This is a genomic window from Pontibacter chitinilyticus, from assembly GCF_039748935.1.
GTDB classification, from domain to species: domain Bacteria; phylum Bacteroidota; class Bacteroidia; order Cytophagales; family Hymenobacteraceae; genus Pontibacter; species Pontibacter chitinilyticus.
The window spans coordinates 403,700-519,042 of sequence record NZ_JBDIZJ010000001.1; the positions used below are offsets into that span (position 1 = coordinate 403,700).

General features: G+C 48.5%; 101 protein-coding genes, 2 tRNA genes and 1 other RNA gene (2 of these 104 running past the window's edge). 37 read left to right on the forward strand and 67 right to left on the reverse strand.

Going from position 1 to position 115,343, the window contains the following annotated elements:
• The 5 genes from ABDW72_RS01670 to ABDW72_RS01690 form a co-directional block, all read right to left on the reverse strand.
• Window positions 1–50, reverse strand: partial view of a helix-turn-helix domain-containing protein gene (locus tag ABDW72_RS01670; RefSeq protein WP_347156716.1) — the 5' portion only. 1,132 nt of this gene lie to the left of the window's left edge; only the first 50 of its 1,182 coding nucleotides appear in the window; its start codon is at window positions 48–50; the stop codon falls past the left edge of the window.
• Window positions 51–495: 445 nt separating this feature from the next.
• Window positions 496–981, reverse strand: a complete 486-nt coding sequence (locus ABDW72_RS01675; protein ID WP_347156717.1) for a transposase — start codon at window positions 979–981, stop codon at window positions 496–498.
• Complete coding sequence (locus ABDW72_RS01680; protein ID WP_347157070.1) at window positions 978–1,412, reverse strand: IS110 family transposase; 435 nt, start codon at window positions 1,410–1,412, stop codon at window positions 978–980. The genes ABDW72_RS01675 and ABDW72_RS01680 overlap by 4 nt, the downstream gene beginning before the upstream one ends.
• A gap of 72 nt (window positions 1,413–1,484) precedes the next feature.
• Window positions 1,485–1,640, reverse strand: coding sequence for a hypothetical protein (locus ABDW72_RS01685; RefSeq protein WP_347156718.1), 156 nt, complete (start codon window positions 1,638–1,640; stop codon window positions 1,485–1,487).
• Between the two features lie 283 nt (window positions 1,641–1,923).
• Window positions 1,924–1,995, reverse strand: a tRNA-Glu gene (locus ABDW72_RS01690).
• Window positions 1,996–2,195: 200 nt separating this feature from the next.
• Between ABDW72_RS01690 and ABDW72_RS01695 the strand changes: the two genes are divergently transcribed.
• The 3 genes from ABDW72_RS01695 (at window position 2,196) to ABDW72_RS01705 (ending at window position 3,760) form a co-directional block, all read left to right on the forward strand.
• Complete coding sequence (locus tag ABDW72_RS01695) at window positions 2,196–2,471, forward strand: hypothetical protein (protein WP_347156719.1); 276 nt, start codon at window positions 2,196–2,198, stop codon at window positions 2,469–2,471.
• Between the two features lie 67 nt (window positions 2,472–2,538).
• Window positions 2,539–2,871, forward strand: coding sequence for a hypothetical protein (locus tag ABDW72_RS01700; RefSeq protein WP_347156720.1), 333 nt, complete (start codon window positions 2,539–2,541; stop codon window positions 2,869–2,871).
• Between the two features lie 178 nt (window positions 2,872–3,049).
• On the forward strand, window positions 3,050–3,760 hold the full coding sequence (locus tag ABDW72_RS01705) for an SIMPL domain-containing protein (protein ID WP_347156721.1): 711 nt from the start codon (window positions 3,050–3,052) through the stop codon (window positions 3,758–3,760).
• A gap of 64 nt (window positions 3,761–3,824) precedes the next feature.
• Here the strand turns inward: ABDW72_RS01705 and ABDW72_RS01710 are convergent, their stop codons facing one another.
• The 8 genes from ABDW72_RS01710 to ABDW72_RS01745 all read right to left on the reverse strand — a co-directional run bounded on the left by ABDW72_RS01710 (window position 3,825) and on the right by ABDW72_RS01745 (window position 11,926).
• Entirely contained in the window at window positions 3,825–4,829 is a 1,005-nt protein-coding gene (locus tag ABDW72_RS01710) for a hypothetical protein (RefSeq protein WP_347156722.1), read from the reverse strand.
• Window positions 4,830–5,028: 199 nt separating this feature from the next.
• Window positions 5,029–5,417, reverse strand: an RNA gene (gene rnpB / locus ABDW72_RS01715) — RNase P RNA component class A.
• Between the two features lie 172 nt (window positions 5,418–5,589).
• A complete protein-coding gene (locus tag ABDW72_RS01720; protein ID WP_347156723.1) occupies window positions 5,590–6,540 on the reverse strand; it encodes a Smr/MutS family protein in 951 nt (316 codons plus the stop codon).
• A 117-nt stretch (window positions 6,541–6,657) separates the two neighbouring features.
• The gene (locus ABDW72_RS01725) at window positions 6,658–7,539 is read right to left on the reverse strand and encodes a DUF2279 domain-containing protein (protein WP_347156724.1); all 882 of its coding nucleotides are present in this window, start codon (window positions 7,537–7,539) and stop codon (window positions 6,658–6,660) included.
• A 90-nt stretch (window positions 7,540–7,629) separates the two neighbouring features.
• Window positions 7,630–8,934, reverse strand: a complete 1,305-nt coding sequence (locus tag ABDW72_RS01730; RefSeq protein WP_347156725.1) for a cryptochrome/photolyase family protein — start codon at window positions 8,932–8,934, stop codon at window positions 7,630–7,632.
• A 68-nt stretch (window positions 8,935–9,002) separates the two neighbouring features.
• Complete coding sequence (locus ABDW72_RS01735; protein ID WP_347156726.1) at window positions 9,003–9,713, reverse strand: SDR family NAD(P)-dependent oxidoreductase; 711 nt, start codon at window positions 9,711–9,713, stop codon at window positions 9,003–9,005.
• Window positions 9,714–10,020: 307 nt separating this feature from the next.
• Entirely contained in the window at window positions 10,021–11,307 is a 1,287-nt protein-coding gene (locus tag ABDW72_RS01740; protein ID WP_347156727.1) for a site-2 protease family protein, read from the reverse strand.
• Complete coding sequence (locus tag ABDW72_RS01745) at window positions 11,294–11,926, reverse strand: HAD family hydrolase (protein ID WP_347156728.1); 633 nt, start codon at window positions 11,924–11,926, stop codon at window positions 11,294–11,296. Before ABDW72_RS01745 ends, ABDW72_RS01740 begins: the two co-directional genes overlap by 14 nt.
• Window positions 11,927–12,023: 97 nt before the next feature.
• Between ABDW72_RS01745 and ABDW72_RS01750 the strand changes: the two genes are divergently transcribed.
• Window positions 12,024–12,097 (forward strand) — tRNA-Ile (locus ABDW72_RS01750).
• A 363-nt stretch (window positions 12,098–12,460) separates the two neighbouring features.
• A complete protein-coding gene (nudC, locus tag ABDW72_RS01755) occupies window positions 12,461–13,417 on the forward strand; it encodes an NAD(+) diphosphatase (RefSeq protein WP_347156729.1) in 957 nt (318 codons plus the stop codon).
• A 6-nt stretch (window positions 13,418–13,423) separates the two neighbouring features.
• Here nudC and ABDW72_RS01760 read toward each other — a convergent pair whose 3' ends face one another.
• The 6 genes from ABDW72_RS01760 to ABDW72_RS01785 form a co-directional block, all read right to left on the reverse strand.
• Window positions 13,424–13,834 carry a c-type cytochrome gene (locus ABDW72_RS01760; RefSeq protein ID WP_347156730.1) on the reverse strand — a complete coding sequence of 137 codons (411 nt, stop codon included), beginning with the start codon at window positions 13,832–13,834 and terminating at the stop codon, window positions 13,424–13,426.
• Window positions 13,821–14,510 carry an SCO family protein gene (locus ABDW72_RS01765; protein ID WP_347156731.1) on the reverse strand — a complete coding sequence of 230 codons (690 nt, stop codon included), beginning with the start codon at window positions 14,508–14,510 and terminating at the stop codon, window positions 13,821–13,823. Before ABDW72_RS01765 ends, ABDW72_RS01760 begins: the two co-directional genes overlap by 14 nt.
• Window positions 14,494–14,928, reverse strand: coding sequence for a hypothetical protein (locus tag ABDW72_RS01770; protein ID WP_347156732.1), 435 nt, complete (start codon window positions 14,926–14,928; stop codon window positions 14,494–14,496). Before ABDW72_RS01770 ends, ABDW72_RS01765 begins: the two co-directional genes overlap by 17 nt.
• 84 nt (window positions 14,929–15,012) lie before the next feature.
• On the reverse strand, window positions 15,013–15,396 hold the full coding sequence (locus ABDW72_RS01775) for a hypothetical protein (RefSeq protein ID WP_347156733.1): 384 nt from the start codon (window positions 15,394–15,396) through the stop codon (window positions 15,013–15,015).
• Between the two features lie 244 nt (window positions 15,397–15,640).
• Window positions 15,641–16,066, reverse strand: coding sequence for a DUF2267 domain-containing protein (locus ABDW72_RS01780; RefSeq protein ID WP_347156734.1), 426 nt, complete (start codon window positions 16,064–16,066; stop codon window positions 15,641–15,643).
• A gap of 198 nt (window positions 16,067–16,264) precedes the next feature.
• A complete protein-coding gene (locus ABDW72_RS01785) occupies window positions 16,265–16,594 on the reverse strand; it encodes a DMT family protein (protein ID WP_347156735.1) in 330 nt (109 codons plus the stop codon).
• A 150-nt stretch (window positions 16,595–16,744) separates the two neighbouring features.
• On the opposite strand from ABDW72_RS01785, the gene ABDW72_RS01790 reads away from it, so the two are divergent.
• The 7 genes from ABDW72_RS01790 (at window position 16,745) to ABDW72_RS01820 (ending at window position 23,292) form a co-directional block, all read left to right on the forward strand.
• Window positions 16,745–17,383 carry an SIMPL domain-containing protein gene (locus tag ABDW72_RS01790; protein ID WP_347156736.1) on the forward strand — a complete coding sequence of 213 codons (639 nt, stop codon included), beginning with the start codon at window positions 16,745–16,747 and terminating at the stop codon, window positions 17,381–17,383.
• Between the two features lie 322 nt (window positions 17,384–17,705).
• Window positions 17,706–19,667: a DNA topoisomerase (ATP-hydrolyzing) subunit B gene (gene gyrB / locus ABDW72_RS01795; protein WP_347156737.1), complete on the forward strand. Its 1,962-nt coding sequence runs from the start codon at window positions 17,706–17,708 to the stop codon at window positions 19,665–19,667.
• A 516-nt stretch (window positions 19,668–20,183) separates the two neighbouring features.
• Window positions 20,184–20,945 (forward strand): hypothetical protein, encoded by a 762-nt coding sequence (locus ABDW72_RS01800; RefSeq protein WP_347156738.1) that lies wholly within the window; start codon window positions 20,184–20,186, stop codon window positions 20,943–20,945.
• Window positions 20,946–21,020: 75 nt separating this feature from the next.
• The gene (locus tag ABDW72_RS01805) at window positions 21,021–21,587 is read left to right on the forward strand and encodes a DUF4738 domain-containing protein (RefSeq protein WP_347156739.1); all 567 of its coding nucleotides are present in this window, start codon (window positions 21,021–21,023) and stop codon (window positions 21,585–21,587) included.
• 88 nt (window positions 21,588–21,675) lie between these two features.
• Window positions 21,676–22,101: a hypothetical protein gene (locus tag ABDW72_RS01810; protein ID WP_347156740.1), complete on the forward strand. Its 426-nt coding sequence runs from the start codon at window positions 21,676–21,678 to the stop codon at window positions 22,099–22,101.
• Between the two features lie 89 nt (window positions 22,102–22,190).
• Window positions 22,191–22,724, forward strand: coding sequence for a hypothetical protein (locus tag ABDW72_RS01815; protein WP_347156741.1), 534 nt, complete (start codon window positions 22,191–22,193; stop codon window positions 22,722–22,724).
• 115 nt (window positions 22,725–22,839) lie between these two features.
• Window positions 22,840–23,292 (forward strand): VOC family protein, encoded by a 453-nt coding sequence (locus tag ABDW72_RS01820; RefSeq protein ID WP_347156742.1) that lies wholly within the window; start codon window positions 22,840–22,842, stop codon window positions 23,290–23,292.
• Between the two features lie 44 nt (window positions 23,293–23,336).
• Here the strand turns inward: ABDW72_RS01820 and ABDW72_RS01825 are convergent, their stop codons facing one another.
• Window positions 23,337–24,275 (reverse strand): DUF5996 family protein, encoded by a 939-nt coding sequence (locus ABDW72_RS01825; protein ID WP_347156743.1) that lies wholly within the window; start codon window positions 24,273–24,275, stop codon window positions 23,337–23,339.
• Window positions 24,276–24,533: 258 nt separating this feature from the next.
• Here ABDW72_RS01825 and ppk1 point away from each other — a divergent pair, with 258 nt between their 5' ends.
• Window positions 24,534–26,636 carry a polyphosphate kinase 1 gene (gene ppk1 / locus ABDW72_RS01830; RefSeq protein WP_347156744.1) on the forward strand — a complete coding sequence of 701 codons (2,103 nt, stop codon included), beginning with the start codon at window positions 24,534–24,536 and terminating at the stop codon, window positions 26,634–26,636.
• Window positions 26,637–27,337: 701 nt separating this feature from the next.
• Here the strand turns inward: ppk1 and ABDW72_RS01835 are convergent.
• Window positions 27,338–28,237, reverse strand: coding sequence for a Ppx/GppA phosphatase family protein (locus tag ABDW72_RS01835; RefSeq protein ID WP_347156745.1), 900 nt, complete (start codon window positions 28,235–28,237; stop codon window positions 27,338–27,340).
• Window positions 28,238–28,391: 154 nt separating this feature from the next.
• On the reverse strand, window positions 28,392–29,750 hold the full coding sequence (locus ABDW72_RS01840; protein WP_347156746.1) for a peptidoglycan DD-metalloendopeptidase family protein: 1,359 nt from the start codon (window positions 29,748–29,750) through the stop codon (window positions 28,392–28,394).
• A gap of 161 nt (window positions 29,751–29,911) precedes the next feature.
• Between ABDW72_RS01840 and ABDW72_RS01845 the strand changes: the two genes are divergently transcribed.
• Window positions 29,912–30,730, forward strand: a complete 819-nt coding sequence (locus ABDW72_RS01845) for a murein L,D-transpeptidase catalytic domain family protein (RefSeq protein ID WP_347156747.1) — start codon at window positions 29,912–29,914, stop codon at window positions 30,728–30,730.
• Window positions 30,731–31,098: 368 nt separating this feature from the next.
• The gene (locus tag ABDW72_RS01850; protein ID WP_347156748.1) at window positions 31,099–31,266 is read left to right on the forward strand and encodes a hypothetical protein; all 168 of its coding nucleotides are present in this window, start codon (window positions 31,099–31,101) and stop codon (window positions 31,264–31,266) included.
• Window positions 31,267–31,361: 95 nt separating this feature from the next.
• Here ABDW72_RS01850 and malQ read toward each other — a convergent pair whose 3' ends face one another.
• From malQ to treZ, 4 genes are read right to left on the reverse strand one after another with little or no spacing between them, the layout of a single operon-like run.
• The gene (malQ, locus tag ABDW72_RS01855; RefSeq protein WP_347156749.1) at window positions 31,362–32,990 is read right to left on the reverse strand and encodes a 4-alpha-glucanotransferase; all 1,629 of its coding nucleotides are present in this window, start codon (window positions 32,988–32,990) and stop codon (window positions 31,362–31,364) included.
• A complete protein-coding gene (gene treY, locus ABDW72_RS01860; protein ID WP_347156750.1) occupies window positions 32,882–35,596 on the reverse strand; it encodes a malto-oligosyltrehalose synthase in 2,715 nt (904 codons plus the stop codon). Before treY ends, malQ begins: the two co-directional genes overlap by 109 nt.
• 8 nt (window positions 35,597–35,604) lie before the next feature.
• Window positions 35,605–38,037 carry a DUF3536 domain-containing protein gene (locus ABDW72_RS01865; protein WP_347156751.1) on the reverse strand — a complete coding sequence of 811 codons (2,433 nt, stop codon included), beginning with the start codon at window positions 38,035–38,037 and terminating at the stop codon, window positions 35,605–35,607.
• Between the two features lies 1 nt (window position 38,038).
• Entirely contained in the window at window positions 38,039–39,883 is a 1,845-nt protein-coding gene (gene treZ / locus ABDW72_RS01870; RefSeq protein ID WP_347156752.1) for a malto-oligosyltrehalose trehalohydrolase, read from the reverse strand.
• 212 nt (window positions 39,884–40,095) lie between these two features.
• On the opposite strand from treZ, the gene ABDW72_RS01875 reads away from it, so the two are divergent.
• From ABDW72_RS01875 to ABDW72_RS01890, 4 genes are all read left to right on the forward strand, one after another.
• Window positions 40,096–42,114, forward strand: a complete 2,019-nt coding sequence (locus ABDW72_RS01875) for an alpha-1,4-glucan--maltose-1-phosphate maltosyltransferase (protein WP_347156753.1) — start codon at window positions 40,096–40,098, stop codon at window positions 42,112–42,114.
• A 20-nt stretch (window positions 42,115–42,134) separates the two neighbouring features.
• On the forward strand, window positions 42,135–45,464 hold the full coding sequence (treS, locus tag ABDW72_RS01880; RefSeq protein ID WP_347156754.1) for a maltose alpha-D-glucosyltransferase: 3,330 nt from the start codon (window positions 42,135–42,137) through the stop codon (window positions 45,462–45,464).
• Complete coding sequence (gene glgB, locus ABDW72_RS01885) at window positions 45,464–47,809, forward strand: 1,4-alpha-glucan branching protein GlgB (RefSeq protein WP_347156755.1); 2,346 nt, start codon at window positions 45,464–45,466, stop codon at window positions 47,807–47,809. Before treS ends, glgB begins: the two co-directional genes overlap by 1 nt.
• 543 nt (window positions 47,810–48,352) lie before the next feature.
• Entirely contained in the window at window positions 48,353–50,572 is a 2,220-nt protein-coding gene (locus ABDW72_RS01890; protein ID WP_347156756.1) for a bifunctional alpha,alpha-trehalose-phosphate synthase (UDP-forming)/trehalose-phosphatase, read from the forward strand.
• A 73-nt stretch (window positions 50,573–50,645) separates the two neighbouring features.
• On the opposite strand, the gene xseB is transcribed toward ABDW72_RS01890, so the two are convergent.
• The 5 genes from xseB to ABDW72_RS01915 all read right to left on the reverse strand — a co-directional run bounded on the left by xseB (window position 50,646) and on the right by ABDW72_RS01915 (window position 55,531).
• On the reverse strand, window positions 50,646–50,912 hold the full coding sequence (xseB, locus tag ABDW72_RS01895) for an exodeoxyribonuclease VII small subunit (protein ID WP_347156757.1): 267 nt from the start codon (window positions 50,910–50,912) through the stop codon (window positions 50,646–50,648).
• Window positions 50,905–52,467, reverse strand: coding sequence for an exodeoxyribonuclease VII large subunit (xseA, locus tag ABDW72_RS01900; RefSeq protein WP_347156758.1), 1,563 nt, complete (start codon window positions 52,465–52,467; stop codon window positions 50,905–50,907). Before xseA ends, xseB begins: the two co-directional genes overlap by 8 nt.
• Before the next feature lie 165 nt (window positions 52,468–52,632).
• Window positions 52,633–53,175: a GNAT family N-acetyltransferase gene (locus ABDW72_RS01905; RefSeq protein WP_347156759.1), complete on the reverse strand. Its 543-nt coding sequence runs from the start codon at window positions 53,173–53,175 to the stop codon at window positions 52,633–52,635.
• Window positions 53,176–53,241: 66 nt separating this feature from the next.
• Window positions 53,242–54,669, reverse strand: a complete 1,428-nt coding sequence (locus ABDW72_RS01910) for an aldehyde dehydrogenase (protein WP_347156760.1) — start codon at window positions 54,667–54,669, stop codon at window positions 53,242–53,244.
• A gap of 7 nt (window positions 54,670–54,676) precedes the next feature.
• Window positions 54,677–55,531 (reverse strand): SDR family oxidoreductase, encoded by an 855-nt coding sequence (locus ABDW72_RS01915; RefSeq protein WP_347156761.1) that lies wholly within the window; start codon window positions 55,529–55,531, stop codon window positions 54,677–54,679.
• Between the two features lie 147 nt (window positions 55,532–55,678).
• Here ABDW72_RS01915 and ABDW72_RS01920 point away from each other — a divergent pair, with 147 nt between their 5' ends.
• Window positions 55,679–56,524, forward strand: a complete 846-nt coding sequence (locus ABDW72_RS01920) for a hydroxymethylglutaryl-CoA lyase (RefSeq protein ID WP_347156762.1) — start codon at window positions 55,679–55,681, stop codon at window positions 56,522–56,524.
• Between the two features lie 45 nt (window positions 56,525–56,569).
• Entirely contained in the window at window positions 56,570–57,268 is a 699-nt protein-coding gene (locus tag ABDW72_RS01925) for a (Fe-S)-binding protein (protein WP_430438137.1), read from the forward strand.
• Window positions 57,269–57,429: 161 nt separating this feature from the next.
• Here ABDW72_RS01925 and ABDW72_RS01930 read toward each other — a convergent pair whose 3' ends face one another.
• The 5 genes from ABDW72_RS01930 to ABDW72_RS01950 form a co-directional block, all read right to left on the reverse strand.
• Window positions 57,430–58,122: a hypothetical protein gene (locus ABDW72_RS01930; protein ID WP_347156764.1), complete on the reverse strand. Its 693-nt coding sequence runs from the start codon at window positions 58,120–58,122 to the stop codon at window positions 57,430–57,432.
• A 21-nt stretch (window positions 58,123–58,143) separates the two neighbouring features.
• Window positions 58,144–58,809, reverse strand: a complete 666-nt coding sequence (locus ABDW72_RS01935) for a hypothetical protein (protein ID WP_347156765.1) — start codon at window positions 58,807–58,809, stop codon at window positions 58,144–58,146.
• Window positions 58,810–59,191: 382 nt separating this feature from the next.
• Complete coding sequence (locus ABDW72_RS01940; RefSeq protein WP_347156766.1) at window positions 59,192–59,515, reverse strand: 2Fe-2S iron-sulfur cluster-binding protein; 324 nt, start codon at window positions 59,513–59,515, stop codon at window positions 59,192–59,194.
• Window positions 59,516–59,521: 6 nt separating this feature from the next.
• A complete protein-coding gene (locus ABDW72_RS01945) occupies window positions 59,522–60,532 on the reverse strand; it encodes an NAD(P)/FAD-dependent oxidoreductase (RefSeq protein WP_347156767.1) in 1,011 nt (336 codons plus the stop codon).
• 121 nt (window positions 60,533–60,653) lie between these two features.
• Window positions 60,654–61,397 carry a DUF72 domain-containing protein gene (locus ABDW72_RS01950; RefSeq protein ID WP_347156768.1) on the reverse strand — a complete coding sequence of 248 codons (744 nt, stop codon included), beginning with the start codon at window positions 61,395–61,397 and terminating at the stop codon, window positions 60,654–60,656.
• Between the two features lie 167 nt (window positions 61,398–61,564).
• Here ABDW72_RS01950 and ABDW72_RS01955 point away from each other — a divergent pair, with 167 nt between their 5' ends.
• Both ABDW72_RS01955 and ABDW72_RS01960 read left to right on the forward strand, forming a co-directional pair.
• Window positions 61,565–62,314, forward strand: coding sequence for a hypothetical protein (locus ABDW72_RS01955; protein ID WP_347156769.1), 750 nt, complete (start codon window positions 61,565–61,567; stop codon window positions 62,312–62,314).
• 162 nt (window positions 62,315–62,476) lie between these two features.
• Window positions 62,477–63,205, forward strand: coding sequence for a hypothetical protein (locus tag ABDW72_RS01960; RefSeq protein WP_347156770.1), 729 nt, complete (start codon window positions 62,477–62,479; stop codon window positions 63,203–63,205).
• Between the two features lie 139 nt (window positions 63,206–63,344).
• On the opposite strand, the gene ABDW72_RS01965 is transcribed toward ABDW72_RS01960, so the two are convergent.
• A complete protein-coding gene (locus ABDW72_RS01965) occupies window positions 63,345–63,695 on the reverse strand; it encodes an STAS domain-containing protein (protein WP_347156771.1) in 351 nt (116 codons plus the stop codon).
• A gap of 653 nt (window positions 63,696–64,348) precedes the next feature.
• Between ABDW72_RS01965 and ABDW72_RS01970 the strand changes: the two genes are divergently transcribed.
• Window positions 64,349–65,005, forward strand: coding sequence for a response regulator (locus ABDW72_RS01970; RefSeq protein WP_347157071.1), 657 nt, complete (start codon window positions 64,349–64,351; stop codon window positions 65,003–65,005).
• A 168-nt stretch (window positions 65,006–65,173) separates the two neighbouring features.
• Here the strand turns inward: ABDW72_RS01970 and ABDW72_RS01975 are convergent, their stop codons facing one another.
• From ABDW72_RS01975 to ABDW72_RS01985, 3 genes are all read right to left on the reverse strand, one after another.
• Window positions 65,174–65,572: a hypothetical protein gene (locus ABDW72_RS01975; RefSeq protein WP_347156772.1), complete on the reverse strand. Its 399-nt coding sequence runs from the start codon at window positions 65,570–65,572 to the stop codon at window positions 65,174–65,176.
• Window positions 65,573–65,849: 277 nt separating this feature from the next.
• Complete coding sequence (locus ABDW72_RS01980) at window positions 65,850–67,481, reverse strand: M1 family metallopeptidase (protein WP_347156773.1); 1,632 nt, start codon at window positions 67,479–67,481, stop codon at window positions 65,850–65,852.
• 230 nt (window positions 67,482–67,711) lie between these two features.
• Window positions 67,712–68,011 carry a GNAT family N-acetyltransferase gene (locus ABDW72_RS01985; protein WP_347156774.1) on the reverse strand — a complete coding sequence of 100 codons (300 nt, stop codon included), beginning with the start codon at window positions 68,009–68,011 and terminating at the stop codon, window positions 67,712–67,714.
• Window positions 68,012–68,740: 729 nt separating this feature from the next.
• Between ABDW72_RS01985 and ABDW72_RS01990 the strand changes: the two genes are divergently transcribed.
• From ABDW72_RS01990 to ABDW72_RS02000, 3 genes are all read left to right on the forward strand, one after another.
• Window positions 68,741–69,616: a TIGR02587 family membrane protein gene (locus tag ABDW72_RS01990; RefSeq protein WP_347156775.1), complete on the forward strand. Its 876-nt coding sequence runs from the start codon at window positions 68,741–68,743 to the stop codon at window positions 69,614–69,616.
• A gap of 21 nt (window positions 69,617–69,637) precedes the next feature.
• A complete protein-coding gene (locus tag ABDW72_RS01995; RefSeq protein ID WP_347156776.1) occupies window positions 69,638–70,051 on the forward strand; it encodes a hypothetical protein in 414 nt (137 codons plus the stop codon).
• 233 nt (window positions 70,052–70,284) lie between these two features.
• The gene (locus ABDW72_RS02000) at window positions 70,285–70,980 is read left to right on the forward strand and encodes a cyanophycinase (RefSeq protein ID WP_347156777.1); all 696 of its coding nucleotides are present in this window, start codon (window positions 70,285–70,287) and stop codon (window positions 70,978–70,980) included.
• Window positions 70,981–71,153: 173 nt separating this feature from the next.
• On the opposite strand, the gene ABDW72_RS02005 is transcribed toward ABDW72_RS02000, so the two are convergent.
• Complete coding sequence (locus tag ABDW72_RS02005; RefSeq protein WP_347156778.1) at window positions 71,154–71,582, reverse strand: NUDIX domain-containing protein; 429 nt, start codon at window positions 71,580–71,582, stop codon at window positions 71,154–71,156.
• 156 nt (window positions 71,583–71,738) lie between these two features.
• A complete protein-coding gene (locus ABDW72_RS02010) occupies window positions 71,739–71,948 on the reverse strand; it encodes a hypothetical protein (RefSeq protein WP_347156779.1) in 210 nt (69 codons plus the stop codon).
• Window positions 71,949–72,457: 509 nt separating this feature from the next.
• Between ABDW72_RS02010 and ABDW72_RS02015 the strand changes: the two genes are divergently transcribed.
• Window positions 72,458–72,922 (forward strand): hypothetical protein, encoded by a 465-nt coding sequence (locus tag ABDW72_RS02015; RefSeq protein ID WP_347156780.1) that lies wholly within the window; start codon window positions 72,458–72,460, stop codon window positions 72,920–72,922.
• 123 nt (window positions 72,923–73,045) lie between these two features.
• Here the strand turns inward: ABDW72_RS02015 and ABDW72_RS02020 are convergent, their stop codons facing one another.
• Both ABDW72_RS02020 and ABDW72_RS02025 read right to left on the reverse strand, forming a co-directional pair.
• Window positions 73,046–73,402 carry an STAS domain-containing protein gene (locus tag ABDW72_RS02020; RefSeq protein WP_347156781.1) on the reverse strand — a complete coding sequence of 119 codons (357 nt, stop codon included), beginning with the start codon at window positions 73,400–73,402 and terminating at the stop codon, window positions 73,046–73,048.
• Window positions 73,403–73,789: 387 nt separating this feature from the next.
• Window positions 73,790–74,047, reverse strand: a complete 258-nt coding sequence (locus ABDW72_RS02025; protein ID WP_347156782.1) for a hypothetical protein — start codon at window positions 74,045–74,047, stop codon at window positions 73,790–73,792.
• 620 nt (window positions 74,048–74,667) lie between these two features.
• On the opposite strand from ABDW72_RS02025, the gene ABDW72_RS02030 reads away from it, so the two are divergent.
• On the forward strand, window positions 74,668–76,671 hold the full coding sequence (locus ABDW72_RS02030) for a heavy metal translocating P-type ATPase (RefSeq protein ID WP_347156783.1): 2,004 nt from the start codon (window positions 74,668–74,670) through the stop codon (window positions 76,669–76,671).
• A 115-nt stretch (window positions 76,672–76,786) separates the two neighbouring features.
• Entirely contained in the window at window positions 76,787–77,356 is a 570-nt protein-coding gene (gene mug, locus ABDW72_RS02035; RefSeq protein ID WP_347156784.1) for a G/U mismatch-specific DNA glycosylase, read from the forward strand.
• Window positions 77,357–77,469: 113 nt separating this feature from the next.
• Here the strand turns inward: mug and ABDW72_RS02040 are convergent, their stop codons facing one another.
• The 9 genes from ABDW72_RS02040 to ABDW72_RS02080 all read right to left on the reverse strand — a co-directional run bounded on the left by ABDW72_RS02040 (window position 77,470) and on the right by ABDW72_RS02080 (window position 88,458).
• On the reverse strand, window positions 77,470–78,843 hold the full coding sequence (locus tag ABDW72_RS02040) for an undecaprenyl-phosphate glucose phosphotransferase (protein WP_347156785.1): 1,374 nt from the start codon (window positions 78,841–78,843) through the stop codon (window positions 77,470–77,472).
• Window positions 78,844–78,887: 44 nt separating this feature from the next.
• Window positions 78,888–80,039, reverse strand: a complete 1,152-nt coding sequence (locus ABDW72_RS02045; protein ID WP_347156786.1) for a glycosyltransferase family 4 protein — start codon at window positions 80,037–80,039, stop codon at window positions 78,888–78,890.
• A 387-nt stretch (window positions 80,040–80,426) separates the two neighbouring features.
• Window positions 80,427–81,704: an O-antigen ligase family protein gene (locus tag ABDW72_RS02050; RefSeq protein ID WP_347156787.1), complete on the reverse strand. Its 1,278-nt coding sequence runs from the start codon at window positions 81,702–81,704 to the stop codon at window positions 80,427–80,429.
• Complete coding sequence (locus ABDW72_RS02055; protein ID WP_347156788.1) at window positions 81,704–82,837, reverse strand: glycosyltransferase family 4 protein; 1,134 nt, start codon at window positions 82,835–82,837, stop codon at window positions 81,704–81,706. The genes ABDW72_RS02050 and ABDW72_RS02055 overlap by 1 nt, the downstream gene beginning before the upstream one ends.
• On the reverse strand, window positions 82,800–84,089 hold the full coding sequence (locus ABDW72_RS02060; RefSeq protein WP_347156789.1) for an O-antigen ligase family protein: 1,290 nt from the start codon (window positions 84,087–84,089) through the stop codon (window positions 82,800–82,802). The genes ABDW72_RS02055 and ABDW72_RS02060 overlap by 38 nt, the downstream gene beginning before the upstream one ends.
• Window positions 84,086–85,135, reverse strand: coding sequence for a glycosyltransferase family 2 protein (locus ABDW72_RS02065; protein WP_347156790.1), 1,050 nt, complete (start codon window positions 85,133–85,135; stop codon window positions 84,086–84,088). The genes ABDW72_RS02060 and ABDW72_RS02065 overlap by 4 nt, the downstream gene beginning before the upstream one ends.
• A gap of 44 nt (window positions 85,136–85,179) precedes the next feature.
• The gene (locus tag ABDW72_RS02070) at window positions 85,180–86,127 is read right to left on the reverse strand and encodes a glycosyltransferase family 2 protein (protein ID WP_347156791.1); all 948 of its coding nucleotides are present in this window, start codon (window positions 86,125–86,127) and stop codon (window positions 85,180–85,182) included.
• A 112-nt stretch (window positions 86,128–86,239) separates the two neighbouring features.
• Complete coding sequence (locus ABDW72_RS02075) at window positions 86,240–87,094, reverse strand: glycosyltransferase family protein (RefSeq protein ID WP_347156792.1); 855 nt, start codon at window positions 87,092–87,094, stop codon at window positions 86,240–86,242.
• 44 nt (window positions 87,095–87,138) lie between these two features.
• Window positions 87,139–88,458: a flippase gene (locus tag ABDW72_RS02080; protein WP_347156793.1), complete on the reverse strand. Its 1,320-nt coding sequence runs from the start codon at window positions 88,456–88,458 to the stop codon at window positions 87,139–87,141.
• A gap of 436 nt (window positions 88,459–88,894) precedes the next feature.
• On the opposite strand from ABDW72_RS02080, the gene ABDW72_RS02085 reads away from it, so the two are divergent.
• Window positions 88,895–89,629: a glycosyltransferase family 2 protein gene (locus ABDW72_RS02085; protein ID WP_347156794.1), complete on the forward strand. Its 735-nt coding sequence runs from the start codon at window positions 88,895–88,897 to the stop codon at window positions 89,627–89,629.
• A 124-nt stretch (window positions 89,630–89,753) separates the two neighbouring features.
• On the opposite strand, the gene ABDW72_RS02090 is transcribed toward ABDW72_RS02085, so the two are convergent.
• A complete protein-coding gene (locus tag ABDW72_RS02090) occupies window positions 89,754–90,545 on the reverse strand; it encodes a class I SAM-dependent methyltransferase (RefSeq protein WP_347156795.1) in 792 nt (263 codons plus the stop codon).
• A 252-nt stretch (window positions 90,546–90,797) separates the two neighbouring features.
• Between ABDW72_RS02090 and ABDW72_RS02095 the strand changes: the two genes are divergently transcribed.
• Window positions 90,798–91,712 carry a chain length determinant protein gene (locus ABDW72_RS02095; RefSeq protein ID WP_347156796.1) on the forward strand — a complete coding sequence of 305 codons (915 nt, stop codon included), beginning with the start codon at window positions 90,798–90,800 and terminating at the stop codon, window positions 91,710–91,712.
• 81 nt (window positions 91,713–91,793) lie between these two features.
• Here ABDW72_RS02095 and ABDW72_RS02100 read toward each other — a convergent pair whose 3' ends face one another.
• The 10 genes from ABDW72_RS02100 to ABDW72_RS02145 all read right to left on the reverse strand — a co-directional run bounded on the left by ABDW72_RS02100 (window position 91,794) and on the right by ABDW72_RS02145 (window position 105,474).
• A complete protein-coding gene (locus tag ABDW72_RS02100; RefSeq protein WP_347156797.1) occupies window positions 91,794–93,344 on the reverse strand; it encodes a carbon-nitrogen hydrolase family protein in 1,551 nt (516 codons plus the stop codon).
• Between the two features lie 169 nt (window positions 93,345–93,513).
• Window positions 93,514–94,173, reverse strand: a complete 660-nt coding sequence (locus tag ABDW72_RS02105) for a 3-oxoacid CoA-transferase subunit B (protein ID WP_347156798.1) — start codon at window positions 94,171–94,173, stop codon at window positions 93,514–93,516.
• A gap of 18 nt (window positions 94,174–94,191) precedes the next feature.
• Window positions 94,192–94,890 (reverse strand): CoA transferase subunit A, encoded by a 699-nt coding sequence (locus tag ABDW72_RS02110; RefSeq protein ID WP_347156799.1) that lies wholly within the window; start codon window positions 94,888–94,890, stop codon window positions 94,192–94,194.
• Window positions 94,891–95,157: 267 nt separating this feature from the next.
• On the reverse strand, window positions 95,158–97,032 hold the full coding sequence (locus ABDW72_RS02115; RefSeq protein ID WP_347156800.1) for a TIGR00341 family protein: 1,875 nt from the start codon (window positions 97,030–97,032) through the stop codon (window positions 95,158–95,160).
• A gap of 231 nt (window positions 97,033–97,263) precedes the next feature.
• Window positions 97,264–98,193: a bifunctional riboflavin kinase/FAD synthetase gene (locus tag ABDW72_RS02120; protein WP_347156801.1), complete on the reverse strand. Its 930-nt coding sequence runs from the start codon at window positions 98,191–98,193 to the stop codon at window positions 97,264–97,266.
• On the reverse strand, window positions 98,177–98,875 hold the full coding sequence (gene truB / locus ABDW72_RS02125; protein WP_347156802.1) for a tRNA pseudouridine(55) synthase TruB: 699 nt from the start codon (window positions 98,873–98,875) through the stop codon (window positions 98,177–98,179). Before truB ends, ABDW72_RS02120 begins: the two co-directional genes overlap by 17 nt.
• A gap of 1 nt (window position 98,876) precedes the next feature.
• Entirely contained in the window at window positions 98,877–99,710 is an 834-nt protein-coding gene (locus ABDW72_RS02130) for an undecaprenyl-diphosphate phosphatase (RefSeq protein ID WP_347156803.1), read from the reverse strand.
• Window positions 99,711–99,926, reverse strand: a complete 216-nt coding sequence (locus tag ABDW72_RS02135; protein WP_347156804.1) for a DUF3098 domain-containing protein — start codon at window positions 99,924–99,926, stop codon at window positions 99,711–99,713.
• A gap of 5 nt (window positions 99,927–99,931) precedes the next feature.
• Window positions 99,932–100,828, reverse strand: coding sequence for a cell division protein FtsX (locus ABDW72_RS02140; protein ID WP_347156805.1), 897 nt, complete (start codon window positions 100,826–100,828; stop codon window positions 99,932–99,934).
• A gap of 98 nt (window positions 100,829–100,926) precedes the next feature.
• Entirely contained in the window at window positions 100,927–105,474 is a 4,548-nt protein-coding gene (locus tag ABDW72_RS02145; protein WP_488168634.1) for a translocation/assembly module TamB domain-containing protein, read from the reverse strand.
• Between the two features lie 3 nt (window positions 105,475–105,477).
• Here ABDW72_RS02145 and tsaD point away from each other — a divergent pair, with 3 nt between their 5' ends.
• The 5 genes from tsaD to rpsA all read left to right on the forward strand — a co-directional run bounded on the left by tsaD (window position 105,478) and on the right by rpsA (window position 111,133).
• Window positions 105,478–106,485 carry a tRNA (adenosine(37)-N6)-threonylcarbamoyltransferase complex transferase subunit TsaD gene (tsaD, locus tag ABDW72_RS02150; RefSeq protein ID WP_347156807.1) on the forward strand — a complete coding sequence of 336 codons (1,008 nt, stop codon included), beginning with the start codon at window positions 105,478–105,480 and terminating at the stop codon, window positions 106,483–106,485.
• A 467-nt stretch (window positions 106,486–106,952) separates the two neighbouring features.
• A complete protein-coding gene (gene smpB / locus ABDW72_RS02155) occupies window positions 106,953–107,420 on the forward strand; it encodes an SsrA-binding protein SmpB (RefSeq protein ID WP_347156808.1) in 468 nt (155 codons plus the stop codon).
• Window positions 107,421–107,493: 73 nt separating this feature from the next.
• On the forward strand, window positions 107,494–108,267 hold the full coding sequence (locus ABDW72_RS02160) for a C40 family peptidase (protein WP_347156809.1): 774 nt from the start codon (window positions 107,494–107,496) through the stop codon (window positions 108,265–108,267).
• A gap of 83 nt (window positions 108,268–108,350) precedes the next feature.
• Window positions 108,351–108,854 (forward strand): HNH endonuclease, encoded by a 504-nt coding sequence (locus ABDW72_RS02165; RefSeq protein ID WP_347156810.1) that lies wholly within the window; start codon window positions 108,351–108,353, stop codon window positions 108,852–108,854.
• 377 nt (window positions 108,855–109,231) lie between these two features.
• A complete protein-coding gene (gene rpsA / locus ABDW72_RS02170) occupies window positions 109,232–111,133 on the forward strand; it encodes a 30S ribosomal protein S1 (RefSeq protein WP_347156811.1) in 1,902 nt (633 codons plus the stop codon).
• 152 nt (window positions 111,134–111,285) lie between these two features.
• On the opposite strand, the gene ABDW72_RS02175 is transcribed toward rpsA, so the two are convergent.
• The 3 genes from ABDW72_RS02175 to ABDW72_RS02185 form a co-directional block, all read right to left on the reverse strand.
• Window positions 111,286–112,941: an alpha-amylase family protein gene (locus ABDW72_RS02175; protein WP_347156812.1), complete on the reverse strand. Its 1,656-nt coding sequence runs from the start codon at window positions 112,939–112,941 to the stop codon at window positions 111,286–111,288.
• A 323-nt stretch (window positions 112,942–113,264) separates the two neighbouring features.
• On the reverse strand, window positions 113,265–115,085 hold the full coding sequence (locus ABDW72_RS02180; RefSeq protein WP_347156813.1) for a glycoside hydrolase family 2 protein: 1,821 nt from the start codon (window positions 115,083–115,085) through the stop codon (window positions 113,265–113,267).
• Window positions 115,086–115,257: 172 nt separating this feature from the next.
• Window positions 115,258–115,343, reverse strand: partial view of a hypothetical protein gene (locus tag ABDW72_RS02185; protein ID WP_347156814.1) — the final stretch only. 178 nt of this gene lie beyond the right edge of the window; the window shows 86 of its 264 coding nt (coding positions 179–264); its start codon lies beyond the right edge, outside the window; the stop codon is at window positions 115,258–115,260.

The window sequence follows — 115,343 nt, forward strand, 5'->3', positions numbered from 1 at the left end:
CCCTGCAACGCGCATAGAATAGAGATCAGAAAGTATAACCGCTCATTCATAGGTATTTGGGTTAACAGGCACAGCTATTTAAATTAAGTTAATTTCCACCACTTTCGCAATTGCTTCTGTTTTACTGTTTCGTAGCGTATAGGTAATTTGTGCTAATGGCGTTGGGCTTGAAAGGTGTGTCTCGAAGAGTAAAGCAGAGATGAAGTGCCAGGTGTCTAGTCCTCATATAGGTTGACAACCTATTCACGTAAAACGGCAGAATAAAGTGACGGGGCTAGTGATTATCTTTAATAGCCCTTGCTCTTAGTGCTACTCATTTTTCTATCTCACGAAACTGCAACAGGATCCGGTGGCGCAAAGTATGGGGCGGCTATACCCCCTTAAAAGCACATAAGCAGGTGACGCGAGAAAGATTTCGGAATTTGGTGTCCGAAGCGCATAAAAAAAGTACTGTTTTATAAATCAAGTAAACTTGAGGAAAATCTTCCGTCTATTCTATTGACGAAGGAGAGTTTCACTCGAGAGATCGGACGGAAGCTCATTCAGTGTAAGCAGGTCTGTGGATCTGCCTACTTTGTTTTCAAGGACTCCGTCTTTGTAATGAAGGAGAGGCTTTCTCTCCTGATCTCCGGAAGCTGAGGGTTTGTCTTGAAATACTGTTCCGTTTTTCCACATCGAGTAGATGAGCAGCAGCAGTTTGCGTTGCAGGCTCACCACGCCCACCTTCTTGCTCTCTTTCCCAAAGTTGATGCGCTGGTAAACAGTCCGCAGGGCAGCGTTGTACCGGCTGGCCACCAGGGCCGGGAAGTAAAGGGCCGCCCAAATCCTGCCGTTGCCCTTCTTGGATATCCTGGTCTTGCCCCTGACGCTGGTGCCAGACTCCCTTTCCACCACATCGAAGCCGGCGTAGCTGGTCAGCTGTTTGGCATTAGTTATGAGGGTAAAACCCTGCGTCTCGGCCAGGACAATGGCCAGGCTCAAAGTCCTTTTCCTTGTATGGTAAGAAGCCTGCTTACCTGCTCCTGCAGCCATTCCTCCTTTTGGAGCACGGCCTTTATCCTGGCCTCGCATTTGGCAATCTCGGTGTCAAACTTCTTTATCACCTCCCTGTGGGACTTGATGACAAAGGCCTGCGGCTCATGCGCAGAGAGCAGGGCGCTAAGCCTGTTGAGCAGCACCGTCCGCTCTTGCTTAAGGTCTGTGCAGTGCCTGGTCAGCTCCCGTAGTGCCTTGAAAACAGGGGCCAGTAGTTGCCAGGCAGGCAGCTGGCGCTCAGCCCCCAGCTGGGCGATGACTCTAGCGTGGATGCGGTCCGTTTTGCTTTTGACGTTGAGGCTCTTGCCGAAGTGCTTGACCTTGTTGGGAAGCACAACCGAGACTGACTGTTTGAGCTTGTGCAGGTGATAGGCCAGGGGCTAATAGTTAATACCTGTGGCCTCCATCACAAAACTCACCGGCAAGGCAGGAGTAACCTGCTTACGCGACTACTTAAGCAGTTGTTTGAAGCCCCTGGTGCTGTTGTCAAAGGTTGCCACCCGGGAGAAGCACAGGCTGGAGTTAGAGGAGAGTTTGCAAACGCGGGCGGTGAAGCTCTTTTTGGCGATGTCAATGCCCACGCACTGTCTTGTCATCTGTTCCATAGCATGAGTGGTTAAAGTGAGCGACCTTCTTTCTCCCTCGTCTTGCCTTTTGTCTTACACTTGCTTATCCACGGTGATAGCATTAGGTACTGCCCAGACTCTCAGAGAAAAGGTAAGGGGGAATCGAGCTTCCTTTTTTTACTGTATAGTACTGCTGACTTACCTAGCCTCCAGTCTCTCATTCCCCATGGTCAAATCACCTAGTTTAACTACGATAAAGTGACCAGTCTGAAACCTACTATAAAAGTAAAAGGCCTCCAGCTAACGCTGAAGGCCTTTCGTGTAGTCCGTAGGGGAATCGAACCCCTGTTACCAGAATGAAAATCTGGTGTCCTAACCCCTAGACGAACGGACCATCTTTCGGTTTTGATGGTGCAAAGATAAAGGGTGATTTCTTGTTTCCAATAGCTGTTGCAGAAATTTTTAAACAGCGACAGGCGCACATTGACTTTCAATTAGAAAAAGTATTAACAGCTTAATTTTGCACAGTTTTTAACAATTAGAGCTTATTTTCGTTAAAACAAACACATGTATCATCTACAAAAATAGCCACAAATGGCCAGACGCTTACAATTTGCCGGCATTAAGCCGGAATATTTTAACTCATTTAAGGATAAACTGAAACAGATGGGTCTTAGCCTACCAGGAAATCAAGGTAATTTCAGCGAGAAAGGGGTTTCAGGCATATATGCCTATGATTCTGATGCTGAAACACTTTTGATTGAGGAGTTGAAAGTAGGATTTCCTGCCAGTATGATGTTGTCGGCAGACAGCCTTGAGCAGCGGATAACGGAGATGATCAGGCAACAAGGCGGAACCTTAATGGCTTAAAAATAGACTTTGCCATAGGGTTCTGCGTATAAAAAATGGATTTTAAATTTTGAACAATTTTAGGACTATGGAAAACAATACAGCACAAAATCAGAATAATTCGAACAGCAACAAAGGGCAGCAGGATCAAAAGTCGTCTTCCGGACAGGAGGGGGTGCTTTCCTTACTACAGCCGCATGACATGTCCCGCACAGTTGAATCGGCGCTACACGTATTTCAGGGCCGCCACGAAAAATTGCCGGAACTCATGCAGGATGTAGGTACTATTATTTTAAGAGCCACTAAACGTTTTACAACTACGCAATTGATTGTAGCGGCAGGCGCTTTAACGATAGGTGCAGTGCTTCTGGCCCGCTATAGTGCCCACGACGGTGAATTTGAATATGCAGAAGCATCGTAAACTTGCACATGAAGTATAAAAAAGCCTCTGGCCTAAAAGCCAGGGGCTTTTTTTATGACTACCTCTAAAAGTTTGTATCTTGGTATGACATTTGATTAAGACTGACCTATATAGAAACAAGCTATGCTTTTGTGGAAAGCGGAAGAGCTTACTTACCCCTTATTTATACTATAAGACCATGAAAAAAACAAAATGGATTATCCTTTTCTTGTTACTGTTTGGTGTCCTGCAGACCCGGGCGCAACAGCAGCAAATGCCGCCTTTGGTAAATGTGAATGGTGTTGGAGAAGTAAAAGTGCAGCCTGATGAGGTTCTGCTCAACTTTGGAGTGGAAATGCGCGATAAAAGCCTTGATCAGGCCCGGAAGCAAACTGATGCCAAAGCTGCTGCTATCATCAATTACCTAAAGAAGCAGGGCGTGGAAGCGCGTCATATTCAGACCTCGTATGTAAATGTACAACCCATCTACAATGGCGATGCGTATGGCAAAACATCTCCGGACTTTTACATGGCACAGAAAAGTATGACTGTACTGGTGAAAAAGCTGGACAAGTTCGACCAGATTTTAGCAGGTTTATATGCAGAAGGCGTGAATCGGGTAGATGGTATTTCTTTCCAGGTAGCTGACTTAGAGAAGTATAAAGCAGAAGCCCGCAAGCGTGCGGTAAACGATGCGAAACGGAAAGCTACGGCACTTACTTCAGAATTAGGAGCAAAGCTTGGACGGGTCTATACTATTAACGAAGCAGGTTATAACGACGGTGGACCCAGACCAATGTATGCTAAAGTAATGATGGAGTCGGCGTCAAGTGACATGAGCGGGCCTTCCATTGCCGGCGGTGAAGTGATGGTTACGTCAAATGTGAGTGTCAGCTTTGTGATTGAATAAACGCAGGTTATCTATACGTGTAAAGCAACAGCGCTCCGGTTCTTAGTACCGGAGCGCTGTTGCTTTACACGTATAGGCTCTTTTCGAAGTGGAGGATGTTTCTGAACTGTTGCTGTTTATCTATGAGAAAGCTGAGTGGCTGCTGCGGATCTTTCAGAATGTCCTGTTCCCGGATGCTCCAGGGCTTAAGCATTTCCTCCAGCATGTGTGCATAGGCCAGCACCTCCCAAGGATTAAAAATAGCGCTGGTGACATCATCAATCAGCGTGTCATAGGTGATGTGATCTTCTTCGGGACTGGCTGGGCGGATAAAATATTCTGGTACCACGTTAAAAATGTAAGCAGCATAAAATACGCACGCCTTAAACTCTGCCAATTGCACCGGATGCAGCACCTTTCCTTCTGTTACCCTTTGTAGCTTGCCTAAGGCTTTATAGATAATGCTATTATCCAAGAGGGTACATATAACTGCTGTTGCGCCTAGTTTAATGCTGAAAACCATTGTCCGTAGCTCATCCTGGTATTCAAAGGGCACAGAATCTTCTTCAGGAGCAACCTCGAGCAGGAATAAAGAACAAGGCAGGAAGTCGGCAAACTTGATGGGGACTCGTAGCGATTGCAGTACTTTAAACAGCTCCCGGAACTTACCCAGCATTTTCGGTTCTTCGCTGAGCGGGTACTGCGGGGCAATCATGGGGTTCATCTCCTTGATCAACTCTGTAATTAGGATACCATAATACATCTTGCAGATCCACTGGAAGAGGCGCTTGGGCGGTAAGGCCTGTAAACCCTGCAGTCCCTTTTCGGCAGCGGCGGCTACTTCCTGTTCCAAGGGAATAATATGATCTAAATGACAATGGTTGCAGCAGGGGATGGTCAGCGCTTTGTAGGTTGTCACACTTTTATCCAGCAGGAGCAGTTCTTTAGCTGCCAGGTTATACTTGTGTTGCAGCCACTCTCCGAAAACCGGTGTTCGCTGCGTAGGTGTAATGGTGATGCCACATAAGAAACAATGCGCATCGGTAAACTGCATCTTTTCGAATGGGTCGTATAAAGTAAGGTCTCGCATGAATGTCTTTTCTGTGGGGCAAAGATAAGGTGAGAAGCTGCGAGTTCCGAATACTCTTGCTGCTGTTTTAAGTTGAATAATTATGTTAAGTAATCAAAGTGCTTACTAGTATAAACTATTGCTAGAAAAAGGTGCTCTGCATTAGCTTTACAGTTATACTTTCTGAAGTATAGGTATAAGGAGGGGAAGAAAAAAGAAAAAGAGCAGCAAGCCTGTAAGCCGGGTTCTGTCGCCCTGCCCGAAGGCACGACGTCTTATCATTTATCTAGGCCTGCACTCGCACGCAGGCTCCATCGACCTACCCACTGACATCGGACGAGCAGCCCTTAGCCTCGCACAAGGCGAGGCACTGTCAGCCTATTTGGTCTTTCAACTCCTAAGGTTTACCCAGCCGGACTGGTCACCCAGCCGCTGGTGCGCTCTTACCGCACCTTTTCACCCTTACCTCTTTTGCAGGAGGCGGTTATTTTCTGTGGCACTGGCTGTATTCCGGTTGCCCGGAACCCTTCCCGTTAGGAAGTAGGATGCTCTGCGTTGCCCGGACTTTCCTCTCCTCCCAAAAGGAGCAGCGATAAGACGGCTTGCTGTTTTTCTTTTTCCGCTGTAAAGGTAGGATTAATTGTTGAATGCTTAAATTGTTAATTGTTAGCTGCTCCTGCGGGTATGTAGGTTTGATCTTTTAGACCAGGCTAATAGAGCAGTCTTATGCTACTCAACAATTTTCTAACTCTTGGCTTTCTAACCTTCTAACTATAAAAGCTTACCTAAGTCTTACGAGCGTAGCACCGTAGCCGAACTTCTCTTTTTTGGCGTCTTCGAAAAAGCGGATGCCGGGGGTGCGGCTCAGTATTTTCTGGATCTCCTTGCGCAGCACGCCGTTTCCGGTGCCGTGGATGAAAATGATCTCGTGCATGTTGGCGGCCATAGCGCGGTGCAGGGCGTCCTCAAAGGTATCGATTTGCAGCTTAAGCATTGCGCTGTTGCTCATGCCGCTGTGGTCGTCCACCAGCTTGTCGATGTGCAGGTCTATTTCATGTTCCGGTGCCGCCAGCTTAAAGGTTTCGCTCTGCTCGGTTGCCTCCACCAGCTGCTCCCGTATCTTGTCGGTGTCTACGGCTACAGGCTTTTGGTCGAGCTGGAACAGGTAAGCCTCTTTGTTAAGCACCGGCGCTGTTTTCTTGCTCTTGTAAAAAGAGTTGGCCCGGAACTGCACGCGCTTGGTAACTGGCTCAAACAAGGTGGTGCCGCCGTTGCGGTGCGCAATGAACTGGATGAGCAGGCCCGGCCACTTTTCAAAGTCCTTCAGGTGGTAATGGGCGATCACGCGGGTGGCTTTGGGGTTCAGTTTGTCGTTCTGCAGGCCGCGGTAGCCTTTCTCGCGCTCCTCGCCGCTGGTAAACAGCACATCAAAATCTGTGTTGTTCACGATGGTGGCCGCCAGCAGCTCCTCCGACTGGTGCACCAGGGCCAGGTAAATGCCCTGTGTGGCCAGCACGGGGGCGGGCGCTTCCCTGCGCTTTACAGGGGCAGGCTCCTCGCTGCTGCTCATAAACTTCTGCTCCTCGGCCGCGATCACGACCACCTCGCGGCGCGCCACAGGTATGGTAAAATCATTATCGATAGCCACCTCTACGATGCCATTATCTAATATACGGGTGATGATGCCTTCTTCACGGCCTGACATCAGGCGCACGCGGTCTCCTACGTTCATAGTCTTGTTGTTCGTTAGTCGTTGTTCGTTCATCGGCTATACTTAACTCCCCTTGTGCTAGTGCTCCGCAAGTACAGCCTATACAAAGGTACGTTCTTTTATAGTAAACGGGGCAGCTTAAAAGTATAGCGGGTGTAACTTAAAGCCGGTTTTGCTGTTATATTCTAGGGCAGGAGCGGGTATTTTTACAATGCTGAGCACGTAGAGGGCTGTGTTCAGGAGCTTGCTACGGCCTTTAAAGTATAGCAGGTTCAGATCGGGGCTGAGATAGAACTGGCGATAGGCATGCAGGCCTAGCGCCTGGTTACCGGCGGGGCTGTTGTACACCATCTCCTCGGCTCCGTAGCCTACAGCCACATTCAGCCAGCCAGGGTACTTACACTCCTCCTTCAGAAAAGCGCCGACATTGGCTGAGAACCAGTAGGTTTGGCCGTTGTAGTCTTTCAGAGCCTGCTCGGCCAGGTTACTGCCCAGCACATTGGGCCGCATGCTGGCGTAGTGGGTGGAGTGGAAGCTATACTTGGGCAGGATGCGGATCTCGTGCCAGGCCAGCTCCTGTGAGATAACTGCAGCCGAGCCCAGCGCGTTAGCTGCCATATCACCCAACGAAGCGCCATACTCCGACTGAAAGCCATCGAACACCTCTACCGGCGTTTGCAGCGTCAGCCCCAGAAGCCCGCCATAGATGATCGCTTTTTTCTCCGGTACGCCTGCCCAGCGGAGCATATCTACCCCGGCGCGGCTCTCCTGGAAAGCGCCCCAGAAATGCCCTACCTTATCAACCTGCTTCCACTCGTTATTGTCATTGAAAAAATGGAAGTCCGTACGTTCCTGTTCGCTGTACCAAGCCTGATTTAAAGACACCAGCATACTGGTATAACCCACGCCAAAGCTGGTGCCCAGCACCAGCAGCCGCTTTTTGTGGAGGGCCGTAGTGTCTGTTTGTACCTGTGCCGAAGCAGCCAGAGGGACGCTCAGCAGCAGGCATGAAAGTAGCAAAAGGAAGTATAGCTGTCGCGGAAACATGGGTCAAAGATACAGCATCACCCGCTGCTTGTGGCTATACTCAAATAAATTATGCCGGGCACACTAGCTGCTTTCTGCCAGCGCGATGCCTTGCTTGTATACTTCCAGTGCGCGGTTGCGGGCGGCGGTATGGTCTACCATCGGCTTGGGGTAAGCTGGCGTGCCATACTCGGGTACCCAGCGTCTGATGTAGGTATAATCCTTATCGAACTTTTTTACCTGGCTCTCGGGGTTAAAGATTCGGAACCAGGGTTGCGCGTCGGCCCCGGTGCCGGCAGCCCACTGCCAGTTACCTATATTGCTGGCCTGCTCGTAATCCAGCAGCTTTTCGGCAAAGTAAGCTTCGCCCCAGCGCCAGTCAATGAGCAGGTCTTTGCACAGAAAGCTGGCCACTACCATGCGCACCCGGTTGTGCATAAAGCCCGTGGCGTTTAGCTCCCGCATGCCCGCATCAACCAGCGGAAAGCCTGTTTTGCCTTCGCACCACTGCTGAAATTCCGCCTCATTATTGCGCCACGCGATACGGCGGAACTTAGGGGCAAAGCTCTCCTGCGCCGACACGGGGAAGTGGAAGAGCAGCTGCATGAAAAACTCCCGCCAGATGAGCTCCTGCAGCCAGGTGTCGTTGTGCTGCAGGGCGATTTGCACTGCTTGCCGCACACTCACTGTGCCAAAGCGCAGGTGCGGGCTCAGCCGCGAAGTAGCATCCAGAGCAGGCAGGTTGCGGGTGCTGTCGTACTGCTGGAGCGTTTTTGCAGCCAGATTTGCTTCCGGAACAGGGATGGTTGCGCTCTCAAAACCCAGTTCCTGAAGCGAGGGTACGCTCGTGGCCGCATGCTGGAGCAAGTGGTCAATGTGCTTTTCAGTGGAGTAGGAGCTTGCCATTTCTGGCGTAAAGGCTTTCTTCCAGGCGTTTTTGTAAGGTGTGTATACTTTGTAGGGTGTGCCGCTCTGCGTCAGGATCTCCATCTGCTCAAAGATCACCTGGTCTTTATACAGTTGTAGCGTCAGTCCCTTTTCCTGAAGCAACTCCTGTACCTGCGCGTCCCGCTCGCGGGCATAGGGCTCGTAGTCGCGGTTGGCATAGATGCCCTCCACTTCATGCGCCTCCAGCAACTCCCGAATCACCTGCAGCGGCTTGCCCTGCTTTACGAGTAGTGTGCTGCCTTGTGCCTCCAGCTGCCGATGCAGTTCCAATACGGTATCGTGGATGAACGTGACGCGCGCATCGCTGCGATCGTTGAGCTGATCTAAAATGTCGCTGTCGAATATAAAAAGGGGGAGCACCCGTTTACCGCTGGCCAGAGCGTGGTACAAGCCGGTATTGTCGTGCAGCCGCAGGTCGCGGCGAAACCAGAAAAGAAGCATTGGTGGACTTACGAATTAAAATTACGGATGAGGTGGTGCTTCGCCTTTGTTGTTCAGAGGCATGGGCCCTAGAGCAGTTTTACGGTGCTCATGCCGCCGTCGATATGCAGGATTTGGCCGGTCATCCAGCTGGCATCGTCTGAGAGCAGGAAAGCGGCCGCGGCAGCCATGTCCTGCGGCTGGCCTACGCGCGCCAGCGGGTGACGTTTGGCAGCGGCCTCAGCTTTCTCCGGAGTGCTCAGCAGCGAGCCAGCGAGCGGCGTATCGGTAAGGGAAGGGGCGATGGCGTTAAAGCGAATACCGGCAGCGGCATACTCGGCGGCCAAAGATATTGTTAGCCCCTGCAGGCCCGCTTTGGCTGTGGCAATGGATGCATGATAGGGCATACCTACTTTGGCTGCTACTGTGCTGAAGAGCACCACACTGGCACCTTGCTTTTTCAGCTGCGGTAGCACCGTCTGGATCACCTGCACCGCTCCCAGTACGTTCAGCTCCAGGTCTGCCCGAAAATCTTCCGGTTTGATCCGTTCGAAGGGCTTCAACTTTATACTTCCGGGGCAGTATACCAGTCCGTGCAGGGTGGAGGGGAGCTGGTTGGCAAAGCTGCCGTCAAACCCCAGCACATCCAGCGTCAGATGCTGCAACCCCGGCGCCGCTACTTCTGGCGGCTTATTGCGGGAGGCCACGTATACGTTTGCCCCGCTTTGCTGTAACAGTTTTGCCGTTTGCAGGCCGATGCCGGAGGTGCCGCCGACAACTAGAATGTTTTTCCCTTCCATAATCAGTTTTACAGACAACCTGTGGCACGGGCCTTTTGTTTGCGTGGAAAGCTGATTGAACTTATATAATCAAATGATAAAGTGTTTTGCGGAAGTGATACAAGTATGGCTCCGCAAGTATAAATTAGAAAAGCCTTCAGTCTGACAGTTTATAGTATAAATTAAGACATTGTAAAACGCTACAAAATATACCGCGCAAATGGCATTTGTCTACCGCTATTTATAAGCTGTACTATCTCCTCCATACTTGCTTCTCCTGTAACAATTTTAAACTTAGATACACCCATAGGCAAAACAGCCCTGACTTTTAACCCAGGATAAAGGGTGAAGGGCAAAAACAAAGTATAAAAATGATAAAGGCCAGAATACCCAATATGCGACGGGCAGGCGTAATTGGCTCTTCTACCAGGCTGGACGGATGGAAAATGCCCATGAGACGCGAAAGCAACAAGCCGAACACAAGCCACCCCGTATACCCGTCTGCCTGTGGAAAAGCAAGGCAGATAAGTACCTGTACTGTTAATACAGCACCTGCCAGGTATAAATTGAACCGGATGGTAGGCGATGCTGGCTGCAGCACAAATACCAGGTATAAAACATAAAACGGCCACAGCCAGATATAAGCTTCTGCTTCCGGAAAGATTGTGGCAAAGCTGTACTGCAACAGCAGCATGGCAGCAGTTGCACCCAAGCCATAGCGCTTGCTATGGAGCAATTTGCGGTAAGCCCAATATGCAAAAGGAGCTAAAAGCACCAGGAACTCCTCCGACCAGAGCGGGGCGTTATAGGGCGAAATAACTCCTAAACCGGCGTAAAGTATAAAGCAAGTATAAAAGACAGGTGAAAGGCGGTTAAACCGCTCATGTCCCAACAAGCCGTAGAGGATATGGCCACCATCCAGTTGCCCGATCGGGAGCAGGTTTAGGGCCGTAAAAAATAGCGCTAGGAAACCAGCAAAAACAAGCGGGTAATGCATGATCTCGTAGTGAGTGGGTACCAGGGCAGGATCAGCTACAAAACGCTCGAAAAACATAAACAGCAGGTTCGTACCTAAGGCAAAACTGCCGGGTGTGTTGTATACATGCTGCGCATAGTCCAGGCCATACTGCTTGTACTCGGGATGTATGGAAAAAATGTAGGTCGGCTCCGGCAGGTGTGTAAAAGCATAAAACAGCAGCGGTACGGCCACCACAAAACCAGCCAGCGGCCCGGCAATACCAATATCAAAAAACTGCTGCCGTGATAGAATGCGACTTTTTATGCGTATAAAAGCTCCCATTGTACCAATGGAAGAGGTGATGCCGAACCACAGCGGGATATAGTAAGGTAGTGTGACCTGGGTGCGGTAGTGCCTAGCTGTGAAGTAGTGCCCAAACTCATGTACAGTCAGCACGCCCAGGAAAGGGAGAGAGAAATAGAGACCGGCCAGCAGTTCATCCCACGACAAGGTACCTGACCAGTTCAGGCCATACTGGTCCAGAAACAGCAGCTTGCCTTTTTCCCACTCTGCCCCGGAAATGGTGGTCGTTACAAGCGTAATACAGAACAGCAGCAGATGCAGGCCGTACGCCTGCCATAGTTTACGCCACCTCATCCTGAAATACCTGGTTGATCGTTAATGGCGGCTGCAGGTGCAGCGTTTGCAGGCCTATCTTCTCAGCACTGACAATGTGCTGCATGCTGTCATCTATAAAAAGTGTTTCCTGTTTGTTTAGATGGTGCTGGGCTATAATGATTTCGAACACATCGGCATCCGGCTTTCGCTTGCCAATCAGGTGCGAGTAGTAACTTTGCTCAAATAAGGCATCCAGGCTGGGGATGGTAAAGCTGTGGGCCACCATTTCGTTAAAGCGTTTCAGATGGATGGCGTTGGTATTGCTAAGCAGGAAGATGCGGTACTTTTTACCCAGCTCCAGCAGCAGGTCAAGGCGCTCCTGCGGAATGTCCAGCAGCATGGCATTCCAGGCCGCGTCAATTTCCTCGTCACTTGCATTTATATGATAGGTGTCCCGCAGGTTATTCCGGAAAACTGCGGGCGAGCTGACGCCTGTCTCAAACAGATCAAACAGGTGCGACTGTTCTGCCTGGCTGAACGCAATGTTGCAGCTGTCCTGGCAAAGCTTCTGTAGCTCCTGAATACTTTTGTTATAATCTATATTGATGATAACCCCGCCGAGGTCAAAGATGATATTTTTAATGGAAGCTAAATTCACGAAAAATTCTGCGTTTCTGTTTGAAATATTGAATGCAAATATGTAGAATTGCACTCCCAAATCAAAGAAAGCGGGTTTCTTTAGCTTTCTACGGGCCGGGCCTATAGCTCATTCGGTTAGAGCAACTGACTCATAATCAGTAGGTGCCTGGTTCGATTCCAGGTGGGCCCACTTGATAAACAGCCACTTACGAGTATAAATCGTTAAGTGGCTGTTTTATTTCCATACAAATTAGTGAAACAATGGGTGTTTGTACTCCAATGTACATGCTACATAAAACTCAGTAGTTGTTTGAGTGGGGTATGCCTATTGAAAGGAATATGACTAAGATAAAAATCTGTATTTTCTCTTTCTCAAATGCTTTGTTTTTCTTGAAGATCCCCTCTGTCATCACAACGGTATTGCCTTAATGCACAATGTCTCCACCCTCTATCACCAGTTAATATTGCCCAATTGGCCAGTTAAAGGAGAGCTTCGCTGCAGCTAACTGGTAAATTGAAAGAAATGTACTAAGTTTCGGCCCTTAATAAGACGATGGAAAAGATGAACTACTTCTCTCATAACCCGCTGGACCGCCGCTTTGACTTACGTACGAATAGGGCGCAACTAGAGCTTCTCCGGAAGCATCCGCAGGCGCAATTTCTATTGCTGCACAACAACCTGCACCTGCTCCGGGAACTGGAGGATGGCCAGCTACAGCCCGTGTCTCTGTCCTGGAAAGAGGCTGAAGCACTGGAGCCCATGGCGCGGGTGTTTCTGGGGTTAGAGGGAGAAGTACCCTATTTTGTGCTAGGCTTTGAAGAGCAGGCGGAGGAACTGACAAAATACCTGCAGTCCCCCTTCGTGTTCAAAGACCTGAAAGACGTGGCTTTGCAATTACCTCCGGAAGAGAGTGCTATACTTGCCCATGCCCGGGCGTTGCTGCATTGGAATCTGCGCCACCTGTATTGCCCCAACTGTGGCAGCCTGACGGTTAGTATGGAGGCCGGCCACATGCGCCAATGTACGAACGAAAGTTGTGGCCTGCACCATTTTCCCCGCACCGATACAGCCGTGATCATGCTTATTTCGGAAGGCAATGCCTGCCTGCTGGGGCGCCAGGCGGCGTGGCCAAAGTACCGCTACGCCACCCTGGCAGGCTTTCTGGAGCCCGGCGAAACACTGGAGCAGGCAGTAGCCCGGGAGGCAAAGGAGGAAACAGGCGTGCAACTGGCAAGTATAACGTATCACTCCTCACAGCCTTGGCCCTTTCCGGCTTCTGTTATGGTAGGCTTTATGGCTACAGCCAGCACCCGCGACTTAGAGGTGAACTATGCAGAAATGGAAGACGCGCGCTGGTTTACGCGCGATGCCATTGCAGACGGACTACGGGAAGGCACCTTTCTGCCCCCGCCGCAGGTGTCTATCTCTTTCCGCCTGATCCGCGACTGGTACAATGCCGACCCTGCCTACCGGCTGGAAGATGTGCTGGAAGGCCTGCCACGCCTTTAAACGAGCTTAGCGCCTGGGGCAGAACTCCAGGTAATCTTTTACTTCCTGCATAGTATAGCGCTCGTTCTTATTGCCAAAGTTCGTTTGGATGTAGTTGAGCAGGTTGGCGATCTCGTCATCGCGCAGCTTATTCATAGGCGGCATGGGGCGGTTGTAGCTAACCCCGTTTACCGTAACCTCCCCGTTCATGCCCTGCCGCACCAAACAGGGAAGCTGCTTGCGGTGCGAGGCAAGGTAATCCGCTTTGGCAAGCGGCGGAATAACACCGCGCAAGCCGCTGCCGTCGTCCATGTGGCAACTGGCGCAGTTGGCCGCATACACCCGCTGCCCTTCGTTCTGCTGCTCTGTAAAACATTGGGTAAGGGTGGTGAGGGCCGCAAGGCCCGTCACCACCGCTATTATCCTACTTTTTCGCATGCTGCTGTTCCTCGTTCAGCAATACTGGAATGTCTGTCATTAGCTGGTCTACTTCCAGCGGATCGGTGCCGTCGTATACACCGCGTATGTGGCGGTTGCCATCTATCAACATAAAATGGCCGCCATGTATGTACCCCCCGTTCGCACCTTTGGTTTGCTGCACGGGTACCAGGTATTTCTCGGCAATAGCATAAATGCTGTCTTTGTTGCCGGTTACAAAATGCCACTTGTCAGCTTTTACACCCAGCCGCTCCGAAAAATCTTTCAGAACAGCCACGGAGTCGTGTTCCGGGTCAATCGTATGGGAGAGGAGCAGCACATTGGGGTTGGTCTTAAATTTATCGTATACGCGTAGCATTTGCGTTTTCATTTTCGGGCAGATGCTGGGGCAGGTAGTGAAGAAAAAATCCGTCACATATACTTTGTTGTCGAAGGTCTTATTAGTCACTACCTGGCTGTCCTGGTCTACAAAAGCAAAAGGCGGAATAGCCAGGTACGCGGTATCTTCTACTGTTTTGCCATTTACCTGGTGCTCCACCACATCGCGTTCACCAAGTATAGGCAGTTTGCGGGCTTCGTTGCTGCTATTGCCATTGCAGCCGTAGAGCAGCAAAGCGCTTAAAGCCAGCATTGGGAAAAATACGGCGTGATTATACTTCTTATTTTTTCTGTTCATATGTGTTATAAGTTTGCCGGGCAGCCGCAATGGTGCTGTCCATTTTTGCATTTACTTTATTGATCTTTTCCTGCTCCTGCTTCAGGTAATCGATGGCTTGCTCATTGGCCAGGCTATCGGGCGCATGATACTGGTGCATCCAATTCATCATGGCTTCGTCGGCTTTGCCCAGGAGCTGCAGGTGCAATTGCAATAGTTGTAAACGGGTAGTGTCGGTCTGCTGTGCTACCAGCGAATCGCGCAAGCTCCGGATGTCGCGGCGCAGGTGGTAAATGTCGCCCATTTTGTTCATGGCTTCGTCGTGCGTCGCCATCACCTGGTCCTGTAAGGCTGCCTTTTGTTCCTGCACAGTAGGGCCTTTATTGCAGCTTGCCAGCAACGCACAGGGCAGTGCCAGCACTATGAAAAGTCTTTTCATGAGGTTATTATCCGCTTTTAAATTCGGGATGTTAATGTATAAGTATAAAGGTTGCTGCCTGTATTGCAGCAACATCGGAAAGCGTTATACTTGTGGCGGATGGTAGGTGGGGGGCAGCGATACGCATAGCAGCAGGTAAGTATACCTACCCTGCGGCGCCTGCGACTCTGGGTAAAAAGATGCGGAAAGAGCGAAGGCGGCGTTCGGAAGAGCTTCTGTTACATGGAAGGCATGCAGCAGAAGCGTCAGATCGTCTTTGCCGGAGCCGTGCGGGTGCAACTGACGCAATTCTTTCTTCAGCTGGCATTTGCCCAGGCACATAGCAATGGGCTTGTCGCGGTTTACACAGAGCACGGTGGCCATGTGCTCATAGTTGAGCTGATAATGTACGACAGGAGCTAAAAAGCGGAACGTCGTCATCAGGTAGATGATCAGAATACTCAGGCCGATAGCATTGCTGCGCCACATGCTGCAAAGGTATGGCCGCAGGTTGGCAACTGCAAGTATAGGGGCAGAAAGCAGCCAAAAGCAACCGTATACTTATCTAAAGCGCTGGCAAAAACCAGTTCATCAATTCGTTACCCAAGTCAGGAGCAGCTACCCAGCTCTAAGGCATGCGCTACCAACGTAAAGGCTGTTGCCCTGACCAGCAACTGCGCATAGAAAAAGCCCGCTTGAGAACGGGCTTTTCGGATATGGTGCAAAAAGAAAATTATGCCGGAAGGTTCACGTCGGAAGGCAGAGCGTGCGTAATTTGCTTGTACTGCCCCGCTGACAGGTGGCTGCGCAGGAATTTCATCACGTCCTGAAACGCGTAGTACGTATGGTCCAGCGTCGGGAAGTCAGCCTCGCCAGTGTAGGTATCTTTGCTCCGGATAAACTCCAGCCACTCATCTTCGTGCCGGATACGCATAGGCTCGTGCAGGTGAAAGCCATCGTAATATATTCCTTTCCAAATGATGGGCAACTGAGATCCGAAGTGGATCGCTTCCCCAGTTGGAATGCGGTCGCGTAGCGCATGAAGCACAGCCCTGAAAATGCGGGCAGTCTTTTGTTCGTCGTCTATCCCCAGAAAGCCGCTGAGTTCGTGTAGCCACGTTTTAGCATCCTTCAGATAGTTTTCAAAGTTCATAGCCATAGTTTGTTCTCCTGTGTTTTTGTGTGATTAATACGTTCTGTTCGCTACTATAAAGTAACGCGTCAGCACAGGCAGGGTTTTCTTTCAGGCAGATACGCAGCGCCAGGCAGATAGTATAGGCGCACAAGTATAAGCCGGTTGGGCTGCTTGTCAGTTGAATGGAAAAGTAGAAGTTGATGCAGCAGTTAATGGCCAAGGTCACCACTTTTTAAACACGAAGAACACCGCGGCCAGGAGCAGCACAAAGCCAACGATATAATTCCATCTCAGTTCCTCGCGCAGGTATAACACCGAAAAGCAAATGAACACAGTCAGGGTGATTACCTCCTGCATGGTCTTGAGCTCAAATGCGGAAAACTGGCCATAACCCAGGCGGTTGGCCGGCACCTGAAAGCAGTACTCGAAGAAGGCAATGAGCCAACTCACCAGTATAGCTTTCCAGAGAGCGACCTCTTTAAAACGCAGATGCCCATACCAGGCAAAGGTCATAAAAACGTTCGAAACAAGCAGCAGCAGGAAAGTTCGCATCAGCACGGATTTAAGCTGCAAATCTCCAGAAAAAAAGAACTGCTTTGGTATACAAGGCTTCAGAAAATTTTAGCGCAGCTGCCTGTTCCTTTGGCATGATTCTCGATATTGAAGCACTATATAGAAGTATCCTATACTTAAGCTAAAACTATGAAAGAAAGAACACTAGTCCTGTTGGCTTTAGCCTGCAGCCTTACTGCGTTCAGCAGTTGCACCACGCGTCAGTCTGATGCCGGGGAAAATTACCTGCAGGTGATTGGCGAATATGAGCAACAGATGCCCGAGGCAGGTTACCGGCTCAACTTGTCCTACAATGGCCCGGTAGCTAAGCGCGACCAGTTTGTGACCTGGGCCGATTCACTGCAGCGCAAGGTGCCCAATATGGTAAAGACAAACGAAAACATCTTTATCAACTACATGCCCGAGCAGATGGGGCAGAAGATAAAGCCTGACATGTACCAGACCAGTGTGACCTACATGCTGACGGTGGAGGACAGTACCCTGTACGGCCAAATTGCCAAGGACCTGCTCCGGCGCAATATTCCTTTCAGCATTAACGTAATGGGTACCTTCCTGAATCCGTCGCAAAAAATAAAGCTGCAGGAAACCATGATGGAGCAGGCGCTGCAGAATGCCAGAACCAAGCTCAGCTTTCTGGCAGGCAAAGGCCGCAAGTATGAAATTATTGGTGTAGAAGAGCTCGACAACACCGCTCCGTACGGCCCGGAATATTATGACTTTAACCGTAAAATGGTTTCGCGGATAAAGGTGAAGGCCCGCTTGGAATAAGGTACTGCTAAATGCTGCCTTAAAGAAGCTATAGATAGGTATCTGGGGTTTTTGAGCATACATGTATCCTTAGGCTTTCTAATTTATGTAGCTAAAAAGGCGCCCGCATTGGCAGGTGCCTTTTTTGTGTTTTAGAGGGAGGAGCCCGGCAGTAAAAGGCACTAAAAGCAGGCCAAAAGCGTTTATACTTAGACGGTTATACAAGTACCATTGCTGTAGCATTGCTAAAGCGGGAACCGGGCAGCAAGTATGGCTGCCAAAAGTATAGTATAAACGAAATAAAAGTGGTAATTTTACCTACTAAATCTACAGTATAACACACATGAGTGAAGTAGAAGGAACAAAGCAAATAGCCAACAATTATTCAGCAGATAGCATTCAGGTACTGGAAGGACTCGAAGCCGTTCGGAAACGTCCGGCCATGTACATCGGCGATATCGGTATCAAGGGCCTGCACCACCTGGTGTGGGAGGTTGTAGATAACTCCATCGACGAAGCCCTTGCCGGCCACTGCGATGAAATCTCTGTAACTATCAACGAGGATAACTCGATCACTGTATCCGACAACGGACGCGGTATTCCTACGGATTTTCACCACAAAGAAGGACGTTCGGCGCTGGAAGTAGTAATGACGGTGCTGCACGCCGGCGGTAAATTCGATAAAGACACGTACAAGGTTTCCGGTGGTCTGCACGGTGTGGGTGTATCCTGCGTAAACGCGCTCTCCACCGACCTGCTGGTAACCGTTAACCGCAATGGGAAGATATTTGAACAAGCGTATAAGATAGGTGTGCCGCAGTACCCGGTGCGCGAAATTGGTGAGACGGAGAGAACAGGTACTACTGTTCGCTTTCAGCCGGACGCCTCTATCTTTACTACCACCGAGTATAAGTATGACACCATTGCCAGCCGCCTGCGCGAGCTCTCGTTCCTGAACAAGGGCATTCGCATTAACCTGCAGGATTTGCGCGAGATGGATGACCAGGGCGAGCCACTTTCAGTATCTTTCCTGTCGGAGGGTGGCCTGAAAGAGTTTGTAGCGTACTTGGACGAGACACGCGAGAACCTGATTCCGGAGCCTATCCACGTGGAGAGCGAGAAAAACGGCGTGCCAGTGGAGATTGCTTTGCAGTATAATACCTCGTATTCTGAGAACATCTTCTCTTACGTAAACAACATCAACACTATTGAGGGCGGTACGCACGTGGCTGGTTTCCGCCGTGCGCTTACCCGTACTTTGAAATCATATGCCGAGAAATCCGGTATGTTGGATAAGGTGAAGATTGATATTGCCGGCGACGACTTCCGGGAAGGCTTAACAGCAGTAATCTCTGTAAAAGTACAGGAGCCGCAGTTTGAAGGACAGACCAAAACCAAGCTGGGTAACTCGGAAGTTTCCGGTGCAGTAGATACGGCCGTAGGCGAAATGCTGAACCAGTACCTGGAGGAGCACCCACGAGAGGCCCGCACGATTGTGCAGAAGGTGATACTGGCTGCGCAGGCGCGGTTTGCTGCCCGTAAAGCCCGTGAAATGGTGCAACGCAAAAGCGTGCTCTCCAGCACCAGCTTACCCGGTAAATTAGCCGACTGCTCCGATAATAACCCGGAAAACTGCGAGATCTACCTGGTGGAGGGTGACTCAGCCGGCGGATCTGCCAAGCAGGGCCGTGATCGGAAGTTTCAGGCTATCCTGCCATTGCGTGGTAAAATCCTGAACGTGGAGAAAGCACAGGAGCACCGCATTTACGAGAATGAAGAAATCAAGAACATGATCACGGCCCTCGGCATTAGCTTTGGCACCAAGGAAGATGATAAAGCGCTGAACATGGAAAAACTCCGTTACCACCGCGTGATCATCATGACGGATGCGGACGTGGACGGATCACATATTCGTACCCTGATCCTGACCTTCTTCTTCCGCTACATGAAAGAACTGATCGAGAACGGTTATATCTACATTGCGCTTCCGCCGCTTTACCTGGTAAAGAAAGGCAAGGAAGAACGCTATTGCTGGAGCGAGCAGGACCGTGTTAATGCCATTCAGGAGCTAGGCAAAGGCAAGGAAGATAGTGTTGGGGTGCAGCGTTACAAGGGTCTGGGTGAGATGAACCCGGAACAGCTCTGGAATACAACCATGGACCCTGTTACCCGCAGCTTAAAACGTGTCTCCATCGAGTCTGCTGCTGAAGCGGATCACCTGTTCTCTATGCTGATGGGAGATGAAGTAGGACCACGACGTGATTTTATTGAGCGCAATGCCAAGTATGCCCGCGTAGACGTGTAATTTACGGAAATTTATACTTTAACAGCGGCGGCTGCACCTTTCCGGAGGTGCAGCCGCCTTTTTTGTGCTATACCCGGAGTTCATGTTATGTAAGACACCTGCCTGAAGATGAGTACCTTTTCTTCAGGCAGGTGCTAATAGCCGTAGTCAGAGTAGAAGAGGTAGGTGTTGCCTTTGCCAGTGCGGTAAAGGGCGGAAAGTAGCGGAAGTCCAAGCCAGCCCCGTTTGGAGCACCTGCTGGCAGGTGATGGTTTTGTTTAGCAGGCCTCCCGGCCTGAGAATGTTATTGTTGCGGCCTAAGATGAAGTTGGTACTGCCACTACATATAAAGCATGGTACGTCTGCTTGATACTCTTCGAAAATTCTTTATATTGGCTAAAGGATATACTATGGAAGCTGCTAAAATAATTGAAAAGCTAAAAAAACCCGGAGTAAATCAGGCCTAACCACTTCCGCACATAATGGCAATAACCGGAATGGCTCCTTATACACTATAGTTAGCGTTCATATAAATTAATGAAAATCATCTTCAACATTTTATTTGTCTTATTTTTTGTTGATGCTTGGGCAACCGACCAAGACCCTGACGTTTTGTATTACCAAGGGAGTAAATATTATCTGTATAGCAACACAGTTGATTCCCCGCTTGAGTCTTTTACCCAACTTAAAGAGAAGTTACAGAGTGTTAATAAGGATTGGATGGATAGCGGTTGCTGGAGGAATTTTACGGCAGAATGGACTATAGAAGGCGGGCAGTTGTACCTAACAAAAGTAAAAAACTGCAAGGATGGCAAGGAAATCAACTCATTGGTTGAGAAGGCCATCAACAAGAAGTTCGTTGACGGAAAAATGAAGGCTGACTGGGTTAACGGAGTTTATTGGGTAGGAAGTGGGGAGAGATACTGGAATGCCTTTGAAAATGAAATAAAATTCACGTTTGAAAGTGGAGCCGTGGTAAGGACCAAATATTACGCTTCGCCAGACTGCTCATATAGCAATAGGGATACATTAGAAAGCTTCATTTACTCTAACATAAATTGGGAAGAATTACCGAATAAGAGAGAGGATGTGTCCATAGATTTTGAAACGGACAGTGAGGGAAAGATAGTGCAGGCAAAAGTTCGGCACAGCGTTAGCGAAGAATTTGAAAAAGAAGCTTTGAGGGTGTTACGAAATGTACCATGTTGGAAGGTCTTTACACATTTTGGAGAAGTCTTTGGGTGGCGGGATATTGATATTACATTCAGCGAAAAAAATAGAAAGAAATATACACGCTAACCCTGCACATAAACCAAACTTCAGCTACGCCTCGTTCGCTTTATGTACTAAACCGTTGAGTGAAATAAATAATCAATGAAAAAAGAATTTTTAGCTTCGGTTCTTTCAGTTCTTTGTTGCATGTCGTGTAGTACAAACAAAGATTTAGAAGTTGAAACTTTACCAACAACCTCAGCTGAAACTCCTGGAATTGTAAAAGAGATTTCAACAAAATCAGTTGAAGAAGTCAGACGTGAATACTGGCCTCTCGACCATGAAATTTTTAAAGAAGATACAATTATTCATGTAAATGGAGTATATCATATTAGCACGTACAACTATAGCCTTAATGATAGTGCTGTAGTCCATGAAGCAACAGACCACTTGGGTAAATTTTTAGTGCATAGCCATAATAGAGTTGCTGACGTTACCATACTCCAGAACCAACAGCCGTTCGTAAAAGCCTCTTTGACAAAAGACATTTTTGAACAAAATATTGAGCTTTATCTCACAGGAACAGAATTTATAAAATATGATAATGGAGCTTTTATTTTTATGGTTGGTGCCTGTATCCCAGATACAGATGTATGTGAAGCTGCTGAAGTAGCAATTGACAAAGAAGGAAAGGTTAAGGTAATCCGTTTTGTAGTCGAAGAAGAATAGAATTACTCCACTCAACACGGTGCAGCTTTTATGCTCGGCTACGCCTCGCCCATCGGCTGCACGAATAACGTTGTGAAAAAGCTAAAGCATGAAATACAAAGGGGATTATAGTAAAGTTTTCATGGCTCTTTCAAAAAGAATAGGAGCTAAATACCTTGATACTTCCTATCAGGCAATTGAAGAGTGGGAGTCATTAGTTGAGCAAATGAAGAACGGGTATCACGGCATCCAACCTGAACTTGAACATGATTTAGAACTTATCAGGGAGCCTATCGAGACTTTTCTGGTAGACCCAAACTTAGGCCAGTTTAATGACCATCAGGAGTTTAAAGGAAGAATAGAAGCATTAGACACAGAATTTATAAAAATATCAATTGAGCATCCAGAGTGGAAAAGGAAGAATGACTTTAGATGGTGGAGTAGCAGAATCCTGAAGTACGGTGCTAAGAAGTATGCAAACTTTATGAATGCTCATCTTGATAAAAACTTAGGCATAGTAGTCAAAACCATTTAAACAGCTTTTTCACAACAAAGCATAGCAGTTATGCCTCGGCTACGCCTTGTTCGTCATTTATACAAGTCGTTAGCCAGCATTTATACCCTATGAAAACACAATTGCTTGCCGCTATACTTGTGGTATTCTTTTTACAAGCGAAAGCTCAGACACCAAACCCGGATAGCTATAAAAAAGCAGTGTTTATTGAAGCTTTCGGCCAAGGCTTGCAAGCCTCTGTTAACTACGACATGCGGTTGAACAGGGGTGTGCCGCGTGGGCTCGGATTTCGTGTAGGAATTGGAGGCAACTTTACAGGAACCATAAATGCTGAAACCGGAAATAAAGCGAAAGGTGCTGTTGCGTTTCCAATAGGCTTAAACTACCTCCTTGGCGAAATCAAAAGTTCCTTTGAAGCAGGCTTAGGGCTTTCACCTTATTACGCGAACACGGTTCTTAACAGTCCCACAAATCCAAAAATCATAGGTAAGAATGGCTGGGGGACAAACGGGTATATGAATGTAGGTTATCGCTTTCAGCCGCTGGATAATGGGTTTATGTTCAGGCTCAACTGGAGTCCTGTCATAACTAGCACGGGTTTCTTAGCACAAAATTTTGGAGTTTCTGCAGGGTATAGCTTTTAAGCGGGAGCTTAAGCTATACTATACAACGTGTGGGTAGTATACAACTAGTAAGTATGGCCGCTGTGTTTTTGATTTAGACATACTTAAAAGTGCAATCCTGTAAAGAATTAATAAGATGGAAGAACAACAGAAAAAAACGGCAAACAGCGCTTCAGCAAACGATGCAACTCCGAAGGTAACGGGAGTTGGTGGAATTTTCTTTTTATCCGAAAACCCCGAAGAAACGATGGCCTGGTATCGAAAGAACCTCGGGCTTGAAACCAACGCGTATGGTTCCACCTTTGAATCCAGAAATGTAAGCAGACCCGAGGAAATCAACCAACTGCAGTGGAGTCCATTTAAAAAGGGTAGTGACTATTTCGCACCTTCTAAGAAGGACTTCATGATCAATTACAGGGTGCAGAATATTCAGGGACTAGTAAATAAATTACAACAAAACGGCGAGACGATTCTGGATGAAATTCAAACGTTTGAGTATGGGAAGTTTGTTCATATACTAGACTCCGAAGGAAACAAGATAGAACTCTGGGAGCCGACGGGAAGCGCAGACGAAAAAGCAACGGAATAAAGCAGGACAAACAGATTGAAAGTAAACCAGCAGAATAGCAGCGGCTACCGCTCCAGCGGCAATACTTTTAACGCTTCCTCCGGCCACTGCGCCAGCTTGGCACCCGCCTGGTAAGCGCTTTCCAGAAAGTCAAGTAGCGCTTGCCGTGGCTGTTCTAATTGCCGTAGCTCTTCGTAGTTCAACAGGGCCATCGGGCTGCCATTCGACTCTACCCACGAGGCTTGCTGCGGCTGTAGGGGCTCCTGATCCAAGCCGTTGGGCGATGGAAAGGTATACGCGTAGAAAGCCGGAAAGCGCACCTGCGCGTCGCCGGGCCAAAAACCAAAACTGATGACCTCGTGCGAATAAGCGTCCTTTTCGACTACGCTGGCGCCCTCGCGCAGTGGCAATCGTTTACCCGAGAAGCGCGTAACGGTCAGGTCCATGTGGTGCCAGTAGAGTTGCACAGGGCAGGTTTTACCATAAAAGCGGCCGCTAAACTCCTTTAGCACCTGATCTACACTCACCAGCACCCGCCAGTAGCGGTTCACCCATTCCGCATCGTATGTTGCGTGCACGTGGTCTTCGGCAAACGGAACGGTACTTACATTATCGTAAGGCTTTGCCAGGATTTCAACATGAATACCCAGCACCTCCAGCGCCTTCATTACAGCTGTATAAAACCCGGCAACCGTCAGCCCGTCCTGCAACGCTAGTTCTTCGGTGGCACCGGTGCTGGTATGCAAGCGGAGCTGATGATCGATAAAATCAAAATCTATTTCAAACGTATAAAATTTATAGGGAATAGGGCCGGTACCCAGGCCACGGCTGGTCACATACAGCGTAACGTTCCACCAGTGGTTGCGGCGCGGCATCAACTCCAGCCGTATCTTCCCTACAACCTGCAGGAAAAGGTGCAGGGTTTCTTTAGTAGGTTCCCAATCCTCCAGCGGCAGCGGCGGAAAAGCATAGGTACTATCTCCGGGTATATCAGTAGCATCCATGTTGAAGCAGCTTTAGATGATGCTTTGTATACTTAGCACCTGAAAATTAGTTGTGCGGCAACACGAACCTGCAGCTGTGCCATGGATTTAAGCAATAACTTGAGAAAGGGATAGCATTTGTTTTGGGTAGATCCTGAAAAATAGGGATTAAAAAATTAAATTAGCATTTGAATCCATTTTATATACGATTTTCGTTATATTTTGACCTAGCTTATACCTGCTACGGCAATGCACAGCCCTTCATTAACACGAGAGAACATGCTTATCAATAAGGTTTCGGACCAGATAAAGAAAAGTAAATACATTAGCCGCGATCTCAGCTGGTTGCGGTTCAACTACCGTGTGCTCGACCAGGCTCGCGACACAGGCAAGAGCCTGTTCGACCGGCTCAAATTTCTGGCCATTACCTCTTCTAACCTGGATGAGTTCTTCATGATCCGGGTAGGTAGTTTGTACAATTACATCGATTATGGCAAAGAGCGCACGGACTATTCCGGGCTGCGAGAGCTGCCCTTCCGCAAGAAGCTGCTCGACTACGCACACCGGTTTGTAAACGACCAGTACCTGACGTACAACAACGAGTTGAAGCCCCTGTTCTGCAAGAGCGGGTTTGATATACTTAAGGTGAGTGAGCTCACTGAGATTGAGCAGAAAAAAGCAGATTCTTTTTTCAAGAATACCATTTACCCGCTGCTGACCCCCATGGTATTCGACAACTACCATGGCTTTCCGCTGTTAATGAATCAGTTGCTTACTTTCGGCATCGTTACCCGCACCACGGAAGAGCAGAAAGCGCAGGACCGTGTTACGTTTGTGCAGATACCGCAGAACCTGGCCCGTTTCTTTGAAATTCAGCGCAAAGAGAAGATCATTTTTGTGCCGATAGAGGAGATTGTCCGCTGGAAAATTAAAAAGCTGTTCCGCAACGTCGAGATCGTTTCGGTGAACCTGTTCCGGATTACGCGCAATGGAGACTTTACACTGGAGGAGTCGGATGACCTGGAAGCCGACTTTGTGCAGGAGATCAAGGCTAAGCTTAAAACCCGTAAGAAGGGGCGTGTGGTTCGGCTGGAGGTAGAGCGGAACCCCTCGCTGTTTATGATGAAGGTGCTGAAGGAGCGCTGGACCATTGATAATGCCAACGTTTTTACCATCAACAGCTTGCTGGACCTGCGGGGCCTGTGGCAGATCGTCAATCACCGGCAGTTCAGAGACAAGGGCTTCCGGCAACCTTCAGCGGTATTGCCCCTCAGCCTGCCTGCCGATGGGGTAGAGATGTTTGAGTACCTGAAAGAACATGATGTGCTGCTCCACCACCCCTATAACAGTATGGAGCCTGTTGTAAATTTGCTGGAGCGGGCCGCCGAAGATCCGTCGGTACTGGGGATTAAGCAGACCATCTACCGCCTTGCCGACCAGTCTCGCGTAACGGCGGCACTACTCAAAGCGGCAGAAAACGGCAAGCACGTATCGGTTCTATTTGAAGTGAAAGCACGCTTCGATGAAGAGCGCAACATCAAGGAAGGGGAGCGCCTCGAAAAGGCCGGCTGCTTTGTGATCTACGGCCTCAGCAAGTATAAAACGCATACCAAGATGATGATGATCATCCGAAAAGAAGGGGAGAAAGTAACGCGGTATGTGCACATTGGCAGCGGCAACTATAACGAACAGACCGCCCGTTCCTATACCGATATTAGCCTGCTGACGACCAATGAGGTATATGCACATGATGTATCGGAGTTCTTCAACGTTATTACCGGGCACTCTAGGCCAAACGACTATAAGTACCTGATGACCTCGCCAAAAGCAATGCGCCACGACCTGATCGAGCTGATCCGGCATGAGGCGCGCAATGCAAAGAAGGGGCTGAAAAGCGGCATCGTGATCAAGATCAACTCTTTGGAGGATAAAGAGGTGATTGATGAGTTTTATAAGGCTTCCAAAGCAGGCGTGCCAATCAAGCTGATCGTGCGTGGCATCTGCTGCCTACGGCCGGGGCGGGAGGATCTGAGTGAGAACATATCAGTGAAAAGTATCGTGGGCGAGTACCTGGAGCATGCCCGCATCTATTATTTCCATAACAATGGCGAGCCGAAAGTATATGGCGGTAGTGCCGATTGTATGGTGCGCAGCTTCGACAGGCGCATTGAAGCGTTGTTCCTGATCGTGAACGAGGAGCTGAAGCGGGAGGCCATCAACATTCTCTACTACAACCTGCTGGATAACCAGAATTCTTACATCATGCGCGAAGACGGCACCTATGCCAAGAAACGTGTCAGCGCAAGCGAAGAGAGTGTGGACATACACAAAGTGTTTTACAACAAAGCGTATAGCGAAGAGCCGACCATGGAGTTGGTGTAAGGTGCTACTTTCAAAAAAGCGCTGCAATTTATACTTACAGTATAGTTGCAACGCTTTCTTGTGGCTATTACTTCCTTCTTCTGTGTAAGATGATCCGTTTGAACATAGCCATTACTTTCTATAACTAACCTTATCTCCAGGGGGTTTCATCCTCTATTTACTGGTGCGAATCTCCACATTTGTGACTTGAGGTGAAGGTAAGATCTCTGACTTCACTGGCCCGCAGGGACACACAAGCAACACACGTTAAGATCAGCATAGTACACACTGCTTGAAAAGCAGAGATTAATTCTTTTAAATTGCCAGAAATAAAGCCAAATACTGGTGTTACGGTTTAGGCGCTTAGCTAGAGTTTCACCTCGCCGGCTAGGCCCCACTTTTCTCCTTGATGAGAGGAACCACCCCGCCTGCGGCACCCCTCCTTGAAAGAAGGAGGGGAGTGCAAAAGAATCAAGACCTTCGCTGAACACTCGAACAGTGGAGTGTCATAAAGTGCATAAAGCTAAAGTTGTATGCTTTGTAGGTTCAGAAAGATTATAGTAATTAAAGGGAAAAAGCGTCCGTATTCTTCTTATATGATGAACTCCTTAGAGAGAAGAGGAATAATGGCTTAAATCGAAAAATAGCAGGAGCAATACAAATGGATGCTGGCGGACTTTAAACAACTATTTAGCCATTTCGCAATCTTAGCCATTCATCAATTAGTTAATGCTGTCGATGGTAAAACGTTCGGGATGGTAGCGCTCGTAGAGGGCGTGCAGCATGCCGTCCTTCAGGCCTACGTTAGGCACCAACATACTTTCCAGCTTTGCCCACTTCATGGCTGATAAGTATATTTCGGCTGCCGGCAGAATAACGTCGGCGCGGTCGGGGTTCAGGAGTAGTTTCGTCAGGCGCTCTTCCATACTCATGGCGGCAATGCGTTGCGCTACTTCTTCCATCTGTTTCCGGAAAATAGGCTTGCCAACTGTTTTTCCAGCCAATTCAAAAATCTTATTCATGTTACCGCCCGTTCCAACAGCCCGCATCAGGTGGTACTTTCTGGCATTTGATTCTATCCACTCACGCATACTGTTCCAAAGTACTTCTGATTCGCTGCCCTGCATGTGCCGGATGGAGCCCTGCTCAAAAGAGCGCGACGCCATCTTTTCACGATTAACATAGATGTTGAATTCGGTACTGCCGCCGCCGACATCAATGTGCAGGTAATTACGCTCATCCAGAAAGCTGACAATGACCCGGTTGATCAAATCGGCCTCCATCACACCATCGATCACCTGTATTTCCATATTCAGGGCTTCGCGTACGCGAAGCAGCACTTCCTCCGCATTCCGGGATGAACGCATGGCCGAGGTGGCGCAAATCATATAATGGTCTACCTCGTGCACCTCCAGCAAAAGCTTAAAGGCATGCAATAGCTTGATGAATTTCTGGATTTTCTGCTCGCTAATAAAGCCCTGGCTGAAAACATCTTCGCCTAAGCGGATCGCGTACCGGATATACTCAACGCGCTTAAAGATTACTTTCCCGTTCTGGTTCAATGCGCTGGATATCTGGCATCGCACTGCGTTAGAACCAATGTCAATGGCGGCTAGCTTCAAATGTAACGTAGTTTAAGTTTCAGTTGAATGTGGCTGTAAAGATAAGCAGAATAGAGAAACACGCACGCATTAAGTAAACGGGATTGCCACAGGCGGCAAGTATGGAAACAGAAAAGCCGCCTTTAAGCGGCTTTTCTGAGTAGAATAAACTCCCCTAACGTGCGCTGAAGGTAGCGGCCACATCGATCCAGCCGATCACGCCATCGCCGTTGCGCACCAGGTTATATTGGCTATAGGTGCCCAGTACGGCCACTTTGCTGCCTGCTGCTACACTGTCTTTTGCAGGGGCATCGGGGTAAGCATCATCCAGCAAATCGGTTTTGCTAACCAGTTGCACATATTTCACCGGTTTGGCAGCCGCCTCTACAATAGTCGACGCAATGTAAGCTTCGGAGCCATTGGGCAGCTGAACCCGGTACCAGCTCGCCGTAGCGCCTGTTACCTGCAGTGGTGTGTAGCGGGGCAGCGTACGGTATGCCGTTGCCTTGGCAGAAGGCGTCAGGTGCACCGCAGCAGCCTTGGCAGTTACACGTACCCAGTTACCGATATTTGCTGCGTTCACTTTTAGCGTCGGCACCTGCTCCTGTGGTGCGTGCAGGTAAGGGTAGGGGTTTGTAGCGCCTGTGCCAAACCGGTAAACACCAAAGTGCAGGTGCGGGTTCGTCGTAATGGCATTGCCGGTATTGCCGATCAGACCAAGCGTATCGCCAACGGCTACGCGCTGCCCCGGCGCTACCAACTGGCTGTCGAGGTGTGCATAGTATAAGCTTTGCCGGTGGTTGGCATCCGACAGCCACACGACCTTGCCTCCAATGGGCGTTTTATTGACGCGGGTTATAATTCCCGCTGAAGCCGCGAGGGCAGGCGTACCCCGTTTAGCAAAAATATCGACGCCTTCGTGCCGGCGGGTGCCTCCATCACGCGGATCGCCCCAAACGCTGGCAATATTGCGGCTGCTTTTGCCCGGCACCGGAAAGGCCAACGTGGGTTCTGCCTTTATGGTAACCGTATACTGGCCGCTGCGCAGCAACTCAGGCTGTACCCGCACAATGTGCAGCCGGTCGTCCTCTACGTCGTAGATGAGCGTGGTAGCCGAAGTGTCGGCAGCAGCTACATGCTCCGGAGCGTCGGCAGGACTTTCCGGTGCTTCAAACATGTCCATAAAAACCTGTACTGTTTCACGGGCTTTCATTTCCAGGTTGATGACAATGCGCTGACCTCGCTTCGCCTCCACGCGGTAGCCGAGTGCTTTAGGCTTATCAGAAGAGAAGTAGCCGGTTTCCTTGAAGGGCATGGTGACTGTCAGGGAATCCGTTAATGCTTTTTGTCCCGCCTCAAGCCAGGCTTGCCCCAAGGCTGTTTTGTCCAGCTCCGCCTGTTTTAGCTTGGCAGCATAGCGTTCGTAAGGCGTTTGCTTCTGAAATACCCCGCGCAACGTTTTCTTGCCCCCGCAATTGGTTAGCAGCATCAGCAAAATATATAGTATAAAGGAGCTGCTCTTAATGGATTTCATATCTGTATTCCAGTGATAAAATAACCGTTCTCGGTGTATAACAACAAATTAGGTTAAAATGATGCCAGCTCTAGATATTTTATAGCACCAGAAAGGCCCCTTTTAAACCGGCGCCACTAGAAGCCGTAAACTACTAGTTGACAGAACTAAAATTACGACCTATGAGAAAGCCAACCGTAAGCCGCCGCAAAAGGAGAAAAATGACAAGAAAGCTCTTGCCGCTCTTCGCACCGCTTGTACTGTCGCCTGTAGCTACTCCCATGACATCAAGCTCTGCCAAAACGGTTAGCCGGCAACTGAAGGAACGCACATCGGATTACAAGGTGATGCCCTTCAACAAGGTAGCTTATACCCTTTACCAGCAGATGAACCTACAGAAGCAGGGCCTCCGGTTTGAGATCTTCGAAAAAGCGTTGACGGGCTACTATAATATGCGCCATGATGATGTGGTCTCTGACAAACAGGTGATCACGATCATAGACTTTTCAAAACCTTCGGTAACGAAAAGGCTATGGGTGTTAGACCTTGATAAAAAGGATGTGCTGTTCAATACCTATGTAGCGCACGGGCGTGGCTCTGGCGAGAACCTAGCTGAGCACTTTTCCAATCAGAATGAGTCCTACATGAGCAGCATCGGCTTTTATGTAACAGATGTGACCTATAGCGGCAAGCACGGCCTGTCGCTGCGGCTGGATGGGAAGGATGAAGGTTTCAACACCAATGCCCGCGACCGGTGTATTGTGATGCATGGTGCCGAGTATGCCTCTGAGGCCTTTATCAAGCAAAACGGCCGGTTGGGGCGTAGCCTTGGCTGCCCGGCCATCCCGATGGAACATCATGAGGAAATTATCAATGCGGTGCAGGGTGGTACGGTGCTCTACATAAATGCCTCCAACGATGCGTATACATCGCATTACCTGGACCACGTGACTGCTATGTCGGAATTAGTAAAAGAGAACAGTAGTGCCCACACAACCTAATGCAGGTATTGTAGGTGTTTTCCGGGTCCAATCACCCTGCCCCTCAGAGCTACGCTGGCAAGCTTCGAACTCGCGTTCTCGATTGTCTAAGGAGGGGAGAATGTAATTGCTTTAGCACAAGTATAAGCGTTGTAGGTTTTGAATGATGAACCAACCCCTAGCCCCTTCGAGGAGGGTAATTCGGCTGAAGAAGGGAGTTGAAGTATACACGCTATAGTATAGGCTTCGCTTCGTGGTGCTGCTTTGTCCTTTAAAGTAAAGGGGAAGTCAGAGACTTCCCCTTCACCTCAAGTCACTGATCTGGATATTCGCGCCAGCGTTCTTATCAGTACTCTTCTTATACTTGAGCTAAAGTAAAAGCTTGAGCTATGAGAAAGATTCCAGTCCTTGGGCTGAGCGCCTTGGCGGGTTCCGGTGCCTGCAGGGCAGCGCGCCAGCGCAGGTTCACGCCACGCGCGAGCGCTCCAAAACAAGAGGTGCAACAGGACAAGTATAAAACTGAGGAAGAACGACAGCTACCAAGTGTAGCCAAATAAACTTCAAAGCATTCTGCATGGCTACGGCATATCGCAAAAAGCATCAGGGACACATGCCAAAACCTGTATCCCCTGATGCCTTCCTAATTAAATTACTACTTTGCCGGTGCCCTCCCATACAACGTCACCAACTCCCCAAGAGCTTTAGCTTCTTTGCTGGAGAACTGCCCGGGTTTTAAGCGCCACTCCCAGTTGTCGGTGGAGGTGGAGGGCTTGTTCATTGTAGCTTCTGCTCCTAAGCCCAGCACATCCTGCACAGGCAGCACGGCCAGTTGCGCCACAGAGGCAAGGGCAAGCCGCACCATTACTTCATGCACGTTCTCTTCCGTAAGTTGATGGAAGCTGTAGTCGCTGAGCAGTTTCCGGTCCCCGGCTTTGGCCGTTTCGTACCAGGCGCGAACGGTGCTGTTGTCGTGTGTGCCGGTGTATACAATGCTGTTGCGGGTATGGTTGTGGGGCACAAAAGAACCCTCAAAAGCTTTCTCGTTGCTCTCAAAGGCAAACAACAGCACCAGCATGCCAGGGAGGTCAAACTCTTTGATCAGATCGCGCACTGGCTGGTCAATTTCTCCGAGGTCCTCTGCCACAATCGGCATTTGTGGATTTTGCTGCTGCACCAGGCGCAGAATATCGCTGCCCGGAGATGGCATCCACGCGCCGTTCATAGCTGTTTTCTCGGAGGCAGGCACTTCCCAGTAAGCCGAGAGGGCGCGGAAATGATCGAGGCGCAGCAACCCGAAGAGGTGCAGGTTGTGGTCAATGCGGCGTATCCACCATTCGTAATGATGCTTTGCCAGTTCCTGCCAGTCGTATACCGGCGTGCCCCATAGCTGGCCTGTTTCGCTGAAAAAGTCCGGTGGCACACCTGATACACCAGTAGGCCGCCCTTCCTCATCAAGTTTAAAGTATTGTGGATTCGACCATACATCAGCGCTGTCGTGGCTTACATAAAAAGGCATGTCTCCAAAAAAGGCAATGCCGCGCTGGTGGCAGTAGGCTTTCAGCTGATCCCATTGGCGATAGAACAGGAACTGCATGAACTTTTCTTTCTCCATGTCAGTCTCCAACTCTTTACCAAGCTCCTGCATAGCCTCTTTTTGGCGCTGCTTAATCTCTTTCGGCCATTCAGACCAGTCTTTGCCTCCAAATTGCTTTTTAAAGACTACGAAGTAAGCAAAATCCAGAAGCCAGGCTTTGTGTTCCTGTTGAAAAGCATCATACGCTTTTTTGAGGTCTTTATTAGGGGAAGCAATATAGTTATCGAAAGCAGTTTTCAATACTTCATTTTTAAAAGCAATCACCGGTTCGAAGTCAACATGATCTTCCTTGAAATCAGGAGCAGCTTTCAAGTCCCCGTCATTCAGCAACTTATCCTGCACCAGCAGTTCAGGGCTAATCAGCAGCTGGTTGCCGGCAAAGGCTGAGTGGCTGCTATAGGGCGAATTGCCATACTCCATTTCAGTAGGGTTGAGCGGTAATATTTGCCAGAACCGTTGCCCAGCCTCCTGCAGCAGGTCGGCAAAAGCGTAAGCTTCCGGCCCCAGATCGCCAATACCGAAGCGGGAGGGGAGAGAGGTGATGTGCAGCAAAAGTCCTGCACTGCGTTTATCTATGATCATGCTGTTGTTGCGGTTATAAGTCCTACCGGGAATGATTTTAAAATAGCAGCCAGCTTTATACTTCCTGTGGCCGACAGGGATTTGGTGCCAAAAACGGATTGCCACTGCTGCGGCGCATTTTCGGGGAGGGTAATGGCTGTATCCTGCCATACTTCCTCTCCCAAAGGCAGGTGTCCGGGCGCTACTAAACTGGCTATCAGCAGCGGCACCACGACGATGCACCACTGCTGCTCTTGCTGGCGGGCAAAGGCCAGCACATGCGCGGCATTGGTGCCGGTTGCCTGCAGCGGGATGTACGCACCGGTGTCAAACAGAGCCTGCGTGTCGCGGCGGAAGTAGAGCGCTTTCGACAAGGTATACAGCTTTACGCGTGCATCTTCGGGCTGTTCCAGCAGTTGCCGCTGCAAACCTGCCTTGTCTTCCTGCTCCAGCTTTTTTAATCCCTGCAGGTATCGCTGGCGTTTTTCATAGTTAACCGGGCGGCGGTTGTCGGGGTCCACCAGGCTAAGGTCCCAAAACTCGCAGCCCTGGTACACATCGGGTATACCCGGCGTGGCTACCTTCAGCAGCACCTGGCCCAGCGAGTATAGCCAGCCGTAATGGGCAATCTTGCGGAAGAAGGGCAGGAACGATTCCATGAAGGCGGGATCCTGCTGCAGCAGTGTTTGCGCCAGGTCATTGATGGCATCTTCATAAGGCTCATTCGGCTCCGACCAGTTGGTATTCGCTTTTGCCTCGCGCAAGGCTTTGGGCAGGAAAGTCTGCAAGCGCTCCACCAGGCTGTCTTCCACGCGGCCATGCAGCGGCATTACGCCCAGCAACGTCTGGAAGAAGAAGTATAAATCATTGTTGGTTAGCTTTGTTGTATGTTTTTTACTGAGCTCCATCCAGGTAGTCACCTGCTGTTCCCATTCTTCGGGCAGTTCTCCCAGCACGTTCAGGCGCACGCGGGCACCCTCACCACGCTTGGTATCGTGGGTGGCTGTGGCGTTCAGCGAGTGCGGGTAGGTGCGCAGTTTATACTGCATGCGCTCGTGAAATTCGGTGGCGTCCAGGTGAAAAATGTCAGGGCTGTTGCCTACTTCGTTCAGTGACAGCAGGCGGTTGTAGTTGTAGAAGGTAGTGTCTTCCACGCCTTTAGCTGCCAAAGGACCTGTGAATTGCTGGCTGCGCATCACAAAGTATAACTTGTCGTGCAGGCGTTCCTCGCTGTCGTCGGGGGCTACCGTAAAAACTTGGCGCAATCCTTTAAACTGTTCGGCTAGGTCAGGCTCCCGTTGTTGCGCTTCTGAAAAAGCTTTGTCCACGATCTCCAGGTCCGACTCAGGCAGCGGCAGCTTGTTGCCGTAGATGCAGTAAATCGGGAAAGCAGAAAGCCAGGCACCAAGTGCGCGCCGCCATTTATCTTCCTGCTCCAGAGGGATTAGTTGGCGCTCCTGCAGTATGCGCAGCAGGTTCTGCCATTCGCCCTGCATGTAGTTTTGGAGAATGTATTGCTTTTTTTCATATACAAACTGCTCGTAGTTTTTAGCAGCAGAGGGCACCAGGCGGTTGTAGATATTGGTGAGCTTGCGTTGCCCCTTGCCAGAGGTATATAGGTTGCTGACCCAAGCCAGAAAATCGTACCCGCTGTTGCCCTGAATGGGCCATTGTGGTGGCAACTCTTCTTCGCCTTCCAGTATTTTCTCTACTATGATATAAGCATCCGGAGCGAGTTGGCGCAGGCGCTGCAGGTAAGTAGTGGGGTCGAAAAGCCCATCGATGTGATCTACCCGAAGCCCCTGCACCAGGTCCTGCTCATACAGTTGTTTGATGAACTGGTGATACTGCTCAAATACTTCGGGCCGCTCTATGCTCAGGCAGATCAGGTCATTTACAGTAAAGAAGCGGCGGTAGTTGATGCGTTTTTCCGTTTCCTGCCAGAAGCAAAGTACCCAGTGCTGTTTGTCCAGCAACTGCTGCATTTCAGCAGCGTTGTCGTTGATGTGTTGGCGGGTAGCATTCAGTGCCTGCAGCCATACTTCCCGGTTGGTGAGGCTGTACAGCCGGGCCTTGAAATTGTTCCAGGCAGCCGGACTTATACTTTCCATCTCCTCAAAGTGGTGCAGTTCTTTTAAAAGCTTTGGCACCTCATCGCTCACCTCCGCGGCGCTGCTCAGTTGCTGCACCTGTTTCAGTAGTGCCCGGTAGCTGGCTACGCTCACCGGGTATTCATTATCGAAATAACTGATAGTAAAACCCTTTTCGCTGAGGCCCAGCTGCAGCTGCTTTTGCGCTATTACCTGGGAGAGCGGTTCGCCCAGAAAAGGCACCATCACCTGCCCGTTGAACTCCGGGTTTTGGAAATCAATATCGAAAAAGGTGTAGAAGTGCGACTGCGGTCCTTTCTCCAGCACGTCCATCAGCCAGACATTATCCGGATGATAGGCCATGTGGTTGGGCACAATATCCTGCAGCCAGCCCATGCGGCGCTGCTTCAGCTCCTGTGCAATGTTCTTTAGCTCTTCTTTGGTACCAATTTCGGAGTTGATCTGGTAAGGAGCCGTTACGTCATAGCCGTGTTCGCTGCCGGGCCGCGAACAGAAAAACGGAGCTGCATAAATGGTGCTGATGCCCAGCTCGTGCAGGTAAGGCACCAGCGCGCGCACCTGGCGCAGGGTAAATTTATGGGATAATTGTAGCCTGTAAGTGGCTGCCGGGATATATAGCATGGTTCTGTTTATACTTTTAAGTTAAGGCGATTATACAACTGCTCAAATACATCACACCACATAGCCGCCGCTTCGTTTTCATCGCGTGCTTCATTGTAGGTTTCTACGGTAACTTCATACACGGTTTCCTTCATTCGGAAAGCAATGTTTTGTGCCTGCCAGAAATCAGGCTCCATCTCCGATTCCTGTAACTGCGAGATCAGGTCGATGAGAGAAAGCATGAGTTGCCGGTCATCAGGATCTTCGCTGAGGCGCTGCATCAGGCGCGTGATAGTTTGGGTGGCGGCATAGTTCAGGGCACGCGTGTTCAGGTTTAGCCGGATGCGCCGGGCCTCCTCCCGTATACGCCGCACCTCCCGCAGGTTAGGTAAAGTAGAGGCCAGTTCCCGGTGCAGCTTGGTATCGACCACGTATTCTACTGTTTGCTGCAGTGGCCGTGGCAGCGGCACGTTCAGCGACTTCATGGCGAGCATCAGCGGGTAGTTGTTTTCGTATATCTGCTGGTAGCTGCGCTCTATGTTCTGTAAGGTCTGCTCTAACACCTGGTCCAGTATCTTTTGCTGATCGTCTTTGAACAGGTGCCAGAAAGAGTAACTGTGCGATTCAAAGTGCTTGTCCAGGAGCATGATCACCTCGCTGGAGTTGCCCCGCTCCAGGGCATCGGTGAGCTCGTGCTGGAGTGCCGCGTAAGCTTTATCGCTCATGTATGCCCGCACGCCGCCAAAGAGCTCATGGTCGCCAAGGTGGAGTACGCCAAAAGTCACAAAAATATGTTCCCAGGTGGTTCTGGAGCGGATAGAAGCCTGCCCTACCGCCAGTTTCTGGCGTCCTACTTCCAGCAGGTTGTAGTGGCGGGCAGTAGCCTGGTAGCTGTAAAGATCCTGGCTGTCGGGGTAATCCGAAAACAGGGAAGAGATGGCATAGTGCGCGCCAACGTGCAGCAGGTCGATGATAGACGGTTTTACAACAGCCTTGTAAGCTTTTGCGGCATTTTCCTGTCCGGCTACGTTGCTTCGGGCATGGCTGAGCAGCACCAAAAAGTGGGCTTCCAGATCTTTCTGGCTGATAGTTTGTGCCAGCTGCAGGGCGCGGGCAGCATAAAAGATGTCCTGCATGGTTTCAATGCCCGTTACCTCATCAAAGAACCAGCCGCAGCTGGTATACATGAGCAAGGTATGATACTGCATCTCCAACAGTTCCAGAAAACGGATCTTCTCTTCAGTGGTCAGCTCCCGTGACGTATGGCTCGCGATAAAGCGCTCCACATTTTTTTCTGACCGGTCAGCGATCACCTGAATATAGTCGTCGCGGGTAATCCACGGGTCCGCAGTCAAGCGCTGCATTTCTTGTTCATACAGCGGCACGAGTTGATCGCGCAGCCAGTCGAAGGCGTTGCGGAGCGGGCCACGCCACTCCTGGTTCCAGTTCGGGTTACCGCCTGAGTTACAGCCACAATTGCTGCGCCAGCGCTCCACGCCATGCGCACAACTCCAGGAGGTGTCTTCTACGATCTCAGCCTCATAGGTAGGAGGGTGCAGTTCCAGGTATTCAGCATAAATGGTGATGGTCGCCAGTTGCTCCGCTTCAATATGATTCAGGGCGTAGGAAAGTGCCATTTCACCAAAGCGATGGTGGTGTCCGTACGTTTCTCCATCTGTGGCAATATGCATCAGTTCCGGTTCGTCAGTGTCTTTCTGAAACACACCCGTCAGGCGCCGGGCCAGTGTTTCGCCGCTGTTCAACAGCCCCTCAAAGGCAATGCCCTGCGACACGGCTGCATCATAAAAGAACAGCACGATCTGGCGGCCTGAAGGCAGGCGGCACAGGTATGGGCGCCGCGGATTGATGTTTGCTCCTGTTGCATCTTGCCAGGTCTTATCGCCCATTTTACGGAACTGCTTTGCCTGGTAGGGCGAAAGGATCGTAAACTTGATGCCATGCTCCGCCAGCACTTCCAGCGTGGGCGTGTCGGCAGCGGTTTCGGCTAGCCACATACCTTCGGGCAGCCGCCTGAAACGCTTTTTGAAATCATAGATACCCCAGAGCACCTGCGTCTGCTTGTCACGCGCATTGGCCAGTGGCATAATGATGTGGTTGTATACTTGTGCCAGCGCCGAGCCGTGACCGGAAAACCGTCCCATACTTTCTTTGTCGGCATCCAGAATGGCTTGATAAGTATCCGGTGCCTTTTTCTGCATCCACTCCAGCAGGGTAGGGCCAAAGTTAAAGCTCATCCAGGCATAATTGTTCATGATATCTACAATGTTGCCGGTGCTGTTGAGAATGCGGGAGGCGGAATTTCGGGCATAGCACTCGTCGGTGATGCGTTCATTCCAGTCGTGGTAAGGGTAAGCGGATTCCTGTAGCTCTACTTCATTCAGCCATGGGTTCTCACGCGGGGGCTGATAGAAGTGCCCGTGTATACAGATATATTGATTCATGCTACAATATACTCTGTAAAACTATGAGAGATGCCGGGGGTAGAACAATTTCCTGGTCTGCATGCAGGCGTTGCGGCAAGTTTGTACCCGCTCCGCCCCATTGTTCGTCGGCAGATTGCAGCACCATTTCCCATACTTGCTGCCCCTCTATGGCTACGGGCGCGGCCTGCTGTGGTGCGTTGCTCAGGTTAAAAAGACAGTAGAGCGCCGGCTGTTTTGAGTAATGAACCAGGTGCAGCACCAGGTTGTCGGAATCCAACGCCACATACATTTTCTGCTTGTCAGGTTTTGACAGCGCAGGCGCTGTTTTGCGCAGTTGGATGAGGGCTTTGTAAAAGTTGCGGAGCTGGTTCTGCTGCTCGTTTTGGGTAAAGCTGTGCTGTAGCTTCGACTTGTTAAACGTTTCCTCGCTTTGCGGGTCTGGTACTTCGCCCTCCCAGGTAAAGGCCTTGAACTCCTCTTTACGGCCTTTGCGTACTGCTTCCACCAGGTCCTTATCGGTGTGGCTTACGAAGTATAAAAACGGATGCTCCTCGCCATATTCCTCGCCCATAAACAGCATCGGCACATATGGCGACAGCAGGATGAGCCCGGCAATGGTCTTCAGCATCTCGAACGAGACCAGCTGCGTCAGGCGCTCGCCCAACATGCGGTTGCCCACCTGGTCGTGGTTTTGCGCGCACACGACAAACTGCTGCGGCGGATTAAAAGTGGCATCAGTGCCCACCGTTTTCTTGCGGTGTTCGGAGTAAAGCCCGTTGTAAACAAAGGTGTGTTCCAAGGCTTTTTGCAGCTGCTCCGGCTTGCCGAAATCCTCGTAATAGCCTTCTGTTTCACCAGTTACCAACGTATGGATCGCGTGGTGATAATCATCAAACCATTGCGCATCAATGCCATAACCGCCTTCACTGATCGGGTTGATGAGCTTGGTGTCGCTCATGTCACTTTCCGCGATCAGTAGGTAGGATCGTCCTTGTTGTGCTTCGAGTTCGTCAACGTGCTCACGTAGCTCTTGCAGGAAGTGCTTGGCGCCAGTATCGTAAATAGCATGCACCGCATCCAGGCGCAACGCATCTATATGAAAATCGCGCAGCCACATCAGGGCATTCTGGAAAAAGTAGTTACGAACATGGTCCGAATGTGCATCATCAAAATTCAGGGCCTTACCCCAGGGCGTGTTATACTTGCCGGTGAAGTAAGGACCATAGTTGTTCAGGTAGTTTCCCTCCGGCCCCATGTGGTTGTACACCACATCCAGCACCACAGACAGCCCATGCTGGTGGCAGGCATCTACGAGCTTTTTCAAACCTTCCGGGCCGCCGTACGACGACTGCGCGGCAAAAGGATAAACGCCATCATAGCCCCAGTTGCGGTCGCCGGCAAACTGGGCGATGGGCATGATCTCGATAGCTGTAATATCCAGGTCTTTCAGTTCCGGCAGCCGCTCGATGATGCCCTCGAAAGTGCCTTCGGCTGAGAAGGTGCCTACGTGTAGTTCGTAGATAATAAGTTGCTCCAGAGGCAGGCCTTTCCAGTTTTGGTCGTGCCAGGTAAAGTTGTCCAGGCTGATCACTTCCGAACTTTTATGTACCCCATCCGGCTGGAAACGCGAAGCGGGATCCGGCCTTTCCAGATCATTGTCTAATTGAAACATATACCGGTCGCCCGGTGCGCCAGCCTCATCGAGGGCAGTCCAGTACCCAAAATCTTCCCGTTGCATTTTTATGGTGCGTGCTTCAGGTCGCGGCACCTGTATGCTTACTGCTTCAGCTTCCGGAGCCCACACGGTATATACTGTTCCTTTACCCGGAGCATAGTTAGCTCCCAGCTCTCTTAATATTCCCATACTATCTTCGGTTAACGTAGCATAATCTAACTGACAAATAGCTACATTAGTTGTGTGATTTTAGCGCATTAGGGGCTAAAAAGTATGTATGGCTATACTAGGATTGGCTAATATCCTGGGTACTGTTACCAAAAGCCACGTGCTAAACACAGGCTGTACGTAACCTAATTGCCCCAGCACAGTAACTAAAACCTACGAACGAAGAATAAACTATGGAAGAACTCGAAGGAACCAAACGCGTTGTTATTGAACATGTAATACCTCAGATCAACTGCGGACGATATCCGGCGAAGCGCGTAGTGGGAGAGGAACTGGTGGTGACGGCCGATGTATTTGCCGATGGCCACGATGAAGTGAAGGCGCAGGTAGTATACCGCCATACCAAAAAGAAAAAATGGGAAAAGGTGCCCATGCAATTCCTGGGCAACGACCGTTGGCAAGCAGCCTTTACGCCCGACACGATGGGCCGCTACGAATACACAGTAGAAGGCTGGATCGATCATTTTTATACTTGGCAAAAAGGGCTGAAGAAAAAGTTCGAAGCGAACCAGGACATCACGGTAGAGTTGCAGATAGGGGCACAGCAACTGGATGCCGCCGCCGAAGGAGCCAAGCCCGGCCAGCAGAAACGCCTCCGCAAGTGGGCCGAACAGCTACGGAACAACAACTCCCAAGCCGATGCCGTGGCCTGGGCTACCGGCCACGAAGTAAGTGAACTGATGGAGTCGTGCGGTGAGCATGAAAACGTGACCACCTATGACCAAGTGCTTCAGTTGGATGTAGAACGCCAGAAAGCGCTGTTCAGCACCTGGTATGAGTTCTTCCCGCGTTCGGCATCACAGGAGGCGGGGCAGCATGGCACGTTTAAAGATTGCGAACGCCTGTTGCCGCGGATTGCGGAGATGGGTTTCGATACAATTTACCTACCGCCTATTCATCCGATTGGCCGCGCGTTCCGGAAAGGCAAAAATAACTCTGCTACTTCCGAACCTGGCGAGCCCGGCTCTCCCTGGGCAATTGGCGCTGCAGAAGGTGGCCACGACGCTATCCTACCGGAGCTGGGCACGCTCGACGAGTTTCGGGGCTTTGTGCACCAGGCGCGCGAGTATGGCATTGAGATCGCACTCGATTTTGCCATTCAGTGTTCTCCTGATCACCCCTATGTAAAAGAACACCCGCAATGGTTTAAGTGGCGCCCCGATGGCACGGTGCAGTATGCCGAGAATCCCCCGAAGAAGTACCAAGATGTATTGCCCGTGAACTTTGAAACCGAAGACTGGCAGAACCTGTGGCGGGAGCTCCGGCGCGTGCTGCTGCACTGGATTGCGCAGGGCATTTTCATCTTCCGGGTAGATAACCCGCACACCAAGGCTTTTGCTTTCTGGGAGTGGGTAATCGCCGACATACACAAAGACCATCCGCAGGTCATTTTCCTGGCAGAGGCCTTTACCCGGCCGCGGGTGATGGAGCGCCTGGGCAAGATCGGCTTTACGCAATCGTATACGTATTATACCTGGCGCAATTCTGCTGAGGAACTTCGCGAGTACATGACGGAGCTGACGCAGACAGAAATGCGCGACTACTTCCGGCCAAACTTCTGGCCCAACACTCCCGACATACTGCCGGTAGGTCTGCAGGAAGGTGGCGAGGCCGCACACATCGCCCGGGTGGTGATGGCTGCGACCATGTCGTCGAACTATGGCTTGTATGGACCTGTTTATGAGTTTGGGATCAACACACCGGTGCTTGGCAAAGAAGAGTATTACGACTCCGAAAAGTACGAAATCAAGCACTGGGACTGGGGCAAACTCACTAAGATTCGCGAGGTCATCACGCTTATTAATAAGATCCGCAAAGTAAACCCCGCCCTTCAAACTACCTGGAATATTGCCTTCGGCGACACCGATAACAGTGCCCTGCTGTGCTATGCCAAGTGGAGCAGCGACTATCAAAATAAGATGCTCATGGTGGTGAACCTGGACCCTTACAACACGCAGGCAGGTTGGGTGCGGGTGCCGCTTTCGGAACTGAAAATGCAGCTCGGAGACCAGTATCTGGTACACGACCTGCTCACCGAGCGCAAGTATACCTGGACCGCAGAGTGGAATTATGTGGAATTGCGGCCCCATGAAATGCCGGTGCATGTGTTTCGCATCGAACACGCTAACCAGGGCATGGGCCACAACAATTTAGACGATAACTGGTTGCCGCAAGACCAGACAAACCAATAAAGAACCTTTTTACCTTCACTATGGCTGACGAAAAAGATCTGCTAGACGACAACATTCATTGGTATAAAGACGCCATCATCTACGAGCTGCACATCAAGGCTTTTAAAGATGGAAATGGCGATGGCATTGGCGATTTTAAAGGGCTGATGCAAAAGCTGGATTATCTGGAGGACCTGGGCGTAACGGCCATCTGGCTGCTGCCCTTTTATCCTTCGCCTCTGCGCGATGATGGCTATGATATTGCCGACTACCTCAGCATCAACCCCTCGTACGGCAACATGCAGGATTTTAAAATTTTTGTGCGGGAGGCGCACCGCCGGGGGCTTAAGGTTATTACCGAGTTGGTGATCAACCATACTTCTGACCAGCATCCGTGGTTTCAGCGGGCCCGCCAGGCCAAAAAAGGCTCTAAGTACCGCGACTGGTATGTATGGTCCGATGATCCGAACAAGTATAAAGATGTACGCATTATTTTTACGGATACAGAGCAGAGCAACTGGAGCTGGGACCCGGTGGCCGAGCAGTACTACTGGCATCGCTTTTTCTCGCACCAACCTGACCTGAACTACGACAACCCGGATGTACAGAAAGAGGTTTTCAAAGTGCTGGACTACTGGTTCGACCTGGGTGTGGATGGCTTCCGTCTGGATGCCGTGCCCTACTTGTTTGAGCGCGAAGGCACCAACGGTGAGAACCTGCCTGAAACCCACGACTTCCTCAAAAAACTACGCGCCCACGTCGATCAGAAGTATACTGGCAAACTGCTACTGGCCGAAGCGAACATGTGGCCGGAAGATTCTGCTGCCTATTTTGGTAATGGCGATGAGTGCCACATGAATTACCATTTTCCCATCATGCCCCGCCTGTTTATGTCGGTAAAGATGGAGGACCGTTACCCGATCATCGACATCTTTAACCAGACGCCGGAGATACCGGAAAACTGCCAGTGGGCCATGTTCCTGCGCAACCACGACGAGCTGACGCTGGAGATGGTGACCGACGAGGAGCGCGACTATATGTATAAGGTCTACACCAAAGACCCGCTGGCGCGCATCAACCTGGGTATTCGGCACCGCCTGGCGCCTCTGCTGGGCAATGACCGCAGCAAGATCGAACTGCTAAACGTGCTGCTCTTCTCCATGAAGGGAACGCCAGTAGTATACTATGGCGATGAGATTGGCATGGGCGACAACTACTACCTGGGCGACCGCGACGGCGTGCGCACCCCGATGCAGTGGAGCGACAACCGCAATGCCGGTTTCTCCGATGCGAATCCTCAGAAGCTATACCTGCCAGTGATCATCGATCCGGAGTACAAGTATGAGTCGATAAACGTGGACACGCAGAACCAGAACGGCACCTCGCTGCTGTGGTGGATGCGGCGCACTATAAGTATGCGCAAGCGCTACAAAGCCTTTGGCCGTGGTAGTATGAAATTCCTGAATCCATCCAACTCAAAAGTGCTCGCTTTTGTGCGGCAGTATGAGGAGGAGACCATTCTGGTGATCGCAAACTTGTCGCGTTTTCCGGAAGCAGTGGAATTGGATCTACACGATTTTAAAGGCTATGTGCCAGTAGAGGTATTCAGCAAAAACAAGTTCCCGACTATTAAAGATGAGCAGTACCTGTTTACTATTGGCGGGCACGGGTATTATTGGATGGAACTGAAACCGGTGGAAGCAGCCGGGGAAACGTATGAAGAGCAGCAACGCCCTGCCATACAGTTAAGTAATCTGCGCAACCCGCTGGAGGCAAAATCGCTCAAAGCCTTGGAGGCGCGTGTGCTACCGGATTATGTGGTGAAGCGCCGCTGGTTTGGCGGCAAGGCCCGCACTATTCAGCGCATGCAGGTGGTAAATAATACGCCAGTACCGCTCAGCAAACAGGGGGCTTCTATTCTGTTTATTGAGGTGACCTATAACGAAGGACTGGCAGAACTTTACCAACTGCCGGTAGCTTTTGCTACAGGAGAACAGGAACAGGAGTTGCGCAGCCAATACCCGAACAGCATTATTGCACGTGTGGCAGTAGATGGCAAAGAAGGCGTGCTCTACGATGCGCTTTACAACGAGGAGTTCCGCCAGGCGCTGCTGCAGCTGATGGCCAAGCGCAAGAAGATAAAAGGCAACCAGGGTGAACTGGAAGGCATCAGTCACCGCAGTGTGGCAGCTATTATCAAAGATGCCGAGCAGCCCTTTACCTCGAAGATACTTAGCGCAGAGCAAAGCAATACCTCTATTATCTATGATAATGCGCTCTTTCTGAAAGTTTACCGTAAACTGGATAGGACCATGAACCCGGATGTGGAAGTGGTGCAGATGCTGACGGATGTGGTCAACTTCCCGAATGTGCCGCGCTACATGGGCTCTATTGAGCAGCAGGAAGCCGGCAAGCAACCGATGGTATTAGTGATGCTGCAGGAACTGGTGCCGAACCAGGGCGATGCCTGGAATTACTTTGAAGATGCCTTGAAGCGTTTGTATGAACGCATTTTAACACAGAGTGAGCGCCAGAAAATAAAACCAACAGTAGGCTCGCTGGCGCATCCACTGGCCTTTACCGAAGTGCCCGAAGAAATACAGTTGCAGCTGGGTGGCGCCCATGTCGAGCGACTGGAACTGCTGGGGCAGCGCACCGCTGAAATGCACCTGGCGCTGGGGTCTATTACAGACCACAAAGACTTTACACCGGAAGATTTCTCGCTGCACTACCAGCGATCACTCTTCTCGTCGCTCACGTCGCTGGTGCGCAGCAACTTCGACAGCCTGCAAAAGCACCTGCCGAACCTGCCGGAAAACGTGCAGGCGGAAGCCGCTGAAGTGTTGCAAATGCGCGAAGAGGTTCTGACGCGATTGAAGCGCATCTTTGCGCATAAGATTGATACCAAGAAGATCCGTAATCACGGCGACTACCACTTGGGGCAGGTGCTGTTTACGGGTAAAGATTTCTACATTATCGATTTTGAAGGCGAGCCGGCACGCTCGTTCAGCGAGCGCCGACTGAAGCGCTCTGCCCTCCGTGATGTGGCAGGCATGATCCGCTCATTCCATTATGCCGCATACAATGCCCTGTTCCAGCAGGACAGCCTGCGCAAGGAAGATGCAGACTACCTGGAGGCAAGAGCGGAAGAATGGTATCATTACGCCAGTGGCTTTTTCATGCATCGCTACATGGCACACACAAATGGAAGCGGCCTGGTGCCGGCATCAGAAGAAGATTTTGATATTCTGATGCAAACCTTCCTGCTCGAGAAAGCAATTTACGAACTCGGGTATGAATTAAATAACCGTCCGGATTGGGTGCTCATCCCGATTAGAGGCATTAAGTATATCATGAAAAAATATAAGTAATGGCGAAGAAAAAAGAAGGCACAGCAACCGAGAACACCAGTAACGATAAAGCAACACCGAAAGCAAGAGGATCGGCCAGAGAGCCCAAAGCCGCCAAAGAAGCAAAAGCGGCAGCCGGGGCAGCTCCTATCAAACGCGGCCGGTCCAAAAAAGCTACCGACGAGCCTATAGCTGAAATGGGGTCGCCGGTTACGCCGGATACCACGACAGTCGGCGAAGCACAACCCGCTGCCAAGCGCGGTCGCAAGAGTAAAACTGATACTGAAGAAACAGTAAAGGTGCCCATCGCATCTGCCGGAGGCGTGCAGGAGCTGATTGAGCTGAAACCAAAAGGCCGTGGCCGTTCAAAAGCCGCCGTAACACCTGCTGCTGCAGAAAATCAGCAGGAAACAGCGCAGCCCCAACAGCAGCAGGCGTCGCAAACTGAACAGGCCGTTTACCAAAACGTGAGCCGCTTTTCGGAATTCGATATGCACTTATTCCGCGAAGGACGGCACTATACTTTGTATGAAAAATTTGGTTCGCACCCGATGGAGCATGCCGGAAAGCAAGGTGTATACTTTGCCGTATGGGCTCCGAATGCCGAGCAGGTATCGGTTATCGGCGATTTTAATGGCTGGAACCGCGAGAGCCACCAACTGCAGGGCCGTCCTGACGGATCAGGCATTTGGGAAGGCTTTATAGCTGATGTGAGCGTTGGGGTGCTTTATAAGTACCACATTAAGTCGCGGTACAACCTGTATCATGTGGAGAAAAGCGATCCGTTTGCTTTTTGCCGCGAGATGCCGCCGCAAACAGCTTCGGCTGTTGCCGACCTGAATTATAACTGGCAGGATGCAGAGTGGATGCAGCGCCGGCAGGAGAAGGCCGGACAGCCGCAGCCCTACAGCGTGTATGAACTGCATGCAGGCTCCTGGCGGCGTAAACCGGAAGACAACAACCGGCCGCTGACGTACCGGGAACTGGCGGAAGAACTGCCTGCCTATGCCAAAGACCTCGGCTTTACGCATGTAGAGTTTATGCCGCTGATGTACCATCCGTTCAATGGATCGTGGGGGTACCAGATTACCGGTTACTTTGCACCCGCCAGCACGTACGGCTCCCCACAGGACCTGATGTACCTGATTGATGCGCTGCACCGCGAAGGCATTGGCGTAATCATGGACTGGGTGCCGTCGCACTTTCCTTCTGACGAGCATGGCCTGGCATACTTTGATGGTACACACCTGTACGAGCATGCCGATCCGCGCAAAGGCTATCACCCGGACTGGAACAGCTACATCTTTAACTATGGCCGCAACGAAGTACGCTCTTTCCTGATCAGCAACGCGCTGTTCTGGCTGGATAAATACCACGTGGACGGGCTGCGGGTAGATGCGGTGGCTTCTATGCTATACCTGGACTACAGCCGCAAAGAAGGCGAATGGATACCGAACGAATATGGCGGCCGCGAAAACCTGGAAGCTATCTCGCTGATTAAGGAGTTTAACCATGCGGTGCATGAGAAATTCCCGGATGTGCAGACCGTTGCGGAAGAATCAACCGCTTGGCCAGCCGTAACCGGTACAGTAGATAACGGAGGCCTCGGCTTTAATATGAAATGGATGATGGGCTGGATGCACGATACGCTCGATTATTTCTCCCGCGATTCCATTTACCGCCGCTACCACCAGGGCGAGATCACCTTCAGCATCATCTACGCCTTCTCAGAACGCTTTATGCTGCCGCTCTCGCACGACGAAGTGGTGCATGGCAAAGGAGCGCTGATTAATAAAATGCCGGGTGATGAGTGGCAGAAATTTGCCAACCTGCGCACCTTGTTTGCTTACATGTATGCGCACCCGGGCACCAAGCTCTTGTTTATGGGCGCAGAGATAGCACAGGGCTCGGAATGGAACCATGACAGCAGCTTGGACTGGCACCTGCTGGAGTATAGCCACCACCGCGGAGTACAGGATGAAATCCGGGCGCTGAACCAGGTATACAAGCAGGAACCCGCCTTGTATGAGCGGGCTTTTGATCCGGAAGGTTTCGAGTGGGTAGATTTCAATGATGCCCATAACAGCGTGATGAGCTTCCTGCGCAAAGGTAACTCGCCAGATGAGGTTATACTTGTTGTATGCAATTTTACACCTGCCGTACATGACCATTACAAGATGGGAGTGCCGCTGCAGGGGCAATGGGATGAAGTGTTTAACAGCGATGACGAGCGCTTTGGCGGTAGCAACTACCGGGGCAATCAGGAGCCACTCCATTCGGTGGCGGAACCTTACCACGGCCGTGACTACTCGCTGGAACTGAAGCTATCGCCTTTGTCGGTGATGTATTTCAAGTATAAGCGATAAAATAAATCATACTTAAGCGAGGCAGCCAGCAAATACTACTGGCTGCCTCGCTTATTTTATACCTGGCCTTTCGAGTCCTCCTAAAATTAGTGGCTGTGGCTTGATCAATGCTGTTACTTTATACAGGAAAGGATAAGAAGTATAAATACTGTGATGGTATAAGTATAAACGCGTACAGTACTGAAAGGCAACACATACCGCCTAATGGTTAACAGGAAGTTTTAGCTGAATTGGGGCATGAGACCATAGCATAATTGATTTAAAAGTTGTATCTTATCGCAAACGCCTAAAACAGGAGATGGCTTTTCGTGTAAAGTACGCCCGAGTTCGGTCCGGGACTTCGGTTAGTAGGCGATCAAAATAACCGGGCTGATACTTATTTGCTTAGAAGTAAGCGACTATTGAGGGTAAACGATGCAAGGGCACTTTTCGTAAGACAAAATGAGCTTAAATACAATTTGCAAGTGCAGGCTGTATGCAGCTATTACCGCAGCGCCGCAGATGTGCTCGTTGCTTTCGACTGCCTGAGTTAAAAAGATATACATGGCAAAACTTATTATTGTTTCTAACAGGCTTCCTGTAAAACTGCACGAGAAGAACGGGGTGCTTTCCTACAAAACAAGTGAAGGAGGGTTAGCCACTGGCTTAGGTTCTATCTATAAGCAAGATGACAACATCTGGATTGGATGGCCCGGACTGGTAGTGGAGGATCAGGAAAAGCAGCAGCGTATCGCTACCGATTTGCGCAAGGAGAGCATGCGGCCTGTGTTTCTGACTGAAACAGAGATAAAGGAATTCTACGAAGGCTTCAGTAATGAAACACTTTGGCCTACTTTCCATTATTTCAGCCAGTATGCCGAGTATGACCAGCAGCTGTGGGAAACCTACGTAGCTGTAAACCAGAAGTATTGCGAGGAGGTGGTAAAGCAAGCCGGCCCTGATGATACTATTTGGGTGCACGACTACCAACTGCTGCTGCTGCCGTGTATGCTCCGGAGCAAGCTGCCTAACATCACCATTGGTTTTTTCCAGCATATTCCGTTCCCGAGTTATGAAGTGTTCCGCCTGCTCCCGTGGCGGCAGGAGATACTGGAAGGCATGTTGGGCTCTGACCTGATCGGCTTCCATACATACGATGACATGCGCCACTTCCTAAGCTCAGTAAACCGTATTGTGGGCTTTGGCAGCATGCATGGCTGGATCAATACCAACAACCGGTCGCTGCTGGTAGATTCTTTCCCGATGGGCATCGACTACGACAAGTATGCCAGTACGGCCGCGCTGGAGGAAGTCAAGAAAAGTGAAAAAGCGTATCGCTCCAACCTGATCGCCGAGAAGATCATCCTTTCTATCGACCGCCTCGACTACTCTAAAGGAATACCGCAGCGGCTGCAGGCGTTTGAGCTCTTCCTCGAAAAGTATCCCGACTTTCATGAGAAAGTAACCCTTGTGATGTTAGTAGTGCCTAGCCGCGATGCCGTAGAGAAGTATAAGCAGCTCAAAGAAGAAGTAGACGAACTGGTAGGCCGGATTAATGGCCGGTACAGCCATATCAACTGGAACCCTATTCAGTATTTTTACCGCTCTTACCCCCTCGAAACGCTTTCCGCCTTCTACCGCATGGCAGATGTGGGACTCGTAACCCCTATGCGCGATGGTATGAACCTGGTATGCAAAGAGTATGTGGCCAGCAAGCTTGACCAGAAAGGAGTACTGATCCTGAGTGAAATGGCCGGCGCATCCAAAGAACTCTCCGAAGCGATCCTGATCAACCCGAACGACATTAACCAGATGGTGGAAGCGCTGCACACAGCCTTGACGATGCCGGAGGAAGAGCAGCAGCAGCACATGAGCAGTATGCAGGAAACGTTAAAGCGCTACAACATACACCATTGGGTGAACATGTTTATGGACCGCCTGTCGTATGTGAAGATCAAGCAGATGTCGCTGGCGACCAGCTACCTGGACGACGCCACCTTTATGGAAATGAGCGACTCTTATGATTCCGCCAGTTCTCGTCTGTTGTTCCTGGAGTATGATGGTGCTTTAGTGGATTACAAGAACAAGCCGCTGATGGCCAGACCCGACGATGAACTGATGGAATTGCTGGAGCGCCTGAGCAAGGATCCTAAAAACCGGGTGATAGTGGTAAGTAGCCGCGAAAAAGCCAACATGCAGGATTGGCTGGGCCACCTGAATATCGACATTATTGCCGAACATGGCGTATGGATCAAGCAGCGCGGCACTGGCTGGCAAACCATGCTGAGCCTGATGGACGACTGGAAAAAAGACATTCGCCTGATTCTGGATTTGTATGTTGACCGCACGCCCGGTTCATTTATCGAGGAAAAGCAGTATTCGCTGGTATGGCATTACCGCAAAGTGGAAACCGGCTTAGGCGAATTACGTGCCCGAGAGCTGGTAAGCCACCTGAACTTCCTGGCTTCTAACAGCAACCTGCAGGTACTGGACGGGCAAATGGCTGTAGAAATCAAAGCTCAGGAAATAAACAAAGGCAAAGCAAGCAGTTTCTGGCTTAATAAATACCCGCATGCGTTTGTACTTGCCATCGGCGATGACTGGGGCGATGAGGATATTTTTAAAGCCATGCCGCGCGAGGCCTACACGATCAAGATCGGTAATGCTTATTCCGTAGCCAAATACCACCTCGACAACTGCAATGAGGTGCGTGAAGCCTTAGCCAAGCTACTTCTGGTAAGAAGGCAGGAATCCTCATCGGGAAGCGCGCTCATGACAGGTTGATCAGACCGCTACGAAACAGAAAAGCCGCCTATCATGCATAATAGGCGGCTTTTCTGTTTTAAAGTTTCATGTTTTAGAAAAGGGTAGCATGCTGTGGGCCAGCTTTTCCTTCTGTTTTAGGCGGATTGGGTGCTTCGCAGTTTTCCTCGTTAAATACCTGGTCTATCGCTTTTTCGGCGCGGCGAAGTTTGTCTTTGCAAAGCTTTATCAGTTGCGACGAGCGCTGCACTTTTTGCGTCAGCTCATCCACATCTACGGCATCATTCTCAATGGCCCGCAGTATCTCCTCCAACTCCTGTGTCGCCTCGCGATACGTTAAGTCCTTTAGCTCCTTATTCATCTTTATCGTCAATAGTTACAACCATACTATGGAGCGTGCCGTCCTGCATTTTCGTTTGAATCACGTCTCCGTTCTTTGTTTCCTTTATACTCTTGATAATTTTGCCATTTACCAAAGTCAGCGTGTAGCCGCGCAGCAGCAGTTTCTCCGGGTTATTAGCCGCGATGCTCATTTCTAATAGCTTGAGGCGGTGATTCTGGTGCTGTAGCTGGTGCTGCACTGCATACGTCAGCTTATCGCTATATTTGGTAAACCGTAGCTGATCGTGCTTCAGCTTATCGTTGCTTTCTGTTTCAAGGCAGTGCACCAAGTGGTTTAGCTCGTGCTCTTTCATGTGTAGGTAGCGCTGACTCTTGCCCTCCACGCATACGGCAAGCTCCTGCAAGTATGTCTGCCGTTGGTGAAGCAGATCTTTGGTGTCGCTGCTGATATCTTTATCCAGGTCGCTCAGGCGATGTTTCTGCACCTCCAGGTACGACTTAGGTTTAAGCAGCAGCCCCCGCGACAACAACTCCAATTGCTCTTTGCTGGTCTGAAGCCGGGCTTTAGTCTGGTTCGTAAGCCGCAGGCTCAATCGCTCCAGTTTGTCGTCGGTTAAGTGTAGTTGCTGTGCCGAGAACATCCGGATGCTGTCGAATAGCCCCTCTGCCAACGCTTCAGCTGCCTGCATGGCGTCGATCAGAAAGGTGGCCACCGCCGTAGGGGTTTTAAGGCGTGTATGCGCTACCAGGTCTGCTATACTTTCATCACGTTCGTGGCCAATGCCAGTGAGTACCGGCAGGGGAGAGTGCGCAATGGCGGCAGCAATCGTATAAGCATCAAAACAGCTCAGGTCGGTTTGCGAGCCCCCGCCGCGTATCAACACAACAGCATCAAAACGCTCTTTATACTTAGCGGCCAAAGCCATCGCCTTTTCTACAGACGCTGGCGCCTCATTGCCCTGCATTGAAGCAGGAAATAAAGTGGTGTTGAAGGTATAGCCAAAGCTGTTGCCCTGCAGCTGGTGGATAAAGTCCTGGTACCCTGCAGCCGAAGCCGAGGAAATAACTGCCAGCCGTTGCGGCAGCAGCGGCAGTTCCAGTGCCTTGTTGGCCTCCAGCAGCCCTTCGGCTTCCAGCCGTTTCAGCGTTTCCTGCCGTTGCCGGGCCAGGTCGCCTATAGTATAGTTGGGATCAATGTTGACGATGTCCAGGCTCAAGCCATACAGTTCGTGAAAGCGAACGGTAGCCTGCAGCAGGATCTTAAGACCTGCTTTTAGCGGCTGTCCTGTTTTCTCTTCAAAGTAGCGCCCCAGCATTTGGTAACGCGAACTCCAGATCGTAGCGCGTGCCTGTGCCAGCATCTGGCGGGCATCATCGCCTTTGTCTACCAGCGTTAGGTAGCAGTGGCCTTTGCGCCTGTCCGGCGACACCTGCGCGATCTCTGCCACCACCCAATAACTTTCGGGAAATGCCAGTTCCAGCTCTTCCCGGATCTGCTGGTGCAGTTGGAAAAGAGAAAGCGGCGTCTGCAGCTCTTGGTAAACAGTTGTTTGCCTGAAGTATAACTGAGCCATGTACCTTGTTGCCTTGCGCGATAGAAGATAAAGCAGTGCCAAAGCTTTATACCTGCTTTAAAGGCACAAGATAAGCTTTTGTACATTACCTGCCAAGAGTTGACCTGCTGGTTTTCAGCGACTATAACATAGTTTTGCATCTATGTAGAGTGAGGCTCAGAGGCTTCAGGTATAATAACGTATGTATACCTGTTGTTGTATGGTCGCAGCTAGGGCAGGCAGCGCATCAGCAGCCAGAAGCGGAGCAGTCATCAGGCAAAGCGGCACCGGCTGCCCATGCCGCTGATAGGGCGGTTGCTGGTAAGGAAACTCCGGGTAAAGAACCAGCCCCTGTTGCACATAAAAAGCAACGCGTCTACGGCTCACCACATCTACCGGGTGCTCAACCTCCAGTACCAGCGGCCCCTGCGCTTGCTGCAGCAGCCACTGCATCAGCAGCTGCCCGAGCCGCTGTCCCCGTAGGTGCGGCTCCACCGCCAGGTGCTCTACAAACAAAAAGCCATCAAACTGCCAGTGTATGCAGAAGCCGGCAAAGCGACCGTCCCATGTTAAAGCATGTACCTGCATTTCCTGCTCCGGCAAAAGCGACAGCAGCTGGGTAGCAGTTCGTCGTTCCGGCGCCGGGAAAGCAGCCGCATACAAGTGCAGCAGTGCCGTTACCAGTGGATGGTGGCTATCCTGTATGCAGACCAGTAGCGGTTGGGCCATCATTTATACTTGAGATTGGGAGTGTGGCGGAGTTATACGAAGTGCTTGACAGAAATGGATGACCGGCTATAGCCACTTAAAGAGCCGGCGCACCTGTGCCAGTCGCTTGTTGTAGGGCGGGTACCGCAGGGGCAGGTCGAGCCAGGTGCCGCGGTGTACCACGCTTTTTTTATGGGAAAAGAGATCAAAGCTTGCCTGCCCGTGATAACTGCCCATGCCGCTGCTGCCAACGCCTCCGAAAGGCAGGTTGGGGTTAGCCAGATGTGATATGGTATCATTGATGCAGCCGCCGCCAAAGGGCACCTTTTCCAGTAGCTCCTGCTGTTTGGCTTTATCTGAAGAAAAGTAGTATAAAGCTAGTGGCTTTTCATGGCTGTTCACCTGCGTGATGGCATCCTGCTGGTCTTGGAAAGATAAAACCGGCAGGATGGGGCCAAAGATCTCCTCCTGCATTACCGGATCGTCCCACGTTACCTCGTCCAGCACAGTAGGCGCTATATAACGGGAAGTCGCGTCCGTCTGGCCACCCATGCGAATGTTGCCCTCGTGCAATAAATTTGCTAACCGATCGAAATGAGAATCGTTGATGATGCGTGCAAAGTCAGGACTTTTTGCAGGATCTTCGCCGTAAAACTCGCGGATACACTGCCCTAGTAAATCGATAAACTCTTCTTTTACCTGTTCGCGTACCAGCACATAATCCGGAGCTACGCAGGTTTGCCCGGCATTCATGAACTTACCCCAGGCAATGCGACGGGCCGCTAGTTCCAGGTCAGCCTCTAACGTGATGATAGCAGGACTTTTGCCACCCAGTTCTAACGTCACAGGTGTGAGGTGCTCGGCAGCAGCTTTCAGAACAATACGCCCTACGCGAGTGCTGCCTGTAAAAAAGATATAATCGAATCGCTGCACCAGCAGGTGCTGTGTCGTTTCGGGGCCACCCTCTACTACGGCTACATGGTCTTCCTCAAAACTTTCGCGGAGCATGCGCGCAACAACGGCAGAAGTATGAGTAGTAAGTTCGGAAGGCTTTACCACGGCGCAGTTACCAGCAGCAATGGCTCCAATAAGCGGGTTCAGCACCAGGTTGAGCGGGTAATTCCAGGGGCCAATGATCAGGGAAACGCCGTAAGGCTCGGTATAAATGTAGCTTTTTGCCGGGAAGTTAAGGATACTTTCCCCGACGCGTTTAGGCTTTGCCCACTTTTCCAGTTTTTTAAGTGTCAGCTTTAACTCCAACGCTACATAACCAATCTCAGTGGTGAAGGACTCCAGTTCCGGCTTTCGGAAATCAGCATACAAGGCCTCCATCAAGTCCTGCTCGTAGTGGTGCAAAGCATGCTGCAGCCCCTGCAGGCGCTCTTTACGGAAGCGCATATCTAACGTTTTGCCACTGTTGAAGAAGATGCGCTGCTTTTCTAGGAGCAGCCTGATCTGGTTTTCAGCGCTGGTAGCTGGGGTAAGAGGGGAGTGGGGGCTATTTAAATCGGACATAAGATACTTAGTAGTTCTTGTCTATAGAAGGAGCTTCGTGTGTCTCTGCTGTTGGCCGTCCGGTAAAATGATCCATCGACGTATAGACCTGAAAAACACGGCCAACAAGGTAATCGAAAACACGGGTGGGAAGTATGCCGCGCAACACAGGTAACAGGTGTACAATGGCCGGCTTCCGAAGCAAAATACGGTTTTGCTCCACTGCATTCAGAACGGCAACGGCCATGGCTGCAGGCTTTAGGAGCGGTGTTAAAATGGGAGCTTTTACACCGGCAAACATTCCTGTATCGATATAGCTGGGTGTAACCGTGGTTACATGCAAGTTGGGGTACGAGGCTTCCAACTCCAGCCGCAAATTTTCAGACCAACCCACTACCGCCCACTTACTTGCCGCATACACGCTCATCCGCGGATTCGGTAACAGGCCTGCTGCCGAAGCAATATTCACGATATGGCCGCTTCCGCGCGCCAGCATTTCAGGCAAAAACGCACGGGTTACCAGCATTGGTCCCAGTGTATTGATGTCGAGTGTCTGTTTGATTTCGTTGTACGTATGCTCGGCAAAAGGCTTGCCCACAACCATACCGGCGTTGTTAATGAGAATATCAGGCACACCTACTTCGTTTAAAACCTGTTCGGCTGTCAGCTGCACACTTTGGGCATCGGCTACGTCGGCCAGGTAGGGGAACACAGTATAGCCGTGCGCCTGCAGGTCGGCAGCTGTTTGCTGCAGGTTTGCGGCGTTCACATCCCAGATCACCAGTTGCCGGATGCCGCGTTCCAAGCTAAGTTGGCCCATTAGCCGGCCGATGCCGGAAGCGCCGCCAGTAATCAGAACCGTGCTGTGCCGAAGTCGCGCCATGCGAAAGAGGGAACAAATTTTATACTAGTAAGGTAACAAATCAGGGAAACATATGAAAGTATGGCAGGCCGATATTTCAGCTGCTGTCCCTCGTATTTAGTATATTTGAAAGAACGCCTTGCGAGGCTGAAAGAAAATAAAACACCTATGAAAATTATTGAATGCCCCCGGGATGCCATGCAGGGTATCGGGGAGTTTATACCTACAGAAAACAAGATAGCGTACATCAACCAATTACTTCAGGTAGGGTTTGATACCATAGACTTCGGCAGTTTTGTTTCGCCTAAAGCCATACCGCAGATGCGCGATACCGCTGAAGTACTCGCCAACCTGGAGCTGGAAAATACCAACTCGAAACTACTGGCCATTGTAGCGAACGTGCGGGGTGCATCGGAAGCGGCCCAGCACCGGCCCATTAGCTACCTGGGCTTTCCGTTGTCGGTATCGGAAACTTTTCAGCAACGAAACACCAACAAAAGTATAGCCGAGGCGCTGCAGCAGTTGGCACACATACAGGACATTTGCCAGCAACATGATAAGGTACTCGTAACCTATATTTCGATGGGCTTCGGCAACCCTTACAACGATCCCTGGAATGCTGACACAGTGCTCGAGTTTGTTGAAAAGCTGCATCAGCTCGGGGTTACGATCATTTCCCTTTCCGACACCATCGGGGTTTCCAACCCGAAGAATATTCAATATCTTTTCCAGACGTTAATACCAGCGTTCAGGCATATTGAATTTGGAGCGCACCTGCATACTACTCCCGCTACCTGGTTCGAGAAAATTGAGGCGGCGTATATGGCCGGGTGCCGCCGCTTTGATGGTGCGCTCCGCGGGTATGGCGGCTGCCCCATGGCCAAAGATGAACTGGTGGGCAACATGGCAACCGAAAATTTGCTCCATTACTTCGAAAATATTGGCGTAAATTTGAACCTGAATAAAGCAGCGTTTGCAGCGGCAATGACGTTGTCTGACACTGTGTTTCCCTGATCTATGGCAAGCAGAAAGATAGTAGATATATTTATACCCTGTTTTGTGGACCAGCTCTTCCCGGAAACGGGCATGAACATGGTGAAAGTGCTGGAAAAGCTCGGTTGCGAGGTGCGCTATAATCCCAATCAGACTTGTTGCGGACAGCCTGCTTTTAACGCTGGCTTTTTTGATGAAGCACGCGAAGTGGCCACAAAGTTCCTCGATGACTTTTCGAATGAGACTGCACACTACATTGTCGCGCCGTCGGCCTCTTGTGTGGGCATGGTGCGCAATGCGTATCAGGATATATTCGTCAAATCTTCGAACTTGGTTAAGTATAGAACCATGCAGAGGAAGGTATACGAACTGACAGAGTTCCTGACGGATGTACTGGGCATTACCAGTATTGCCGGGGCTACACTGCAGGGCAAAGCCACTTACCACGATTCCTGCAGTGCCCTGCGTGAGTGCCACATCAAAGAAGGGCCCCGTGCCTTACTGGAAAGTGTACAAGGCTTAGAACTGGTGGAGATGGAAGACACGGAGACCTGCTGTGGTTTCGGCGGCACCTTTGCGGTAAAGTTCGAGGCTATCTCCACAGCTATGGCCGAGCAGAAAGTGGATAACGCCATCGCCACCGGTGCCGACTTTATCGTTTCTACAGACAGCAGCTGCCTGATGCACCTGGAAGCGTATATTCAAAAGCAGAAGAAGCCGATCAGAACCATGCACATTGCTGATGTGCTGGCCAGTGGCTGGTAAATATTAGGAGGAAATACGTCTGAAGTATAGGTAATGCTGTTATACTTATACGTTCATAACATCCATACTACTTTTAATGCCAATTGTACCCTTAAAGCACAAGGCCAGCGCAGAATATTGCGCTGGCCTTGTGCTTTAAGGGTAATTTCATAAGTTTTGTCTTAGCGACTGATATAATAGCCAAGAGTGAAGACTAGGGAAGAGGAAGATAAGTTCAGGCCAAATGCGTTACCGCTTGATTCAGTATTTGAACTGTCAGTTGACTTTGAATTTGTGTTGTAATGAGAATAGTCAAGGTTTCCAAAGGCTGCACCCAAACCTATTTTGTCATTTGGGAAAAATGTGATGCCGGGGTTGATAGTCAGTCCGATACTTTTCGTTGTTCTTTTGGAAGTAAAGAGATGCTCCTGATTGTCATAAATGGGAACAATATATTCGGTTACGTTCTTCTGCAGCGAATAGTATAGCTCAGCCGTTCCGTTTAACGCAATTTTATCAGTTAGCATAAAATACTTTCGCAAGTATATACCAATTGAATAAGTATGATCCTTTACAGTTGAGTTAGAACCGTATTGTTGGTTTGAAACAGCTTCATTTAGGTAGTTTGCGTAAGACGAACTTAGCCCTGCCTCCAATTTGTCCGCTATGAAGTAGCCAACTTTAGGGCTGAGGCTGAAACGCAGATACTTTGAGCCGAAGGTACTTGGGTCCTGGTTGCTGGGCATGAAAGCTCCATCTGTTTTACTGACATCTAAATACACCCCTCCGGATAGAACGACTGTGCCCTTATTTGTTTGCGCAAATGCACCTGTGGCAAGTATAGCTAATATTACAAGAAGTAAAAGCTGTTTCATATTTGTTCTCTGTAGCTAGGTTTAACGATTTAAATAGTATTGTATTCCTAAATAATAAAATCCAGGATTTAAGCTGGCAGCGAGATTATTAACGGAATTAAAACTGCTCTCATAGTTATTTACCTCCGTCTTTGTATAGCTGTGGGTAAACTGAACAAGGCCAAAGGAGGCTCCTAAGCTGAAGTTGTTGGAGAGAAAGAAGGCTAAACCTGGTGACAGACTGGCACCTACTCCATAGCCTCTGCCAATGCTGTCCTTTATAGGCGAATCAGGAATGTTGTTTTGGGTGTGATGGAACGAAGCAAAGACAGAAGCTGATCCTGTGAGATACAGTTGGTTTGTTACGGTCCAGTACTTTTGAAGGTACGGCGAAAAGCCAACTCCATAGTCCCTGGATTTAGAGGACAACAGGGGATTTCCGTCATGATAGCTATACCCGGAAACATGTGAGAAACTGAGATCTAAGTTTACTCCGAATTCCACGTTATCATGGATAAATAAACCTGCACCAGGAGAAACAATAAATAAATAATTAATAGGTTTAAGTGTCTGCTTATCTACGGTATACTTACTCTCATTTCTTTCAACAATTACATGACCATGGAACGTGTGCGTGCCCTTTGCTATCTGAGCGTGAGCACTTGTGCCTGCCAATGCTAGCAACACGGCAATCAGGATCTTTTTCATGTTTGTTTTCAATTTCAAAAGTATACAAGAATAAATGGTGCTTCATTATTGACCACTTTGTCTTGTTTTAAGATGTTAGTGACTTAGAAGTACACGAATATATTAATTAAATTTTATATAGATATATTTGAATATAAATAAGAGTAACGTACACTCTTGTGGAGGACACTAAACAAGCAGTTCTAAGATTTTAGTATAGTATGGAGGTAGTAAATTTCAGGCAATTTTATAGGTAAGCTTTACCTGTAGATTGCTGCAAAGACATTAAATATAGATGCTTGAGTTATACTTAAGCTTTATAGATGGTAGGAGGAGAACTACAAAAAAAGCGATGAAGTCAGCTCAGCTGATTCCACCGCTTTTTTAAGAATTGAAATTATACTTACGCTTCCGGCATCAGGCGCAGTATCAGGCCATCTAGCTCCGGGGTTACACGCAATTGACAGGAGAGGCGGCTGTTTTCGGTAGCATGCGGCAGCGATTCCAGCATATACGCTTCGTCGTCGCTGGGTTCGGGTAGGGGCGGGCTTTGCAGCACTTCTACATGGCAGGTAGCGCAGATCGCCATGCCCCCACAAAGGGCAGGAATGTCGAACTCGCTGGCTTTCAGTACTTCCATGACCGAGAGGCCCATATCCGTTGGTGCCTCCACAGCTGTTTGCTCTCCGCTTTCCTGTGCTACGTATATCGTAATCGTATCTTCCATAGTCGTTTATAATTCCTGTACCCCGTTGACGGTGGTATACTTCAATACAAATTTTTTGTCTGGGTATACGATGTTGTAAGCACTCTGGGCCATCAGGGCGGCCTCATGGAAACCACACAGGATCAGCTTCAGCTTGCCGGGATAGGTGTTGATATCACCGATGGCATATACGCCCGGGATGTTGGTCGAATAGTCTTCTGTGTTCACTACTACCGCGTTCTTGTCCAGTTCCAAGCCCCAGCTGTCGATAGGTCCGAGCTTCGGCACCAAGCCGAAAAGCGGGATAAAGTAGTCGGTTTGGATGTGCTGCTGGTCATTATTATCTACCAGCACCGTTACACTGTCCAGCTTGCCATTGCCATGTACTTCCGCCACGTTGGATTTCAGGATCAGGTTAATGCGCCCTTCTTCCGCCAGGCTCATTACCTTGGCTGCTGATTCAGGCGCTCCGCGGAATGTGGTGCCCCGGTGTACCAGCGTCAGATCACTGCATACATTGGCCAGGAAGATGGCCCAATCCAGGGCGGAGTCGCCGCCGCCGGCCAGCACTACGCGTTTGTCGCGAAACTTCTCCGGGTCCAGCACCATGTAGTTCACACCTTTGCCTTCAAACTGCTCCAGGTGTTCAATGGCAGGCTTACGAGGCTCAAAGGAGCCGAGGCCGCCAGCAACTACCACTACTTTGCAGGCAATGCGGGTACCTGCTACGGTCGTAAGTATAAAAGAGCCGTCTTCCTGCTTGTCCAGGTGCTCTACACGTTCGCCCAGCGTAAAAGTAGGGTGGAAAGGCTCAATCTGCTTCTGCAGGTTCTTAACCAGGTCACCAGCTAGCACTTCCGGAAAGCCCGGGATGTCGTAAATAGGTTTTTTGGGGTATATCTCTGTCAGCTGTCCGCCCACAGCCGGAAGGGCATCCACCACATGGCAGCGCATCTTCAGCAGGCCAGCCTCAAATACGGCAAACAGACCTACCGGACCAGCGCCAATAATGCAGATGTCGGTTGTTATATCGTTCATGTGTGTAAATTAGTGTTGAAATATTTGTTGCTACAAATCTACAGCTGCAGAAGCAAACCACATAAACTTTTCGTCTTTTCCTGACCAGCTGTAAAACTGCTTAAGCATCTATGTATAACTATTATGAAGCGGCAAATTGTTCCTGCACCAACTCCTGTAATTGTTGGGCATTAAATGCGGCATAGCCCAGCTGGTCGTTGTCGAAGTATACATACACATTCAAGCCCTGTTGCTTCCAGCCAAGGCACTGGCCGGCCCACCACCGCATGGTGTCCTCACTATAGCTGCCGGCATATTTGCCTTCGGGGCCATGCAGGCGCACGTACACAAAATCAGCAGTTACCTCCAGCGGCGACAGATGGTACTCCAACTCATAAATACAAAATGCGGCATTATGTTGCCGCAGTAGCTCCAGCACTTCCTGCGTGTACCAGCTCGAATGCCTGAACTCGAAAGTATAGCGGTAATAAGGCGGCAGGAGCCGCAGAAAGTCGCGGAGCCGCTCCACGTTTACTTTCCACATGGGCGGGAGCTGAAAAAGAATAGGCCCGAGCTTTTCCTCCAGTGCATTCATGTTGTTAAAGAGCCGCGACAAGCCTTCCTGCGGCTCATTAAGCTTTTTCATATGGGTGATGTAGCGGCTGGCTTTTACTGCAAAGATAAAATCGTCGGGTACGGCGGCGCGCCAGTTGGCGAACGTTTCAGCGGAGGGAAGCTTGTAAAAGGAGTAGTTGATCTCTACTGTCCGGAAGTAGCGGAGGTAATGGTTGGTAAAATCCTTTGACTTGACTCCCGGCGGGTAAAAGTTACCCATCCAATGCTTGTAATGCCATCCCGACGTGCCAATGTGTATCTTCTGTTCCATGTATATGCTGTCATTGCCTTTCTCCTGTATACTTCGCGCAGCCTTACCAAGTTCCGGACAGAAGTGAAGCCGGCGAAGAGCTCAAAAATGCTTTATACCGGATGCATTAACCAAGGGCTGCGCAGCTGCGTTAAAATAGACAGCATCAACACTAATAAAAGAAAGCTATGGAACGAAATAACCAGCAAAATTACAGCGGCGCCTATGGCCAGGCCAGAGATGACCGTTTTCATGAGAACCGGGAACATGCCCGCTTTGGCGACAGGCAGCAACAGACCTGGAATCGGCCGGTAGGAGAAGACGGCAACCACGCATTTGGCCGCGACCGGCATACTGTTCGGCGGGAAAGCGATTATAATCGGAACTATAACAACGACTATAACCGCAACTATAACAATGACTACAACCAGGAGTATAACAGCTACCACCTTTACAGAAGAAATCATAGCCACGACCGAGATAGCAACCGCAACAGCGGGGGTGCAGAGCAGCGTACTAACTTTGGTGCACGGGCGCAGGGCGATTACAGCGGCGGCACCCATTACGGAGAAGGCGGCAGTACTTATGGCGGCGGTTCCGGCTATGGCCATTCGTATTATGGACCATCTGGCAACCAAGGTAACCGCCACGAGCAGGGGAACTATCGCGCAGAGAACGTTCAGAATGGCTACGGCAATTTCCGGGACAGCGACAACCGCAACTACGGCAGCTACGGCGGCTTCCGCAACGATGAGCTGCAGCAGGACTACCGTAGTGGCGCTAATACGGGGTACAACAGGGGCAACGCTCAGTATAACCCAACCGGGTATGGAACCACTCGCTACAACAACCGCGACGAAGATCGGGCGCGAAGTGCCGGCAATAACGATGCGTACATCCGGAGCAGGTACCGCGATGATTATCACCGGGAAGTATAAGCTAAAACAGTACGCCTGCCTTCCAGCAGGCGTACTGTTTTAGCTTATACTTATTTCCAGTTAAAGCAAGCCTCAAGCAGCTTTTGCTGCAAAAACCGATTGCGGTTACCTGCGTTTAGAGGAAAGGAATTTGTATACAACAATACTTAACATGTTTAAACTATGAGAAGAGATAATCAGGACCTATACTTCCATGGTGGCCTTGGCGCAGAAAATCGCCGCTACCAAGGCCCCGGAAATGCCGGGCAGGAGGACTTTGGGAGAGCGTACGACCACCGTGACCTAGATCATGGATCGGCTAGTGACCACTTCAGGAATGCTTCACGCCGCGACTATGATATGGAGAACAGCTACTACGAAAATCTGCGTGCTGAGCAGCCCCACAAGTATGGCAACCGGCAGCGCTATGATAATAATGGCAGTGGGTATGGCTACGACTCAGACCGGAACGGCAACCGACAGGAGCGGCATCAACAGCACAGGCAGCAGGGGTATGACGCCGGCAAGTATGGCGGCTACAGCGGCGCTGCTTTCGGAGGTGCTAACTACAGCGCTCATGGCAGCTTTGGCGGCTCCCCGGAGTACGGCGCCATGAGCGGCGGTGGCGGCAACGAAAACAACGGCGCCTCCTCTTCCGGGTATGGCAACCAGTCGGAACGTAATGATCGTGGCGAGCCATCTTACAGAAGCGGCCGTTATCATAATAGTAGCCGGAACGCTGGCTATGAAAGTAATAGCAGGAATGATGCCCAGGAACGGTACCGTAACGACAACAGCAACTACAACTATGTCAGGAACGACAAGTATGGGGTGCATCGGTACGGCACCAACTCTGGCGCTTACGACCGCGGCGGTTACCACAATTACGACCCCAATAACAGGTGGCGCTAAGCACTAAAGGAAGTAGCTCAGCAAGCACCTGTTGAGCTACTATTTTTACACTGTTTAGCTAGCTAATGGGCTTGGATTTTCGTCTTGTATGTATACTGAGAGGGTAAGTTTCATCGGGAGGTACATGAAATTGTTAACCCTAAACCGGATTTACTGCTTCTAGCGCTTCTGCTTCGGTTTTGGCAATGGGAATCACATGTTCCAACCCCAGAATGCTTAAAATGTTCATGATCTTGGGATTCATACCGTACAGCAACAGCTTTACGTTACGCTGTTCACAATCATGATAATTCGAGAGGATCGCACCTAATCCTGCAGATGAAATATACGATAACTCGCTGCAATCAATTATAACAGCTTTAGAAGTAGTTTGCAAGGCCTCAGCCATCGCAGTATCGGCAATAGGAGAGGTGCTGGCATCCAGTTCTCCGGTTAAACGCACAACTGCTATATCGCCCAGCTTTTCTGTAACTACATCAAAATGTTTCATCGTGCTCGTAGTATATCCTTAACAAAAGTTACCCTGCCGCCATCATATCCGTATGAAATAGAGTAGATAGGTAGTTAAATTGTCCTTATCGTTGCGCTTCAAAGCTATTCCTGCATCAGCGACATACCTGTGCAACCTGTCCTGTACGATTTTGTTACCGCTTTTACTTGGCTGTAAAGCGCATCTGAATCCTATCGGTTGCCATAAGGCAGGATGCCAAGGCGCTCCATTAAAATTAGTACTAGCTGACTTGCAGATGTCGCTTTCGGAGTTGCCAGCACATAGGCCCGAAGCAACTGGTTTCTGCCAGGGCCACTTTGCCCTTCTCATGCTGTGTCTAATATAAGGGGTATTACAAGTATAAGATATACAATTTATACGTAATCTTTACTTCGGTTTATACTTATATTTTCATACTTTAATTTGATACTGCGAGCTATACTAGCGAATTAGTTATAAAAACTTTAACTATGTAGTGCTCAAACGTTCTCTAGGTTGCATCATTTATATAATAGTTTAACTTTATATAGAAATAGATGTGTAGGTTTTAACGGAATATCTGCTGCATGTTGTATAATCATCCGCCTGCAGTAGCTGAATGAATAAATGTCTGGTTCTAAGGAGTAGTGCTTCTAAAAAGTAATAAAATGGATATGGTAAAAGTTATACTCACAGATGATCATAAACTTATAAGAGATGGCTTGAGAGCTCTTTTTAAGGATTCAGAGACTGTGCAGATAATAGGAGAAGCATCAAACGGGGATGAGTTGCTGGAGCTTTTGAAAAATATAAAAACGGACGTGGTACTGCTGGACATCAACTTGCCTGGCAAAGACGGGTTGGAAACTACGAAGGCCCTGCAACAGCATTATCCGGAAATCAAAGTACTCATTCTCTCTATGCTGGACAACGAGCGGTATGTACATCAAATGTTAGATGCCGGCGCACATGGGTATGTCTTAAAAAATGCCGGGAAAGAAGAACTTACCTCTGCAATACAATTAGTAGCTGCCGGCATACCCTATATCTGCTCTGATGTGTCTATCGATCTGCTGAAAAGAACCCATGACCGTAGCATGCAGGTAAGCGACCACCCTCGGGTAGATAAAGATGTGCGTGATCTTACCAAACGCGAGCTGGAAGTGCTGGCCTTAATAGCGGAGGGGTTTACAAACGCAGAAATAGCAGAAAAGCTGTTCACCAGCAAGCGCACGATCGAAACCCACCGGCAAAACCTGCTGGAGAAAACTCAGACGAATAATACCGCTACCCTAATCAAGTTTGCGATGAAGAACGGCATCATCAACTAAGCTGAGGCGGTCACTTTTTCTGCTACGGTATACAATATAGGTTGCAGCCCCGATATAGGAAAAAAGGCTCATCCTGCTTCTTCATGAAAATACAGCAACGGAGATCATGCAGGCTATTCCGAATTACTGCATTTGGTATGCAAGATAGCGTATAGAAGACCAGACGGTCTAATCCTCCATATTTATCCAGTCCATGGCAGCTTCGTAAGAAGTAAACTGCGCAAACTCTGCTTTGGCCTTAAATTGCTCATGTGTTTTCTCCGCAATATTCTCGTAGGTGATGTAATTGAAAACATCGTTGTTGCCAATGCGGGCCAGCTTAAGCAAGGAGGAGTGGATCAAAACCGGCGATACTTCTTTCAGTATCCACTGCTGGTCTGTAAAGGAAGGGCTTCGTAATACGCGGGCATCCAGCACCCAATACCATATTTCCGCTTCCTGAATTACTTTCAGAAACTGTAGCACGCCTTGCCTTAATTCTTCACTTGTCGTTTCGCGGAGCCATAAGGAGTAAAGGAGATGCTTCTCTTTGTTAACTTCGAGGCGAATATAATCGGGCTTGTTCACGATTGCATAAGGTTAAAGGTCGCACAGGTACTGCAAGAAACTTAACTTTAGGCAATAATGCAATTGTTCGGAAAGGGCGCAGCAAAAAAACGGCTCTCCCAATAATAGAGTTACTTTAAAGGCAAGCCCTTATACCTTTTATCCAAAAGCAAGTATAGGATACATGCTGTATTTTGACCAACAATGCATTTATACCTCTAAGCATTCCAACAGATCTGTTTCATTGTTCCGCCTTACCAAACTGGCAGGTTCTATCCTTGAAACCAAGGGCCACCTGTTACTTATTGCTAGCCGCCGCAGTTACATAAAAGTTGGGATCTACAACTAGCTTAACTTTTGGTGCTACTCCTTTCAGCTCCTGCCACTGGGTGGTAGGTTCCAGCCACTGCTCCTTGCCATTCAGCGTTACTTTTACCGGTATGTGAAAGCCAGGAACGGTGTTGTCCCATTTATACCTGAGTGTAGAACCGCTTTGCTGAAAGGTGAAGGCGGGAACCTGGGTGGTACGCAGGTATTGATTAAAAAAAGAACTCAGGTCGCGCCCAACTTGCTGGCTAAGGTAGTCCTCGATCTGTTTGGAGGTAACGGTCTGATGATAGAAGGTTTTGTTAAGTCCGCGTAGGATGTTGCGCCACTTTTCGTCGTTATGCACGATTTGGCGGAGCGTGTGCAGCATGTTAGCACCCTTAAAATACATATCACCCGAACCTTCGTTGTTCACATTGTACTGGCCAATAATGGGGCGGTCGTTTCGTATTTTGTTGCGCAGGCCGATCACATACTCATTGGCGGCTTTGGTGCCGTAAAAGTAGTCCAGGAACAGTGATTCAGAATAATCTGTAAAAGCCTCGTGCACCCACATGTCAGCAATATCTTTGTAAGTGATGTTATTGGCAAACCATTCATGGCCCGACTCATGTATGATGATGTAATCGAACTTGAGACCCCAGCCGGTACCGCTCAGGTCGCGGCCAAGGTAGCCATTTGCAAAGCCATTACCGTAAGTAACCGAACTTTGGTGTTCCATGCCCAGGTAGGGCACCTGGACCAGCTTATAGCTATCCTCATAAAAAGGATAGGGGCCAAACCAGTGCTCAAAAGCAGCTAACATGCGGGGCACATCTTTAAATTGTTTCCTGGCTTTGCTCAGGTCATCGCGCAGCACATAGTAGTCGCAGTCCAGCAGCCCTTTCTCACCTTTATACTTTTCACCAAAATGTGCATAGTCTCCCACATTCACATTCACGCCATAGTTATTAATGGGGTTTGATACAAACCAATTATATGTTTTCGTGCCATCGCTGTTCTGATCTACTTTGCGCAGGCGCCCGTTTGAAACGTCCATCAGGTTCTCCGGCACTCTTACACTAATCAGCATGCTATCTACTTCATCATACATGTGGTCTTTGCAGGGCCACCAGAGGCTGGCGCCAATGCCCTGGCAGGAGGTTGCGACAAACGGATTACCATGCACATCATACTTCCAGGTCAGGCCGCCGCTCCAGGGTGGGTTTATACTTACCTGGGGTTTACCGCCATAAAATACTTCTACCTCATTTATGGAGCCCGGCTTCTGCGGTGCTATCAATTTTACAAAATAAGCATTCCCATCGCGGGTATACTGCAGCGTTTGGCCGTCTTGAACTACCTTCTCCAAGCGCATAGGCTCCTGCAGGTCCACCTGCAGCACCTGCTTCGGCTCCAGCACCTTGTAACGGATCGTGTTTGATCCTTTAATAGTGCTGTCGGCGGGATTTACGCGAATATTGAGGTGATAATACGTGAGATCCCACCAGGCACGTTCCGGAGTAATGGAGCCACGCAGCGTATCCTGGTGGGTAAAGGCGGGTACTTGTGCAAAAGCAGCAAAAGTGACAAGGGCCAGCACAAGAGTAAGTAAAAAGCGCATAGGTATGTTGTGTTGTGTTAAAACGTAGCTGTCTGTTACCTGGGAGCAGGATGTTCTGGCAGTAAAAACCACATCTCAGATATTCTCCGGAAAATGACACCCAAGATACAACTTTGCGCCTTGTCACCAAACTCTCCGGATGCATAGCTTTTTGCATTTAAGCACCTATGGCTGGTAAAAAGCAGTGCCTCCTGGTGCTATACCAGAAGGCACTGACAGAGGGAGGTAGGTTATACTTCTTTTACCAGATCCTGGTATTCCTTGTGCCGCTTGATGTAAGCTTCCACAACAGGGCAGGAGGGAATTACCTGGTAACTTTGCGACCGTGCAAAGTCAAGGCTTGTTTTTACGAGTTTGTCTGCAAGTCCCTGTCCGCGGTAATCTTCGGGCACAAAGGTGTGGTCCAGGTCCAGCACATCGTCTTCTGGGTAAGTATAAGTAAGTTCTGCTTGTTCAGCGCCAAGCTCGGCATAGAAGCGCAGATCCTCTTCATCGTGTATGATATTCATCTCCATAATAGTTTCTTTCATGCATGAGGTATACGCGGCAGTTCGGACGGTGTTCAAAAGAAAGAGGTACGGGAGCAATACAGGCAACGCACTGCGCAAGAACTGTGCATCCTGCAGTAATCCAGAGGTTAGTTATAAGTATAAATACGGATTGTCGTGGCCGCTGGTGCAGTTCGTAATGTTCAGTTCTGTACTGCTATAAAATAAAAGGCTAATATAAGGAGCTAAAAAGCAATGTATTAAAGGCCATAAAAGTACAAGTGCCAACAGCAACAAGGCAGCATACGTATTGTTTGCAAGAGGTAGTTCTTATAAGTAAGGATGTATTTTATGTGAGTATAAAGCGGTATTTTAATAGTTAGTGACTTACCCAAGGCAGGTACAACGTATAGCAGGTACTATCATTATAAAGGCAATGGTAAAAGCTTTTACTGTTTTGCTTAATGCGTGTGGCTACTTGCATTACTGCTGTTTAGCAGCATGTAAGAAGGAGTCAGGTCAGCCGGATGCGACGCAATCGCCGTATGTGTTGCCGGGCGGAGCAGTACAACTGAAAGCAGAATACTTTTTCAGCTTTAGCTACTGAGCTAGTTAAAGTCCGGAATATAAGCAGATCTGAACTATCTGGTTATAGCAGAGCCTAGCCTGCAGTTGGATGCGGCAGCAGGAAGGCAACTGAACAAAGCGGTTCCGGATTATTTTGTTACGGCAGGCACAGCTGTGCGGCTGCCTCGTTAATAGATCAACAATATGAGCCAAAACGACAGCAAACGACCAATAGCAAAATCGCTCCAGGAATATGCCCGAGGCATAGCCGGAGGGCTCCTTTTTAGCTTTCCACTGCTCTATACAATGGAGGTGTGGTGGACAGGCTTTATCGCTAAGCCGTTTCAACTGATAATGCTTTTAATGGTAACTTACCTGCTGCTGCTCGGCTATAATCGTTTTGCAGGTATGCGCACCATGGCCTCCTGGCGCAGTGTGATGATCGATTCTGTGGAGGAAATGGGCATAAGTTTCGTCATTTCTTTTGGAATGTTGCTGATGTTGAGACGGATAGAGCTGCAGAACATGGCTATAGACGAAATTATGGGGAAAATCATTGTAGAGGCCATGGGGGTGGCAATTGGCGTTTCGATTGGTACCGCCCAGTTGGGAGATGAAACCGGGGAAGAGAAGAGCGCTGAGAATGAAGATAATGCAGCCGAAGAGAACAAAGAAGGTATGAAGCGGTCGAACCGCGGGGGCATGCTGGTGCTGGCTTTATGCGGCAGTATACTGATTGGCAGCAATGTGGCTCCAACCGAAGAAGTACTGATGCTAGCGGTAGAGGCCACTTCTGTCAATATCCTGTTCATGGCCTTGGTTTCGCTTGCCTTGAGTGTAATGGTGATGTTTTTCAGCAGCTTTAAAGGAACAGCCCGCGAGCGACCCAAGAATTTCATTTACGAGCTAACATTTGATACTTGCCTGAGCTACTTGATAGCACTGGCTTCTTCGGCCTTCGTGTTGTGGTTTTTTGGCAGATTTACGGGGGTTAGCTTTGAGGTGGCCTTTGCCCAGGTAATTGTGCTGGGAGTGCTGGCATCGCTGGGTGCTTCGGCCGGAAGGCTTCTAATAAAATGAACCTGAACTAAACACTTATACATGGCGCAAGACAAGAAGCATCAGCACCGGACAAATGACAGGAAAAACGGCTTAGAATGGACGGTTTTTACCCTCAGCTTGCTGTTGGTGTTGGCTATTTTCGGCTATCTGGGGTATCAGGTGTACAAAGATGAACCCTCCTCACCAGATATTTACATAGATGAATGGCCTGATCCCTCCGGGCAAAACCCGCATCGCTACCAGGTGCTCATCCATAATAAAGGTGGACAAACTGCTGAAACGCTGGTGGTGGAAGTGGCCCTGAGAAAAGATGGCAAAGATCTGGAAAAGGCACAGTTGCAAATTGCTTTTGCACCTAAAGAGTCTGAACGGAATGGCTGGGTGAATTTTGAACATGACCCCGCACAAGCTGATTCGGTTGTTGCCCATGTGGTGAGCTACAAAGCTCCCTGATAAATCAAAGCACCTTTCACTAACCTATCATGCTTTATGGCAAAGAAATAAGTATCTGACCGACACGCGCATCATGCAGAATTGCCAGTACCCATGGGGCGCTTACTGGCTGGGGCCACGAGGATAAAGGAAATAGTCCGCTCAAGAAAATTCAGAAGCGGAACATCAACTTTGATCCGCTTGAAATCCTCTAATTTTTTGTAAATAACCTGAGAGGAGAAAACCCCTCTGTAGTGGTGGTACCCACCGCCTCGGGTATACCCGACGAAGCGGCCAAAGAATATATGGATATGTTCCACGAGATGGGCTTAAAAAATGTGGAGGTGCTGGACATCCGCAAGCGCACTGATGCCATGGACCCTGAAGCCCTGAAAATAGTAGACAAGGCCGCCGGCTTTATGTTTACGGGTGGCGACCAGCTGCGGCTCACATCCATACTGGGTGGTACCCCGACCCTGCAACTCATGAAAGAGCGGTATACTTACGAGGATATTCTGGTGGCAGGCACCAGTGCAGGAGCTGCCGCCATGTCAACGCCCATGATCAATGAAGGCGAAACGGAAGGGGGCTACATTATAGGCGATGTACGGATCACTACCGGCCTCGAGTTCCTGAAAAATGTGGCCATTGATACCCACTTCATCGAGCGGGTACGCATCGTACGTATGGCAAAGTGCATTATTGCTACCAACCCGGGGTCTATTGGCATCAGGCTGGAAGAGGATACCGCAATTTATGTGACAGAAAGCCATCATATGGAAGTGTTGGGCAGTGGCCTGATTACCGTGATTGATGGAACCGGCATTACGCGCACCAACATCTATAAAATTAAAACAGGAGAGCCTTTCTCTGTTTGTGATATGCGCCTGCACCTTTTATCAAACGGCGAAACGTATACCTTCCCGGTTTACGACCAATTGCACATTTAGGCACAAGCAAAACAGGTGCAGCTACCAACAAACAAGCCGCTACAGGTCTGCTTCAGGGTATTTGAGCCGCTCCTGTTTTTTTTTGCTGCCAACCACTGCAAAGCAATGATTGTTTTGGCATCACGCAAGATCAACTTCAGTAATTCTTCTTCGCTTAAAGTTACCACCTGTATCTATTCGTTCTCTTTTTCCAGTCCGCCTCCCGCTCCAATTTTCTTGCTCACTTCAGCATAAAAGAGGTGTACTACTTCAGTGCAGGCTCCAGGTGAGGTGAAGAAGTCCCAAATGTGCTCCAGTTTATCTACCTGATACCCGATTTCTTCGGCAATTTCCTTCCGGATAGTTTTCTCCGGATCGTTGTTTACGACTACACCCGCCACTGTTTCCAGCAGTTCCCTTTCAGCACTGTAGCGAAACTGCTTTACCAAGATATACTTGTCCTGCAGCGTATCATACGGCAGTGCTGTCGCAGCACTGCCGCTGTCGAACTGCTCCCGCTCAAAGGTTTCTCCATCCTGTTCTATCAGGAGTTTCCGGAACGTATAAAAGCCTTTATAAATGGTTTCTTTCTTTATAATGTGCACTTCGCTATCGTTTGTCATTGTTGCGTTGCTGTAAGTGAACGGAATATATTAAGAAGAAATAGGGGAGCTGCTGGTGGATAGGGCAGCTTTCAGAACGCAAGTCCTGTAACAAACCTAAGGAGCTATCATACACCATAGTGCATGACCAGCTTAGTAAAACCGTTGCAAACGCTGTTACTTTTCAGCTTCCTCGTCTTCCCACAAAGCAATATAGGGAGCTGCTTCGCCCTTGCGGTAAGCGCGCTTCATACAGCATCCAGCGCGCTGCCTCCCTGGTGCAGCACATCCCAGCCCTTCCCGGTATGCTTGTTCTTCTTCCGGTGTTACATCTTCCCGTTTCATCTTTTCTGCGCCTGCATGTATGGCAATAGCAAAATTCTTCATTTTAGAAGTTTTAGGTGAGTACAGGGGTGCAGCAGGATGTAACACGCCACGGCTTTCCGTTAGGTTAGCGGCTACTCGGAAGGGCCAATTGTACCAAGTCTCTGAAGTATATCGCTGAGGTATTCTCCTACTTATGAAGGAGAATGCGCTGCTTTTATAACTGCCTGGCGAGAAATAAATATAAACCGCAGCGCTATTTCTAGCTGCAACGTAAAGTGCCAGGATGTAGCAAACTGAAAAACAGGCTATAGGTTTATATTATGTGGCGCAAAAGTTTGCAACTGCTTTCCTGTCTCAGATTTCCATTAACCTGTTTTAAGATGCTCTTTGTCTTGTATTTAAGCCTTTCTACCTACGCAACTTTAAACGAGGGCTATTTAACGGACTGATCTTTACTGCTGCGTTGCAGTTTTCAGGTTACAAATCAGTATTTATTTTTCATACTTCTGCGCCGGGTAATCGTTTAAAAGATAAACCACTATCTGATAATTTAACTAAACCTGACGGTTATGGCAAGAAACAGCAGACATGCTAGCGACGAGCCGGACAAAGGCAATACGTACAGCTATCCCAAAAACAGGCCAGCATCTGAAAAGCCTTCCGGTCGCAATGACTATCAGTCGGCGCGGTTGAGGGCAGATGAGCGGGCAGATGCACGAAACAGGTCTGATGCATCGGAAAGCAAGTACGGCTCTGGCTCAATGCGAGGCAATGAATCCACAACTAACTTCGGCAGCTACTCGCAAGGATTGTATGTGCCATCGCAGTACACCAATGCAGCGGATAATGATGCGCGGGGTACTTCCACTTATCAGCATCCGGATGAAACACATGACAGTTTCGTAGCGGATAAGAACGGTTCCTTACCTAGCGGCTACGACCGAAACCATGTGGAAACAGAATCAAAACCTCGCTCGCAGCACGACCAAAGTAATGCTGTAGCCGGGCAAAAGGAGAGTGATAACATCAGATAACCTTAACTTCATGATTAGATTAAAATTGTTCATAAAGCTGTTCTCATAGATTTGAAAAGCCTGCATATTGCAGGCTTTTCTTTTAAACTGTTGAATAAGCGGAAGAAATGCGCCGGATAAATCTTAGGCACCAATAGAGGAATGATGCAACAGGTAAGCTTCGTCCAGCGAAGCGGTTATCTGGAAAATTGGCTCCAATTTGAGCAGCCGGAGCAGTCGCTTTGTTGCCTCGTCTACCCCAAAAAGTAAGATTTGTACTTGCAAGGCCCGTAGTGCGAGCACATGGTTTAAAAAGCCACTAAAGCTGCCATTTGAGAGCACAATTTGCTGAAGTCCGCAGCAATCTACCCAAATATGTTTTACCTGTTGCGCTGGTAGTTTTTCGATTACTGCTCTTATTTCTGTAAAAGCATTTGCATCAAGAATGCCTTCAGCTATAACAATGCTTTGCTCGTTAATTGTTTGTGTCCTGATTACCATAAGTATGTTTTTCTATTGCGCGTAAGGGACGGAAAGTGTATGCTGTTCCCACTACAGAAAGCTGTTTCCTCCTGTTACTTTTGAACATCTACTCCATAGCAGATGTAATTGGAGTACTATTTTATTAACCCGAGATTATGGCAGATGCAGGATAGGTATGAAGATTACGTGGTTAAACTTCTTGTAGTATGTATATGTATGCTATAATAATATAAAACCTAGGTTATACTACATAATCCACATTTATATAAAATTTTAATGATGTAAAAAGATGCTTTCCAGGCCCTGCTGCTTACTGCTTCCTGTTATACCTTTATAACCTAGCTCCCGGGATAGGCACTGATAGTTGCTTGATAGTATTTCAAGACTTTTACTTACAGTACTGTGCTAACAAGTAGTAGTGTTCAGAAAGCTTTTTAAACTGATGTAGTCAAATGAGTTATACTCGATAACTTCTATGCCTGAAAAAAAGACTCTTATTGGATCCAGAATTTCACGGATCAGCAGAACTTCTTTGTCCTTTGATGTATTTTCTGTCTTTATGTTAATTCCGTTATGGCTGATGCAGATTTTGAAGGAAGCGATATCTCCTTTGGTCACATAAGATTCAAAGTTCCGAAGGGTGTTGGTGATCTTGCGTGTCATATTAAGTGTGTTTTAAAAGTGGCGTGAAGTTGTATTAATAAACTACTAACAAACAGTACAAATTCTGAATTGAGTATTACAAAAGCAATAAGTATTTATACTTGTATTGGTAAACAATGAAATAAAAAGGGTAAAATGAGGCTTTTTAAATGTGATAAGCTACTTGTTATCTATAAGTTAAATACTAAAAGTGAGTGTTAGAGAGCTGTTTTAATGTGGAGAGGTATATTTTGTGAGTTAATTTCAACGTTTCAGGTAAATACCTTGCATTTGGAAAGATGCTACTGAATAATGCGTACTTGTACTTAATTATACACTATTATAGTGAAGCTCTTACTCTTAAGTACTAAGTAGCACCACCTTCCGTCTCATAGCTGCAACTGTAACTCTTTAGCATTCAAAGCTAACTGAACTCATGCGCAGCACACTCAGAGGCACTATACTTAAGGTGATCTAAAAAATAGCTTAAATTTGAGAATTCTGTCGGTGTCGCTATAAGTTCTGCCCAGATGCAACTTTATGGTAGGGGTAGTGAATAACGGTAACGTATAGTTATATGGCACTTTTGTTCGTATAGAAGTGCATACAAAATTATCCAAAAAGGAAGAATAGATTCACGAATGAAGGAAGCAGATAAAGATACAACATTTAAGCCACTGGAAATCACATCACCCCGGACAGCGAAGACGCCCGGTCCGCTGCCCGATGCGGATGCCTGCTGCTCAGGTGGCGCCTGCAACGCAGGGCAGCAGCCTGCTGAAGCGGAGGAAGAAGCCCGCGAGTCGTACCTACCCACCGTGATAAGTCTGGTTTTGCTGCTGGCTGGCATTGTACTGGATGTTGCCCATGTTCCCTGGTTTTCGGGAATCCTGCGCCTGATAGTTTTCGGAATTGCGTATGTGCTGGTAGGCTGGCGTGTAGTATGGCATGCAATTAAAAGTGTTCGGAGTAGTTTTTTTAATGAATTTCTGCTGATGACGGTGGCTACCGTTGGGGCTTTCTGCCTGGGCGATTATGCCGAAGGAGTTGCGGTGATGCTGTTTTACGTGGTAGGAGAGCATTTCCAGGAGGCTGCCGTGCTGCGCTCACGCAGGTCTATCAAAGCGCTCATTGATAACCGCCCGTCTTTAGTATTAGTAGAAACCGCAACAGGGCTACAGGCTGTGCCCGCCGAGCAGGTGCAGGTAGGTACTATCATACAAATAAAGCCCGGAGAGAAAGCAGCGCTGGATGGTAAATTGCTCACCGCTTCTGCCTCTTTTAACACAGCTGCCCTAACCGGCGAATCTAAACCTGATACTAAAAAACAGGGAGAGCAGGTGCTAGCCGGTATGATAAACCTGGAGAAAGTGGTGCAATTAAGAGTAACAGCAGCTTTCGAAGACAGCGCTTTAGCAAAAATTCTGCAACTGATTGAGCAGGCCGGCAGCCGCAAAGCCAAAACACAGCAGTTTATTACCCGGTTTGCCAAAGTATATACCCCCCTTGTTTTCTTTCTGGCCCTTGCCATTACATTCGTGCCTTATTTGGTAGTGCAGGATTATGTTTTTGGAGACTGGTTCTACAGAGCCCTGGTATTTTTGGTGATTTCCTGCCCCTGTGCGCTGGTCGTTTCTATACCGTTAGGTTATTTTGGAGGTATAGGGGCGGCGTCGCGCAATGGCATCCTGTTTAAAGGAGCTAACTTCCTGGATCAACTAACCAAAGTGGATACAGTCGTGATGGATAAAACCGGCACCCTAACGGAGGGCGTGTTTGAGGTGCAGCAGGTTCAAACAACATTGCTGAACGAAGCTACGCTGCTTCAGATGGTTGCAGCGCTGGAGCGCAATTCTACCCACCCGATTGCGCAGGCCATTGTGCGCCATAGCAAGCAGAACGAAACGACTTACACGGCAGTACAAGTGCAGGAAATTGCCGGACATGGGTTGCGCGGAATCATAAACGACCAGGAGGTACTTGTCGGAAATGCCAGGCTGCTCCGCAAGTATGATATCCCTTTTAAGGCAGAGATAGAAGCTATTCCGGAGACGACTATTCTGGTGGCAGTGGATAAGCAGTACGCCGGCTATATAGTTATAGCCGATAAGGTGAAGCAAGACGCTGCAGCAGCTATTGCTTCGTTGCGGAAGTTGGGCGTACGCCACCTGATTATGTTGTCTGGCGATAAATCTGCCATAGTGCAGAAAGTAGCAGATACCCTGCAACTGGACAGCGCCTATGGTAATCTATTACCACAGGACAAAGTAGCGCATGTAGAAACTCTAAAGACGCAGGGCCGGATCGTCGCGTTTGTGGGAGATGGTATTAACGACGCTCCCGTAATTACGTTGGCGGATGTAGGGATGGCGATGGGAGGCCTTGGATCTGACGCTGCAATTGAAACAGCCGATGTTGTGATACAGACTGATCAGCCCCTCAAAATTGCCACTGCTATTGAAGTAGGTAAAAAAACAAAGCAGGTAGTATGGCAGAATATTGGCCTGGCTTTCAGCGTGAAAGCTGTTGTGCTGGTGCTGGGCGCCGCCGGCCTGGCAAGCATGTGGGGCGCTGTTTTTGCAGATGTAGGCGTGGCGCTGCTGGCTATACTCAATGCTGTCCGTATTCAGCGTATTAACTTCTAATCAGCTGGCTAGCCAAGTATAAATACAGCTGCAGCTTCTCAGGCAGCACTCCTCTTAAGTATTGAATTTAATAAGAGGGGCTACTTGAATGGGAAATGTATTGAAACAATAACGTATGCATCCATACCAGAAGCCAACGAATGCAGACCTCGCTGCTGCAGAAAATCAGACTGTGCCGGATATTATCGCTCCGGAGCTGAACGTTTTGTTCTGCGGCATTAACCCCAGCGTGTATACGGCTGCTGTTGGGCACAATTTTGCCCGACCGGGCAACCGGTTCTGGCCCACGTTATACCAGGCGGGCTTTACGCCGCACCTCTTTCTGCCGCACGAAGACAAAGCATTGTTAACGTATGGCTACGGCATTACGAATGTAGTAGCCCGTGCCACAGTCAGCGCCGATCAATTAACGGGTGAAGAGATCAAGGAAGGGGGGAAGCATCTGAAAGCGAAGGTGCTCGAGTATAAACCCCTGGTGCTGGCAGTGCTGGGCGTTACAGTTTATCGCAAAGCTTTCGGCTACAAGCAGGCAGCTATAGGTCTGCAGGAGCATGTGATTGGGAATACTCGTATATGGCTTCTGCCCAATCCAAGCGGGCTGAATGCGCATTACACACCTACTGCTATGGCAACGGTGTACCAGCAGTTACGGCTCTACCTAGATAATGACATAAAATCAAAGTAGGCCCTTTTTAACTAGGAAAGTATAATGCTTTAATGGCTTTATGCTATGTTATAGCAGAATGGGCGGGATAAGAGTTGCACAATCAAAGCCAAACGACATAGGAAGAGAGGCTGCTAAAAAGCATGTTCGTCTCCCCGGAAAATGTTGTAGATAGTATAAAAAACAATTTTCAGATCCAGGAAAAAGGACCAGTTCTCCAGGTAAAAGATATCGAGTTTTACGCGGCCACGTATTTGATAGAGTTCTGTGGTATCGCCTCGATAACCGCGCACTTGCGACAGGCCCGTTATACCTGGTTTGATAAAATGCCGCACCATATACTTTTCTGCTACCTGTGCGTATTCCTCTCCCAATTTAAGCATGTGCGGGCGTGGCCCTACAATGGACATATGCCCCATCAGCACATTAAAAAACTGAGGAAGTTCGTCTATACTTGTTTTCCGGATGAATGCGCCAACAGGTGTTATTCTTGCGTCCCCCCGCCGAGCAAGCAGTTTGTTCGCATCTTTGTTTACATACATGCTCCTAAACTTATAGCAATGGAAATCCTTATTATCAATACCCGAACGGACCTGCTTAAAGAAGATAGGGCCTTTTGAATTGAGCTTAATGGCAAGCGCAACAATAGGGATAAGCCAGGATAAAACAAATATAATCACTGTAAGTGAGAACACGATATCAAATGTTCGTTTGAGTGCTTTATTGATAATATCATCCAGCGGTATGGACCTTACGATCAGTACCGGGAGTACATCATAAAAGTCGATTTTAAGTTTTTGGAAGGGCTGACTAACAAACTCAGGTAAAAACTTTAATCGTATCAGGTTGTCATCTGCAAAATTGAGTAGCAGTAGCATATCCTCCTTATTCAACTCAAAAGGACTGCAGTAGATCTCATCTACCTCATGTTGGATGGCAAATTTTTCTATTTCTGAGATATTACCGATAATGTTATTTCCAGAAGTTTCTTTATTATCAAAATAGCCTAAAAAGCGATAACCGTATTCCGGATGTTCTTTAAAGAAGTTTTCCAGTTCTACAGCCATATCATTATACCCTGCGATGATTACTTTTCGTAAGTTATAGCCGTTTCTTCTGTAAATTCTTAAAGCTGTTGTTACGGAAAGTCGCCAAAATACAATTAAGGCAGTTAATAAGAGGTAATGATAAAGTAAGATTTGCCTGGAGATAATATCAATACCGAACAGGTTTAGTCCTGCTTCAATCAGGATAACATAAAGTAAAACAGCCTTCAGTGCATTTATAACTACTTTGATTCTTCTGGTAATACGGAAAAGCTTATAAGTGCCAAGTAGGCTTGTGCAAATAAACCATGCCAATAATGAGAAGATAAAAGAAACTAAATAGAGCGGTTGCAGACTTGCTGAAGACTCATATGCATAAGCAAATACTATAGAAACAGCAATTGCTGCTATATCGCCTAAGCTATGAATTAGCTTTATGTATTTTGAATATAAACTTGCCATAAACTTAACTAAGCACAAATTTATTTAAGTACAAATTTATTGAATTATTGCTTTAAAACAGATGACCCCATTAGAGAATCTATGTCAAGCTTATGCTGTATAAATTTATTGATTTTGTTCCTAAAAGTCACAGCACTAAATTTTTCGGCATTCTCCCTTATCACAGCAGCTTCAAGTAGCGCTGCATTCTGGTCAAACTTTTTGATAGCATCTGTTAAAGACTTAACTGTTTGTTCTTTATACAAAATTCCAGTTACGCCGTCTATAACAGTCTCACAGGCACCTCCTCTGCCAAAAGCAATTACCGGTGTACCACATGCCTGTGCTTCTACAGGTATAATGCCAAAGTCCTCTTCTGCTGCAAAAACAAAGGCTTTAGCGCGTTGGAGATGGTCTTTCAGCACTTGAAATGACTGATAACCTAATAAAGAAACATTAGCTGTAGCCTTAGCTTTTACTTTGTTAAAGTCTGGCCCATCGCCAATAACGATCAATTTTTTATCAGGTAGTAAAGAGAAAGCCTCTACGATCAGGTCAATTTTTTTATAGGGTACAAACCTGGAAGCTGTAAAATAAAAGTCTTCTTTGTCTGGGAACATGGTAAAGCTATCCACATCTACAGGCGGATATATTACCGTTGCTTCTTTATTATATACTTTTCTGATTCTTCGGGCAATGTATTGCGAATTTGCTACAAAATAATCTACCCGATTGGCGGTAGTATAATCCCATATGCGCATGTAATGGAGCACTAGCTTTGCTATTTTGCCTTTTAGACCCCTATTTAGGCCAGACTCCTGCATATATTGATGATAAAGGTCCCAGGCATATCGGATTGGTGAGTGACAGTAGCAAATATGAAGCTGGTTTGCGTTAGTGATTACGCCTTTGGCCACCGCATGGCTACTGCTGATAATGAGGTCATACTCGGAAAGATCTAGCTGCTCAATGGCCAGCGGCATAAGCGCCAAGTAATTTCTGTAGTGCTTTCTGGCAAATGGCAGCTTTTGGATAAATGTGGTCGATACTTCTTTATGAAATATATGCCTTTTTAGATGATCGGGCAAGAAATCAATTACTGCAAAGAGTTGAGCATCTGGGTATACCTGAAGTAACTGTTCTACCACTCTTTCAGACCCGGAATAATCTACAAACCACTCATGCACGACAGCTATTTTCAATCTATCAGTTTTCAAGTTTATCAATTTTGATTTATAGCAAACGCCCTTATTACCAAGACAAAAGCTAAGGACTACATGCCCGTTTTTGAACCAAGCCTCCGAAAGTACCCTTCTTAATCTTACAACATGCCTTAAATTAGCCTTTCACAAGCTAAAAAGTAGCTCCCATTCACAAATCCTATTCAAAGAAACAGCTTTTGTTTGGAAGTACAAGGGCAATAATAAGTACAATAATAAAAGGCTTTTGGAAGGTAGTAGATATTACAAGAGTACTTATTTGGTAACCATACAACTATGCTGCCAACTGGATTACCTATTTTGTGAAAAGATAAGCTCCTCCAGTTCTTGGCATCTTTAAGAGCCCAGATAAACTGCAATGTCGGGCAATAGCCCCAGCATTAACTATCCAGCAAAAGAGCCTTCTGTACTTATTCTCAATCTATTTTCACGATCGCTTAAGCAGCTAAAGGCAAGAACAGCATTCAGGAAGGAGTAGAACAGAATGCCCGACTGCCTCGATAGCATGCTTTCGGTAATGCAGCAGATGGAGAAGAGCACCAAAAAACTGAAATAGAGGTAATTACCCTTGTTAATACTCATCATTGTAGGCAAGAGAAAACATAATAGCAAAATTACCAACCCTGTCACCCCATTGCGGAGTGTCTCCTCTAAATATTCATTATGTGCGTTCATTTCACTTTCATAAATCCATGGATTCAGGTTTTTGTAACAGGCATTTAGTTTTTCCTGCACATTGCCGATTCCCAAACCCGTCACCCAGTTATGGTCTTTCTTCAAAACCTGATAACTGCATCCCCAATTGATATACCTGATATTGATACTTGAGACAATATTGATATCGTAATCTTGATAGGAGAAATCCTCCGCATTAATAATTTTATGGTAAACTAACTGGAGTGTGGCACTTGTGCGAGCTACATAACTGGCGGCACATACGATGACAAGTATAGCTATAATTACCCAATATGGCTTTGTCTTTTTGGCAAGCACAACAGTGGCTATGATAAAAGGTAAGGCTATGAGCGCTACAACTATCATTTTAGCATATAGCAGATAGATGAAGAAGAGGAAATATAGGATCAGGATGCCTTCTGCTACTTTTACCAGGAGAGGCTGCAGCCTGAGTTGAATGAAGTAGAACAGGGCAACGACCGCAAATGCACAAAAAAGCCCGAAGTATGGCCGGTGGATTAAAACAAGGTTTACGAGCATCGTAATGTTTGTCCGGTTGAGCAAAACATGCCAACCTTCCCGGAAGGTATAGAGCGAGATAAGCAAAAGGCTAGCGGTGAAGGCAACTAGTAAGCCATGAATTTGCTTTTTTGTAATAGCTGAGGAAGTGCCAATAATTAGAGGGAATAACAGGATCGGTAACTTGCGTAAGAGCAGTTTGTTAGCTTCGGGCACATTATAGTGCTGCAACAAGCCAACTAAATTTACTAGGTACAAGGCTGCAAAAAGCCATAGTAACCGGTTGTTTTTCAGGTTGTAAAACTTCTGTGTGATGTCCCCAGAGGCGATCCACCAGACGCTTAACAAAATAACACTAAAGCTAGCGAGCTTGATGGAGAAAGCTTCGGCTGTTGGAATCAGAACGGCGACGAGCAACAGGAGAATATAGTATACCTGTTCTTTGCGATCTTTTGATAACTGATACATTACTTGGTTCTGATAATAGTTTCCAACTCATCTGCGGCGCTTTCCCAGTTAAAGTTCCTGGCCAAAGCGATACCTTTAAGGGTTAGACTTTCGCGCAATTCATTGTTTGTCAATACCTGTTGCATTGTAGCTGCTATGTCATCAGGGTTTTTCCCGTCGAAGTAACAACAGGCATCCTGACAGATCTCCGGGATGCTCGCCGCTTTAGAAACCACGCTGGGGCAACCCGACGCCATAGCCTCTAGCGGGGGTAAACCAAAGCCCTCGTACAACGAAGGAAAGACAAAAAGTGCAGCAAGGCTATATATGACTGGAAGATGGTTATTCGCTACATAGCCTGTAAAAAGGATATCATCCGTAAGGCCTAAAGAATCTATCAGCTGTAAAAGCGTTTCATCGCCATTTATAAAGCCTTCTTTTTTGCCAACAATAACTAATTTATAAGCTAACAGCTGCTTTTCTTTAAGTATACTTAATGCAAGTACCAGGTTTCTTAAGTTTTTGTGAGGCTTTACGTTGCCTACAAACAAAACGAAATCGGCGGGCAAGGCATATTGCCTCCTTACATCCTGAATCAGTGCTTTGTCATGAGAAACACGATAGGAGTTGTGGTCAATTCCTAAACCAATTTTATAAATGTGCTTATCGCCTGTTCTTAGATACTTTTTTATCTCTGACCTTGAAAACTCAGAAATAGTAATGACCTTGTCGGATAAGGATACGGCTGATTGCAGCAATAATTTAGCATACAATTTTTGACCCAAAGGCAGGCTGGAGGAGGCTAAATGATAGACATCATGTATGATCACCACCCGTTTCTTTGCTCGAGTGGGTAGCATCGGAACATTGAAATGTGGTGAAAGGAAATAGTCACATGAAGGTATTTTAGCAGACAGCAAAACCTGCTCGGCAACGGAGTAAATGGGCGACTTTAACGTGATGATACTTAAGTCAGTTGTCCAGGGGTATTTCGCTAAAACGTCCGGATCGCCTATTAGCGTCAGATCAAATTTGTTTTTCAGCAGCGGAAGCAGATTCTGCAGGTCTGTGCCGATGCCCGATGCTTGGATGAGCCTTGCATCTACTACAAGGGTATTAAATCGAGCCTGACTCATTAAGGAGCTCTTTTTCATTTGGGGCAGCTAATGCAAAACCGATAAAAAACCAAATATATAAAAAATGAAGTTGTACGCCTAACAGGCAAATCAGGGCGAAGGCTTTTAATGCCTCAGCTGAGAGGAAGGATTGTTTAGCGTATCTCCTATAAAGCAAGTAAAGGATCAATACAAAGCAGCAGAGTCCAATAATGCCGTTTTCGACAATCAAAGTTACAAATATACCTAGTCCAGGAGCGTCCCAGTCCTGCGCAGCGGGTAAAGCAGTCAGGTAAGCAGGGTTATTCCTGACCAATGCGTAATTGCCAAGGCCTATTCCCCAAAGAGGGTTGTCCCTCACCATATTCGGAATGAGGTGTATTGCCGCAATTCTTCCCATCATGAAGTTATTATCCCCCTTCCGTAGCACCACGAGCTCACTGAAGTGTTTAACAGCATAGATATAGTTGGCAACGACTTTTGTGAAGACTATGTAAAAGATCGGGATCAATGCGATGAACACAAGATATTTAAACCAGGAGGCGTATCGGAAGCGTTGATAGAAGAGGTAAAAGTGCCACGCCAGAACAGCTACTATCCCAGCTTTGGATTGAGCACAAAGTATAACAACGATAAATACAAGCCTGTACACCCACTTCCGTCCTTGAAGAAAGAAAGTGAGGATATAAAAGGTGCTGTAAAAGAGGCCAAAAGGCCCCCCCTCTACATAGTATCCCCGCAACCGTGGGGTAGGATTTAAAATGTCGTAAGGCGTGGTGTTATAGATAATATTTGAATCCGCTAAGGAAAAAATTTTCAGATAAGTAAGCAGGAAAACGGTTAGGAAAAGGAGCGAAAGGCACAGGTTTGCGTCTAACACTTTTTTTAGCAGGTAGTCTGTCGATAAGCCTTTGCTGTAATAGTAATTGAATGTTTTGTTTACGATGATCGCGAAGGCGAGGCAGGCTACAAGTTCGCCAAATCTTGACAGACTAATGAAATATGGCATTTTCAACAGCGTTAGCCCCCGAATATCTAAAAAGAACTGCGTGTGCAGGTTAAACAGGAATGTTAGGGCAAGAAAGCTGAGGAAGAGATAAAAGAAATATAGTATGTATTTGTTGACACTTCTGAGGCTATAGAGCAAAAAAGGGATTGTCAGTAGCGAGACCAACTCATTTATTTTAACACCAAATACCTTTGTTTCAGTGAAATGAAAGCATACAAGACAGTAAGCAATAAATAGCCAAAGTCCGACATGACGCACAATCAAACTATCTGAACTTTTCAAGTCGTTTTTCTAAAGGAGGATTTAAGGGCTTTGTAAATCAAAGAGAGCCGGTCATATTGCTTTCTCCTGATTCTATTAATAGCTACAAATATTAAACTTAAATAGACAGGAAGCAGGTACTTTCTGTAAAATTTTTTAGTAACAAGCAGCCGGTTTCGGATACTGTAAAAGTCTGATAACTCGCTTTTGTTGCTATTATCTTTCATGCCCCCGCCAATGGCAGCTCCTTCCTTATGGTATACCACAGCCTTATGGCATACACCAATTTGGTAACCCTTCTCTTCTCCTCGTTTTACCCAATCAATTTCCTCGAAATACAAGAAGTATTCTTCCGACATTAAACCAACATTCTGCACAAACTCAGCAGAGACGAACATGGAAGCACCCACGATATAATCATTGCGTCGAATTTCCAGGTCGGCAAAGGAGGTGCATGCGTCGCAATTCAACCCAACATGGGCTGTTGTGCCAAGAAAAGGGTTGTACCTGCCAAGGATAGCCTGAACAAGGTTAGGGTTATGGTAATAAACAAGTTTAGCCCCTAAAATACCCAGCGGCTCCTTATTTAATTTTGCCTTCTCAAAATACTCCACGAGGTTAAGCAATGAATCTTTAGAAACAACGGTGTCATTGTTCAGCAGCCAAATGTAATCTGCGCCCTGAGCAAGTGCCAGCTTTATACCGAGGTTGTTCCCCCCTGCAAAACCAATATTAGTTGGAGCGGGAATAAACAGTAAGCGGTGTTCATATGCTGCAGGGCCGCTAGCCTCCGTATCTGCGACAAGGTTGTAGGGGACAGGTTTTTTTACATAGGAGGCATCCAGTGAAGTTTTGGTGTAGAAGGATGTATTTATATTTGGGAGAGGGAGTGTGCCATCGGCCCAGCGCTTCAACTGATCAATAGAGCTATCCTGTGAGCCATTGTCTACTACTACCACTTTAAAATGAGGGTAGGCCAACTTGAAAAGGCTTTCCAGGCATTCGATAGTTTCCTGCCAGCCCTTGTAGTTGACAAGCACAATATATACGTTGGTCGTATCCAGCATTCGTTTTTATGCTACAGCAAATCGTGTTGGGCTAAAAAGCTTTTTTATACCCTTAAAAATACATTCAAGGCTTTCTTAAATGTACTTCCGTAAAAAGCATGTTTTAAAACAAAGTACTTCTTTCTAATTACAGAAAGGGATTTAAGACAAATGAATGCCTCTAAAACTGCTTTGTCACTAGATTTTAATCTTTGATCCTGCTGGAAACGTTCATAAAATGCTCTGGCTTGCTCAATTTCCTGCTGTAGTAACGAAAACTGTCTTTCCCGAACCTTCCGGAGCCCGCCTGAAATTTTTTGAAAGAACATTTTCTGCCGTGCTCCGATCACATTACGCGCGTGCTGGCGGTACAGCATGGCCTGTTCAGGAAGATAACCTATTTGCCCGAAACAAGTAGCCACTAACATAAACCAACTGTCGTGCATTAAGGCTGCATCCGGAATAGGCAACGCCAGGCTGACTGTTGCTTTGTTCATCAGCAAGGTACAGCCTGTTGCTACATTCTCCACCAGCACCCTGTTCAGAGACGTGTTGTTAGGATTAAGCTTCATGTAGTTCCAGAAAGAAGAATGAATGAGATGCAGATTCTCATCCACTACGGTCAGATCGGTGAAAACAACCGCAGGTAAAGCAGACGCAGACTTTTGTTCAATTTCCCGCAGCAATTTATAACTTTTTGTAAGCTTATTTGGCAACCAAACGTCATCTTGGTCCGCTAAGGCGATGTAGTCTCCCTGCGCAAGTGAAATGGCTTTTTCAAAGTTTTTAATTACGCCCTGCCGCTTTTCATTGATATGATACTGCAGTTGGTGCGTACGTTGGAAACGCTGCAAAATTGCCACCGTCGCGTCAGTAGAGCCATCATCACAAACAATCACCTCTAGGTGGCCGTAGGTTTGGTTGTAAATAGACGTAAGCTGCTCTTCTAAAAAGTCACCTCCATTATAGGTAGCCATTACAACAGATAGCAGGGGTACTCGTTTCTTTTCCATAGTGTGACCAGGTTCAGTGGCTGACGATAGTATGAAGAAGTGATTCGGGTAATATAAGAACATCAGTGAAAGCAGCCTGTAATATGTAGGAGCATTATACTGACCCTATAGTTCACGCGTACTTCCCAAAACGGTGTCTTTTGTAGTCAATGTATCCCTGAACTATACTCTTAAGCTTCTTCATCCTATCTTTTTCGAATAGGAGGAGCTTGGTTATTTCTATAAAGTTCTTGTTTTTTTCAGATTGGTAATAGGCTGGGCATGATTTCTTGTATTCATTTAAAATAGCTAGCCGGTTTCGGGTAATATAGTACCTTCTAATATAGTTATGGTTGCTGGTCCAGAGTTTTCTGCCCATAAAAGAATGGCAGCTGGCGTTTCCAAGTTGGTGGTTTAGCTTAAGTTGGTTGATAATCCATACTTTATACCCTCCCAAATATAACCGAAGGCAATAGTCGATATCAACAAAATCTATAAAAAGATCTTCCCTGAACGTTCCGATGGCGGCATATGCCTTAAGGTTAAGCAGATTCCCGGATGTAATTGTCGTCATTACCTCTTCTACAGGCAGGCGACTTGCAGAAGTTACAGACGCTTCGATGTATTGCGGGGCGATGATTCCCATCGTTGTCTGCTCTAACTCCTTTGTCGCCTCAAAAAGGCCTTCTACCATGCCTTCACTGGCTTTGCTGTCCTGGTCCATGGTTAATAACCATTCATATCCTTCCTGCAAGGCTTTTGAAGCGGCATCGTTCAAGGCTTTGGCAATCCCAAGATTTTGGTGATAGGCAATGTATTCGTGGTTTATTGCTTCAACTGTCACTGCTTCCGCTACCCATATGGATGGATTTTCCGAATTATCGATCAAGTACAACTTGCCAAGAGAAGCACTGTAGGTGCGTATCTTGTCAACCACATCTGCTGCTGGATTGTACAGGACAACAACTCCGGCTATACTTGGAATCATAGAATCGACGTTATAAAGCGGTTTGAAAAGGAGTGGAAGCGTCTTTACTCTGTCTCGAGCTGTAAAGCGACATTTGTTTTAGATAAGAAGAAGTAGTGTGGGTAAAACCTTTGTAAGGTAAAGTAAAGCATAACCGTAACTAAAGTCTCCGTTATTAAAATACACCAGGCCGTGCCTACCGCCTGGTAGAAGTGCGCTAAAAGAAAGTTGAGAGTGATGTTTACTGCGGCGCCTATACTTACAATGATTGCATAGTTGCGGGTGAGTTGTAGGGCAAGCATTGTTTGCGAAACTGGAATGCACAAAGCGGCCATTAAAGGTCCGAATGCAACGACTTTTAAAACTAGCGAAGCCTGCGCCAGATGCTCTCCTGCGATCAGAAATACGATGTAATCTGATAAAAAGAACAGTGACAGTGACAAAGGCAGGAATGCCAGCAGCACAACCTTGAAAACATTTTTCAAAAAAGCATTTAACTGCAAGGATGAAACGCTTGCTAACACACATACTCGCGGATACACTACCTGATGTAATATGCTTGCCAGCGATCTACTTAGAACATATACCTTTTCAGCTATACTATAATAGCCTAATACAATGGGAGTGGCAAAAACTCCTAGAATCAAAATGTTCGTATTATTGGCAATGGTCACCGTAACATTAGAAAAAAACACGTTCCACCCGTCTACCAATTGACTCCTGATGTCTCGTGGAGTAGGTAAAAGAAACTGTAACTTAAATTTTCGGAGCACGATAAGCAAGCTGATCAAGCCACCAACTATGGCACTTGAACCGTTTATTAGGTTGATGTAGATGTAGTCATCTGCATGCCTGATGAACAGGAATATGCTGCTAGCATACAGTGCGCGGCTAAAAATGTTGATATAAGTGATATACTTCATCTTTTCAACACCCTGAAAGAACCAGGTAGGAAGCAGAAATTGCCCGAGGACAATTGTGAAGCTATATAATATTAATGATGTATAAGCTTTGTAATCAGGTACAAGGAATAAGATACTTGTCAGTATGGCAAAAGACAAAACCAGTAACAAAGCTTTTGTGACAATTACTTCTGAAAAAGTCCTGGATAATTGCGAGATATTGTTTCGATGGATAGAGATGTCTTTGGTAGCGGACAGGTTGAAACCATAGTCTGTTAGCACCGTGAAGTAAAACATCACAGCCTGAGAAAGTGTAACTAAGCCGAAGTTTTCAACCCCTACCGTACGGATAATGTACGGGAACGTCAGGATAGAAAGTAAGAAATTACTGCCTTGTATAAGCCCTAAAGACAAGAAGTTTGAGACAAGCGGCTTAGATGCAGCACTTACAAGTTTGTTGATATTTTTAGTAGCTAATTGCAAGCAGCGTAGGCTTTAGTGGATGGGAAACGTAAGAAAATGGGATGTTTAAAGCTTTGCCAGCAAAAGTAACAAGTATAAACGATTGTTATGTTTTTCTTGAAACACTTTAAACATAACTCCAAAGTAGTTCATTGCCTTATTCCTAGAATTACCAGAGGCAAAATTGGCGAAAATTCTTTAAAAACGAAGTTAAAAACCTGCGTGGGAGCAAATTTTATTTTAATTATACATCTGTTGTTTATACAATTGGGGTATGTAGGCGTTAAAAAACCTAGAAGAAATGCGCCCCAGAGGTCATATTAAAGCAATAAAGATTAATCCGGTATGCCAATGACCGGTTTTAATGAACAGCATTTTCCAAGCCAAGTATGCCGATCTCAGCTTCCTCTTTTTATAAAGCCTGATAATTGTTACATTTGGTGTTTAATCCATTTGTATGACTAAAATTAGTTTTGTACTTCTAACCTGGAACCGGTACAAGTTTTTAGAAAAGTGCGTGCAGGAATTGCTTAGCAGCCTAGTCGATGTGGATAGTTGTGAGATTATTATCATGGATAATGGATCAACGGATAACACAGGGGAGGTTTTGAAAAAGTATGAACACCTTGATCATGTCAAGCTAATTAGGCGAAAGAAAAATTATGGCTTGAATGCCTATAAGAAGCTTTTCGCAGCAGCTAGTGGAGAGTATGTTGTTATAGTAGATGATGATGTACTTGCTTTTCCCAAAGGTGTAGACAAGATTTTTATCGACTACATGGAAAGTTTCCCGGATTATGGTTTTGTAGCGCTCAACGTCGTGCAAAACCAGTATACGAACGGGGCTAAGCCGGGTCCAGAGTGTTATCAGGAGGATGTAAGGGGCAATCGCATTATTGAGAGAGGCCCAACTGGCGGGTGGTGCGCGTGCTTTAGAAAAAATGATTATAAAAAAATTAGCTTGCGCTTCTTCTTTACAAATCTGAATATGAAAAGAAGCGAAGATGGCCTTATTGCGAAGCTGTTTTACAACAAGCTTGGCCTGAAATCAGGCCTAATTAAAGAAGCTTATTGCTTTCATGCCTGCGGACCGCATTATGCAAAAGAGTATGGCCACTTAGACCGGGAAATTGAGAAATATGCAAAGTCAGGCCTAAAAGATTTTGTTGATATGTATCAAAAGCATTCCTAGTTAGAGCTTATCTACACTATGTATACTGAGAAAGGGGTACGCAAATTAAGTTAACACGAAGGTTTGCCACTGCAAGGGCAGGTTTATACTTTTCTCTGCATTCTATTTGAGGCAGGTGCTAGTTTCAAGCTCCTGCCTTCCTTCCCAAAATAATATGATTTTCGCCTACATCGGTCATAAGCACCTCTAAATTAAAGTAAGCGAATATTTTTTGAAGAAGGCTGATGCTAAAAACATGATGATGTAAGGCTCTGTTCTGTAAATTCTTTAAGGATCGCTGTCGGAACTGTTCTGGAGTTCCAGCAGCTGGATCCAAAGACAAATCATGCAGGCGCATAATTTCATCAAAATGTGTTAGATCATCTTCGCCCACTTTATTATTATAATCGTCAAGCAAGTGTTCAAAAGTTGTTATAGGACGGTTATGATCAAAATTGAATGCCTTGTTTGGTAAAGCAAGTAGTAGCAACCCATTTTTCCTCACTACTCTACTCCATTCCTCCACGGCTTGCAAGGGATTCGCTATATGCTCCAAACAATTCGAAGAAAGCAAAAAGTCATACGTTTCGTTGGCAGTCATCTGCAGATTTGTAGCCTCAGAAATGTATTGAGTACCGACTTTGTTCCTATAGAATTTATATGTGCTTCCTTCGGTTATATTTCCTTCCCACAACGTACTGGCAGCGAAGTTATAGCCATCGAGGCTAGTTATGTTACGGTAAAGCGGGATCGAGCCCGAATCTCTGAAAGTACCACTGGGGCCGCCGATCTCAATACCTTTTTTGTTTTCAAAATAGTGCTTCAGCACATCAAAGTCTTTAATCTGCTTAGTAGTCGCTTGGTAATAAGCTCTTTTGAGGAAATATAGACTCCCCTGTTCATTTAAAATTTTATTCAATAGTTCTTTCAGTTTCATAAATTATAGGGTACGCTGCTCCGGTGTTTAACTATGATTAAAATCTGTAAGTTCAGATTGCTTCAGTTCTGCAATTTAGGTAGCATGAGACCTCTACCGGTACAAAAAAATAATTATAGTTTAAGATAAGGATTTTTATCTTTTTGTCTGATTGTTTGGCAGGAAATTGCTGATAATATAGTACCTGAGATTATTCTAATCTTTATTTTACGCAGCATCTAATATTTTTATCTTTGCCAAAAATCGTACTAGATGTATAACAAGCTTAAACAAGGGGAAGAGGTAAAAACTTCTTACCAGCAGGATGAGATAGACCTGCATTATATTTTTGGTAAAATCGGAGAAGGTTTCCTTTCCTTCTTTGGTTTGATCGGGTATGTATTGATGGTAGCCCGTAAAAGGGCACTTATTATTTTGCTCTTCTTAGCGCTGGGGGTAGGGATAGGATACGTTGTTTATAAAACAACAAAACCATATTACATGTCCTCTATGACACTAATTCTTTCGAACATCCGAAACGAGTTCATGAAGGATCAGCTAGATAAACTTTCTGATCTGATCAAAGAGGAAAACTTTGAGGCAGTCTCTGATCGGTTAGATATAGATGTAGATGCCGCCAGACAGATTAAGGACATGACATTTTCTAACTTGGATCAGGATCGGGTGGCAGAAGACAGCATTCTGACAGGTTCGCCTTTTCGCATTCAACTTAAGCTCTATCAGAAGGACCTTTTTAGCACAATGGAGCCTGCTCTAACAGATTATCTCGAAAAGAATCCTTATTTCACAAAGCAGAAAAAGATACGGCAGCAGCGCATGCAGAATATGATTGCTAAATACAAGGATGAAATTCGCTCTTTGGATAGCATCAAAACAACCGTTTCGGCACCTAGAGGCCCAGTAAATGGCTTCGTGTATGGCCAACCCATAGATCCATCTAATCTGTACCGCGAAAGCATTAGCATGTACCAGCAACAGGTAGAGCTTGAAGCTGAATTAGAGCAGATGGATAATGTGGAAGTGGTGACGGGTTTTGTGCAGCGTCTAAGGCCAAGCGGTCCTAACCTACTGAAGTATGAGGCTATAGCTGTGTTTATTGCTTTCTTTGCCGGGTTAGTTGTAGCCCTAGTCTTGGAAAATAGGGCTCGACGCTCCATACAAGTATAAAAGTGAACATAGGGCATTTGAAACCAGATTGGCCGTTGCTAAAGTATAGCAACGGCCAATTTGGTTTCAAATAACTTTTCTCTATTCGTCCTTGCGGTTTACCCAGCTCAGGTTGTAGAGGTCTTTGCGGCGGTCTTTCAGGTTGCGGACACTGCCGGCGGTGTTCAGGTCTTTGAGCAGGTCCAGGTCTAGGTCGGCAATAAGCGTCATCTCTGTGTTTGGAGTCGCCTCGGCAATTACGGCATCATGCGGAAAGGCGAAGTCGGAAGGGGAGAAGACGGCTGACTGGGAGTACTGAATGTCCATGTTCTCTACCTTTGGCAGGTTGCCTACGCTACCTGTTATAGCTACGTAGCACTCGTTCTCGATAGCACGCGACTGGGAGCAAAGGCGTACCCGCAGGTAGGCATTCTTGGTATCGGTCCAGAAAGGAACAAACAGAATCTTCATATCCATATCCGAGAGCATGCGGGCCAGTTCCGGGAACTCCACGTCGTAGCAGATTAGGATGCCAATCTTTCCGATGTCAGTATCAAATATTTTGAGCTTATGGCCTCCGCGCATACCCCAATAATGCGACTCGTCCGGGGTCACATGGAGCTTATACTGCGCATCATAGGTGCCATCGCGGCGGCAGAGATAGCTGACGTTGTAAAGCTTGTTATCGTAATACTCCGGCATGCTGCCCGCAATAATATTGATGTTGTACGACAGGGCCAGGTGTATCATGCGCTCGCGGATCTCCTCTGTATATTCAGCCATACTTCGGATCGCCTCTGACGGAGATTCTTCGTTTGTCAGCGCCATCAACGGGGCGTTGAAGAACTCAGGAAACACCACGATATCTGATTTGTAGGAGCTGACGGTATCGACAAAGAACTCCACCTGTTGCATGAAATCATCCAAGTCCTTCACCGCCCGCATCTGCCACTGTACAATACCAATACGTACCACCGTTTTGCGGCCACCTATCAGTTCTTCCTTCTCTTCATAGTACACGTTGATCCACTCCAGCAGCGTCGCATAGGAGCGGGACTCCTTGTCATCGGGTAGGTAGTTTTTTAGGATCTTACGCACGTGAAAGCCGTTGCTAAGCTGAAAAGAGAGCACAGGGTCTGACAGTTCCTTGTTGCGAACCATTTCAATGTACTTGGCTGGCGTCAGTTTATCTGCATAATCTTTGTAGCCAGGTATGCGGCCACCAGCAATAATGCCGCGTAGGTTCAGATTCTCGCAAATCTCTTTTCGGGCATCATACAAACGCCGACCCAGGCGCAGGTTACGGTATTCAGGGTGTACGAACACGTCAATGCCATACAAGGTTTCGCCTTCCGGGTCGTGCGACTTGAACGTACCATTCGCTATAATTTGCTCGTAGGTGTGCTTATCGCCATACTTGTCATAGCTGATAATGAGGCTGAGCGCGGCGGCAACAACTGTTCCGTTATCCTCAATACAAATCTGCCCTTCCGGGAATTTTTTCAGCAGGTTAGAGAACTCTTTGCGGGTCCAGGCGCCGTCTATATTACGGTACACCAGGTTCATGATCTCTTTTACTTCTTTGTAATCTTTCAGCTCCAACTGGCGGAGCAGCAATCTATGTTCAAAATTCGTTTCTATTTTTTCGCTCATGTGTGGGATAATGTCTTGTATACTTGTTGGTATATACGTGCTACAAGTATAGTTTCGATATAATTTAACCATAGCTATACATGTTCCTATAGCCAGGTTAGTACAAAATTAACAAAAAAAGCGCAGATGTAAGGTCCACGCTTTAGTAGTACTTTGCCGGGAAGGGCGCTTATACTTCTATTTCCGGAACATCTCCTTCTACCAGCAGCCTTCCAGCTGTGGCCGCTTTGATTGCATCTATGGATACACCGGGGGCGCGCTCCAGCAGTTTAAATCCGCCGGTCTCCTGTACTTCCAGCACGGCAAGGTCTGTTACAATCTTCTTTACGCAATGCACGCCCGTAATCGGCAATGTGCACTGCTGCAGGAGCTTGGAAGATCCGTCGCGCGCAGTATGCTGCATCGCCACAATTATATTCTGTGCAGAAGCTACCAGATCCATAGCGCCGCCCATCCCTTTCACCATCTTACCCGGAATCTTCCAGTTGGCAATGTCACCATTCTCCGACACTTCCATCGCCCCAAGAATGGTTAAATCCACGTGTTCCCCCCGTATCATAGCAAAGCTTTCTGCCGAGTTAAAAATGGCGGAGCCGGGCAGGGTAGTAATGGTTTGTTTGCCGGCATTGATCAGGTCGGCATCCACCAGGTCATCGGTGGGGAAGGGTCCCATACCCAGCAAGCCATTCTCCGACTGCAAGACTACCTCTATTCCTTCGGGAATGTAATTGGCAACGAGCGTCGGGATGCCGATGCCGAGGTTCACATACATCCCACTTTTTACTTCTTTTGCGATGCGCTTTGCAATTTGGTTCTTATCTAAAGCCATAGGTGTTTCTTTGCTGATTTAAGCGGATTTAACCGTCCGTTGTTCAATGCGCTTCTCATACTTCGCTCCCTCGAAAATGCGCTGCACGTAAATGCCGGGCGTATGGATCATGTTGGGGTCCAGTTCGCCGGCGGGCACCAGTTCTTCTACTTCTGCCACCGTAATTTTACCGGCAGTAGCCATCATGGGGTTAAAGTTGCGCGATGTGCCTTTGTAGATCAGGTTACCCGCCGTATCACCTTTCCAGGCTTTTACAAACGAGAAATCTGCTTTCAGCCAGCTTTCCATCAGATACATCTTGCCGTTGAATTCACGGACTTCTTTGCCTTCGCCAACTTCGGTGCCATACCCTGCCGGAGTATAAAAAGCAGGTATACCGGCGCCGCCGGCCCGAATACGTTCGGCCAGTGTGCCTTGTGGCAGCAGTTCCACCTCCAGTTCGCCGGAAAGCAGCTGGCGCTCAAACTCGGCATTTTCGCCTACATAGCTGGAGATCATCTTTTTCACCTGTCGCTGCTGCAGCAACAGCCCGATTCCAAAGTCATCTACCCCCGCATTGTTGGAGATGCAGGTCAGGTTTTTAACCCCGAGGCGCAACAGTTCCTGGATGGCGTTTTCAGGGATACCGCACAAGCCGAAGCCGCCCAACATCAGTGTCATGCCGCTCTGAACGCCTTGTAATGCCTCCTGCGCATTCTGTACTGTTTTATTTATCATAGTTGTTACGTGTGTTCGTCATCCTCATACCTGGTTATCACGGTCATTCACCGCCTGATAACGAGAGGGGTAAAGGTAGTGTACCAGGTCATTATATAAAAAGGGGCATATAACGATATGGTGTTCTTCGTTTTTGCGTGAAATAGGTTTTGCTACAGCTGAAATTTATACCTTAAGCAGCTAAATATACTTATTAATAACTGCAGCCTTGTCGCGCACCAACATTGCTCATTGCATGCGTTACATGAATTTCGAAGTATAAGCTAGCTACCTGGTGATACTGACCACAATTTCGAGCTGCACCTCCTGACCTATCCGCCGCTGAATTGCTTTTTTGATCCTGTCGAGGTCCTGGTTGGTGATAGCGTCTTTAGCCAGGAGCCGGATACTAAGTAACATGGGCTTTTTATCCTGCAGCACCGCCACATCTTTGATGGTGATGTTTCCTACTTGGTACCCTTCGAGCGAGTTAGCGATGCCGCGTTTGTGTACCATGGATGCAAAGCCGAAACCCAGCGGAAAGCATAGCAGCACAACCAGGATCATCGAAAAGATCAGGCCTTTCTTAGCCAGATGAAACGGACTGAAACCCAGCAGCATAAATGTGGCCGTACCTGCCAGCACAATACCGGCCAAGTTGGTGGCAAACAGCAGGAGGGCACCCGTAAATACGTCCCAGTCGGCCCAGCCGATGCCAATACCCGAAACAGCCAGCGGCGGAACGAGCGCAACAGCAATAGCAACCCCCGCCAGGGTTTTAGCGACATCTTCGCGGGCGTGCGCATAAGCCCCGGCTATACCTGAAACGATTGCCACGCCCAGGTCGAGGAGGTTAGGCCGGATCCGGGCCACAATTTCATGGTTCATAGTATGCAGAGGCGTCAGCAGGGTAAGCATAATCGCTGCCAGGTAGCTAAGCAGCAGCCCCATTCCTATGGTTCTGGCGCTGTTGAGCATCAGCTTTTTTTCCTGCCGGAGCACACCCATCGACAGCGATATGATGGGGCCCATGAGCGGTGCCAGGATCATAGCGCCGATGATCACCGGAGAAGAATTTGAAAACAGGCCTAGCGTTGCTAGCAAAGTGGACAAGATCATCAGCGTCAGGTAGGTGCTGCTTGCGGTGGAATTGTCTCGTAGTACCTTGAACAGGTCCCGGAATTCCTCCGTTGACGCATGGTAAATCAGCGAAAGAGGTTTACCTATAATCTCTTTCAGGTAAGCTTCGCCTTTAGGCAGTTTGCCAACCCGGTACATTTCGGCAGGCTCTCCTGTTTGCGCATCTGCTTGCAGGTAGCGGCCCGGGATAATTGTAAAAGCTTCCTCGCATACTTGAAACTCAATTTCACGGGCACTCATCAGGCTATTATCCTGCGAGAAATCCATCGGATCGGGGCACTGGATGCAAATGCTTTTGGTCTTTATATGGCCGATAAAAGACGGGAGCTTTCGGGTGTCGTTTCGTTCGAATACAGATTTTAAATAGAAGTCCAGCAACTCCAGTATACTTCGGGGTGCTAAGATTAGCGCATGCAACCTGCCATCGTTCAGGAAAGTGCGATTGAGCAGCTTTCGGGAAAGTAAAGAATTTTTGCCATGCAGCACAGCGATGATGCCAAGGGCTGCCGTTTCAAATCCGGGCTTATCTGGTGTGGTGAGGGTAAAGGCCCGGGGTATAAGCGTACTGCTCTGGCGGAACATATTCGTCACTTTTTCAAAAAAAGCAAAAAAGTTCTTCTTGGAAACGCTGCCAGACATCAGGCTCAGGTTGTCGCCGATTACAACCTTGTTAAATACAGGGCGTCCGTTGCAAAGGAGTACATCAGCGTTGATGCCTTGGATCTGCTCAATGTCCTCCACTGCCTGTTCCAGGTCATCGGCAATACCGAAGCCTTGTTGCGCCTCTTTCATGCCAGGGTGTGGAAGAAAGCCAAGGGTGCAGGGCTGTTTCAGGAGCTTGCTAACCAGTTCTACCAGGCTTTCATCCCCTAAGTAGGTGATCAGAAAGGCATCCTTTAAATCATAAGAGCAATCAATTCGAAATGGCAGTAGTTTAACAGAATAAGCTGTAAAGAGCGGTAACAGGTCAGTGCGTACTACCTGCTCTTCCAGTGGCTCATGGATCAGTATCAGTTCCTTCATTTTCGTGTCTGCCTTTTTCAAGTGTGCTTCAAGTATACGGCGCTGGGTTAAATGATATAAGTTGTACTTTGCTGTTCTTTTTTCCTCCGGGAGTTTAGCTTGTTAAAAAACTTCTATACGGCAGCAAGGTTAGCACAGGCTGTTGCTTTTATACTTATAACAGGCGTATACGAACAAAAAAGCAGCTCTTTTGGGAGCCGCTTTTAAGTATAGTATTTACGTTGCGATACTTTATCCTTCCAGTACCTGTCGGGTACGCACTTTATCTTTGGCCAATTGTGTTTTTAGCGCATCCAGTCCGTCGAACTTTTGCTCCTCGCGCAGCAGCTGCACAAACTCTACCGTGAGTTGCTGCCCGTAGATGTCCCGGTCGAAATCGAGCAGATGTACTTCGAGGGTGCGGTGCTTGCCATTTACTGTCGGACGGAAGCCGATGTTCATCATACCTGCAAAACGTTCTTCACCCAGCGTTACCCATACCGCATACACCCCGTTGGCGGGTACCAGTTTGTGCGCTTCAGGCAAAGCCAGATTGGCAGTAGGGTAGCCAATGGTGCGCCCCAGCTTGTTGCCTTCCACTACCGTGGATGTTAAGGTATACGGATGGCCCAGGTAGCGTGTCGCGGTGTCAATGTCGCCACTTTCCAGCGCTTTGCGGATTTTGGTGGAGCTCACGCCAACTTCGTCTATATCCTGGCGCGGAATTTCCTCTACTTCAAAGCCATACTGCTGCGAACGGGCCTTTAGGTTTTCAAAGCTGCCCTCCCGGTTTTTTCCAAAACGATGATCGTAGCCAATGATAAGTACTTTGGTGTTGATCGCTTTCACCAGGATGTCGGTGATGAAACTACGCGAGCTGGTACGGGAAAACTCTTTTGTAAACGGAATGATGAGCAGGTAATCGACGCCAAACTCCTGCAGTTGCGCAATGCGCTCTTCTATAGTTGAGAGCAGTTGCAGGTCGTTGTCTTCGGGGAAGAGCACCAGCCGCGGGTGTGGCCAAAAGGTGATGACCACGCTTTGGCCGTTCGTCTGCCGTGCCCGTTCTATCAGGCGCTTTAGAATTTTCTGATGCCCGATGTGCAGCCCGTCGAACGTACCACTGGTTACCACCGCATGCTTCAACTTTGGAAAGTCGGCTATATCACGAATTACTTCCATTCGCCTCCTCCAATTGCTTTTTTCTTATTTCCTGTATGGCTTCAATCGTAAGGGCATCTTCCAGTTTATACTCTCCGATGCGTGTGCGCACCAGCGACCCCAGAAAAGCGCCGCATCCCAACTGCTGCCCCAGGTCATGCGCCAGGCTGCGGATGTAGGTCCCTTTGCTGCACACGATTTTAAAACTGATCGTTTCGCCTTCAAGGGCGGTGATATCGAACGCCTGTATGGTAATGGTACGGGGTTTCAGTTCTGCCGATTTACCTTTACGAGCCAGGTCATACGCGCGCTTTCCATCTACCATCACGGCAGAGTAGATCGGCGGGACCTGCTCTATGGTACCAACGAAACTTGCGGCGGCCGCTTTTATACTTGCTTCGGTCAGGTGGCTGATGTCGCGGGTTTCGGTAACCTCGGTTTCGCGGTCGTAGGAGGGAGTGGTTTGCCCCAGTATAATGGTACCAATATATTCTTTTTCCTGCCCCTGAATCTCATCGATGCGCTTGGTATACTTGCCGGTGCAGAGAATGAGCAGCCCGGAGGCCAGGGGATCCAGTGTGCCGGCATGGCCCACCTTCTTCACCCGGATGATGTTGCGCACTTTCTTTACCACATCAAACGAGGTCCAGTCCAGTGGCTTGTTCAGTAGCAGTACTTCGCCTGTTTCAAAATTATATGTCATTTCATACTTTTAAGTCCATGCCCATGGCCAATAGCGCCAGAATAGCTACGCCTAACGCAATGCGGTAATAACCGAATAGTTTAAAGCCATACTTGGTCAGGAAGCTGATGAAAAAGCGGATAGCCACCATCGCCACTACAAAAGCCACAAAGTTACCGATCAGCAGCAGCTTCAGATCGTTCGGGTGAATTACGTCAAAACTGTTCCGGATCTTCACTAGGTCGAATTTTACCAGATCAGAAATCTCCAGGCCCAGCAGGTCTGTGACCAGCTTGTAACCGGCGGCGGCCAGCATAGTGGGTACAGCCAGGAAAAAGGAGAATTCAGCGGCTGCTTTCCGGTTGATGCCCTGCGCCAGGCCACCAATAATAGAAGCTGCCGACCGCGAGACACCCGGAATCATAGCCAGGCACTGCGCAAAGCCGATAATCAGCGCGTTTTTGTAGCTGATCCGGTCATCGGCAGCATTCCGGAACCACTTATCTACAAAAAGCAGTACTATACCCCCCAGAATGAGCATGACAGCCACCACGGTTATACTTTCCAGCAGCGCGTCTATCACATCGTTTAATGCAAAGCCAATGACAGCAGCAGGTATAAAGGCCAGCAACAACTTTTTATAAAAGGTAAAATCCTGCAGGAAACGGCGCCAATACAGCACCACCACCGACAGGATCGCCCCGAACTGGATGTTTACCTCAAATATCTTCGTGATCGGGAGCTCATTGATTCCCATCAGGCTGGAGGCGATGATCATGTGTCCGGTAGAGGAAACCGGCAGGAACTCCGTTAAACCCTCTACAATGGCTAAAATAATAGCCTGTAAAATACTCATCTAAGCCTGTGTTTTATCCTTTACTAAAATGGCAATGAGCTCGATGCCAAAGCCAGCCAGCACGATGATCGGGCCTAAGGTGATGCCCAGAAAGCCAATGCCATACTCTTGCTTGTCCAGCGTCATGATAAAAAAGCCAATGGCCAGCACCACGATGCCTATCAGCATCAGCACATAATTCTTCTTGCCAAAAGCAAGTTTAGATTTTTCTTCCATGTTGTTTAGTATAGTTCGTCCAAGGACATGCCCAGATACTTCCGCACCGCCCTATAAGAGCTTAAAAAGCCAATAATACAGCCAATTACCACCAGCGCGCCCATCAGAATATAGGTCTGCTCGTCGTCGCGGAGCAGCTGCAGCTCGTTAACCTCGTGGTAGGCATAGTGCATCAGGGCAAACAGCATAGCCGAAGCAATGATGCCACTCATAATACCCTGCCAGGTAGCCCGGTTCAGAAAAGGCCGTTGAATAAAATAGGAGGTAGCGCCCACCAGTTGCATGCTGCGTATCAGGAAGCGCTGCGAGTAGAGCGCCAGTTTAACAGTATTATTAATCAGAATGATGACCACCAGCACCAGGATAACAGCAAAGCCGAGCAAAATAATACTGATTTTCTGCAGGTTCGTGTTAATCGACTGAATCAAGCTTTCAACATATTGCACCTCATACACGCCATCCACATCCTGCAAGTCCTTTTTTATTTTTTTCAGCTCCGGCGTACCGGAATGGTCTGCATCAATGCGCAGCACATAGGCGTCCCGCAGCGGGTTATCGCCTAGTAAGGTCAGGAAATCTTCGTTCGTTTCGCTCAGCAGGGATTTGGCTGCTTCGTCTTTGGATATAAAGCGCACCTGGGCTGTGTCGTTCTTGTAAGCGACGTATTCTTTCGAAGCAAAGATCTTCTGTAGGCGCACCAGCTGTACTTCCGACAGGTTCTGGTTTAAGTAGACCTGCATCTCGATGCTTTCCTTCACCTTTTCAGACAGTTTGTTGGCATGGATAAGCAGTAACCCAAATACGCCAATCACAAAAAGGGCCAGCGAGATGCTGAACACGACCATGGCGTGCGGGTAACTTCCAAGTTTCTTCTTGCGGGTAGATCTACGTTGGTTTGCCATAACTGATGCTTCCCTGCAAAAATAGAAATATTATTTCAGAATGTAGCGGAGCCGGGCAGGAAAGAAAACGGCCGCTACTAAAACATACCTTGCTATACTTACAGATCGAGCCGCGGGTCGGAGTCGAGGATGAGCTGCTCACGAGGCGCCTGCTGTTCCCGCCGCTTATTGCCAGTAAAGATCTCCCGGAAGCTGTCAAAGCGCTTGGTATGGAGGATGCTTATACTTTGGCTGGAGGTAGTGCCCGTGGTGCTGAACTGCTGCTGCAGCGTATTATACTCCAGCCGCAGGCGCAACTCCCCACTTTTGGCCAGGTAGTATTCGGCCGACCAGTCGCCCTGGTAGCCGCCCCTGGTAGCGGTGCCGTTTGTGGCGGAGTTGTTGCCCAACCCCGCTTCACTCGTTACGCGCAGCCTTCCCTGCAAAAACGTATAACTTAGCCGTACCTGCAAGGCCGAAAGCGCATTCTGATCGAGCGCTCCGAGGCCGATGTCGATCTCCAGGTTGTTGTCGATGCTGTTCAGGAAGTTGCCGAGCTGGCTGGAGAGCAGGCTGCCCAAACTACCACCCACAGCCCCTACGCCGGCGCCCTCCGCTGCAAATGTGCCCTGTGGCGACAGCCGTTGCAACACCAGCAAGCTAAATACCTGACGGTTCAGTTCGCTTTCATCATTTTTTATCGAGCTGATGAGGCTGGAGAGAGAGGTTTGCACGCTCTGAGGCACCTGGTCGAAGTCTAAGCCCAAAATAATCTGGGGCGTTAGCAGCTGCCCTTTCAGCTGAATGACAGCGACAATAGGGTAGCGGCCCTGCAAAAGCCCCGACTCATCGTTTGGTAACAAGCCGCTCAACGAGGCCAGCTGGCTGTAAGTAGCCGTAATATCCATGATGCCATTCAGCGGATCGCCGTTCCAGGTGATAGTGCCACCAGGGCTGATGTTGAACTCCCGTGTCACCAGTCCCTCTAGCAGGTTCAGGTTGTAAGCTCCCTTTGTAATCTCAAAGGTGCCATACATGTTAAAGTCGCCGCGCGTATCAATGGTCATGCGGATGTCACCATTACCTGAACCCCGGATCACATCACCGGTGGTGCGATCAATAATGATCTCAAAATAAGCATCGTCCGTTACATCCAGGTTAAAGTTTAGGTTGATGCCGGACAGGTCTACTTTGTCCTGAACTTCCGTTTTTGCTACAGCAGTACTGTCGGCTGGGTTATGATTCACAAAATGGATAAAGTCTTTCCGGGCTACTTCCGTCTGGTTGTCGAGCGGCAGCACGATACGGGTATTCTCATTGCTGCGGGCATCCACATTTACCTGCAGGTTGTCGATAGGGCCGAGCACACTGGCAGTACCAGTGGCAAAAGCAGAGCCATAGAATAAATCATTCTGTTCGCTGGTCGTATTCAGCACCATAAAATCCCGGTAGCGGGCCTCCATGTCCAGCACCATGTTCTGAAATCCGTCGTGTGCGATGCCTCCCGAAACGGTGGCTTTGTTGCCATACAGGTCCTGTAGCTGGGCATTTCGGAAACTGATGCTGTTCGGGCCAAAGTAAATACGATCCGTAAATTTATAAGTGGTATTCAGGTAGTCGAACGTAAAGCGACCGTCGGTTACATTCACCGAGCCTTTCAGCACCGGATAATCAAGGCGGCCGAGTATGCGGATGCGCCCTTCCATACTGCCATCCAGGTTCGACATGATCGGCTTCAGGATCGGTTCCACCAGCTTCAGATTGGCATTGTCCATCACGGCCAGCATGTCCAGCTGGTCGTCTGTTGCCTTCGGGTTGAAGTTGCCTGTTACCGCAAGTACCTTTTTGTCGTCGCGCACAATCCCGACATCTACAGTCGCCTTTTTTTGCGCATTATTCCAGTTGGTACTACCCGCAATATTGCCGATGTAGATATTGTCCATCCTGAATGAATCTACTCGTACAGAGCCATCCAACTGCGCTTTATCATATACATCCTGCGCCACCACCTCGGCATTCAGGCGCCCGGTCAGCTGCATCGTTGTCAGCGGGTTAAGGTTGGCCAGGTCAAAGTTCTCCACCAGCAGCGTCACTTTGCTGTCAGGGGCGGCAGACAAGGTGCCTTTAACACTTACCACCTGGTCCTGGTTGGATAGTATAAAGTTTTCGAACGTTACCTGCCGGCCGCCATCGCTGATGTATACAGTATTGCCCGGGTTGAAGACCCACGGGCTTTCACGCAACGTAATGTTCGACTTGTCAAATACCACCTGCACCTGATTTTCCTGGAAAACCAAATCGCCGGTAATAGTGGCCCTGTTCCTTTGCTCCGGCTGCTTCAGGCTGGTCGCAAAGTTGATGGTGCGCTCACTCCAGATACCCTCCAGGTAAAAGTCCTGCGTCTCGCCAGTGCCTGGCAGTTCCTGCTGCTGAGAGGTAAAGAGCGCCGAGGCCAGCACGTCCGGGCTGTTTTGCAGCTTCGACGTGTTTAGCTCCAGTTTATTGCCGTAAAGATTGAAATCGCTGTACTGTATCGTATCCATGGTGGCATAAGCCTCCAGGATAACAGTGCTGCTGTGCCGGAAAGAGCCCTCTACTTTGGTGTGGTCAGAAATGGTCAGTTGCGGCATAAACAGCTGCACCACCGGGTTAATATGCTTCAGGTTGATGTTGTAGGTTAGCGCATACTCATTAGTAGCGGTATCAGGTTTGCGACGGTAATACGCAGCAGTAGCCACTTCATTGCTTTCAAAGTTAAGCTCATACTCCTGCACCAACCGCTTCAGATCAGAAATCAGCGTTGAATAGTTGAAATTGCCATTAACTGTCAGGGCCAGCAAATCAGATTGTAGCTGCAGGCGTCGCTCGCCTTCGGATATGTGGGATGCAACCACTACAGAATCGATGGGCAGCGTTTTTCCCTTGTAAGCCACCGTGGCACTGTCAAAGCGGGCGGTCCCCTCAAAGGCATCCAACTCTAATCCTTTAAAGTTCAGGTCGGCCTGCGCACTGATAATAAGTGGCTCCTGCGTCAGGTGCAGGGCTTGCAAGTTCAGCCGCTTCAAATCAGCCACTACATTAAAAGCTTTCTGCTGGCTGGCCAGGCTCACAGATCCGTTGGCGGTAAAGGTTAGGTTTGGGTCATTGGCTGAAACTTTTCCGGTAAAGGTCTGGTGCTGCAGCTGCCCATTGGCAACTATATTTTGATAGTTATAGTCGAGTAGCTGCACCTGGTTGATCGTCGCATCAATGGTAAGGTTAGCATCCTGCAGGGTAAAGCCGGAGCCAGCGATACGGCCAGCCATCGATACAGTCCTGATCTGGTCAGTATTCAGCAATGTGCCCAGGTTAAAGCCATCTGTTTTGATGTACCCTTTGTAAGAGGAACTGCGGGTGTCGTCGTCTATTTTTAGGTTAATATCCGATTGCAGCTTGCCTAAAGCAGTCGCAAAGCTTCCATTCGCAACAAAGTCATTGTAAAAGCCCAGGAAGCGGCCTTCCAGTTGTATGGTTCCTAACCGTGCGGCCATCTGGTACGCTTCTTTTGGCAGAAACTGGCGTATATCATCGGCATTAATGGTGGAGGGCTTCAGGCGCAGGTTGGCAAAGGTTTCCTTAAAATTCGGCAGTCCATCGGCATTAATGTTGCCTACGATATGCGTGTGCTGCCCGTAGGCTACATCTACATTGGTGGCAGAAAACTCCTTCACCTTTCCCTTGAACGTACCGGAGTTAACCAGCACATTTTCATGGTAGTCCTTTAGCTGGGGGGCAAAAGTAGCTACGTCTTCCGAGTATACTTTGGAGTCGTGCAGGTCTGCCGTTAAGGCAACGCTGTCAATGAAGTTTGTGAAGTCGCTGAAGGTATTGTAATCGAAGCGCACATAGTGCTGCAGGTTGCTTTTGTTTACCTGCAGATCCAGGGCATCAAACTCCCAAAAAGTAGGAGCATAGGTCATGTGGGTATCCAGGTTACGGAGGTGCGTATCAGAGCGCGTTTCTACCGTTGTCAGGTTTGATACCGTCACCTGCAGCGTATCTTCCAACTCAAACTTGCTAAACTTGCCTGAAATGTTGTTAAAGTTCAGGTGAAAGTAGTCCATGCCATACTTGGTGCGCGGCTCGTTGAAATCATCATAAGCAAAATGCCCGTTCTTGATGATTACTTCCTTAATGGCAAAATCGAAGGGCTGCGCTTTTGACTGGGTTGTATCAGTCTTGATGAGTTTCTTAAGCGCACTTAGAAAAGTGCTCAGGTTCAGCGAATCCGTGCCTGCATACTTGATCAGGTTGGCACGGGGCTGCTGCAACTCCAGCGAAGTGATGCTGAGCTTATTTGGGTGGAATAGGGAAAAGGCACTGATATGGGCTTCGGCGCGACCAATGTAGAACATCTCTTTGTCACGCCTGTCCAGCACACGCACCTTTTCCAGTATCACGTTGCTGAAAAATTCAATGTCCACATCACCGATGGTTACCTCGTGGTTGATGGTATCAGACAGGTAGGCAGCGGCCTTATGAGCCACCATCGTTTGTACAGCAGGCAGGCGCAAGGCCAGAAAAATGGCGGCAAACAGCAGCAAAAGAAATAGGAAGAGCCCTAAAACTATTTTTAGTAGCGCTTTTCCTATAACTTTGAAATAATTTCGTGACTGTTCTTGTTCCAAACGATGACCGAACCTATAATTTTAGCAATAGAATCTTCCTGCGACGAAACCTCGGCGGCTGTGATCAGCCGGGGTAAGGTTTTATCGAATATTATCGCCACGCAGGCTGTGCATGAGCAATATGGCGGCGTAGTGCCTGAACTGGCCTCCCGGGCACATCAGCAGAATATTATTCCCGTGGTTTCCCAAGCTTTAGCTTCGGCAAATGTAGCAAAATCTGCGCTAAATGCAGTTGCCTTTACGCGTGGCCCCGGCCTGTTGGGCGCGCTCCTGGTTGGCTGTTCTTTTGCCAAGGCTTTTGCCCTGGGGTTGAACATTCCGCTCATTGAGGTAAACCACATGCAGGCACATATTCTGGCTCATTTTATCGATGATCCTAAGCCGTCTTTTCCTTTCCTCTGCCTCACTGTTAGCGGTGGCCATACCCAGATCGTGCTGGTAAAAAGCCCCCTTGACATGGAAATTATCGGACAAACAACCGATGATGCCGTCGGGGAGGCTTTCGATAAAACAGCCAAGATGCTGGGGCTGCCATACCCTGGCGGCCCGATGCTCGATAAAATGGCCGCTCAAGGAGATCCGGCTGCTTTTGCCTTTCCGGTAGGAAACATGCCAGGTTACGATTACTCCTTCAGTGGCATCAAAACATCCGTGCTCTATTTCCTGAAAAATAAAACGAAAGAAAACCCGGAGTTTGTGCAGGAGAACTTAGCCAATATTTGTGCCAGTGTGCAGCAAACGCTCATTAAAACGTTGCTGAAAAAACTGGTGCAGGCTGCCCGCGATCTGAATATTAATGAAGTCGCGATTGCCGGGGGCGTTTCAGCTAATACAGGGCTGCGCAAGGCATTGCAGGAGTATGCCACCAAGTATAACTGGCAGGTGTACATTCCGGCATTTCAGTATTGTACCGATAATGCAGCAATGATTGCCATGGCCGCTCATTTCCAATACCTTAATGGCGACTTTGCTACCCAGTACATCAGCCCGGAGCCCAGGCTCAAGATCTGAAAGTTGGCGGAGAGTGACCGGTTAGTAGAAGGAGCTACATGAGGCAAACGCAGCAAGTATAAAACATTACCTGCTGCAAAACCGATAAACAGTGACAAAGAAGGAATTTACCCGGTGATACCTATACTTGTAGCATATTCATAACGCCAGCTGACTTTGCCTGGTTTGATAGTGGGCCGCTGCAGATCAACAGCTTTTCAGTTAAGTTGGGGCAGGTCTCGGAATGAGCTTAGTTATTAAGTAAACTGGAGGTGTAAGTATAAAATTAAGACGTTTTATGTATAATGCTGGAATACACTTATATATGTTTAGCTAAGTTGCTACGGTAAAGGCAGTACTGGGCTAAACGGAGAGCAAGCAGGTGGTCTGCAGCAGGAGGCACCAATAGCAAGTAGCAGTGGTAGGGAGACCTATCAGGAAAATTGTAAATGAAGAACAGCCAATATTTTGGCTCCTAAGCAAGTATAATGGCGAAAGAGAAAGATAGGATACAGAAGTTTGTGAACATTGTAAACCGCAAGGCATCCTTTGAATACCAGTTTCTGGACAAGTATACGGCGGGCGTCATGCTCAAAGGCACGGAGATAAAGTCTATTCGGGAGGGCAAGGTAAACATGCAGGATGGGTATTGTGTGTTTCAAAATGGCGAACTGTGGCTGCACAACCTGCACATTGCTACCTATACCGAAGGCACGCATTTTAACCACGACCCCATGCGTACCCGCAAGTTGCTGCTCAACAAACGCGAGCTCCGAAAACTGGAAAAAGGTGCTGAGGAGCAGGGTGTGACCATTATCCCTACGCGCATTTTTACGACGGACCGGGGCTTCGCCAAAGTAGAAGTTGCCCTGGCACGTGGTAAAAAGCTATACGATAAGCGCCAGGACATCAAAGAAAAAGATGTGAAACGCGAGCTCGACAGAAGCGGCTATTAAGTATAGGCGTGGAGGAGAGAGCACATGTAGGTGCCTGCACTCTTGTATGCAGTCAATCATAAAAAAGAATAGAGTGGAGTACGGAATAGGGATGCTTAGTGTGGTGCCGATGCGCGCCGAAACGTCAGACAAGGCTGAAATTGTAACGCAGCTGTTGTTTGGAGAGTGCTATGAGGTAGTAGCAGAAGAGGGAAACTGGCGTCGCCTACAGCTGGCTAGCGACGGTTACGAAGGCTGGATTGATTACAAACAGCATACGCCCGTTTCTGAAGTATACTTTCAGGAGTGGCGGCAGGCAGTGCATCCGCGTGCCGCCGAGCTGATGCAAGTGGTGAGCGGCGCAGAGAACCCCATTCCGGTAGGTATTGGCAGCTACCTGCCTTTTTACAAGGATGGCCGCATGCGTGTAAATGATGCTTTCCACCACTACTCCGGTGCTGTTTCTGACCCTACTGTGCAGGCTACAGGTGCTTTAGCTATGAAGTATGCGGAAAAGTTCCGGAAGGCGCCATACTTGTGGGGCGGCAAATCTCCTTTCGGCATCGACTGCTCCGGGTTTACGCAACTGGTGTATGGCCTTTGCGGCTACCAACTGCCGCGCGATGCCTTTCAGCAGGTGGAGCATGGGCAAGAGGTACATTTTGTGTCTCAGACGCAGCCCGGCGACCTAGCTTATTTTGCCAACAGCGAAGGCCGGATCACGCATGTGGGGCTGATGCTCGAAAATGAGCAGATTATGCACGCTCACGGCGAAGTACGGATTGACACGCTGGACCATACCGGCATCTACAACAGCGACTTAAAACGCTACACTCACCAACTCCGGCTGATCAAACGCATTTTTTAAATTAGCTGTTTTTTTCTCGCAACTTCCGCTATAAAAGTTGGTTCTAGTCTCGTAGAAGTATAGCGTAAATTGCGAGAGCAGCCATGAAAGATAAAGTACTGATCCTGAACCAAGATTTTAGTGCCATAGCCGTTTGCACCGTGCAGAAAGCTTTTTTGCTGGTGTACCTTGATAAAGCGGAAACGGTCACTAATTCCGAGGGGGCCTTTTTACACTCCATCAGCCGCACGTACCCGGTGCCATCTGTTATCCGCCTGCAGCGCTATGTGCGGGTGCCATACTACGGCATTGCCCTAAGCCGGCACAACATCATGCGGCGCGACAACTACTGCTGCCAGTATTGCGGGGCTGTCCGAAACCTAACGCTAGACCACCTGCTGCCCCGCTCCAGGGGAGGAGCCACCAACTGGCAAAACCTGGTTACGGCTTGCTCGCGCTGCAACACCCGCAAAGGAGACCGCACGCCGGAAGAAGCCGGCTTAAAGCTGTACCGCAAGCCCAGCCGCCCCTCCCTTTTATCTTTTCTGCAGTTGCATCTGACACCTCATAACAGCGACTGGCGCGTGTACCTCGGAATGGAAAATTAGCAATTTGCCTGTGCTAAGTAATTTAGTTTAGCTTGTTTAATGGGGTATTGTTCAGGCATAAGCATAATTAAGTATGATTTTATACTTGAAGTGATAAGTTGTTTAGGGCCTACTGTCAGGAAGCGCTGCCGTCAGGAGGGATGCTGCTGTTTGTTCTTCGTTTTCGCAATACAGAATAGCGCTTGCTACAGCAGCAAAATTACGTTGCATAAATTCCAATATTCTTAATTGAAAACTGCTTCCTGCATTAAGGTAATTTTTGTACCTTTGCCGTTCATTCAGGTGAATGAGCCCGATTTGCGTCGGGGAATGTACAACCAAACCAAATCAGCCGATTGCTCTGGGCTGGTGGCTATTGAAGAGCAGCTAAAAATTTTATGAGTAATTCTCCAGAAAATTTCGATTGGGACAAGTTTGAGACCCAAGGTTTCGGTGGCGGCTACAGTAAAGCTGAGAAAGCCGAAATGGAAAAAATGTATGACGACACCCTGACAACTGTACAGGAGCAGGAGGTTGTTAAAGGAACTGTGGTAGGCATCACTGATCGTGACGTGATCCTGAACATCGGTTTCAAATCTGATGGCCTGGTGCCTGTTTCAGAATTCAGAGATTTGCCTGAACTGAAAGTAGGCGACGAGGTTGAAGTATTTATTGAAGACCAGGAAGATCCGAACGGCCAGTTGATCCTGTCCCGCAAGAAAGCGAAGATCGTGAGCGCCTGGGCTAAGATTTACGACGCACTTGAGAACGATAACGTGCTGGAGGGTGTAGTAAAACGCAGAACAAAAGGTGGTCTGATCATGGACCTCTACGGTGTAGAAGCCTTCTTGCCAGGTTCGCAAATTGACGTGAAGCCTATTCGTGACTTTGACGTGTTTGTAGGCAAGAAAATGGAAGTGAAAGTTGTGAAAATCAACGCCGCTTTCGACAACGTAGTAGTATCGCATAAAGTACTGATCGAGAAAGACCTTGAGAAGCAGCGTGCCGCCATCCTCAACAACCTGGAGAAAGGCCAGGTACTGGAAGGCATCATCAAGAACATGACTAACTTCGGTGTATTCATCGACCTGGGTGGTGTTGATGGTCTGCTGCACATTACGGATATTTCATGGGGCCGCATCAACCATCCGGAAGAGGTGCTGAACCTTGACCAGAAGGTAAACGTGGTAGTGCTTGACTTTGACGAAGACAAGAAGCGTATTTCTTTGGGCATGAAGCAGCTGACGCCGCACCCATGGGATGCACTGCCTGCTGAGATCGAAGTTGGCTCACGTGTGAGAGGCAGAATTGTAAACGTAGCTGATTACGGCGCGTTTCTGGAACTCATGCCAGGTGTAGAAGGGCTGATCCACGTTTCAGAAATGAGCTGGTCACAGCACCTGCGTAACCCACAGGATTTCATTAAGCAAGGCGACGAGGTAGAAGCAGTTGTGCTGACACTGGATCGTGACGAGCGTAAGATGTCTCTGGGCATTAAGCAGTTGACAGAAGATCCTTGGACAAAAGAAAACGTGTTGACCAAGTATGGCGTGGGAACCAAGCACACCGGCATCGTGCGCAACCTGACAAACTTCGGCCTGTTCCTGGAACTGGAAGAAGGTGTGGACGGCCTCGTACACGTTTCTGACTTGAGCTGGACGAAGAAGATAAAGCACCCATCTGAGTTCGTGAAGGTTGGTGAGAACCTGGATGTAGTTGTGCTGGAGTTGGACGTTCCGAACCGCAGACTGGCACTGGGCCACAAGCAACTGGAGGAGAACCCTTGGGATACATTTGAATCTGTATTCAACATCGGTTCTGTGCACAGAGCTACTGTACTTGAGAAATCAGACAGAGGCGCTACGCTGGAGCTGCCATACGGTATCGAAGGTTTCTCATTCCCGAAAGGACTGCAGAAGGAAGATGGCTCGCAAGTAGAAGCTGGCGAAAGCTTGGATTTCAAAGTTACCGAGTTCTCAAAGGATGACCGTAAGATCATTCTGTCGCACACGGCTACTTACTCTGAAGCTGATACGGCCAGAACTGCCAGAGCTACCAAGAAAACTGCTGCAGCCCCTGCAGGTGGTGGTGATAAGAAAGAAGCACGTGCTCCGAAAGTACAGAAAGAAGCAGATCGCTCTACCTTAGGTGACCTGGATGCACTTTCTGCCCTGAAAGAGCAGATGCTGGAGAACGAGAAAGAAGCCGGCGTGAAGAAGCTTGAAGCTGCTGCTGCGAAAAAAGCGCAGGACACAGATAGCGACGAAGACGAGACTTCGGAAGAAGAGAACAACGCTTAAGTATAAGCTTGTTGTAGTATAGAAAAGCCCCGGATTGCTCCGGGGCTTTTTTTGTTAATAGCTACTGCCGTTTGATTATTTATACTTGCTGCCAAGGGCTACCCGCAACAAGCAGGTTGAGCCTATGTCAGAAAGTAGCCTTTAGCTTTGATCTACTGCTTTTTTCGACGAAGCAAATGGGCCAGGTCCCCGGTGCGGTACCAGCGGTAGCCGTAAGCTTCCAGGGTGATGTAGTGCTTTCCCTTTTCATCCGGCATGTTGGCCTGGTTCGCCATCAGGTTGATGAGCTTCTCACCCGGTTTCTGTTTCAGGTCTAGGGTTATCTCATGCGGCTTGCTGTCAAAATTGTGCAGTACCAGCAGCGAGTTACCTTTCCAGCTGTAGCAAATGCCTAATACCTGGGGCAGGCGGGTTTTGATCAACTGCCAGTCGCCCCAGCCTATTTCAGGGCATTCTTTGCGCAGGCGTATCAGGGCAGTCATCCAGTTGAGCAACGAATCCGGGTCCCGCCGCTGCGCTTCCACATTCACATGCTCATAGGCATAGGGGCCTTCATCTATGATAGGGTGCACCAGCTCATCTGAAATAGAAAAGCCTGCCTGCGGGTCGCCGGACCATTGCATGGGAGTACGGATTGCTTCCCGTTCCTTCAGGTCCAGGTCCTCGCCCATGCCAATTTCATCGCCATAACGCAGCACCGGCGTGCCCGGCAAAGAAAACATCAGGCTATACGCCAGCTCAATCTGTTGGCGGCTGCCCAGCATGGGTGCCAGCCGGCGCCGGATGCCCCGGTCGTAAAGCTGCATGTTTTCTTTAGGGCCGAATTTGGCAAAGACCTTCTGGCGTTGCTCTTCGGTTAGACGGCCAAGGTCCAACTCATCGTGGTTTCGTAAGAACTGTGCCCACTGTGATGCCGGATTAGGGTTTCGGGTCGCTTCAAGCGCCTCCGCAAGCGGCGCACTGTCCGTGGTGGCAAGCGCATAGAACAGGTGCTGGTTCACGTAGAAGTTAAACATTAGCTGTATGCCATCTCCCTCGTCTCCAAAGTACTTCTGGCTTTCATCCGGCAGCACATTTGCCTCTCCCAACATAATGGCATCTCCACGGCGCCACTGCAGGAAATGGCGCATCTCCGTCAGGTACTCAAACTTCAGGTGCGGCTTTGCTTTACCGGGAGCAGGAGTTTCCAGTATAAAAGGAACAGCATCCACCCGAAAGCCGGCAATGCCCAGCTCGAGCCAATAACCCATAATGCGTCGTATTTCGGCACGGACCTCCGGGTTGTCCATGTTCAGGTCGGGCTGAAAGCTGTAAAAACGATGAAAGTAGTATTCTTTGGCCTTTTTATCGTATGTCCAGGTCGCTTCCTGCACTCCGGGGAAAACCATGCCCTTGTTCCAATCGGACGGTTTATTTTTTGACCATACATACCAGTCGTGGTACTTGGCTCCTTGGCCGTTGCGCGCATTCTGAAACCAGGCATGCTCGTTGGAAGTATGGTTCACTACCAGATCGATGATCACTTTGATTCCCCGGCGTTTGGCCTGGTGCATAAACTCTACGAAATCGCCACTGGAACCATGCCTCGGATCGACGCCATAGTAGTCGCTGATGTCATAGCCATTGTCTTTGTTGGGTGAGGGCTGGAAGGGCAGCAGCCAGATGGTGTCAACTCCAAGCGCGTTCAGGTAATCGAGGCGGCGGTTAAGCCCTTCGAAATCGCCAATGCCATCGCCGTTCACATCCATAAAAGTTTTGAGATCGAGGCAATAGATAATGGCATTTTTGTACCAGAGGTCTTCTATCATGGGTGCAATAGATTAGTTCATTCATTTATAAGTGGAGCAATGTACTGTTGCTGCAACGAGCACGGTAGCTGTAGGGTTAAGTACTAGCTTTCTTTTGCGCTGAAACGCCTTGCAGCAGCCTATTTTTCAGCGATACATCTGCATTGTTGCTGCACCAGGTTTATGCTACGGCTATCTTCCCTAAGAGGCTAACTAATTGGTTTTAGATACCTAACTGCAAATGCCGGCATAGGATCCATCCTATAAACTGCCATTTTTACACTTGATTTATACTTACAGACCAGCTGCATTCTTTCTCTGCTTCAAATCTGTAAGTATAGGGATCAGGATTTTAACAGCCCTGCCGGTACTGATAGCGCTCCGGTATGGGGGTCTATTAATCCGTTACGCTCATCCTCTATATTGGTCGCCTGCGTGTATACATCGCCGGCTATAGGGCGCTTACGTAGTTCCTGCTTAAACTGCCGGATGCGTTCGGCCCTGTCGTCCAGGTCTTGTGGCCCGCCATAATCAGAGAAACCAAATCCGCCCCACTCACTTACAATCAGCGGCGTTTGTCCGCGGTAGAAATAGGGATCGCCTACCACCAGCGGGAAAGCTGCTACCCCTTCCATTTGTCCATCGGCCAGTTGGTCCAGCAATTCCTGCCAGCGCTCCAGTTCAGGCGTGTAAAGGTGGGCCGTCAGCAGATCAGACTTCAGCTTGCCTTCATAAGAGATGTGCTGCCAACCGTCGTTATCGACCACCTGAAATTGCGGGTACCTAATTTTCATGTAATGGAATGTGTCCATGATGTACTGGCGGGTTTCCGGGTTGGTGGCAATGTCCTGCGCCCCCCAATCCTCATTATACAAACTCCAGATCACGACCGAAGGATTTGTTTCGATCAGCGCCAGCATCCGGAGCAGCTCCGCCCGGTGGTTTTCGCGGCTCTTGCGGGTAGACGCATGCGGGCTGGGAACCTCTACCCATAACATCAATCCTATTTCGTCAGCCAGGTTGTAAATGCGCGGGTCTACACCGGCAATGTGTACCCGCACCAAGTTGCAGCCCAGTGATTTAATGGCATACATGTGGCGGCGCATTTCTTCGTAAGTAGCTGTGCCGGGTTGGTAAAGGATGCCATCTATATAAGTTTCCTGGTTGTTAAGGTACAGGTGACGGCCCCGCGAACCGAACTTCCGCAACCCGAAGTGTGCCTCAATCTGGGCGATATAGCCGTTAGCGTCTATCAGTTGTGCAGTCAGTTGGTACAGGTGTGGATTATCAGGGCTCCAGAGCTGCGTACCCGGCACTTTTACCACCACATACTGCTGCTTCTGGCCAGCTTCCAACCGTAAAGGGAAATCTGACACTGAGACGGGCGCTTCGTTTTCTTTCTCAAAAACATTCAGCCGGAGCACATAATTGCCCGGGTCGTGGATGCGGGTGGTGATGTTAAAGCGAACGAGCGAGTCCTCTATCACACTAATAACGCCTACCCGCGAACGTAAGCGATTGCGTTCCACCATCTCGAGCCACACACTACGCACTGCTCCGGTATAGGTATGATACCAGATGCCACCCCGCTTGTACACATGTGATTCCTGTTTGCCCCGCGGAATCTCAGCATCCATGGTATCCGTAATGCGCACGGTCAGGTAATTAACAGGCAGCAGATGCTCTTCGTTTAGTTCGTAAGAGAACGACGTATACTCGCCGAAGTGCACTTCTTCGTCTTCGATGGTTTTCAGCAAGCGTCCGTTCAGCCACACGCGCGTTTCGTAGCCACAGGCGCCAAACGTTATCTGAAACATGGTCTGCGTGGAGGAATTGCTCCGTTCCGGGCGCGGAAAATCCCGTTCATACCAGGCAATGATCTTGTCCTGCCAAGGGGCTTGTTGCTGCCCTTTGGCCTGCGCCATGTGGGTTTCTACAGAGCCGGGCCAATGCGCCGTATGCTCATACTTGTGGCCTAAATACCAGGATTCTCTTAAACCGCGGTCATCGGGGTCGAGAGAAAATTTCCATTCTCCATCCAGCAGGTAATGTGAATTGGGGCGAAGAACAGCTCGTGGTAAGGGGTTTTCAATTTCTTTGGCAGCATGAACATCTTCCGCTCTTTCGGTCATGCTGAAGTTTAGGTGTGTTGATTTTGACTTCATCGGCGGCAAATAAAATGAGGTTTCTTTTCTGCGACGGAACACTGGCAAGTTGTCCTGCCTGATTAAATCGGCATTAGGCCGGTTACGGGAGTATCAAACAAAAGAGGAAGCACGTGCTTCCTCTTTTGTTTGATCTCTATGATTTCTAAAGTCAAAAGACTTACGGGATTCCTTAATCGTGCCCAAGCTGCTTTACAAGCTTGTTATAGATACCCAGCAGCATAAATGATGGAGCCCACTGGCCTACGAAGAGCGCTG

Bases quoted from the DNA above. Each gene is read 5' to 3' on its own strand.
- treS (WP_347156754.1), top strand. From the start codon at position 42,135: ATGGCTGACGAAAAAGATCTGCTAGACGACAACATTCATTGGTATAAA.
- ABDW72_RS02050 (WP_347156787.1), bottom strand. From the start codon at position 81,704: ATGTATCAGTTATCAAAAGATCGCAAAGAACAGGTATACTATATTCTC.
- ABDW72_RS02115 (WP_347156800.1), bottom strand. From the start codon at position 97,032: ATGAAGGAACTGATACTGATCCATGAGCCACTGGAAGAGCAGGTAGTA.
- ABDW72_RS01815 (WP_347156741.1), top strand. From the start codon at position 22,191: ATGAAAACACAATTGCTTGCCGCTATACTTGTGGTATTCTTTTTACAA.
- ABDW72_RS02070 (WP_347156791.1), bottom strand. From the start codon at position 86,127: ATGGAAAAGAAACGAGTACCCCTGCTATCTGTTGTAATGGCTACCTAT.
- ABDW72_RS01765 (WP_347156731.1), bottom strand. From the start codon at position 14,510: ATGAACAGAAAAAATAAGAAGTATAATCACGCCGTATTTTTCCCAATG.
- smpB (WP_347156808.1), top strand. From the start codon at position 106,953: ATGGCGAAAGAGAAAGATAGGATACAGAAGTTTGTGAACATTGTAAAC.
- ABDW72_RS01850 (WP_347156748.1), top strand. From the start codon at position 31,099: ATGAGAAAGATTCCAGTCCTTGGGCTGAGCGCCTTGGCGGGTTCCGGT.
- ABDW72_RS01735 (WP_347156726.1), bottom strand. From the start codon at position 9,713: ATGGAAGGGAAAAACATTCTAGTTGTCGGCGGCACCTCCGGCATCGGC.
- ABDW72_RS02095 (WP_347156796.1), top strand. From the start codon at position 90,798: ATGTATAACAAGCTTAAACAAGGGGAAGAGGTAAAAACTTCTTACCAG.
- ABDW72_RS01825 (WP_347156743.1), bottom strand. From the start codon at position 24,275: ATGGATGCTACTGATATACCCGGAGATAGTACCTATGCTTTTCCGCCG.
- ABDW72_RS01780 (WP_347156734.1), bottom strand. From the start codon at position 16,066: ATGGCTATGAACTTTGAAAACTATCTGAAGGATGCTAAAACGTGGCTA.
- ABDW72_RS02100 (WP_347156797.1), bottom strand. From the start codon at position 93,344: ATGAGCGAAAAAATAGAAACGAATTTTGAACATAGATTGCTGCTCCGC.
- ABDW72_RS02010 (WP_347156779.1), bottom strand. From the start codon at position 71,948: ATGAAGAATTTTGCTATTGCCATACATGCAGGCGCAGAAAAGATGAAA.
- ABDW72_RS01785 (WP_347156735.1), bottom strand. From the start codon at position 16,594: ATGCGAACTTTCCTGCTGCTGCTTGTTTCGAACGTTTTTATGACCTTT.
- ABDW72_RS02105 (WP_347156798.1), bottom strand. From the start codon at position 94,173: ATGGCTTTAGATAAGAACCAAATTGCAAAGCGCATCGCAAAAGAAGTA.
- ABDW72_RS01890 (WP_347156756.1), top strand. From the start codon at position 48,353: ATGGCAAAACTTATTATTGTTTCTAACAGGCTTCCTGTAAAACTGCAC.
- treZ (WP_347156752.1), bottom strand. From the start codon at position 39,883: ATGGGAATATTAAGAGAGCTGGGAGCTAACTATGCTCCGGGTAAAGGA.
- ABDW72_RS02075 (WP_347156792.1), bottom strand. From the start codon at position 87,094: ATGATTCCAAGTATAGCCGGAGTTGTTGTCCTGTACAATCCAGCAGCA.
- ABDW72_RS02175 (WP_347156812.1), bottom strand. From the start codon at position 112,941: ATGATAGAAGACCTCTGGTACAAAAATGCCATTATCTATTGCCTCGAT.
- ABDW72_RS01985 (WP_347156774.1), bottom strand. From the start codon at position 68,011: ATGAAAGAAACTATTATGGAGATGAATATCATACACGATGAAGAGGAT.
- ABDW72_RS02020 (WP_347156781.1), bottom strand. From the start codon at position 73,402: ATGGTAATCAGGACACAAACAATTAACGAGCAAAGCATTGTTATAGCT.
- ABDW72_RS02015 (WP_347156780.1), top strand. From the start codon at position 72,458: ATGGCAAGAAACAGCAGACATGCTAGCGACGAGCCGGACAAAGGCAAT.
- ABDW72_RS01700 (WP_347156720.1), top strand. From the start codon at position 2,539: ATGGAAAACAATACAGCACAAAATCAGAATAATTCGAACAGCAACAAA.
- ABDW72_RS01970 (WP_347157071.1), top strand. From the start codon at position 64,349: ATGGTAAAAGTTATACTCACAGATGATCATAAACTTATAAGAGATGGC.
- ABDW72_RS01775 (WP_347156733.1), bottom strand. From the start codon at position 15,396: ATGTGGCGCAGCAATGCTATCGGCCTGAGTATTCTGATCATCTACCTG.
- rpsA (WP_347156811.1), top strand. From the start codon at position 109,232: ATGAGTAATTCTCCAGAAAATTTCGATTGGGACAAGTTTGAGACCCAA.
- ABDW72_RS01950 (WP_347156768.1), bottom strand. From the start codon at position 61,397: ATGGAACAGAAGATACACATTGGCACGTCGGGATGGCATTACAAGCAT.
- ABDW72_RS01740 (WP_347156727.1), bottom strand. From the start codon at position 11,307: ATGAGGTGGCGTAAACTATGGCAGGCGTACGGCCTGCATCTGCTGCTG.
- ABDW72_RS01995 (WP_347156776.1), top strand. From the start codon at position 69,638: ATGGCGCAAGACAAGAAGCATCAGCACCGGACAAATGACAGGAAAAAC.
- ABDW72_RS02180 (WP_347156813.1), bottom strand. From the start codon at position 115,085: ATGAAGTCAAAATCAACACACCTAAACTTCAGCATGACCGAAAGAGCG.
- ABDW72_RS01720 (WP_347156723.1), bottom strand. From the start codon at position 6,540: ATGAACGTAGGAGACCGCGTGCGCCTGATGTCAGGCCGTGAAGAAGGC.
- ABDW72_RS01920 (WP_347156762.1), top strand. From the start codon at position 55,679: ATGAAAATTATTGAATGCCCCCGGGATGCCATGCAGGGTATCGGGGAG.
- ABDW72_RS02135 (WP_347156804.1), bottom strand. From the start codon at position 99,926: ATGGAAGAAAAATCTAAACTTGCTTTTGGCAAGAAGAATTATGTGCTG.
- treY (WP_347156750.1), bottom strand. From the start codon at position 35,596: ATGCTATATATCCCGGCAGCCACTTACAGGCTACAATTATCCCATAAA.
- truB (WP_347156802.1), bottom strand. From the start codon at position 98,875: ATGACATATAATTTTGAAACAGGCGAAGTACTGCTACTGAACAAGCCA.
- ABDW72_RS01960 (WP_347156770.1), top strand. From the start codon at position 62,477: ATGAGAAGAGATAATCAGGACCTATACTTCCATGGTGGCCTTGGCGCA.
- ABDW72_RS01695 (WP_347156719.1), top strand. From the start codon at position 2,196: ATGGCCAGACGCTTACAATTTGCCGGCATTAAGCCGGAATATTTTAAC.
- ABDW72_RS02065 (WP_347156790.1), bottom strand. From the start codon at position 85,135: ATGCTGGATACGACCAACGTATATATTGTGCTTGTCAACTACAAGGGC.
- ABDW72_RS01935 (WP_347156765.1), bottom strand. From the start codon at position 58,809: ATGAAAAAGATCCTGATTGCCGTGTTGCTAGCATTGGCAGGCACAAGT.
- ABDW72_RS02120 (WP_347156801.1), bottom strand. From the start codon at position 98,193: ATGGAAGTAATTCGTGATATAGCCGACTTTCCAAAGTTGAAGCATGCG.
- ppk1 (WP_347156744.1), top strand. From the start codon at position 24,534: ATGCTTATCAATAAGGTTTCGGACCAGATAAAGAAAAGTAAATACATT.
- xseB (WP_347156757.1), bottom strand. From the start codon at position 50,912: ATGAATAAGGAGCTAAAGGACTTAACGTATCGCGAGGCGACACAGGAG.
- ABDW72_RS01760 (WP_347156730.1), bottom strand. From the start codon at position 13,834: ATGCGAAAAAGTAGGATAATAGCGGTGGTGACGGGCCTTGCGGCCCTC.
- ABDW72_RS02140 (WP_347156805.1), bottom strand. From the start codon at position 100,828: ATGGCAAACCAACGTAGATCTACCCGCAAGAAGAAACTTGGAAGTTAC.
- ABDW72_RS01710 (WP_347156722.1), bottom strand. From the start codon at position 4,829: ATGCGAGACCTTACTTTATACGACCCATTCGAAAAGATGCAGTTTACC.
- ABDW72_RS01730 (WP_347156725.1), bottom strand. From the start codon at position 8,934: ATGCTTCTTTTCTGGTTTCGCCGCGACCTGCGGCTGCACGACAATACC.
- ABDW72_RS01805 (WP_347156739.1), top strand. From the start codon at position 21,021: ATGAAAAAAGAATTTTTAGCTTCGGTTCTTTCAGTTCTTTGTTGCATG.
- mug (WP_347156784.1), top strand. From the start codon at position 76,787: ATGCATCCATACCAGAAGCCAACGAATGCAGACCTCGCTGCTGCAGAA.
- ABDW72_RS02030 (WP_347156783.1), top strand. From the start codon at position 74,668: ATGAAGGAAGCAGATAAAGATACAACATTTAAGCCACTGGAAATCACA.
- ABDW72_RS01945 (WP_347156767.1), bottom strand. From the start codon at position 60,532: ATGAACGATATAACAACCGACATCTGCATTATTGGCGCTGGTCCGGTA.
- ABDW72_RS02040 (WP_347156785.1), bottom strand. From the start codon at position 78,843: ATGGCAAGTTTATATTCAAAATACATAAAGCTAATTCATAGCTTAGGC.
- ABDW72_RS01820 (WP_347156742.1), top strand. From the start codon at position 22,840: ATGGAAGAACAACAGAAAAAAACGGCAAACAGCGCTTCAGCAAACGAT.
- ABDW72_RS01940 (WP_347156766.1), bottom strand. From the start codon at position 59,515: ATGGAAGATACGATTACGATATACGTAGCACAGGAAAGCGGAGAGCAA.
- glgB (WP_347156755.1), top strand. From the start codon at position 45,464: ATGGCGAAGAAAAAAGAAGGCACAGCAACCGAGAACACCAGTAACGAT.
- nudC (WP_347156729.1), top strand. From the start codon at position 12,461: ATGGAAAAGATGAACTACTTCTCTCATAACCCGCTGGACCGCCGCTTT.
- xseA (WP_347156758.1), bottom strand. From the start codon at position 52,467: ATGGCTCAGTTATACTTCAGGCAAACAACTGTTTACCAAGAGCTGCAG.
- ABDW72_RS02165 (WP_347156810.1), top strand. From the start codon at position 108,351: ATGAAAGATAAAGTACTGATCCTGAACCAAGATTTTAGTGCCATAGCC.
- ABDW72_RS02110 (WP_347156799.1), bottom strand. From the start codon at position 94,890: ATGATAAATAAAACAGTACAGAATGCGCAGGAGGCATTACAAGGCGTT.
- ABDW72_RS02055 (WP_347156788.1), bottom strand. From the start codon at position 82,837: ATGAAAAAGAGCTCCTTAATGAGTCAGGCTCGATTTAATACCCTTGTA.
- ABDW72_RS01965 (WP_347156771.1), bottom strand. From the start codon at position 63,695: ATGAAACATTTTGATGTAGTTACAGAAAAGCTGGGCGATATAGCAGTT.
- ABDW72_RS01810 (WP_347156740.1), top strand. From the start codon at position 21,676: ATGAAATACAAAGGGGATTATAGTAAAGTTTTCATGGCTCTTTCAAAA.
- ABDW72_RS02005 (WP_347156778.1), bottom strand. From the start codon at position 71,582: ATGACAAACGATAGCGAAGTGCACATTATAAAGAAAGAAACCATTTAT.
- ABDW72_RS01845 (WP_347156747.1), top strand. From the start codon at position 29,912: ATGAGAAAGCCAACCGTAAGCCGCCGCAAAAGGAGAAAAATGACAAGA.
- ABDW72_RS02085 (WP_347156794.1), top strand. From the start codon at position 88,895: ATGACTAAAATTAGTTTTGTACTTCTAACCTGGAACCGGTACAAGTTT.
- ABDW72_RS02130 (WP_347156803.1), bottom strand. From the start codon at position 99,710: ATGAGTATTTTACAGGCTATTATTTTAGCCATTGTAGAGGGTTTAACG.
- ABDW72_RS01705 (WP_347156721.1), top strand. From the start codon at position 3,050: ATGAAAAAAACAAAATGGATTATCCTTTTCTTGTTACTGTTTGGTGTC.
- ABDW72_RS01915 (WP_347156761.1), bottom strand. From the start codon at position 55,531: ATGGCGCGACTTCGGCACAGCACGGTTCTGATTACTGGCGGCGCTTCC.
- ABDW72_RS01980 (WP_347156773.1), bottom strand. From the start codon at position 67,481: ATGCGCTTTTTACTTACTCTTGTGCTGGCCCTTGTCACTTTTGCTGCT.
- ABDW72_RS01685 (WP_347156718.1), bottom strand. From the start codon at position 1,640: ATGGAACAGATGACAAGACAGTGCGTGGGCATTGACATCGCCAAAAAG.
- ABDW72_RS01875 (WP_347156753.1), top strand. From the start codon at position 40,096: ATGGAAGAACTCGAAGGAACCAAACGCGTTGTTATTGAACATGTAATA.
- gyrB (WP_347156737.1), top strand. From the start codon at position 17,706: ATGAGTGAAGTAGAAGGAACAAAGCAAATAGCCAACAATTATTCAGCA.
- ABDW72_RS01840 (WP_347156746.1), bottom strand. From the start codon at position 29,750: ATGAAATCCATTAAGAGCAGCTCCTTTATACTATATATTTTGCTGATG.
- ABDW72_RS02090 (WP_347156795.1), bottom strand. From the start codon at position 90,545: ATGAAACTGAAAGAACTATTGAATAAAATTTTAAATGAACAGGGGAGT.
- ABDW72_RS01930 (WP_347156764.1), bottom strand. From the start codon at position 58,122: ATGAAACAGCTTTTACTTCTTGTAATATTAGCTATACTTGCCACAGGT.
- ABDW72_RS01955 (WP_347156769.1), top strand. From the start codon at position 61,565: ATGGAACGAAATAACCAGCAAAATTACAGCGGCGCCTATGGCCAGGCC.
- ABDW72_RS01905 (WP_347156759.1), bottom strand. From the start codon at position 53,175: ATGGCCCAACCGCTACTGGTCTGCATACAGGATAGCCACCATCCACTG.
- ABDW72_RS01865 (WP_347156751.1), bottom strand. From the start codon at position 38,037: ATGAATCAATATATCTGTATACACGGGCACTTCTATCAGCCCCCGCGT.
- ABDW72_RS01800 (WP_347156738.1), top strand. From the start codon at position 20,184: ATGAAAATCATCTTCAACATTTTATTTGTCTTATTTTTTGTTGATGCT.
- ABDW72_RS01770 (WP_347156732.1), bottom strand. From the start codon at position 14,928: ATGAAAAGACTTTTCATAGTGCTGGCACTGCCCTGTGCGTTGCTGGCA.
- tsaD (WP_347156807.1), top strand. From the start codon at position 105,478: ATGACCGAACCTATAATTTTAGCAATAGAATCTTCCTGCGACGAAACC.
- ABDW72_RS01790 (WP_347156736.1), top strand. From the start codon at position 16,745: ATGAAAGAAAGAACACTAGTCCTGTTGGCTTTAGCCTGCAGCCTTACT.
- ABDW72_RS01910 (WP_347156760.1), bottom strand. From the start codon at position 54,669: ATGTCCGATTTAAATAGCCCCCACTCCCCTCTTACCCCAGCTACCAGC.
- ABDW72_RS01990 (WP_347156775.1), top strand. From the start codon at position 68,741: ATGAGCCAAAACGACAGCAAACGACCAATAGCAAAATCGCTCCAGGAA.
- ABDW72_RS02025 (WP_347156782.1), bottom strand. From the start codon at position 74,047: ATGACACGCAAGATCACCAACACCCTTCGGAACTTTGAATCTTATGTG.